The following is a 104651-nucleotide window of genomic DNA, read 5'->3' as shown; positions in this document are numbered from 1 at the left end:
CGTCATGCCCGTGCCCCGGCATGACGACCGGTACTGGGTGTTCTCCGGCGACCGGTACATCCAGATCGAGGTCGCCGCTGACAGCTCCGCCAGAGGGCGGCTGCGACAACCCGCACCCCTCACCGACTGGCAACCTCTGCGGACCTTGCTGCGCACCGACGCGGCCCGGCGGTAGGCGACGCGGAGGGACAGCGGTTGGACAGCGGCCCTTTCGCCGCTGAGCCGCAACGCTCCCGCCGCGACGCTTCAGGGGCGTCCGGACGGCGCTGCGGCACCGGCGTCTGGGCTCCGCAGGTGTCCTGGTGTTCGGGCTCGTCGGCACGGCCGCGGCCCTGAGCAGACCCGACGCAGCGGGTGCCGGCGATGCGCTGCCCTCCCTCGCGGGCGCCCTGACGGGGGGTCTCGTGCTGTAGCTGCGGCCGCCACCACCATGCCCTTCTTCTCCGTGTCCTGATGCTCGACGGGGGCGCCGCCCGACCCCCGTCTCGTCGCCCGCGGCGCGCCGGTTGTGGCGCGCTCGTCCGCCGCCCGGGCCTGTGGGCCTGTGCGACAACGGGCCGATCCCGGAATCGGCCTATCTGGTGGGACATGCGGGGCTCACTGACTGATCCGACAGGTAGGCCGTCCGTTCCGGTGGGGTGAGGTTGCGGTTGACAGCCCGACAGATTCTTCTGATCGCATCGGAGGGCTGGGGAAGAGCCACGTCCCACAGCCGCGCGGTGGCGTCCGTACTGCCGGTGGCCAGGCGGCCATCAGAGCTGAAGGCCACTGACGACGCCGTTTCGGTGTGGCCGGTCAGCGTGGCGACGGCGTTCCCGGTGGCAGCGTCCCACAGCCGTACGACCGGGGAGTTGCTGGCGGTGGCGAGGGTGCGGCCGTCGGGGCTGTAGGCCACCGAGAACACCTGACCGGTGTGTCCGGTCAGCGTCGTGCGGGTTTCGCCGGTTGCGACGTCCCATCCCCTCCCCGGGCCCGGCCCCGGCCGCCGCCACCTCGGTACGGACATACCGCCTGCGACAATCCATGCGGGTGACGCGGCGGGAGGCAGGATCGAGGCCCTCGTAGCGGTGGAGGGGCGATGCCGTCCGTCTTCAGGTCGACCTGGTGCGGGTGCGCGCACGCCGGGGTTCCGGCCGGGGGCAGGGGCTCGCCGCAGTCTCATCCGCCCCGGTTCCAGGTCCCACCCCCCGACGAGGTGGTCCGGTCCTCCGCATCGTCGGCGCGCTCGGAAGTCGCCTTCAGCCATCCGTCCTCCTGACACTGGCACCGCCGGCCGCTCGCCCTTACCGTCGTGGCGTCCGGCGGCGGGCTGTCGGGGCGGACGGCACCCCTGGACGCGCAGCGGAAAGCGGCGCGGGCCGGGCCCGCCGTGCGCGCCACCAGCCCGGCCCCGCAGGGAACCGTGGTGCAACGCGCGCCTGAGAGAGCGCAGGAGGACGACGACCGCCGGGCCTGTGTCAGTAGTACTGGCGCATGATCTCGGTGGCCCAGGCGGGCTGGGTGACGGTGCCGAGGGGACCCAACTCGACCATGTAGGGCTTGATGTCGAGTACGGGCGTACCGTCGACCGCGTCCAAGCCCTGCACGTGGACGTCCAGTCCATCGACACGCAACAGGCGACAGCGCGAGACCCCGAGACGGTTCGGGCGGTTCTTGCCGCGCTGGGCGAAGATGCCCACCAGCGGCCAGTCGGTGTTGCCGCGCGGGTGCCGGGCCCCTGTCTCCACCTTCTCCGCCGGGACCCGGTCGAAGTGGTAGACGACCTCCACATGGGAGAAGGAGTCCAAGCCGGCGAGTGCGTCGGGCCCGAACCGCTCGTCCAGCCGGATCACCGCGGACACCTCCCCCCATTCGTCGTCGCGCACCTCGGCCCGCCCGCCGACCACCCGGCCGACCGGATCCGAGATCACCTCGACCGGGAAGCTGCTCTCCGACATGTGCGGCGCCTTTCGCGGGAAGGGAGCGGACATGGTCCACCGTACGTCGGGCACGCGGCCGCGACCGGGTGGCACTGCCTTCGGAGGGACCGGCGGCAGGCAGTCGTGAGGCGGCCGGCGAACGCCGGGCGGAGGCCGCGGTGGCGGAGGTGCGTGCTCCGTCAGCGGGAGCCCGAAGCCATCCGGTGGCGGCGGAACCGCCTGGCTGCCCACAGGCCGGTGATCAGGCCGGGGATGATGAAGAGGAGACCGCTGACGGTCTCCTCACGCCCGTCGAGGGATTCGGCCCAGAGCGTGGTCAAAAGAAAGGCGCTCGCCGCGCTTACCGACACGAAGAGTGCCAGTTCGGTCCACCAATACTTCGAGCTGTATGCCATGTCCCTCATGATGGCTCATGAGGTGATGAGGTCATCGAGCGTTTTCCCACCTCAGCCTCCGATGGCCGTGACTACATTTGGGTCAGGGCCAAGACCCCAGCGCGTGGAATGCCAGGAAGACACAGAGCGTCAGCTGCACCGCCCCGATGACTCGGTGTCCGATCCACAGCAGCACGAAGGCCGTTATGCCGACCGTCAGGGCGAGAGCGCCGAAGCCCAGCACTGGCGCCCAGTCCGGAGGCGGCGCGCCGGTCGCTGTCTGTCCGGAGCTGTTCATCCGGCCCAGTCCCCGGGCGGCGAGCACGATGGCGACCAACAGCGCGGCCGCCACGTCCGCCATCAATACGAGAAGCAGGAGGCAACCTCCGGTGAAGGCACCCTCTCCGCCGGAGGGCTGCTTGTCGGTAAGTTCGGGCATGGCTTGACGATCGCCCGGGAACCCACCCTTCCGAGCAGCCCGTTGCCGACTCGTAATGCAGGCGTACTCCGACCCTCGTCATGGGCCTACCAGGTTCCGGCGACCCCTCATAGGCACTCAGTCTGAGGGCCAGGTGGAGGGTGAGGGTGGACTGAACAAGGCTGGTGACGCGGGTGGTGGAGCATCGCAGCTTGCGCAGGAGCCGCCAGGTTTTGAAAGTGGCCACGGCCTGCTCGACGAGCGCACGGGTCTTCGCGTGTGAGCGGTTGACCGCCTGCTGACCAGCGGACAGCGTTCCCCGTCGTCCCATCTGGTCATGGGCCTGGTCGTCGCACCGTGTTCGCCCCCGACGCGCACGCTCGACGAGGTGCTCGCCCACTTCGGCGAGTCCGACGGAGGAGCCCTGGCGCTCCGGCTGCTCCGGGACGCCGACGACGTCGAGATGGCGTTGCTCGTCCATGGCGCCGCCGACGCCTCGGTCGAGGAGTTCCCGGAGCCGCTGATCGAACTGTTCCCTGCCGACCGGCATGGGGGCCACGAGCGCATCGTGTCGATGCTGGGCGAGCTCCGCTCGCCCGAGACGGTGCCGACGCTGGTCGAAGCGACTCGCTGGATTCCCGAGCACCTGGACTTCGACGAGGCCCGGGCGCTCGCGGTGAAGGCGATCTGGGCGCTCGGTGGCATTCCCGGCGAGGAAGCCCGGGAAGTCCTCGAGGGGTTGCGCGACGACGAGAACGAGATCATCCGTGAGAACGCGGTGAAGCAGCTCGCACGCCGCGGCGAGCTCTGACCGGACTCCGCCACCACCGTCGAGGTGCTCCCGCTGGCGCATGAGCGCTCCGGGCTCTTCCTCGTCGACCCGGCGGGCGAGGTACGGCCGGTGGCCGCCTGATCGTGCACCCGATCGAGGTCGTGCCGATCCCGTCCGAGCACCCGGCCCGGCCCGAGTACCCGGCCCAGCCCGGGCCCCGGTGTGACTCGATCGGACCGCGTCCGTGACGTCGCCGGTCACGGCGCTGGTGTGTGGAGCGGGGAGGGAGTGCTCGGGAGAGGTTGCCGAAGTCTGTGACAGGGGTCACGCCCGGTCGCTACAGTCGGGGACGTACGCCCGGACGCCGCGGCCCTCGTGCGCGGGGAGCCCCGGTGGTCGGGTCAGGGGGTGTCGGGGACGACGACAACGGACTTGCTGGTACGGGGGGTTGGCATGGAGATCGAGCTCGCCAGAGCCGTGGCCGCACTGCGCGACGAACTGCTGGAGGCCGCCGCCGAGGGGGCCCGCCACGACGTCACCTTCCAAGTGGGCCCGATCGAGATGGAGTTCCAGGTCGAGCTGCGCCAGGACGCCCGGATGAAGGCCGGCTTCCGCGCCTGGGTGGTCTCCGCGGACGCGGACGCCGGCGTCGCCCGCGGCCGGACCCACCGGCTGTCCTTCACCCTCACCCCGCGCGGCACGAACGGCGGGCCGCTGCTGATCGCGGCGACGGGTGACGACGGGATCGCCCCGCGGCCCGAGAGCGACCTGGACCTGCGCGCCCGTTGACCCCGCGACGGGGTCCCGTCGGTGTGCCTGCTGTCCGGGGCGGACCCGCCGTCACTCCCCGGTTCCACGCCGTCCCCGTCGAGCCCCGGGTCGAAGAATGCCGTGCCCACCGTCAACGCGTCCTGGTGGAGGAAGAGTGGACAGCGACCGGGTCGTGCGCGTGGCGCACCGGCAGGGTTGGGCTTCCGGATTCGAGATCTCGCCGCGCCTCGTCCTGACCGCCGCCCACGCCGTGCACGGGGTGGGCTCGCCCCTACGGGTCGCCTCGCTCCGTTCGCTCCGGTCCGGGCGGTGGTACGCGGCCCGGGTCGTGTGGCGCGGCGAACCGGCGGCCCCCCTGTCGACCGCAGGCGCGGGTGACGCGGGCGGGCGGGTCGACGCGGCCCTGGTCCACATCGAGTCGGCCGACTGGGACGGCGGAGCCGAGGGCCCCGTGCGCTGGGGGCGGGTCGTCGCCGAGCGCGACCCGGTATCGTGCCGGGCCTGGGGTTTCCCCCGCTCGGAACATCCCTCCGGTGAGGTCGAGCAGGCGTTCGGCACCATCAGCCCCGGCAGCGGTCTCGTCGGCGGCACATACGTGATCGACTGCAACACCGGCCGGGCCCGGGACGCCGACGGGTCACCGTGGGCCGGTATGTCGGGAGCCGCCGTCCTCTGTGATGATCTTCTGACCGGCGTCGTGACAGCCGACCTCCCCGGCCACACACCTGCCCGACTGCGGGCCGAACCCGCCGCCGTACTGCTCCGGGCGGAGGGCTTCCGCGAGACGCTCGACGCCTACGGCGCCCGGGGACACCACGTACCGGAACCCGTGGAGTACGCGGCCGTCACCGACCCGGACGGCACCACCGCGGGGGAGGCCCCGCACTCCCTCGCGGAGCTGCTGCTGCCCGACCGAGAAATCGTGCCCTTCCGGGGCCGCGACGGCGAACTGGCCGCCCTGCGTTCCTGGTCCCGCACGCCCGGACCCGGCGTGTGCGTGCTCCACGCTCCGGGCGGCCGGGGCAAGAGCCGTCTCGCCCTGGAGTTCGGCCGGACGCTGCCCCCGCGATGGGCCGTGCTGCGGCTGGGCCAGGGACGCGCGGACGCCGTCCGCGAGCTGCCCCCGCCGGCCGTACCGCTCCTGGTCGTGGTCGACGGGGCCGACACCCGCGTCACCGACACCGCGGCCGTACTGGAGCTGATGACACGCCACCGCCGCGCCCCCATCAAGGCCCTGCTCCTGGCCCGCTCCGACACGTGGTGGACGGACCAGGTGTGCCGCCCCTCCGTGACGGCGTCGACCCTGATGGCACGAGCCCTCAACCTGCCCCTGCCCGAGCAGGAGACGGGCCCCATCGCGCTGGCGACCGCCTACGAGGACGCCGCCGGCGGGTTCGCCTCGGCACTCCCACGCCTGCCGGGCTGGCGGCACCACCCCTGGCGCACCCTCGCCGAACGCCTGGCGCCGCCCACGGCCCACGACGGTCTCGGCTCACCGCTCACCCTGCACATGACCGCCCTCGTGGACCTCCTCGACGCCGCCACCAACCGCGCAGCCTCGGGAGGCGGCGCGATGGCGCGCCACGCCGGTGACACGGCGTCGGTCGAGGAGCAACTCCTGACGCACGAGCGAGGGCACTGGCTGAACGTCGCCGACGGGCACGCCCCGCTGACCGGGCTCTCCGAGGAAGCCCTGCTCAACGCCATGACCGCCGCCGTCGCGCTCGGCGCGCGGGACCGGCGGCACATGGCCGACCTCCTCACCCGGGTCGAGCTCCTGCGGGACCAGAGCGACGACCGCCGCCGAGCGGTGTCCCAGTGGATCCAGGCCGCCCTCCCCGCCACGGGCGGCCGGATCGTCGGAGACCTGCGACCCGACCGGCTGGCCGAGCACTTCGTGGGCAGCAGCCTGAGGGGCGAGTCCACACTCGCCGACGGTTTCCTGCCCGGCGCCGACCCCGCGCAGGCGGCACGGTTCCTCACCCTCCTCACCCGCGCCTGCGCGCGCGGCGTCCTCGACGAGGAGAAGCTGATCGGCTGGTGCGTCCGCCACCGCGACGTCCTGGCACGCCCCGCGATCGACGTGGCCACCCAGGTGGAGGTCCCCGACCCGCTGGTACGCGCCCTCACGGCGATCAGCGACGCCCCGGACGTCACCCTGCCGGAGCTGGAAGGGCTCGCCGACCACCTCCCCGCGAGCACCTACAACCTCGCCCCCTGGGCCCTGCACCTCGCCCGCAGGATCGTCGAGGCCCACCGGGCACAGGCCGGCGACGACCCCGAGCGGCTGGCCCGACTCGCCGTCGCCCTGCGCGAACTGTCCAAGCACCTCGAGCACATGGACTGCCACGAGGAAGCCCGCCATGCGGCCGAGGAGGCCATCGCCGTGTGGCGCAACCTGCCCGCCCCGCACCCGCGACGACTCTCCGAGTGGGGGTCCTGCCACAGCAACCGGGCCCTGAGCCTCGTGCGGCTGGGCCGTCGTGACGACGCGCTCCGCTCCGCCCGCACCGCCGTCCACGCCCTGGCCCTCGTGGAACCGGCGGAAGCAGCCGAGACCCTCGACCGCCGGGCCAAGGCGCTCACCACACTGGCCGAGGCCGAGCGGAGTCTCGGGGACCACCAGGCCGCCGTACACGCGATCACCGGCGCCGTCGCCCTGAGCCGGAGACTGGCCGCCCGCGACCCCGACCGGTACACGCCCCTGCTGGCCGACGCCCTCCAGAACCAGGCCGTCTACCAGTTGGACGCCGGCCACCCCGCCGAAGCCCTCGAAGCCGTACGGGCCGCCGTGGAGCTCCACGAGACGCTGGCCGAGGCGCGCCCCGACGCCTTCAGGCCCGCGCTCGCCCTCGCACTCGCCACGCTCTCCTCGGCCTCCCAGCTCATGGGCCTGCGCGGCGAAGCCCTGGCCGCGTCGCGCAGGTCCGTCGCCATGCGCCGGGTCCTCGCCGAGGCGCGCCCCGACGTCTACCTCGCCGACCTCGCCACCACCCTCAACCACCTCTCCATCGACCTCGACAACCTCGGCCTGGCCGACGAGTCGCTCGAGGCGATCGAGGAGTCCGTACGCCTCTTCCGCGGCCTCGCGCACGACCATCCGGATCGCCACCGTCCGCGGCTGGCGCTCACGCTCAACTCCCTCGCCAACCGGCTCAGCTCCGCCGAACGGCACACCCGGGCCGTCGCGACCGCACAGGAGGCCGTGGAGGGGTACCGGCGACTCGCCGTGGACCAACCCGCCGCCTTCCGGTCCGAACTCGCCATGGCCCTCGTCACCCTGGCCCACACCCTCACCGTCGCGGACCGGCCCACCGAGGCCAGGCCGTTCCTGGAGGAGGCCGCGGCCCACTACCGGTCCTTGGCGGCGGCCGACCCCGGCGCCCACGCGCACGACCTCGCGACGTGCCTGAACAACCTGGCCGTACTGCTGCACCGACTCGACGACCCCGCCACCGCCCTCGCACTCGTCGACGAGGCCGTCGACCTCGGCACCGCGCTGGAGGCGAACGGCTCCGGCGCCTACGCGGACGGACTGGCGAGGAACCGGCTCGTGCAGTACCTGTGCCTCGTGGACCTCGGCCGGTACGACGACGCCGCGACCGCGGCCATCGAGGCCGTGGACCGCCTGCGGGCCCTGGCGCGGGAGGCGCCGCAGCGGTACGAGGAGACCCTGGTCTCCGCCCTCTCGGCCACCAACGCCCTCCTGCACGGCACGGGCCACGGCGAACGGGCCTCGGAGCAGCTGGACGACGCGGTGGTCATCGGCCGTCGACTCGCGCGGGACGACCCCGAGCGCCACCAGGAGGCCCTGGCCGCGAACCTGGAAGCCCAGGGCGATCACCTGTGGCTGCTCGGCCGGGAACGGGCGGCGCTCAGGGCCGCCGCCGAAGCGGCCCGCCACCGCCGCGCCGCCCACCGGCGCCGGGGAACCCACACCACCGCACTCGCGGCCGTACGGGCGGCTACCGTGCTCGGCGCCCGCCTGACGGGGTGCGGTCACCGCGCGCACGCCCTGCGGGTGACACGTCAGGCCGTCGACGCGCTGAGGCCCCTGCACGCCGCCGCGCCCGACGCCCACGCGGCCGTGCTCGCGCAGCTGCTCGCCCAGGCGCAGCTCCTGCTCTTCCACGCGGGCGCCGCAGACGCCGCGATGGACACCGGGGCCGAAGCGGTGCGGATCGGCCGGGAGGCGGCCGGCGCGCGGTCGGACGACAGGACGGCGGACCAGGTCGCGGGCCGGCGAGCCGCCGCGGAGGCGCTGCTGACGCACGGCTTCGTCGGTGGCGAGCTGCACCGGCACGGTTCCGTCGACGTGCTCGGCGAAGCGGTCGTCCACTGCCGTGAACTCGCCGCCCGCGCGACCCCCGAAGACGAACTCCTGCTGGCCCGGGCCCTGGGCTGCCACGGCCGTCTGCTGGCGGCCGACCAACGGCGGCACGCCGAAGCGCTCAGGTGCACCGCCGAGGCGGTTGACCTCTGCCGCACCTACGCAGGCCACGTCCCGATCCTGCGCTCCCCGCTCGCCTCCCTGCTCACCACGCACGGCCTGCGGCTCGCCGAAGCCGGACACGCGCGGGAAGCGGCCGCGCACACCGACGATGCCCTGGAGAGCGCCCGCACGCTGGCAGCCGGGGACCGGCGCGCCCACCGGGACCTGCTCGCCCACGCCCTGGAGGCAGTGGCACGTGCCCGTCTGCTCGCCGGGGACCGCTCGGCGTACGCACGGGACGCCGCCAGGGAAGCGTGCGACCTCTTCGAGGAGATCGCCCGCGACGAACCGGCCGCCACCCTGCCCTACCTGCGTCAGGCGCGGGAGACGCGTGAACGCCTCGGGGCGTGAGCGTCGGCGTGCCCCCGGCCGCGTCGGCCCGGTGGGAGCGGACGTGCGCCGGGTCCGTCCGTCCGCCCGGAGGTGGCCTCGGAGCCCGCTGGGGTGAACGGCCGCGATCCCGCCCGGCGTGCAGTCCGACGGCACCGGCGCGGACGGGACGTTCCGGGCGCGTGACTCCACCCACGCCGGCAGCGACCGCGTGGAGGGCGGGTGGTGACGCGCCGACAGGCCGTGCCCGGCCTCCCCGTCGGCCCGGCACTCGGATGCAAGCCCGGCGCTCTTCGGCAGTCGGGGCTCTGAGGCAGCCCGGCGCTCTTCGGCAGTCGGGGGCTCTGAGGCAGCCCGGCGCTCTGAGACAGCCGGGGCTTGGAGACGGCCGGGCGCCTGGAGGCGGCCGGGGCCCGGGGCCGGCGGCGGCCGTCCTCTCCGAACAAGGGCCGCGGGCGCCCCCGCTGCCGGAGGGAAGCCGGGGCGTTCGGGCACACGCCGCCACGACAGGACGCACGCCACCCGGCGCCCGCGCGGGCAGCGGGCCCGTCCCGCCGCCCGCCGTCCCGCCGCCGCCGACTCACTGCCGTCGCTCACGCAACGGCCCTGTCACGGGGGAGGGCCAGGGCCTTCCCCGGTGTCCGCGAGGGTGGCCCATCGGTCCGCGAGACGCCGGCACGCCCGGACGAGTTCGGGCGGGTGGAGGTCGGTGAGCCCGGTGTCGAACGTGGCGAGGAGCCCCGCCACGCCCGCCCAGGACCAGGCGCCGAGGGTGAGCCGGCAGTGGTCGTCGTCGAGGTGCTCGACGACCGAGCCGCCTGGTGCCCAACGGGCGACGATCCCGGCCGGCAGGTCGAGGCGGGCGCTGCCGGTGCACGGCCAGGTCGCGGGGGTGTCACCGCGGTCGTGACTGGTCATGACGAACCGAGCGGGGTCGTCCCCGGGGAGTGCACGCGGGTCGAAGCACTGTGTGGTCGGCCTCGGACGGAACCGCTCGACGCGGAGGACCCGCCACTGCCGGTCCTCGAGGTCGTAGTTCACCAGGTACCACCGGCCGGCCCACACCACCAGATGGTGCGGTTCGACGCGGCGGCCGGGTCGGAAGTCCTCCTCCCCGGGGCCGGGTCGGGAGCCGTCGGCCCGCAGGGCCTCGATGACCAGTACGTGGCGGTGGCGCGCCGCGGCCCCCACGACGGTGAGCGCCGCCGGGTCGATGGGCGGCGCCAGGAACTCCCAGGGGTTGTGCAGCCTGGTCAGCCGAACCGACCCCAGGGCCGCGCGCAAGGCGGCGGGCGCTGCCTGCTCCAGGGTGACCAGCGCCCGGGCCGCGTCGTCCCCCAGGCCGAGCACCGTGCCGGGCGCGGTCTGCAGGGCGACGGCGATCGCGAGGGCCTGGTCGTGGTCGAACACCAGGGGAGGGAGGGTGTGCCGCATGCCGAGCCGGTACCCGCCGCCGGGTCCGTGGACGGTGGTCACCGGATAGTCCAGCCGGCGCAGGGTGTCGATGTCACGCCGGACGGTGCGCTCACTGACCCCGAGCGCGGTGGCGAGCTCGTGCCGGGGCCACTGACGACCCGACCCGAGGAGGGACAGAAGCCGCAACGCCCGCCGTGAAGTGCTCGCCATCGCCCCATCCTGACACCGGTGGTGGCCACCCCGTGTCCACCACCGGTGTCACTGTTGCGCCCGAACGGACGAACAGCGGCGACAGTGAAGGACGTACGGACATGCGTGTCGTGGTGGTCGGTGGCGGGATCGGCGGGCTCGCGCTGGGGGCGGGGCTGCGCCGGCGCGGGGTGGAGGTGGCGGTGTTCGACCGCGACACCGACGTGGCGGCGACAGGCGGGTATCACATCACCCTCGACGAGCGGGCCCAGTCGGCGCTGCGGGAGCTGGTGCCGGCCGACACCGTGCAGCGCCTGCTGGCGTCGGCCTCGGCGCTGCGGCTGCGCGACGCCGACGCGTGGTGGGACCGTCGCGGCCGACTGCTCGGCCGGGGAGGGGACCTCGGCGACAGCTCCGGCGTCGACGTCGACCGCGTCACCCTGCGCACGCTGCTCGCCGAGGCGGTCGGCGACGACCTGCACCTGGGACGGACCGTGTCCGGCGTCGACCACGGTGACGACGGCACACCGCGCGTGCTGTTCACGGACGCCGCACCCGTCCCGGCGGATCTCCTGGTGGGCGCGGACGGTACTCACTCCCTGGTCGCCCGGCACCTCGCCGGAGGCCCGACCAACACACCGGCGGGCATCATCGGTTTCTCCGGCCGCACCCTCGCCACCGACCTGAGCGCCGGGGAACAGCGGCGGCTCGGACCGCGGTCGGGACTGGCCATCGGCCCGCGAGGCGCCGCGCTGTACATCGGCTTCCTCGACCCGGTCGGCCGCCCCGCCCTCGACGCGCCGGAACTGCGGATGTCCGTCACCACCGGGCCCACCTACATCTGGGGCGCCATGTTCCCCGCATCACCCCTGACCGACTCCCTGCGTCACCTGCGGGAGGCCGAGTTGCGGGCCGGGCTGTTGAGGACGTTCCACGCGCGGGGCTGGGACGAGCGGAGGCTCGAGGTCATCGCCCGCGCCGCCCCCCACAGCGTGGCCGCCTACCGCTTCAACGCCGCATCGACCCGGGCGGCCGACCTCGCGCCGTGGCCCGCGGGCCGGATCACCGCATTCGGCGACGCCGTCCACGCGACACCCCCCACCGCGGGAATGGGAGCCGGAGCCGCCATCCGCGATGCCGCCGACCTGGTGCAGCGCCTGGGCGACGTCGCCGACGGCACCACCACGCTCACCGAGGCCGTCACCCGCTTCGAGGCGGGCATGCGCCGGCGCGGCAGCCAGGCCCTCACCCCGGCCATGAGGACGGTCCGCCTGATCCTGGCCACCGACACCACGCTCGGCGCCGCGGCCACCGCACTGACCACCCCCCTCCTGGCCGCCGCCGCCCGGCTACGCCACTGACGACCGACCCAGGTGGAGCCCCCGACTGCCGGGAGGGCGCGGCGGCCGACCGCTCGCGGTGCTCTGCGGCAGCCACCCGGACGGCGAGTCGTACGTGTGCAGGGTCGTCGCGGGACCACTGGCGCAACACGCTGCGCCCGGGCGACCCTTGGTCACCCTGTGGAGGCCACCGCGCTCGACCTGCGCCCGCCCGTGCCGGCAGCTCGGCACTGTGGCTCATGCCGCGTTGATCAGCTCGCCTGGGACCTCCGCCACGACTCCCCAGGCGCGTGCCTGCTTCGCGATGGTGGCTCGTCCTTGTAGGCGAGTTCGGATGCCTTGGCCAGCCAGTACGCATGGGCCAGGCTGTAGCTGGTCGCCCGGTGGTCGATGGTGGACGGCACGCTCGTGCGCTGTCTCCTCGCAACGTCCCTGACGATGCACCCGCACGTCCTGCTCCGGGCGCCTCACCGCCTTCGTACAGGCACGTCCCCGAGCGGCCGGCGCCCGCACGTCCTGCTCCGGGCGCCTCACCGCCTTCGTACAGGCACGTCCCCGAGCGGCCGGTGACCCGCGCCCGGGCCCTCACCCGAACGCCCCATCCGGTGAGCGCCTTCCAGAGCTGCTCGGCCCCGCAGCGAGCGCGATGAGCCGGACCGCCCCCGCCCACAGCCGCACGACGGGCGTCGGTCGTGCGTCGGTGGCCCGAGAGCTCCGCCGGCGCCTGACCGCCGACCCGGCCGAACGCGACCACCCAGCCCGCCGCGCAGCCGGCTGCCGGGGCCGGATCGTGGCGTACGACCCTGCTCCGCGCTGACGCCCCCCTCGCCCTCGGCCGCCGCGTGTCCGGGCCGCTGCCGGCTCCGGCCGGCCTTCCGCTGCCAGCGGCGGCGCTGCCGGTGCCCGTCCGTGCCACCGCTGTGCCGAGTCGCGCGGGACTGGGGCCGTCCGGCTGCTGGCATGCCGGTGTCTCCAAGGACGGGGGTGCTGCGGCCTGCGGGTCGGGCACCTCGGCGGGACCCGCTGCGGATGCGAGCGGAGAGTCAGGCGTGGGCCACGGAGCCGATCGCGCTCATGACCTCGGGCACTGAGGGCCCGCCGGTAGGGCCCTTTGGCGAGGTGTCGCGCCGCTCCCGGGCGACCGCAGGGTGCGCGGCGGCCGCCGCGTGGACGCCGGAGACCGGAGCGCGGTCGTCAGGCCGCCGGGTGACCGGCGATGCCGTGGTCACCCGGGTCGGTCTGACGCCGCCGAGCGGCTCGACCAGCAGGTCTCCCGTCCTGACGTGGTGCGAGAGACGACCCGGGTCGGCGACGCGGGGTGCGGGCGCTGCAGACGAAGCTGCGGGGGCCCGGCGAGGTGCTGCCGCCGCGGCTGCCGTCGACGGTCGGACACGCGGGGCGCCCCCGCGGTCCGTATCCCTATATGGCGTGTCCCTTCGCGGGCTCGGTGGAGTGGGTGCCTCCGGCGTCCTCGACGGGCGTGAGGGGCTCGGCGTCGGTGCGGTCGGCGTCGGTGGGGCGTCCCAGCAGCCAGGTCAGCAGGGGGCCTGCCATCGCGGTCGTCACCACGGCCATGACGACCATGAGCGAGTACAACTCCTGGTTGAGAAAACCGAGTTGCAGGCCCACGTTGAGGACGATGAGTTCGGTGAGACCGCGGGTGTTCATCAAGGTGGCCAGGGCCGCCGACTGGCGCACCGGCATCCGGTTCAGGCGGGCGGCGGCGAACGCGCCGATGAACTTGCCGCCCACGGCCACCAGCAGGATGAGCCCCAGGTCCCCGAGCCCGCCGGCGTCGAGCCCGGAGAGGTCGACCTTCAAGCCGGCGACCAGGAAGAACACGGGCAGCAGCAACGTACCGCTCATCTGTCCGAGACGATCGTGCACGTCGCGACGCAGCTGCTCCGTGCCGTTACGGGGAAGGACGACGCCGAAGAGGAACGCGCCGAAGATGTAGTGCAGGCCCAACCACTCGGTGGTGGCTGCGGAGAGCAGCAGGCCGGCGAGGATGCAGGCGAAGGTGGTCGGGGTGAGCCCGAGCGACCCGCGGCGGTCCGCGATCCGGCGCAGTGCGGGGCGCAGCAGGAACAGCATGGCCAACAGGTACGGGACAGCCAGAAGGATCCGCCACTCGTCAGGGCCCGCCGAGCCGCTGACGGCGACCACGGCGGCGAGCAGGAACCAGGCGAGGACGTCGTCGATGGAGGCGCAGGCCAGGGCGACCACGCCGAGGGGCGTCCGGGCCATGCCCCTGTCGGTCAGGATCCTGGCCAGTACGGGGAACGCGGTGATCGACATGGCGATGCCCATGAAGAGCATGAACGCCGTCTTGTTGCCGGTGCCGTGGTCCTCCATGAGGTAGAGGGCCAGGGCGGCGCCGAGTCCGAAGGGCAGCAGGATGGAGCTGAGCGAGACGCTGGGGGCGATGGCTCCGCTTCCGCGGATCAGGGCCGCGTCCCACTCCAGTCCGACGATGAACATGAAGACGGCCACCCCCACCGCGGCGAGTGCGCCGAGCAGGGGCCGTATGTCGGTGGGTAAGAGCGCGTCGGAGATCGCCCCGTGGAAGAGGGTCGGCCCCAGTGCGATGCCGGCGAGGACCTCGCCGATCACCGCGGGCTGGCCCAGGCGGCGGGCCAGCGCGCCGAGCAGCCGTGCCAGGAGCACCATGGCGGCGAGGCCGACGAGAAGCGAGATGGTCTGTTGCGTGGTCATGCGGTCCGTTTCCGTCGATCGTGATCCGGCCCGGGACATCGTGTGCCGGCCGAGGTCGAGTCGAAAGGGCAGGGCAGGCAGGCGTTCCGGGCGGCGCCGGCGCTCCTTCGTCGGAGTCAGGCGCGACGGTTCGAACCCCGGATGCCTGATCGGTGTGGGGGTCCTCTCCGGGTGGGGGGTGATGAGGGCAGGCGGTGGTGGAGGTGCATGGGCAGACTGCCTGTTGCCCGCGGGACTGGCGAGGAACTCAGTTGAACACCCGTGCGGTCCGCCGGACACCGTGCGTGGTCGATCACCACGAGTCGAACGCCTCCTGGAGCGACGGGGATCCGGTCCTGACGGTGGCGGGCGGCAGGCGGCGGCAGGGCGGCGCGGCGGCGATGGTGTCAGGCGCGGCGACGGGGCCGCGAGACGCCGACGGCGGTCCCGCAGGGCGGTGGCGCCAGGGTGAGGGATGGACCTGTCGCCGTCCGGTTGCCCCCCCCGCCGGTCTGACGTCGCCGCCCCATCGGTGACGGCCTCCCGCCGCTCGGCTTCACGCCGGTGGCGTAGCCGCCCGGGGCGGGGGAGGATCGCGCCTGGCGAGTTCCTGACAGGTACGACGCCGTCGGATTCCGCGTCGCCCGGTCTCCGCAACGCTCGGGACCCTACCGGGCCGTGGGCGGCAGACGCTGCCCCACGGGGGGCGGTGCACGGTGGGAGACGACTGATCTGACGCCCGTGGTGGGCTGGTGATGTACGCGTCGCGCGGCTGAGGCTTCGCTGTTCGCCCGATACGTGCCGTAGCGCCCCGGAGAGACCGCGTACGGGCAACTCGCCCGACCGTCGCGCACGTTGTGGTGCAGCAGGGAGACGTCGGTGGTGTTCCGTCAGGCCGTCGGGTGTGGACGTAGACCGACTGCTCCGCCGTAAGGGTCCGTGCCGGGGAACCCGGCCACTCCCTGCACGGAGGCGCGGTTGACCCCTCGGAACGTCCGTCCCGAGGGGCGCGCCGCCCGGGCAGCCCGCCGCAGGACCACGACGCCCGCCGTCACGGTGCTTTCGTCGTGGCCGGTTCGTCGCGGCGTGTTGTCGCGGAGGCGGCCCGTGGCGGGCGGAGCCCGAAGGCGATGACGGCCAGAGCGGCCAGGGCGACGCCGAAGAGCAGCCACATGGCCGCCCGGCCGCCGCTGGTGAATACGGTCCCGAAGAGGTCGCCTGCCTGTTCCGCGGTGAGGCCCGTGTGGCGCACGAGGAGGGCCGGGCCGTCCTGCGGGTTCTCCCCCACCTGAGCCGTCCAGGGGCCGGAGGAGAGGCCGTGCTCGGCCAGGCGGTCGTTCAGGGCGTCCCGCGCCGCGAGCCGGTAGACCTCCATACCGACGGCCAGCCCGAGCGCCCCACCCAGGTTGTGACAGGTCCACGAGGCGCCGACGGCCGTTCCGGCCAGGTGGCCGGGCACCGCGGACAGGGCGGCCACGGTGGCGGGCCCCAGCACGAGGGCCCAGCCCACTCCCATCGCCACGAGCGCCGACACGAGGGAGGCCATACCGCTCGTGGGGGTCAGACGGGCCTGGGCCAGCGCCGACAGGGCGAGTGCCAGGAAGCCGAGGCACAGCATGCGGCGGGGCCCGTGCCGGTCGACGAGCCGGCCGACGAAGGGAGACAGCAACGCGACGGCCGCGGTGCACGGGAGCAGCAGCAGACCGGTCGTGTGCCCGTCGAAGCCCCGGACCGTGTGCAGGTACAGCGGCGTCAGGAAGAGGACGACGCAGTAGAAGAAGGCCAGCGCGAAATCCGCCGTGACGGCCCCGAGGAAGTCCCGCCCGGCGAACAACTGGAACCGGATCAGCGGGTTGCGGGCCCGAAGCTCCACCGCCCGGAAACCGACGAGTGCGACGCCGCCGCACACGAGGAGGGAAACGGTGCCGGGCGAGGCCCACCCCCACAGGTGGCCCAGGGTCAGTGCCAGGACGAGAGAGGGAACGGAGAGGGACAGCAGCGCCAGGCCGGGCCAGTCCATCCCGCCCGTCAACTTCTCGCCGTAGGACTCCGGCACGGTCGGGACGCACACGGCCATCGCGGCCGCGACGAGCGGAACGTTCAGCCAGAAGACCCAGGGCCAGCTCGCGGAGGCCGTGAGGAAGCCGCCCAGGACCGGGCCGAGCGCGAGCCCGAGCCCGTTGACCCCGTACAGGCATCCGATGGCCCTTCCCCGCTCGTGCGGGGGGAAGATCGCGGTGATCAGGGCCCCGGTCGCGGTGTAGAGGACCGCGCAGGCGGTCCCCTGCAGGAAGCGGAAGGCGATGAGCCACTCCGGGGTGGCTGCGCAACCGGCCCCCAGGGAAGCCGCGCCGAAGACGACGGCTCCCGTGTAGAGCACTTTCCGCCGGCCGTGGCTGTCGGCGAGCCGGCCCGTCGTCACCATGCCGGTGGACAGGGCGACGATGAAGACGTTCACGATCAGCTGGAGTTCGGTGACCGTCGCTCCGAGGTCGTCCTGGATGACCGGTGCCGCCGTACTCACGATGGTCAGGTCGATGCAGCCCAGGAAACTCAGTGTTCCCAGACCGGCGAAAGCCCACCACTTCCGTACCCTCTTCGACGCGTCGTCGGTCACGCTGTCCTCGATTTCATCCCACCGCCTTTTGCGGGCAGTCAACCGCTGTCGCCATACGTGTGTCGACGGGTATCGCGAAAAGGCATGGCCCCTTGCCGGAGAAGCATGACGAATTCCGGTCGGACGCGATTCATGCCGTCCATGCAGAGGTGTGAGAGGTGTTCCCGCGGTGCGGAGGATCTGCTACGTTCCGGTGTCGACGGAAAGGCGCGGCCTTGAATGAGGCAGCCGGTCGCCTTTGTGGTTTTCCGGAGGTCCTTGTCCGGTGGAGTGGCCGAGAGGCGAGGCGACGGCCTGCAAAGCCGTTCACACAGGTTCGAATCCTGTCTCCACCTCTGTCCCGTCCGCCGCCTGTGGGCGGCGGACGGAGAAGCCGGGCGGTCTTCGCACGACCGCCCGGCTCAGTCGGCTCTGCCGCTCCGGTACGCCTCGCGTACCCCGTCCGCCAGCGCGGGCGCCCGGTCGGCGGCCCAGCTGTGCGGCGGCCAGACCAGCAGCAGGCGGTGGCGGGTGCCGGGGTCGGTCAGCGGCGTGTAGACGACGCCGGCCGCCGGCGCGGGGTACCAGTAGGCAGGCAGGACGCCCTGTACCGCGCAGGCCAGCGCCGTCGCCTCGGTCTCGTCGGACGCCCAGCGCACCTCGACGTGGACCTCGGCGTCCCGTACGGCCGCCGCGAAGTGGTGGCGCAGGTCGGCGCCCCGGCGGCCCCCGACGAGCACGGACACCTCGCCGTCGAGGTCGCGCAGCGCCAGCGGACGGCGCCCGGCCAGGCGGTGGCCGGCCGCGGTGCCGATCAGCATGTCCTCCTCGGCGAGCACGGCGGAGGCGAGGGTATCCGGAAGAGGCTCGTCCAGAGGGGACTGCCGCACCACGGCCAGATCGAGGCGGTGTACGCGAAAGAGCCTCAGCAGGGCGGTGCCGGCGTCCGCGGCCCGCGCGTCGGCGGTCGGCTCGCGGTACGCGTCCAGGAGGGTGCACAGCTCCAGCTCCACCCGTGGGAGCAGTTCCCGTGCATGGGCGCACACCAGGGGAAACACGGGTGTCGGAACCGTGCCGATGCGCAGGCGCGGCCCCATGGGGCCGGTGGGGCCGCCGTGCCCGCCGGCAGTCAGGAGGTGGTCGATCCTCGGCAGCAGGTCGTCGGCGCAGCGGAGCAGCAGCCGGCCGGCGACGGTGAGGCGGGCCCCCCGGTGGTCGCGGCGGAGCACCACGAGCCCCGTTCCCCGCTCGAGGTGCTGGATGCGGCGGGTCAGGCCCGCCTGGCTGACGCCGAGTGCCCGCGCGGCACCGGCCAGACTTCCGGCGTCGGCGACGGCCCGCAGCACCCGCAGGTCCTGGACCTCGACGTTCATGGTGCTTCGACCCGCGCCAGGTCGCGGTGCGCTGCGGAGAGCAGGGCGACCAACTTGGGTATCCGTGCGGCGATCCAGCTCTCCGTGCGGTAGGCCACGAGATGACGCACGCGCATGTCCAGATCGACCACGGGGCGGCGCACCACACCCGGCTGCAGAGGCCGGTACGCCTGGGTCAGGGCCACGCAGCCCTGGTGGCGGATCACCGGGCACCGTGGTCCGGAGACGACGATGTCGTGCGTGATGCGCGGCGCGAATCCGTAGGGGGCGCACAGGCGGCGGAGTTTCTCGTCGCAGGCGTCCGGGCCGGTGCACGAGATCCAGTCCTCGCTCGCCAGGTCCGCCATGGTGAGCCGTTCCGCAGTGGCCGTCGGCCGGCCGGCGGCCACCGCGAGCAGTACCGGACTCTCGGCCCAGGGGATGTGCGCGACGGGCCCCCCGCCGGACCTGAGCGGACCCTCCACCGAGTGGTGGTCCCGCAGGGCGATGTCGATCTCCCCCTCCCGCAGCAGGTCCATCACCTCCCGGGTGGTGTGGGGCGTCACGATCTGCACGCGTTCCTCGGACGGCATCCGCTGCAGGGCGTCGAGGAGCGGCTCGTAGAAGACGCTGCACGCCGCCCCGCCGATCCGCAGCGTTCGCCGACGCAGCATGCGGTAGTCCCGTACGCGCTCCTCGTAGTCGTCGAGGGAGCGGATGATCGACTCGGCGTGCTCCAGGACGGCGCTGCCCAGGGGGGTCGGGCGGGTGCCGTGCGGGTCGCGCTCGAACAGCGTCCCGCCGAACAGTTCCTCCAGTCGGCGAATCTGGCGGCTCAGGGCGGGCTGAGGGAGTCCCAAGACCGCCGCGGCCTTGTTCAGGCTTCCCGTCTCGGACACGACACACAGTTGTCGTAAGTGGCGAAATTGCAGGTCCATGTCAACAGTTAAACCGTTCCGCGTGACCTTTGCCAAGGTCATGGCACAACGCGTTCCTTTCGCGGCATTCGCGTCCGGAAAATTACTTATCGTTGACCGCCGGACACACTGTGCTGTTCATTTCGGATTTGCGGCGGTGGCATAGCCGCACGGCAGTACCCAGCCAGCCTGCGGACCGCCACCATTCCACTCATCGCCTCACGGGCCGGGGGTCCGGCTGCGCCTGGGGGACCTGTCCGCACCACTGGCTGAAGGTGAATATGTTTGAGATTGAACCACTCACTGAACGATGTCGCGGCCTACTGACCACGGCCGCTCACGCATGCGTCGGAGTGAGCCCTTTCAACAGCTACTTCACCGGGCCGCGACTGCGGCGGCTGGCCGAGTGGGCCCTGAGGCGATTCCCGCACGTCCACTTCTTCGTGCCCGACACCGCGGCCGCGTACACGCTGGAGGCGCTGGGGTACGCGCCGAGCCGCGCCCGCCACAAGGCGCAGCGGCAGGGTCGGTACGTCCACAACAAGATCTGCACCGCGTTGCGGGAGCTGGGTGTGCGCGACCCCGCGAACCTGATCCTCGACATGGGCCGGCTGCACGAGTCGCCCCGCTACATGCGGCTGCTGGACGAGGCACACCTGTGTTTCCACCAGGACGAGGGCTTCCGCGCCGCGTGCCTCGACGCCTCTCGCTGGGTCCTGCACCAGAAGCTCCCGCCGGGCACCGCTCCCGACCAGGAACAACTGCGCAGCGCGGTCCGCTACTTCCTCGCGGAACTGCCGCTCTTCGCCGACGCCGGAGGCATCGCCGGCCACGGCTCCTCGCTCTTCGTCTATCACCAGCGGGTCGCCTTCCTCGAGCGCTTCTTCCACCGCGAGCTGGAGTGGCGCCCGGTGGACGGGCAGGGCTTCCTGGTCGTCCACGACCGGACGCCGGACGCTCCCGAAGCGCGACACCCGGCCGGGACCGCTCCCGCGGGGGAGGTGGCCGGTGTCGACGACTGAGAGCGGACGCAGAAGCGCCCTGCCCCCCGAGTCGACCGGGCCGGCCGCGGGGTCCGCCGACGACGAGGCGTCGGACGACTACGCGCTGACCCCGGTGCCCGAGGGCGCGCGCCGTTCCTGGCTCTCCGTGGCGGTGCAGCGCTTCGGGCAGGTCTCCTCCTTCCAGCAGTTCATGGTCGGCGCCGTCCTGGGCTACGGGATGACGTTCACCGACGCGGTGATCGCCATCACCGTCGGCTCGGTGATGCTGGAGGTCATCACGATCCTGATGGGCGTCGCCGGAGTGAAGGAGGGCGTGTCCACCTCGGTGCTGGCCCGCTGGTCGGGCTTCGGCCGCAAGGGCTCCGCCGCCGTCGGCATGCTGGTGGCGCTCAGCCTCGCCGGCTGGTTCGGCGTCCAGAACGGTGTGTTCGCCCAGGGCATGCACGACCTCGCCGGATGGGCTCCCGTGTGGGTGTGGGCGGTGGTGGGCGGCGTGTCGGTGACGGCCGTCTCGGTCTGCGGTTTCACCATCATGGCGTGGACGGCCTACCTGACGGTACCGGCGTTCCTCCTGCTGGCCGGCTGGTCGGTGGCGGACACTCTCGCCGGCCACTCACTGCGCGAGCTGCTGACCGGGGCTCCGCCGGGACCGGTGATGTCCCTGGCCGAGGGCACCACGCTGGTGGCGGGCGCGTTCATCCTCGGCGCGCTGATGACCCCCGACATGACGCGCTTCAACCGCCGTCCCTCCGACGTCGTCAAGCAGACGCTGCTGGGGGTGACACTGGGCGAGTACGTGATCGGGCTCACCGCCGTCATGCTCGGGCACGCCGCACGCACCGCCGACGTCGTCGGCATCATCACCACCTCGTCCGGCCTGCTGGGCACGCTGATCCTGACGACGGCGATCCTCAAGATCAACGACTGGAACCTCTACTCGTCCGCACTGGCCGCCGTCAACAGCGTCGACGTCCTCCTGGGCCGCCGTGTCGGCCGGCGGGGCGTGACCCTGGTCATCGGCGTGGCGGGCACCGCCCTGTCCGCCGCCGGCATCGTGGACGACTTCGCCGGCTTCCTGGAGACCATCGGGGTGCTCGCCCCACCGGTGGCCGGGATCATCATCGCCGAGTACTACGTGGTGCGGCGGTACCGCGCCGACCTGGAGCGGGCCCGCCGCACGGGCCGCTCACCCGAGGGGATTCCCGACTGGCTCCCCCTGTCACTGGTCTGCTGGGCCGCCGGAACGCTGGTCGGCGCGTACCTGGACGTCGGCATCCCCGCCATCAACGCCGTCGGGGCCGCATTCGTCCTGTACGCGGTGGCCGGCCGGGCGATGGACTCCCGCCGCCGCGGCCGTGCCCGGCGAACCCCCCTGTCCGACCGGACGACGTGACGAGGATCGGAGGCCGACATGCTGCCCCTGGTGCAGCGGAACGAACTGAAAGACCTGATGGACACCGGAAAGGTGGTCGTCGTCGACACGATGCCGCCGGCCTACTACGCGCGCGAGCACCTGCCCGACGCGGTCAACATCCCGGGATTCCCGTACGAGGAGGCGGCGCGCTCCACCGACGAACTCGCGCCCACCGTACTGCCGGACCGCACCGCGCCCATAGTCGTGTACTGCGCGAACACCCCGTGCCGCAACAGCGAACTCGTCGGCGCGCGGCTCGTGTCGCTCGGCTACACGGACGTACGCAAGTACCGCGAGGGGATCGAGGACTGGGTCGCCCACGGCCTGCCGACGCAGACCACCACGGGCTGACCGCCCCGGAACTTCCCCGCCCGCGCACCTGCGTCGTGAACCCGACCCACTGCGCACCCCCACCGGAAGGAAAGAGATGATGTATCGCCGACTGGCTCTCGCCACCGCGGCAACCGCGATGCTCCTCGGCGGCACCGCGGTCCCGGCCGCCGCCCAGCCGCCCGCGGCCGAGGTGTCCGCCACCGCCGAGATCCCCTCCGTCATCGAGGTGACCCCGGCCAACTACCAGCAGCTGATGGAGTGGTCGCACACCAAGCCGGTGGTGCTCGACTTCACCGCCTCCTGGTGCTACTGGTGCCAGAAGCAGAAGCCGTACCTCCAGCAGTACAACACCGCCGACAACGGCTCCTGGGTCTGGGCGAAGGTCGACGTCGACCGCAACCGCGACCTGTCCAGGACGTACGGGGTGCGCGGCATCCCGGCCCTGCTGAACATCCAGGACGGCAAGGAGGCCGGTAGTCGCCTCGTCGGCTTCGACGGCCCGACCTCCCTGCGCACCTGGCTGAACCACCTGTGACACCCCTGTGCCGCCGCCGCTCCCCGCGGCGGCGGCACGCCCTCGCGTGTCCCTCCTCAGAAAGGCTCATCCCCATGGACAACGCCCTGGTGCGGGCCCTGACCGCGGCAGTCGTCGCCGCCGGTGCGGCCCTTCCCGCCCTGCTCGCCGGCCCGGCCGTGTCCGCCACCCCGGCGGACCGCTCGCCGTCCCTGCCCTCGGCCGCCACCGTCCACATCATCGAGGTCAACGGCACCGACGCCACCGAGGAGGCGGTCACCCGGCGGGCTCAGGAGATGATCGCCGCTCACGGCGGCGCATTGCGGAGGGTGTACTCCGCCGCTTCCCAGGCGTTCTCCGTCTCGCTCACCGAAGAGCAGAAGACCTCCTACTACAAGGACCCCCCAGTCGACTCGATCACCAGTGACCGTGTCTACCGGATCGCGGGAGAGCAGCAGCCCGTCCGGGGGACGGGCACCGCACGGGTGGCGCTCGGCGGTATCCAGCTGTCACCGCCCTCATGGGGCCTGGACCGCATGGACCAGCGCGACCTGCCCCTTGACGGCGTCCACCGCATGCCGCACGGAGTCGGCGCGGGAGTGGACATCTACGTCGTCGACACCGGGGTCCGTGTCGCGCACCGGGAGTTCCGGGGCCGCCGGGCGCACGGTGCGTACGACGCCATCGAGCAGCGCCCGGGCGGGGGAAGCGACTGCAACGGCCACGGGACCGCCTCCGCGGCCACCGCGGCCGGTCTGTGGACCGGCGTCGCCAAGGGCGCCACCGTGCGGTCGGTGCGTGCCTTCGGCTGCGACGGCACCGGCACGCTGGAGCACATCATGTCCGCGGTCGACTGGATCACCGCCCACGCCGACGGCCCCTCCGTCGTCAACCTCGGCTTCTCCGGCGAGCCGGGTTCGGTGCTCGACCTCCAGCTCTACCAGATGACCGGCAAGGGCATCGCCTACACCGCCGCGGCGGGCAACGGCGACGCATCGGGCAACGGGATCGAGTCCTGCGAGACGACCCCGGCCCGGCAGACCACCGCCATCACCGTCGCCGCCACCGGCCGCGACGACAAGCGCCCGGCCTGGTCCAACCACGGCTACTGCGTGCACCTGTTCGCACCCGGCACCGACATCACCACCGCCGGCGCGCGCAGCGACGGCTCCTACGTCAAGCTGACGGGCACCTCCGCGGCCACCGCCGAGGTGACCGGCGCCGCGGCCGTGTACCTGGCCCGCCACCCCGACACGACGCCGGTCGAACTGGACCAGGCGCTCACGGCCTCCGCCACCCGGGACCACGTGCGCGACGCGGGCCCGGAGTCCCGGAACCTGCTGCTGTACACCGGACCCTCCGACCATGCGCGAGAAGGTGACCGGGGGTGAGCGGCGTCGTCCGGGACGTCGTCGTCATCGGGTCGGGCCCCGCCGGCTACACCGCCGCCCTCTACACCGCCCGGGCCGCACTCCGCCCGGTGGTCCTGCGCGGCAGCACCGCCATCGGCGGCGCGCTGGCCACCACCACCGAGGTGGAGAACTATCCGGGCTTTCCCGGCGGCGTACAGGGGCCCGACCTGATGGACGGCATGGCAGCGCAGGCGGAGCGGTTCGGCGCCGAGCTGGTCGACGTGGAGGCGGTCGCCGTCGAGCCGGCCGGGGACGTCAAGAGGATCACCGACAGCGAGGGACGGGAGCACCTGGCCCGGACCGTCGTCGTCGCCACCGGGACGCGCTACCGCAAGCTCGGCCTGCAGCAGGAGGACGAGCTGTCCGGCCGGGGCGTGTCCTGGTGCGCCACCTGTGACGGGTTCTTCTTCCGCGGCCACGACATCGCCGTGGTCGGTGGCGGCGACACCGCCCTGGAGGAGGCCACCTTCCTGAGCCGGTACGCCCGTTCGGTGACGGTGGTCCACCGGCGGGGTGTCCTGCGGGCCTCCAAGGCCATGCAGCGTCGCGCTTTCGCCGATCCGAAGATCTCCTTCGCCTTCGACCGCGAGGTGGTGGCCCTGCACGGTGACATCGGCACGGGGCTGACCGGCATCGGGCTCCGGGACACGGCTACCGGGACGACGGAGGAACGGGCGGTGACGGGGTTGTTCATCGCGATCGGTCACGATCCGCGCACCGAGCTGTTCAGGGGCCGGCTCGCTCTGGACGAGGCCGGGTACGTGCGGGTGGACGCCCCGTCGAGCCGTACCAGTGTGCCGGGCGTGTTCGCCGCGGGCGACGCCGTCGACCGGGTCTACCGCCAGGCCGTGACTGCGGCAGGCACCGGATGCGTGGCCGCGCTGGACGCCGAACGGTACCTGGCCGAGCTCGGCGACCTGAGCTCGCCGCCGGGTAGTGGCCGATGAAGGGGCGGTCGCCTCGTCGGGGTTGCTGCCGGGCTGCGGTGGGCCGGTCGTCGAAGGGCCGTTCCCGCCCCGTCGCGACGGCGGCGTCGAGCACCGCGCCGGCTGCCTCGGTGGCGTAACCACGCCCATGCGGGCGCTGGAACAGCGCATACGCATCCCGAAGCAGGGCGGCAGTGACCGCCGGGCGCACCCGCCGACCAGCACGTGGACGTGGGCCGCGGAACCGTCTCATCAGGCATGTTCCGCGTCCCGCCACCCTGCGGCCGCCCTTTCGACGGCGGGATCAGCGACTTCGCGATCTCCCACCGGCCGTCCGGCACGATCGGCGCCGGTGGTGAGGGAACCCGGCAGAGCTCCGGAGAACTCACGGGATGTCGCACCGGGGCGCTTGAGCCTCCAGCGGCTGGAGGGTCCAGTATCCCGCCCATGGACGACGAACGCCCCGACGTGCTCACCATCGGTCAGCTGGCGCACCGCACCGGACTTTCCGTGCGTACCCTGCGCTTCTGGTCGGACGAGGGAGCGGTGCCGCCCGTGGCCCGCTCCGCGAGTGGCTACCGGCTGTACGACGCCCAGTCCGTGGCCCGTGTCGAGCTGGTCCGCACCCTGCGGGAGCTGGGCCTCGGGCTCGACCACGTCTGCCGCGTCCTGAGCGGCCGCACCACGGTCGCCGAGGTCGCCGAGGCGCACGTGGCCGCGCTCGACGCGCAGATCCGCTCGCTCAAGGTGAGCCGGGCCGTCCTGTCCACCGTGGCGAAACGGGGCTCGACCGTTGAGGAGACAGCACTGATGAACCAGTTGGGGCGGCTTTCCGCCGCCGAACGCAAGCAGATCATCGACGAGTTCAAGGAGGAGGTGTTCGGCGGTCTCAGTGTCGACCCGCACTCGCGTGACCGCATGCGCGCCTTCAGTGTCGAATTGCCCGACGATCCCACGCCTGAGCAGGTCAACGCCTGGATCGAACTGGCCGAGCTGGTGCGGGACCCCGGGTTTCGCGCCCGGTTGCGCACCTGGATGGAGCTCAACACTCCCGTACCGGGGCAGGGCCGTCCCCCCGGGGCGTCCATCTGGTGGGCCAGGCAGGTCGTGCAGACCGTCACGGAGGTCGGAGAGCGGGGGGTCGCTCCCGAGGGGCCTGCAGCGGCCGAGGTGCTGTCCGCGCTGTTCGGCGACACCGATCGGGCCGCCGTGCTGCGCAGCCTGGAGGCTGGGATCGAGGCGGGGGCTGAGCGCTACCGCAGGCTCGTCGCCCGTGTACGCGGGCAGGCTTCGTCGCCCGACGCGACCGAGGCCCTGGAGTGGCTGGCGCGAGCCCTGCGCGCCGCGGATCAGGCCTGAGCCGACCCGACGACCCGACGAGCCGACCGGCCAGGCCGCCGGCCGCAGCCCGCGCCGTTCGAAACGCGGAGTCGAGAGTCGTTCGTCCGTGAACACGCAGGAGCTCAAGAAGGCCCTGGGGCGCTGAGCCCCACCGGATCAGGAGACCGAGGGGGCCGGCCGGCTGTCAGGCGCGACCGTGGCGCGGACCGCACAGCAGCATGCCACGTCCCGACGGGGCCGGCCCCCGGAGTGTTTGCCCGAGTCGAACGGGCGGTCGGCGGTGATGCCGTCGATCGGTAGGAGCGTCCCGTCCAGGATCACGTACGCCGTCGTCGACGCCGCTCGTGCGGCTTCCGTGAGAGTGGGGCGAGGCGGCCAGGAGGTTGACGGCCTCGGTGATGCATCGGTAGGCGGTGGTGGTGCCGATCCCGGAACCGGCCGCGAGCCGGGCGTAGGGCCGGCCGTTGCCGTTGGAAGTTCACGAGTTCCGAAGGCGCTGCCGTGATCGTGGACCCGCAGTCGGTCAGCGAGCCCCGCCGGCCGGCAGCGCATCAGCGTCGTCCCCTGACACGCCGACCCGCAGCGTGCTGACATCCGGAGCGGGTATCGCTCGCGGCCCTGGGCAGACGAGACCTCATGCACGGACAACACGCGCGCCCCACGAGCACTCTGTTCGGCCCAGCCTGCGGAGTCCGGACACCGACACCCGCCCAAGCCGGTGCCAAGCACTCCCGCAGGGACCGGATCAGCGGCCGTCTGCGCCGCCGGATCCTCGCGTACCGGGCGATCGACTTCCTGTCCACACACATCCCGGAACACTCCGGGCCAGGCGAGGAATGTCTGCTCCTCGTCCACATCCGCCAGGTCGTCGGCCAGATCCATTACCGCATCTGCCCCGACTGCGCCCAGGGTGTCATCACCGCCATCGTGATCGACGAGCGTTTCCACAGCACCGGGCTCGGCACCCGTGCGCTTTCGCACCTGCGGTCCCGCCACCCGGGCCTCGCCTGGCGCAGCACGCTGAGCATGCGCACCACACGCGATCTCCTGCGCCGGATGCGCATTCCCACGCTCACGTCTGACCCGCACTGCCGCCACGCACGCCGACCGCTGTCCGCCCCGTCGCCCGTCCGCGGCTGACGGCGTGGTCGGTTCCCGACCGTCGACGTGGAAGAACTCCGAGGAGTGAGGAGTGAGAAGGTGAAGGGCTTCCGCAGCTTCATCCTGCGCGGAAACGTGGTCGACCTGGCCGTCGGCATCGTCATCGGAGCGGCGTTCACCGCCGTGGTCAACGGTTTCGTCCGCGCCTTCCTGACACCGCTGGTCGGGCTGGCCACCGGCGTCACGGGCGACATGAGCCGCAAGACCTTCAGCGTCGGCAATACCGAGTTCCCCTACGGCGCCTTCATCAACGCCGCGATCAGCTTCCTCCTCCTGGCCGGCGCCCTGTACTTCCTGGTCGTCCTCCCGATCAACAAGCTGCACGAGCGCCTCGCCCCACACCACGACGTACAGGCCCCCAAGCGGGACTGCCCCGAGTGCCTCAGCCCCGTCCCGGCCCACGCCCGGCGCTGCGCCGCCTGCACCGTCCCCCTGCCGGCAGTGCCCGCCCAGGCAGGCGAGATCACCCAGCGCGCCGACTGACCGGGCGTCACTGATCGGGCCCGTGACCACTCGGACGGCTCCCTCGCTCGGCCGCACGGCCAGTGGCTCGAAGCGGTACCGGGTACGTGCGTCTGATCGCCACGCGGGACGACACCCGTGGCACCGGCCCCCGACGTCGCCTGTACGCGGCGTTCACCGAAGCGGCGGAACGTCGCGGTGCACGGCAGTCGGAGGTGATCACGTCGATCGAGACCACCGGCTCGATCGCCCTTCCACCGCAGCCTCGGCTTCGACGTGGAGATCGACGACTACGACGGTCCGGCCGGGCCATGGCCGTCGTCCATCGAGAGCTGCCGCTGGACCTCTCGTGGCCTGACCAACCAGCCGTCACTCGTCGTCACCACCACGGGCAGTGATGCGGGCGGCCCGTGCCCGCGGCGTGGGAGCGGTCGGACCTCCTACGAAGGGGCGCCGGTGAGGATGGCGGAGAGCCCGTGGGTGATCCAGAATGACCACATGGTCACGCTCGGGACTCCCCGTTTGATCCTGCGTCGCTGGCGCGAGGAAGACATTGCGCCCATGGCCGCAGTCCATGCCGACCCCGAGGTCATGCGGTGGATCCGCGACGGCAGCGTCCGTGACGAACAGCAGACCCGCGACGGGGTCCGGGCATGGGAGAGCGAGTGGGAGTCACAGGGCTTCGGCCTGTTCGCCGTGGAGATCCGGTCCACTGGCGAGCTGGCCGGCTTCACCGGCCTCTCGGTGCCCCGCTTCCTGCCGGAGGTACTGCCGGCGGTCGAGGTCGGCTGGCGGCTGGGACGTTCCCACTGGGGGCAGGGCTTGGCCACTGAGGCCGCTGCGGCCGCTGTACGGTTCGGGTTCGAAGAGCGAGGGCTGGAGAGGATCGTCAGCATCGCTCAAGTGGGCAACGACGCCTCCGAGCGGATCATGACCAAACTGGGGATGCACCCGGACCGCGAGACCGTCAATCCCACCTGTGGTCGGCGAGTACGGGTGTACGCGTTGTCGTCGGACCAGTACGCCACCACCACTCGCTGAGGCCGGCGGCTAGGACGGCCGCCTCGTGGCGGACTGCGCGTGTGTCGCACCTGGTGGCCCACGGCGCGATGTCTCTTGACGACCCCGCCGCGCTGCTGCCGGAGGCCGCCGAACGGTGCGCCGTGCCCCCCCCGGATCTCGCGGCGGACCTGCGCCGGGCGGCCGGACCGCCGGCAGCGTGCCGACCACCGGCGCACCGCAACGGCGCCCGGCCTGGGGGAGAGACGCTGCCTCATGGGCTGCCGAACGGCCGGCGCGACGCCGTACCGCCGGCCGTCCCGGCCCCGCGGACCTGGCGGAACCCGCCCCGGCGGCTCGCGTTCCGTCGGGACTACTCGGTGCGCAGCGCCGTGGCCGTACGTGCCCTGGCCGCCCAGCCGGCGGGGACCAGCGCGCCCAGTACCGCGATCACCACCCCGCCCAACCCCAGCAGGAGCAGCTGAACAGGCGCGTACACATCGAGGACCGGCGACGGCAGACCGGTGCCTACGGCACGCCCCATCACCGGCATGACGAAGCCGTGCAGCGCGCACCCCGCCGGCACGCCCATCAGCCCCCCGATCGCGCCGATCGCGCTCACCGGGGCGAGCACGAGGCTCATGGTCTGCCGTGGCGACATGCCGATCGCCTTGCAGACGCCCAGGTCGTGGATGCGCTCCCGGGTGTCCAGGACCACGGAGTTGAGTACGCCGAGGCCGGCCACGGAGACCACCATGAGGGTGAGCAGCACCGCCATCGCGGACATGACGAGGATGACGCCCTCCTGCCCCGAGGGGGCGTTGGTCGTGGCGCCGCCGCCGAGCGGCTCTATGACCGCGGCGACCTTCCGGGCGTACTCGTCGGCGGAGACGCCGGACTTCACCTCGACGAGAAAGGCACTGGGAACGGCCGATGCGAAGTCGGCCATGTCCGCGTGGATCTCCAGCTCGCTGCCCGATGTGTCGAAGGACTCGCCCACGATGCGCAGGTCCGCGGTCTCCTTCTCGTGGGTCACCCGCACCGTGTCACCGATCTTGCTGCTGGACCTTTCCAGGAAGCGCGTGGGCACCACGACCTGCCCCCTACCGGTGATCCAGTGCCCGGAGAGCAACTCGTAGCTGCCGGAGCGCGAATCGCCCTCGTAGAGGCTGGCCCGGACCGAGCCGGAAATCCCGGCCACGGTGACCTCGGTCCGGGTCTTGCCGTAGTACGACCCGGTGCCCACCTGCGACGTGATGGCGGACCGCACCTTCGCCGGGTCGGCCACCCTGGGGCGGACCTGCTTGCCGCGCTTCCGTCCACGGGGGACGGGCCTGCCACGCCGCCGCCCGGAGGAGGCGGCGGAGGGGGAGCGACGCCGTTCGGTTTGGTGGTCGTGACGGTGACCGCGGCACGGATCTCGGGGTCCTGCGAAGTGCCGATCGCGGTGAGGGACGAGGTCAGCCCCAGGGCGAAGGTGGCCGCGACCGTACCGAACACCACCGCGAGCAGCACGGCGAGGGCACGGACGGGATGGGTGAAGGGGGTGGCGAGACCGTAGGTCACCGGTCGCGGCAGCGGCAGCGGCCCCAGCGCCCGGTGCGCCCACCGGCCGCGCCCTGTGCGCGGCGACCGGCCGACCGCGATGGCTTCGACCGTGCGCACTCTTCCTGCCCGCAGTGCGGGAACCAGCGCGGCCAGCCCCACGATGACCAGGGCGCCGGCCGGTACCGTGACGTCCACCCACCAGGCCGTCGAAAGCGAGACGGCACCGTACGCCGCCTCGGTGTCCGCCAGCAGCGGCACCGCCAGGAGGTTTCCCAGGACGACCCCCAGGGCGATGCCGACACCGGCCGGGATCAGCGCCTGAGCCACGTAGGCGCGTACGACCTCGCGCGGAGTGAAGCCGATGGCCTTGAGAATGCCGATCCTGCGCAGGCTGGTGCCGACCGCACCGCTGATCACACTGCTGACGTTGATCACCGACATCACGATGCCGAGCACGCCGAAGGCCATCACGAACGGGACGGTCGCCGCCGCACCCTGATCAGCGGCGCGTTTGGTGTCCAGCCAGGACTGGGTACCCAGCAGCGCCCCGGGCTCCACGGCGGCGGCGAGCCTCTTGCGGTGGGCGAGAACCTGCTCCTTCGTGCTCGCGGAGTCGAAGCGGTAGAGCATCTGGCTCGTGAGCGGGTTGCCCTCCGACGCCAGCGCGTCGACCTGCGCGGGAGTCGCCCAGGCGTCGGTGGTCTCACCGGCCGACACAGCGAAGCCGACGATCGAAAGGATGGGGGCGCTCGCGGTGTCCGCAGCCTTCACGGTGGCGCCGATCCCGAGGGCGGGCCCCTCGAACGACGCGTCGAGCACGATCTCGCCCGGCTTGTGCGCCCACCGGCCGGACTTCAGATCCACGCGGTCCACGTCGCCGTCCGGGCCGGACCGCCCGACCAGCGTCAGCGTCGGCAGGGGGAAGCCCGTCCGATCCACCGGGCGGAAGGTCGTGGACGGGTACGGTCCCGCGCTCGCGGTGACCCCGGCCACCCTTCCGCTCGCTGCCAGCTGCGCCGCACCCACCTTGGCCGGATCGAACTGGGCGGTGATGTGCGCACCCTGCTGCTTCCCGAAGGCGTGGTCGAAGGGCGCGGCCGCGGCGACCATCAGCGACCCGGCGACCACGGCCGACGCCACGGCCATCATGGTGGCCACGGCGATCACCACTGTCTGCACCCGCCGCCGGGCCACCCCGGAGCGTACGACCCGGCCCATCGCGCCGGTACCGAACAGGCTCATCGCACGGCCCGCGCGTGCGAGTCGAGGGCGACCTGACCGTCGACCAGGTGAAGGGTGCGGGTCGCGCAGGACTGGGCCAGCGTCCGGTCGTGCGTCACCAGCACGATGGTCTGCCCGGCGCGGTGCAGATCCGACAGCAGATCGCGGACGTCGTGGCCCGAGGCGGTGTCGAGCGCGCCGGTGGGCTCGTCGGCGAGGAGCAGCGCGGGCCGGTTGACCAAGGCCCGGGCGACCGCGACCCGCTGGCGTTCGCCTCCGGACAGTCGGCCCGGGTAGGCGCGGGCGTGCTTCCGGATGCCCAGCATCTCCATGAGCTCACCCGCGCGGGCCGCGGCCTTGCGCCGACTGGTCCCGGTCAGCTGGGCAGGCAACTGGATGTTGTCGGTGACGGTGAGGTCGTCGAGGAGATTGAAGAACTGGAAGGCGATGCCGATGTGCTCGCGACGGAACGTGGCGAGGGCGTGCTCGCTCAACTGGTCGATCCGTCGCCCGGCCACGATCACGGCGCCGTCGGTGGGCTTGTCCAGGCCGGCGACGAGGTTCAGCAGCGTGGACTTGCCGCTGCCGGAAGGGCCCGTCACGGCAAGGGCCTCACCCTTGGCGACGCTCAGCGTGAGCGGTCCGAGCGCCGGTGTACCGGTGCTGTCGTAGCGCTTCGCCACACCCTTCAGTTCGATCACTTGATCCATGTGAGCTGTCCGTCCTTGCGGTCGCGAGGGGCACACGCCGGTGCCGGTCCTGCGGTCCTGCGAACCTAGAGGTGCCGCTGTACGGGGCGCGTCGGCCGCGGAACCGACGTCAGGCCCTTCCCGCGGAGGAACCGGAAGAGGAGTCATACCTGCGAAGTAGGTCTCCCGGGCGATGTTCCGGCCGGACAGGGGGACGCGGGCAGGGCCGAGAGCGCAGCACAATGCACGGATGGAGACGGAAGACCGGCGTAGCCGACATCAGCGACTCATCGACGCGCTCCGCCCGGAGGCGAAGTCCGCTCCGCTGTCCCGGCGAGCGGTGCGCGCCGATGTGGTGCTGGCCGTCCTGCTGACCGCCACCGCCCTGTTCGTGGCTGCGCGTCATCCCGGCGGCGGGCTGGTGGACGTCAACCCTCCGACGCTGGACGTCGGGACGGGGGTCCCGGCCCCGCCCTCGCCGCCCGATCCTGGTCTGGTGCCCGTGGAGGAAGAACCTCCCCCCGTACCGTGGGCCCTGGTCGTCCTGTCGACGCTGCCGCTGGCAGCCCGGCGCCGGTATCCGCTGACCGTGTTCGTGGTGGTGCTGGGCGCAGCACTGGCCATCGGTGGCTCCGCTTCCTGGATCACCGTCCTGGCCTGTGTCATCGGCGCCTACAGTGCCGTCGTGTACAGCCGTCACCGGACAGCGGCGATCGCCGTCCTGGTGATCGCCGCCGCGCTGTCCGGTTTCGCCTTCCGTAACGCGGACCCCGTGCTCCCCGGGTGGTCCAGCCCGGGATTCGTGCTCCTGGTGGCAGGGATGCTGGCCAGCCTCGTCCGCTTCCTGCACCTGCGGCTGGCCTCCGGCCGGGACCGGATGGCAGCACTGCAGGCCGCTCAGGAGGAGGCCACCCGCCGCGCCGTCGAGGAGGAGCGTGCCCGCATTGCCGCCGAACTGCACGACGTCGTGACCCACAATGTGAGCGTGATGGTGATCCAGGCGGGCGCGGCCCGCACAGTGATGGACAGGGCGCCCGAGCAGTCGAAGGAGGCGCTGCTGGCCGTCGAGGCGGGCGGTCGGGCCGCCATGGCCGAACTCCGGCACGCGATGGGCCTGTTGGCCGCCCCGGACCACGAGAGGCCCGACGGCCTGGAGCCCCAGCCCGGACTCGCACGGCTGGACGCGCTCGTCACACGCGTACGCGCCGCCGGTACGCCCGTGAGCGTCCGGGTGTCGCTGCCGCCGGATCCGCTGCCACCGGGGGTGGACCTCGCGGCGTATCGCGTCGTGCAGGAGGCGCTGACCAACACGATCAAACACGCGCGCGGCGCCCGGGTGTCCGTGGCCATCGGTTGCACCGACGACTGTCTGGAGATCGAGATCACGGACACCGGTGGTGCCACCGATTCCCCTCCGGTGCGGAGCAACGGCCGTGGTCACATGGGGTTGCGTGAGCGGTTGGCCGTGTACAAGGGCGAGCTGACGGCCGGGCCGACGCCGACCGGCGGCTACCGGGTGACGGCCCGCATCCCACGGAGCGCGGCATGACCACGGACCGGCCACCTCTGCGCGCCGTCATCGCCGACGATCAAGCCCTCGTACGCACCGGTTTCAGGATGATCCTGGCCGCGGACGGCATCGAGGTGACCGCCGAGGCCGCCGACGGGGCCGAGGCCGTCGCAGCAGTTCGCCGTACGCGGCCCGACGTCGTCCTCATGGACATCCGGATGCCGGAGATGGACGGCATCGAGGCCACCAGGCGCATCACCGGCGACGCCGGCATGGACGGGACGCGGGTCATCATCCTGACCACATACGACCTCGACCAGTACGTCTACGCGGCGCTCACAGCCGGCGCCAGCGGCTTCCTGCTCAAGGACGTCACCCCCGAACACCTGGTCTCCGCCCTGCGCCTGGTACGGACCGGCGACGCTCTCCTCGCACCCGCGATCACCCGCCGGCTGATCGAGCGCTTCGCCCACCACGACGAACCGCAGACCATCGCCCCGCACCGCGACCTGTCCGACCTGACCCCGCGCGAGCTCGAGGTGCTCCGCCTCCTCGCGACGGGCCTCAGCAACGCCGAACTCGCCTCCCGGCTGTTCCTCAGCCCGACCACGGTCAAGAGCCACGTCGGCCGCATCCTGTCGAAGCTGGACCTCCGCGACCGCGTCCAGGCCGTCGTCTTCGCCTACGAGACGGGGCTGATCGCCCCGGGCGGAGGCGCCCGGTGCTCTGACGGGTGAGGCTCGCCGGGGCGCCGGCTTCCTCGCGGGACCCTCGCCCTGCGATCGTCGGCCGCCTACCGGGATGCGCCCGCGTCACCCGCGAAGCCGGCCGCCGGTCGCTGCTTGGCCACGCGTGCACCGTCGAGCCGGGCACACGGCGCGCGGCCCGCACCCGCCCGGCGGGCTGGGGGACCCGTCGTGGGTCGTCCGGCGTCCCGGAGCTCGCGCGCCCGGAGCCCACTGGTCCGAAACCCCCATCGCGTGCCGCCCGGTCGGCGTTCCGGCCCCTGCCGTCCTGCCCCTCGCCACCTGGCCCGCACGCGGTGGCCGTCACCTCGCCGGCAGACGGTCGACCGCCTCGACGGTTCCGCCCGCTGGACGTCCGCCGGGTCGGGGGCGTGGGTGTGCCCGGTGCGGGACGAGCCGCACGGGTGGCGGACCGCCACCAGCCGACGCCGACCCGCCGGCCCTCCCGTCGCGCGACCACACGGGTGACGTGCGGGGGAGAGGGGTGACACCGGAGGAACGGGGCCGCCGGGGAACCGGGGCAGGGGAGGACCGCGTGTTCCGTGGGACGGGTCCGATCCGCTGCCGGAGGGCCGTACGGCGTGTCAGGCTGTCGTACCGACACGGGCGTCTCCGTCCTGAGGCGTCCGGGCAGTCGCAGTCGAGGAGGGGGAGTCTCTCGTGGATGAGCACCTGGCGGCCCTGGCCGCCTCCGCGGCCACGGCGATGGTGAGCGCGGTCGCCACGGACGCCTGGGAGCGGACACGCGCCGGGATCGTCCACCTGTGGAGCCGCTACCGGCCGGCGGCGTCGGACGAGCAGGTGGCGGCGGAACTCGACCGGACGCGGGCGCAACTGCTGTCGGAGGAACGGCCGACCGCGCCCGACCCCGAGCTGGTGACCGCCTGGGAGGCGCGGTTCCGTTACCTGCTCATGGTCGAACCGGCGGCCGCGCACGCCCTGGAGAGGCTCGTGGCCGAGTCCGCCGAGTCCGCCGAGTCCGCCGAGTCCGCCGAGTCCGCCCGAGCCGCCGCCGCCGAGGCGTCCGGGCCTGCGGTCCCGGAAGAGGACGGTGGGGACGAGGGCGACGACGCCGACGCCCGGCCGGCCGGCGACGGCGGGCCCACCCACGTGGAGATGCGGGGCGAGGCCAGGGACCAGGGCCAGGTCTACCAATCCGGCCACACCCTGAACGTACGCTTCCGATGACGGCTCCGGACCCGCACGGTCCGCGCCGCGCGCAGCGTCCGGAGCGTGACGTCACGCTGCAGGCCTGGGCCTCCGGCCATGGCGCCGTCTACCAGGCGTTCGGGGACGTGGTCGTCGTCCACCACGACCATTTCCACGCGGCTGCCGAGGAGTACGGCCGCACCACGGGCCCCTCGTCGATCGACGAGTGCCCCTACCCCGGCCTCCGTCCGTTCGAGATGACGGACTCGGCGTGGTTCTTCGGCCGCGAGAAGCTGGTCGGCCGGCTCGTGGACCGCCTGGAGAAGTGCCTCTCCGACCGCCTGCCGCTGGCGGTCGTCGCCCCCTCGGGGGCGGGCAAGTCGTCGTTGCTGCGGGCCGGCCTGCTCCCCGCCGTGGCCCACGGGCGGTTACCCGGTTCGCAGCGCTGGCCCCAACTCCTGTTCACCCCGTCCGATGCCCCGCTGGCCGCCCTCGTGTCGGCACTCGCCAGGCTCACGGACGAGGAGGAGACGGATGTCCACGAGGCGCTGTCGCAGGGTGGCGAAGCCCTGGCCGCACTGATCCGCACCCGCCTCAACCTCGACCGCCGCTCCCGGCTGCTCCTCGTCGTCGACCAGCTGGAGGAACTGTTCACCCTCTGCCCGGACCCCGCCGCCCGCCGCCGCTTCGTCGACGCGCTGCACGGCCTCGCCGGCGGTGACGAGCCGGCCGCCCTGGTCGTCTACGCGCTGCGTTCGGACGCCTACGGTGACTGCGCCGCCCACCCCTTCCTCGCCGACGGACTGGTGCACCGCCAGGTCATCGTCGGCCCGATGACGGAGGACGAGGTGCGCAGGACCATGACCCGGCCGGCCGAGCGGAGCCGCCTGAAGCTCGCCCCCGGCCTGGTCGACGTCATCCTGCGCGACCTGCGCGCCACCACGCGCGTCGACGACCAGTCGTACGAGACGAGTCGGCTGCCGCTGCTCGCGCACGCCCTGCGGGCCACCTGGCAGCAGCGCCGCGACGACACCCTCACGGTGGACAGCTACCAGGACACCGGCGGCATCGCCGAAGCGGTGCAGGCGACCGCCGAGGACGAATTCACCAGGTTGGACGACGCCGATCACCAGGCGGTGCGGCAGATGTTCCTCGCCCTGGTCCGCACCGGTGAGAACGGCGAGGTGAGCCGGCGCCGCCGTTCCCGCGCCGACCTGCTCCTGGCGATGTCCCGGCCGGAGCGCCTCCCCGAGCTCGTCCGGCGGTTCACCGCCGCCCGCCTGCTCACCCAGGGGGTGGAGCGCGGTGAGGCCACCGTGGAGATCACCCACGAGGCGCTGCTGCGGGCCTGGCCTCGGCTGCGCGGCTGGATCGCCGAGGCCGGCAGCGGTGCGCTGACCCGCCAGGCGGCGGAGGAGACGGCCGTGGCCTGGGAACGCGGCGGGCGCCAGGACGCGGGACTGCTCTACGCCGGCGGCCGGCTGGAGGCCGCCACCGCCTGGGCGCAGGACACCGGCCCCGAAGAGGTCGGTCCGCTGCTCGCCGCCTTCCTCGCCGCATCCCGGCGCCAGGAGCGCAGGACACGACTCGTCCGGAAGGGCGCGGTGGTGACCGTCGTCGTCCTGGCCGTCGTCGCCTCGGCACTGGCGGTCTTCTCCTCGCAGCAGCGCGAACTCGCCGTCCGACAGCGCAACGACGCCATCTTCAGCCGGGTCGCCGCCGAAGCGGACCGCCGGCGCGACGCCGATCCGGCGCTGGCCGCCCAACTCGACCTCGTCGCCCACGACATGCGCCCCACGCCCGAAGGGCGCACCCGGCTCATCCGGGCGTCGGGGACCGTCCTGCCGACGGCACTGCCCGGCGCGCACGGCGTCGTGCACTCCACGGCGTTCCGCGAGGACGGCACCCTGCTCACCGGCACGGACCGGGTCCGGCTGTGGGACGTCGGGCCGGACGCCGCCGCCAAGGTGCTGGGCACCTCCCCCTCCCCGGGCCCGGGGATCCGGGTCGCCGCGGCGTACGACGCGCGGGGCGCCCTCGCGGCCGTCGGCTCCGGGGACGGGACGTTCCGGCTCGTGGACGTCTCCGACCCCCGGCGGCCCGTGCCTCTGTCCGCCTGGACGCAGGCCGGTGCGGGTGCCGTCCCCGTCCTGTCGTTCAGCCCGGACGGGCGCACACTGGCCCTGGGGACGAAGGACCAGCGCGACGGGGTCACACGGGGGACCGTGCAGCTGTGGGACGTCGGCGACCCCCGCCGGCCCCGGCGGGTGAGCACCGTGCTGTCGCTCCGCGGGCAGCACGTCGGTTCCGTCGCCTTCAGCCCCGTCGGCGCCACCCTGGCGGTCGGCGGCGGCACCGCTCCCCGAAGTTCCCTGCTGCGCCTGTGGGACGTGAGCGACCCGGCCCGTCCGGCCGCACTGGGCGGGAGCCTGGGCGGCCACACCACCATCGTCAATCGGGTGGCCTTCAACTCCACGGGGAACCTGATGGCCAGCGCGGCCAGTGACCGCAAGGTGTACCTCTGGGACACGTCGGACCCCGGCGAACCGAAGCAGGTCCAGCACCTGATCCTCGGGAGCGAGGCGACCGCCCTCGCCTTCGGCCCGGACTGGCGCCTCCTCGCCACCGGGGAGAACTCCGGAGACGTCAACCTGTGGAACGTGGCGGCCCCCGCCTTCGCCCGCCCCGTGGCCCCCACGCTCCGCGGCCACACCAGTACCCTCACCCAACTCGCCTTCGACGCCGACGGCCGGACCCTGGTCAGCGGCAGCGGGGACGGCCGGATCCAGGTGTGGCGGATACCGGGGACCCTGGTCGTCACGGACCACGGCGCCTGGGTGGCCGCCGTCGCGCTGAGCGGTGACGGGAGGCTCCTGGCGGCGGCGTCCGGCGCCTGGGTGTCGCTCTGGGACGTCTCCGACCGCCGCCGCCCCGCCCGCGTCGGAACCCTGCCGCAGTTCCCCGGGACGGTGTCCGCGCTGTCCTTCCGCCCCGGGCCCTCGGACCGGCCGCTCCTGGCCACCGGTGAGGTCGCCGGACGCGTACGGCTGTGGGACGTGGCGGCGCCGGCCCACCCCCGGAGGGTCAGCGAGGCACCCGGTGCGCTGCCCCACCAGGTCGGCGGCCTCGTCTTCGACGCTCAGGGGCACACCCTGATCGCCACGGCAATGGGGTACGAGAGGGGGTTCGACGGCGGTGTGCGCGCTTGGGCCGTCACCGACCCGTCCCGCCCCACCGCTCTCCACAACGCCCACCTCGCCGCCCGCACGCCCCCACTGAGGGGTGTCGCGGCGGCCCCGGCAGGCGGCCACGTCTACACGGGCGACACCGTCAGCGGCAGGTTGCGCGTGTGGAGGACCGGACCTGGGACCGCTCCCGTACCGGTACGCGGGACGGCCGGCGGACAGATGGTCATGGCGCTCGCCGCCGACCCGCGCGGCCGCCTGCTCGTGACCGGCAGCGGCGAGAGCCTGGTCCGGTTCTGGGACGTCTCCGACCCCCTGTCGCCCGTGGCCGCCGGTGCCCCGTCGCGTGCCGGCGGGCCGGTGTTCAGCGTCGGGTTCTCGACGGACGGCCGGCTCGCCGCCGCGGGGAACTCCATCGGGGAGATCCGCCTGTGGGACACGACCGATCCCGCCCGGACCGCCGGCTACGGCCTGCCGGTGAGCGGACACCGGGGCACCGTCCGGTCCCTGGTGTTCACCCCGCACGACGGCACGCTGATCTCCGGAGGGGAGGACGGAACGCTGCGTCTGTGGCAGACCGACCCCGATGCCGCCCGGGCCGTGGTCTGCGCGGCCACCCGGTTCGCGATGACCCCCGAGCGCTGGAAGGAGCACGTCTCCACGGCGCTGCCGTACGCGCCGCCCTGCCGACGCTGACCCGGCACGACCGCACGGCCCGCGGGGTCAGCCACGCTTCGCCCGCGGCGCGAGGAGGGCCCTGAAGGGGGTGACCGCGGACGTATAGGTGTAGAAGATGCCGTACCTTTCGATCTCCCTCGCGCTCTCCCTGTCGGCTGCCGCGGCGGCGGCCTCGTTTTCGGGCGTGAAATCCGGGGAGGACGACAGGAACGTGTGCGTGTACGACCACTCGGGATCCAGCGTCCAGCTCGCGGTGACGTAGACGGGGCGGCGCGTCACATTGAGGACGTTGTTGTTGTGGCGCAACCTACCGCGGTGGATCAGGGTGTCCCCACACACCTCGGGAAGGCAGTGCAGCGTTTCCTCCTCCTCCTTCCACGAATGGTGGGGGACGTAGAACTCCTCGCCGATCCGCCCGCGGTCCATCCTCATGATCTCCATGCCGAAGGCGACCTCCAGCCAGTCGTACTCGGCGTCCTCGGGCAGGTGGAGCACCCTCTCCTTGGTGTGTTCGTCGCCCGGCTCGAACCAGGAGCCCGGACCGGCGAACCGTCCGGCCCCGAGAGTGCGCGCATCGGACACCCCGGTGTGGAGGCTCACGTCCTCATCGAATTCCAGGGCCTCCCTCCGCTCTTTCAGGCCCCCCTTCCTCTTCGCGGTGAACTCCACCGCGTACCCGTAGACCGAGTACTCGTCGTTGATGACGCGTGCTGCCACCTTTCCGATGTTCTTCGCGTGGAGCCGCACCGGCAGGTGGACGATCGGGCGTACCGGGTCGTGCACCGGCTTCCCGAAGCGGGCTGTGAGCCTGAGGAGGACGGGGGTGGCGCTGGGCTGGTAGACGGCGGAGTACGCCAGATTGACCGTGGCGAGGAGCGCCGTGGCCGCGACTCCGGCCGCGAACCGCTGGGGGTGGGGGACACCCTTCCAGGCGCCCTCCCGCACGAGGGCCTGGAGCGCCCAGACGGCCCAGAACCACAGGGGCAGGTACATCAGCAGGTAGGGGGTGTACTCCCTTTCCTGGAACCACATGAAGAGCAGCAGCGAGTGGGTCGCCAGGGCGATGAGGACCCCGAGGAGGACGACTGCTCCCGTGTACCTGAAGCGGCGCTTGCCCCGGAAATCGAGGGCCGCCAGCGCCGCCACCCCCTCCACGGCTCCGAAGAGGACGAACGCGAAGCCCGCCATCCGCTGGGCGAAGGTCAGCGCGCCGAAGGCGTCGGGGATGCCGATGACCGCGAGCAGGACCATGGAGCCGAGCAGGCCGATGACCAGGAAGCCGCCACCGGTCCGTCTCCGCCACGTACGGTCCGGCCAGACATCGCTGCCCCCGCCGCGCCACTGGACGAACCTCCGGTCCCGCACGTCCAGGTCCTTCGGGTGACCGACGCTGCGGAGGACCTTGCGCAGCCCCCGCAGCGACCAGGCGCTCCCGACGGTCGTGCCGGCGACGCTGATCGCGCGCAGCCCCCTGCTGTCCGGTGGCTGCACCACCACCTTGGGCCCCTTCTCCATGGAGTCAGGCTCGGACCCCGACCGGGAGGGTGCCATCCGGACGGTGCCATCCGGATGGCACCCTCCCGGTCGCGGTCCGGTCAGCGCGAGGCGCGGAAAGGCAGCCGGCTCGCCCCCATGGCCTTCGGGAGACGCCCTGGGTACAGAGGCACCCGGGGTGCGGGGCTCACGGCCTGAGTCGGCCTGCATGATGCGGGCGTCCTGCCGCGCACCCGTCCGTCGCCCTCCGGGGCCGGAGCCGTGGACCGGCCCCTGGCCCGGGCTCCGCCGGGCGGGCGCCGTGGCCGTGGCTCGTGTCGCCGTCGGGTCGACGGCCCGATGCCCGGGCCTTACCGGACACGGCTGTCCCGTTTCCGTCGTGCCCACCGATTCCCAGCGGCCCCGGCCGCTCGTCCGTGCGCTGTGCTCGGCGGGCATCGGCCTGGGGAACCCTCTGCCCGCGCGCCGCACCGCGCCGCCGCCGCCCCGCCGGCCGCCGGTCTCCACCTGCCGTCCGTGACGCGGGAGCATGACCGCTCCGGCCGCCCGCCCGAGTGCCTAGGCCGCGATCACCGACGGCGCCTTCGTACCGCTGCGGGAGTCCGACCGAGCGCGCGCCCCTGCCGCTCGACACCGGCGCTGCGTCGCGCCTCACGGATGGTCCGTCGGCGCCTGTTGCTCCCGGTTCAGGCGTCAACCTCGTGGTAGGGGGTATCAACAGCCAAATCCGGCCATGATCGTGAAAGGTGCCGCCCATGTCTCAGGAGCAACGCAAACCGGGGCAAAGGATGCGCCTGCCCGTGAAGGCGGCCCTACCCGGCCGCCACCCCCACGAGGACAAGGCACCCGTCACCGACCCGGTCGTCTTCGGTGTGACGGCGGTGCTCACCCTGGGCTTCGTGATCTGGGGCGCCACGGCGACCGACACGCTGGAGAGCGTCTCCGACACGATGCTCGACGGCCTCATGCACCACGGCGGCTGGGCGTTCGTCCTGGCCGCCTCGGGCTTCGTCGTCTTCGCCCTGTGGCTCGCGATCAGCCGGTACGGACGGATCCAGCTGGGGCAGGAGCACGAGAAGCCCGAGTTCAGCACCGTCTCCTGGGTCGCCATGATGTTCAGCGCCGGCATGGGAATCGGCCTGATGTTCTACGGCGTCAGCGAGCCGCTCGCCCACTACACCACCCCGCCGCCGGGCACCGACCCCGCCGACCCGGCGGACGCCATGCAGACGGCCCTGGCCACCACGCTCTTCCACTGGACCCTGCACCCGTGGGCCATCTACGCCGTGGTCGGCCTCGCCATCGCGTACAGCACCTTCCGGCGACGGCGGCGGCAGACCATCAGCGCCGTCTTCGTACCCCTCATCGGCCGGAAACGCGCCGACGGCGTCCCCGGCCGGGTGATCGACATCCTCGCCATCTTCGCCACGCTCTTCGGGTCCGCCACCTCCCTGGGGCTGGGCGCGCTCCAGATCGGCAGCGGCATGCACGAGGTGGGCTGGCTCGACAAGGCCGGGACCGGACTGCTCGTGACCATCATCGGCGTCCTGACCGTCTGCTTCGTCTTCTCCGCGGTCTCCGGCGTGGAGAAGGGCATCCAGTGGCTCTCCAACACCAACATGGTCCTCGCCGTGGTCCTCGCCGTCTTCGTCTTCGTCGTCGGCCCCACCATCCTGGTCCTGGACCTGATCCCCACCTCGCTCGCCGCGTACTTCGGCGAGCTGCCCACGTTGGTCGGTCGCACGGAGGCGTCCACCGGAGGCGGTGACGTCGCCGACTGGCTGAGCAGCTGGACCGTCTTCTACTGGGCCTGGTGGATCTCCTGGACGCCGTTCGTGGGCATGTTCATCGCCCGCATCAGCCGGGGGCGGACCATCCGCCAGTTCATCGGCGGCGTCATCCTGGTGCCCAGCACCGTCAGCCTGATCTGGTTCGCCGTCTTCGGCGGGACGGCCATGCGTCTGAAGGAGCGGGGAGACCTCGGGGGCGCGTCCACACCCGAGGCCCAGCTCTTCGGTGTCCTCCAGGAGTTCCCGATCGCCGGAGTGATGAGCCTGCTCGTGATGATCCTGGTCGGCATCTTCTTCATCTCGGGCGCCGACGCCGCGTCCATCGTCATGGGCACCCTCTCCCAGAAGGGCACCTTCGAACCGGCCCGGCTCGTCGTCGTCTTCTGGGGCGTGGTGACCGGTGGCGTCGCGGCCGTGATGCTCCTCGTCGGCGAGGGCAAGGGAGACGCCCTCGCGGGCCTGCAACACCTGACGATCCTGGTCGCCGCCCCGTTCGTCCTGGTGATGATCGGCATGTGCTGGGCCCTGATGAAGGACCTCCGCAAGGACCCGCTGATCGTCCGGGGCGAGCTGGCCGAGGAGGCCGTCGAGGACGCGGTGATCGCGGGGCACGAGAAGTACGCCGGTGACTTCGAGATCCGTATCGGCCCCGCGCGGGACGAGGCACCCCGGCCCACCGGGGAGCGCGCCCCCAAGAAGGACGAACCCGGCTGACGGTCACGCCCCGACCGGGGCCACGGGAAAGGGGGCCTCGCCAGGCACCGTTCCCGGGCCCCGCTCCCGCGTCCCCGGCACCACACGACCGGGTGTCAGCCCACGGCCCGGCGCCGGAGAGGTCCGGTGGCGGCCGTGCGCGGGCCGCACCGCGGCCCCCGCCAGTGGCGGATGCCGCTCCGGGGGAGGGGAAGGGGCCGTCAGTTCGCGATCCTCACGTCCGTGGACCGGGAGCGGTCGCCCTGGAAGGCGGAGGCTTCGAGAGAGGCGTCGTCCAGGCCGCTGCCGGATCCGCCGCCGTGGAGGACGGCCCGCACGCGCGTCCGCGGTCTTTCGGCCCCGGACACGCTGACCAGGCCGGTCAGGGGGTGAGGCCGTGCGTGCAGTGCTGGAAGCGGGTGACGTTCGAGGAACGCCGGCCCCTGCGGACCTCGACGACCGCCTCGCCCCGCAGGACCGGCCGCGGCCGGCCCAAGGCACCCCTCCCCTCGCGTCGAACCCGACTGCCGCGTTCTGCCTGCCGAGGGTGTACACGTCAAGAAGGACGTGTCCAGTGTCTCCGCCCGGCTGCTCATGTGGTGCCAACCGACCCGACCGATCGACCGGCGGAAACCTTTGCGTCGCCCGCGGCCACTGAGTGGTGAAGCACCGCCACGCTCTACGGAACGGGATGAACATGCATGAGACACGCCGGGCCGCGCGGCAGCGCAGGCGCAGACGCGGGCTGGTGGTGGGAACCACCACGGGGCTGGCCGTCACAGGCCTTCTCGTCTGCTTGGTCATGACGATGCAAGCGGATCCCAGGGAGGATGCCGGACGGGCCCCGGCCACGGCCGTCGCCGACGCCCAGACGGGTCTCCCGCCCGCATCACCGGACGACAAGCCCGACACAGCGTCCCCGCCGGCCCCCTCCACGTCTCCGTCGGCCGGCGCGGGGACCCCGGCGCCGTCGGGCACGACGTCCCGGACGGCTTCCCCGACCACGTCGGCGGCACCGTCACCGACCTCCCCGAAAAGGCCCGCGGCCACGTCGCCCCTGACCGGGCGGATCCGACCGGAGGTCACCCACCAGGGAGTCGCCACTGTCTATCAGGCAGGGGACGGGGACGGCGCCTGTTCCTACGGCCCGAGCGGCGACATGATGATCGCGGCGATGAACACCACCGACTACGAGACGTCCAAAGCCTGCGGGGCGCACGTGCTCGTCCGCGCGGAGAACGGCGCCTCCGTCACGGTCCGGATCACCAACGAGTGCCCCCTGCCCTGTGCTCCAGGACAACTGGACCTCAGTGAGCAGGCCTTCGCAGAACTGGCCCCCGTCTCGACAGGCCGGATCCCGATCACCTGGAGCCTGGTGAGCCCCGATACGCCGGGCACGATATCGATCCGCTACAAGACCGGGTCCAGCCCCTACTGGTGCGGCATCCAGGCGATCGGCCACCGCAACCCGCTCGCGCGACTGGAAGTCCGCACCAGCGGCGGCTGGCGCCGACTCGCCCGCACCGACTACAACTACTTCCTGTCCCCCGACGGCAGTGGGTGTGGCGGTGCCATCAGGCTCACCGACATCCACGGAGAACGACTGACCGTCGACGGCATCGCCCTGCGGCCGGAGGTCGTGCAGTCGACACGGGTCCAGTTCACTCGGCATTGATCCGTCCGCCCACCGTGCCGCACCTCCACGGAGGACATCCCAGGGGGGTGGCGGCGGCCGGCAGGGGGTGAAGGAGGAGGTGGCGTGGGGCCCGATCGCCGACGGAAACCTCGCCACCCTCCGGAGCGACCGCGTCTGACGTCCTGCTCCAGGTGCGTCACCCGGCACCATGCCGGCGCCCGCGAAACCCTCCCCGGCCGGCGTCCTCACCCGGACACCCGGCCCCGAACCGACCACGGAGACGAGGCCAGGGGCGTCTTGTCGATGGTCGGCGTCCGCCACGGCACGAGGCCTGCGGCGCCGGACGTCTGCCCTCTTCCGCCGCCCCGCTCCCGCGCGGGGGCGGTCATCCTGTGTCCCGGACCGCTTGCGACCCCGGCGACGCCCCGTGCCCCGCTGGCGGAACGGTCCTGACGCTTCGTCGGACGGAATATCGGTGCCCCGTGACCGGAACCGACGTGACGCGTTGGCACTCATGTTCCATGGGGATCCGGACAGCGCCCAGTGATCGCCCCTCCCAAACCCCGACGGCACGCCCCATGCGTGTGCCGGTCTTCCGACGAGTCGAGAACGAGGAAGTCACGTGCCCCTGTCATCACGCCGACGTCTGGCCATGAGTGCCACCCTGATCGCCGCCCTCGCCGGCGGTCTCGCCCCCACCACCGCGGCCTTCGCGGCTCCGGCAGCCCCCACGGCCACTGCCCGCCCCACCATCCCCGCCACCCCCGCCCCCGACATGGACGGCGTCACGGCGGCCTTGAACGCCGCCATGGCCAACGGCGCTCCGGGTGCGATGGCCCGCTTCACTGGTCCCGACGGGGTCCGGACGCGCACTGCCGGCGTCCGCGACCGCGTCTCCGGCGAGGCCATGGACACCCGGGCACGCTTCCGCATCGGCAGCGTCAGCAAGACCTTCTCCAGTGTCGTGCTGCTCCAACTGGTCGACGAGGGACGGCTGGAGCTCGACGCGCCGGTCAACCGCTACCTTCCCGGACTGCTGCCCGACGATCGCATCACGGTCCGCCACCTGCTCACCCACCGCAGCGGCCTGGCCGACTACACCGACGCCATGTTCGCCCAGACCGTGCCCGGCTTCGAAGCCGTGCGCAACCGCGTCTTCACCTACCAGGAGCTGGTCGACCTCTCGCTGGCCCAGCCCCGCACCACCGAGCCCGGTGTGGCCTACAAGTACTCCAACGCCAACTTCGTCGTCGTCGGCATGCTCATCGAGAAGACCACGGGGACCTCGATCGCCCAGCAGTACGAGCGGCGCATCATCGCGCCGCTGAGGCTGCGCCACACCTCCTACGTCCACCCGGAGACCCGGATCAGCGGGACGCACGTCCGTGGCTACCTCCACCCCGACGAGGCGGGGGCACCCCTCGTCGACTCCACGGAGCAGACCGCTTCCTGGGCCCAGTCGGCCGGCGCGGTCATCTCCGACCCGGCCGACCTGAACACCTTCACGACCGCGTTGATGCGGGGCAGGCTGCTCTCGCCCCGGATGCTGGACGCCATGACCACCGTCACCCCGACGGATGCCACCCAGACACGTTTCTACGGCCTCGGGCTGCGCCGCTACGACCTGTCCTGTGGCACCCAGGTGTACGGGCACACCGGCACTGTGCAGGGCTTCTACACGTACGCCTTCGCCACCCGCGACGGCCGGCGCGCTCTCTCCGCCATGGCGAACACCTCGAACCGGGGCGCGGCGAACACGGCGCTCGGCGGGACGCTGGAGGCGGCCTTCTGCGGGAAGAAGACCGCGCCCGCGGGGTCCTCGACCAAGGCGCCGCGTACCCTCTCCACCCTGCCGGCGGAGGCCGATCTGCGCGAGCGCCGCTGAGGCCGGCCGCGGCCTCGGACGGAGGCCGCGGCCGACGAAGGCAGGGCCGACGACGCGCATCGTGCACCACCAGGGACGCAGGCCACCGACTCGCCCCGATGTCGGCCCCGAGCGCATCCCCGGACAGCGGTGCGCACGGACACCGCGAACTCAGACTGCGGACCACCCGGTGTCCGCGGTGGCCGGACGAAGGCCGGGTGACGGTCCGGTCGGCACGAGGACCCGGCAGCCGGACCCGGAACGACTGCGGCCGACCTCCCTGGTGGGAGGCCGGCCGCAGCCGTCGGTGCGGGTCGGCTGCGGCACGGCAGTCGACCCGCGGGCTCATGACGCCCGCCGACCTTCGGCAGTGACCGGGCCGGCCTCCTCGGCTTGGTCGAAGACACGGCGGCGCCGGCCGGTCAAACTCCGTGCGGAGCAGGCGTACTTCTCCGCCGAACACCTCGGCCGGCCGCGCGAGTGCCGCTCGTCGCGCGCATCGCACGGCCGGGCATCGAGTGCGGCGAACGCCTCGGTCGACACCGCTGGAAGATCGAGCGGTCGTTCGCCCGGCTCTTCGGCTACCGCCGCCTGACCATCCGATACGAACGAAAGGGCCCGCGCCTCCTCGGTCTGGCCGCTGCCCTGACCTGCTACAAGAACCTCGCGACACTCGCCACGCGAGACACCCTCTCAGCGGGGCACGCGCAGGGATGTGTCCAGGATGGTCATGAGCTGTGCAGCACGGCTCTTGCCGACCGGCGCGGGAGGGTACCTCTTGAGAACATCGATGAGGACGGGTGTGGCGCGTCGCCGAGCCTCCTCGATCAGCCGGAGACCGACGGCGGGATCACCGTCCGCGTGCAATTCCCCCACACGTGCCGCGGCGGCAGCGGCTCGCAGGATGTGACCCACCTGGGTGGCCTTCGCGATCGGATGGAGGTAAGCCGCAGAGGCGGCATCGCCGGCAGCGCGCGCAGCGAGCCGTTCGGCTTCAGTGGCCGCTTCCTTCGCCGCCCGGTGGGCATCCAAGGAGGTGAGGCGCTGGAGCTTGGTCCTTCTCGCGCCGTTCGCGAACTCCCGTGCGGCGTCAACGGCTGCACGAGGTCGGGAATCGCCGGGGTTGGCGACCTCGAACACAGGAAGGACCTCCTCAGCGCTCTCCGCAACATAGCGTGCGACAACGCGCAGCTCGTCCATGGTCAGCTCGAAGTCCCCGGATACGGTCGTCACGGTTTCGATTCTCCCATCGAGCGACCACCTGCAGTCTCGGACGGTGGCCCAGGGAACGACCTTGCCGAACCGGGTCGTTGACGACCGGGCTGCCGGGCTGCCGGGCTGCCGGGGTGCCGGGCTGCCGGGCTGCCGGGGGAACGGTCCTCCGCTCCACGCCCGAGCCGCCCCATGGGGGTGTCGGTCACGGCTGGTGGCACAGTCTCCACCCCGCCGTGTCGTACACGACGAACATCGGGTAATGCGATGCCTCTTGCAGAGTCATGCGCAAGCCGGTTTTGGTCCATTCTCATCAGAAGTTAACAAGGTCACATCGACATTGGAATAGACCATTCCGTCGCAGCCTCCCCCTACGCTCACGGATCACATCAGGAAACCCACAAGAAGCTCATCCGAAAGGTGCCATGAAACCCCACTTCACGCGTGCTGCACGGCTCTTGGCGGCCCCCCTCCTCGCCCTCGCCGTCATCGCCCCGGCTCTCGCCCTCGGTGCCACTCCTGCAGCCGCCGCGACCGACGCGTATACCTTCACCAACAAGAGCGGCACCCTCAACGCGACGGGCAACAACGACGGGAACCAGATCTCCGTCACCCCCGACGGCACCAATTACACGAACTGGCGCCTCATCAAGCTCAGTGCCCCCGGCACCTTCAACATCGCCAGTACGTCCTCCGGGAAGTGCATCTACGCCTCCCAGCCCGCCACCCAGCAGTCCTGCGGCAAGGACGGGGAGCAGTGGCACTTCCGCCCCGTCGACGGCAAGCCCAACACGTTCGGGATCGTCCGCCGCGACGAATCCAGCGGCACCGAGTACTGCATGGACAACCGGGGCGGCCTCCACCTGTGGGGGATCCTCGCCCAGCCCAACGCCTGCAACGGCAGCGCGAGCCAGGAATGGACGGTTCCGGAGTCGAAGTCCGCCGAAGCGAAAAGCCTCGCCCTCGACTACTACGCAGACCTGTGTTCCAGGAAGACGTCGACCTGTTCGTGGACCGAGAAGTCCGAGGGACACCCTGAACTCCTGCCCCGGCAGATCGCCTCGTCCGTCTGGTACAACGACACCGACAGCACGATGAAGCAGATCTTCACGACGATTTACCACTCCGGCTGGGCCCAGTCATATTCGGCCGGTGTCTCCACCTCTGTCGGAGTCTCGGCGCCGGTCCAGGCCATGATTTCCAGCCAGCTGGCCACGACGCAGACCTACACCTCGGACGAGACGACGATCAACGGCATCGCCGTGGACGTCCCTTCGAAGAACTATGCCTGGGTCGACTTCGCGGCTGTCGGCAAGAAGGTGACGGGCACCTGGACCTTCGATACCGACAATCAGCCGTGGACCACCGACGCGACCGTCACGGTCCCCGTCGTCAACTCGACGGCCGGCTCCACGATGTACATCGCCCGTACCAGCGCCGGCACGCCGGGCAGCGACACCAGCAACACCGACACGGACGTCAAGCCGCAGGTGCTGGCCACGACCGAGAGCGCTGAACTCGACGTTCCCGACGGCGCGACCGCGACCGTCGAGGACGACACGGTCAAGCTGACCGACGCCTCCGGCAAGAACATCGCCACCGTCCGGCCCGGCATCGTCCGGGAGCCGAACGGAGCCACGCACAAGGTCAGCCTCACCCTCGACGGCAGGAAGCTGACCCAGACGATCGAGGGCGTCACCGGGGACACGGTCACCGGCATCGTGACACCGCCCACCATCTCGGTACGCGACGGCGCCGCGGCTGCCGCCCTGGCGAAGACCGCCGGCAAGCCGAACACGGCTCAGATGTCTCCGATGGGCCTCTTCGACAAGCCCAAGACCGAAGACGAGTGGAACAAGTGCATGCTCAAGCACCTGGGCAGCAGCATCTACGTCGGCACGGTCGTGGGAACGGCGACCGGCGCCATGGCCGGAGGTGCTGGCGCCGTACCGGGACTCGCCATCGGCATGATGACGGGCACGGTCAAGGGTCTCGGCCAGGCGATTCTCCTCTGCGGCACGGGCCCCAAGAAGTAGTCCTCGCATTCCCGGGCCCCCTCCAGCGCCGGACCGGGGAGGGGCCCGCTCTTCTGGCGGCAAGGGCGAGGCGCGTTGCCGTCAGTGGACCGGCCGACCGGAGCCCACGACGGCAAGCTGATGACTCATGGCGTGCCTTCCTCTCCCTCGCGGGTCGTCGGCCGGGACCTGGGACGACCGGTCCTCGTGGCGGATTCGACCGTCGCCCCGGCAGCGGCAGCGGCCGCGGCACGTACGACGACGGCGGCCGCCGCGAAGAAGACGGTGCCGCGCTCGATGAGGACCGGGCGGCCGAGCCCGATGGGCCCCTGGGACGGCAGCCGATCCGGAAGCGGCCCCGGAAGCCGAAGTCGAAGGCGGCGAGGAGGCGCAGCTGCGCGGGCGGCAGCGGCGGCTCCGGGACGCCGGACGCCACCGCCTTGTCGCGACGCGCGTGCTCTCTCCCGGGTGCGGCACTCAGGCGCCCGGCTGTGGTGACGACGCCGGGCACCGTCCACCGAGTGGAACGCACGGTGTTCTGCGTCCAGTGGCGATGCACGGCATGGAGCGGAGCACCGAGGGGGCACCCACCCGGTGGGATCCACGGAGTGGACGCCGCCCCCGCGCACCGGATGACGGTGGGCTCCCCTCTGGCGCGCACCGCGATGTCCGTCACCGCAACCGGTGCGCACGCCCGGCGATGGCCGGCGCCCGCCTAGGGTCCCTCGTCGCCTCCCGGGGCCGGAGCGGTTCCGCTCCCGCGCCGTCCCGGGGAATTGGCGTCGGCCAGGGTCATGGCCAACGCCTGCCGGATGTGGGCCGCCAGGTCGAGATTGCCGGACTCCGTCGCCTGCGCGCCGAGCCGTCGCAGTGCGGCGGTGCCCTCGTCGGCGCGACCCGCCAGGATCATCAGTCGGCCCTCGAGGGCCGACAGCCGTACTCGGTCGCGGTGGGCAAGGCGCAGGTCCTGCGTGGAGAGAAGGGCCCGGGTGAGCGCGCGGGCGTCGTCCAGCCGACCCTGGTGGAAGGCGAGATGGGCCTGGAGCGCCCCCAGTTCCTGGAGCTGGGGAGGGGTGCCGACCAGGTCGAGGACGGAGGCGGCCTCGGCCAGCCACCGCTCGGCGGGGGCCACGAGGGGCGGCGACATCTGCAGCGCGGCGGTGGCGGCGGCCCGCAGCCTGGTCCACGGGGGCAGGTCGTCCTGACCCCGGAGGAGGCCCAGGGCCCGGTCCAGCCGGGCCCGGGCGGCGGGGTCGTCGCCCTGACGGCTGCTCACCACGGCGGCCGTCCACAGTGCCTCGGCCGCCTGCGCGGGCGCGGCCCGGGGCAGCAGATCCCGCTCCATCTCCTCGACGTGCCGGCCGGCCGCCTCCAGCCTCCCGAGTTCCGTCTCGACGCTGATCAGCGCCATCAGTGCGGCCAGTGTGTCGGAGACGGACAGTTCCGAGGCCCGGGCGATGGACAGGGCCTCGACCGCCGCGGGCTCCGCCGTCCGCAGGTCGCCCAGGGCACGCGTGCAGCGGGCGTACGCCACGAGTGAGCGGGCCCGAAGGTCCGGCGCCGCCAACAGGGAGCTCAGCGCCAGGAGTTCGCGCAGCCGCGTGCGCTCTCCTTCGTAGTCGCCGTCGCGGCCGGCGGCGCGGCTCAGCAGCCACAGGGCCTGCCAGCGAGCGGCGGGATCCTCACCCGTGTCCTCCTCGACCGCGCGGCTGAGTGCCGCCGTGTCGTCCGTGCCGGGCGGCGCCGACGTCACGGCGGCCAGCACCCCGGTCAGGGACCTGCCGTCCGCCGGGGCGGTCAGGGCGGACGTGTCGACGCCGAGCCGGCCGGCGAGATAGGACACGGCGCGCTCGGTGGGGCGCCGTTCCCCCGACTCCAGGCGTGACAGGTAGCCGGTCGACATGCCTTCGCCGACAAGGCCGGCCTGGCTCAGGCCCCGTGCCAGCCGGAGCCTCTTCAGTCGACGGCCGAAATGCGGCTGCTCGAGCATCTCCCCCCCTGGTTCCGTGGCGCGATCGGCGGGGGGCCGCAGCAGCCCCCCGCCCCTGTGCGGGCCTGCCCGCCCGGGCGCGTGGAGTCGTCAACACTTTATGGAGCACGGCAGGAGGCGACAACCCGTCAAGTGCATGTCAACCGCCCTTTCCAGAGGGAGAGGTCCGGCGTCGCCGGAATGTTTGCACCGAGGGCTCCCGATGCCTGAAAAAGGCCCGGTCGCAGAAGAGTTGACAGGTCGCCGGGGGTGCTTGGCAAAGCCTTGCCAGAGGCGTTGCCGCCCCGTAGTCTCGAAAGCGTCGTTCACCCCCCGTTGCGATCCCCTCTTCGTCCCGTGGAGGTTTTCGTGCTGTCCAGCTTCCGTCCGGGTCCGCGCCCGGCCACCGGGATCGAGTGGCCCATGACAACGTTATCCCCGGTGTTGCCCCCGTTCCGTTTCCGGCCGCCTCGGCGTCACTTCCTCTTCCCACCCTGATCCCTCCCGGGAGTCCGGCGCCCGCCGCCGGCCCGCCCGGGACGACGCGGATACCCGGCCCCCGCCACCGACGAGGTGGCACCCGCCGCCACCGGGCGCTCACCCACACCCAGGCACGGCGCATCGGTTTCCGCTCCGCGTTCGTTCACCCTTCCCAGCCTCCCCCACGCGCAGGAAGAAAGACGGTACGTCCGTGGCGACCACGAGTTTCCCCGACGCCTCGCCCCGCAAGAACAAAGCCGCCACCCCGGCTCCTCCCGCCCGTCCCGGACCCGCCGGGAGCGGCGCGCCCCGCCGTGCCGCGTCGGCGGGCGCCTGCACCGCCCACGCCTCACCGGGGGACCTGGTCGTCACGGCCGCGGAACCCGAATTCGCCCGACAATTCGGCCTGAGCGCCGACGACATATGTGGGCACGGCCTTATCGACCTTCTCCGTTCACCCGTTCCCGGCCGGCTCCGGGAACAGTTCACCGCCCTTTCCGCGGGGCGTCGTCGGCGCTTCACGGAAAGCGTGACGGGCCGGGACGGATCCGGCGGGGAATTCCTCGCGGAAGTCACCGGGGTCGCCGTACGGAATCCCTCGGGCGCCTTGGTCGGCGTGGTGGTATTCCTGCGCCGCACCTCGGACGGGGGGCCTGGCGGGCCGGTGCTCAGCGCCCTCGACGCGCAGGTGCTGGAAGGGGTCGCGTGTGGCGAGTCCACGGTGCAGCTGGCCTCCCGTCTCTACCTGAGCCGTCAGGGCATCGAGTACCGAGTCGGGCAGATGCTGCGGAGGTTCGACGCGCCCAACCGTCCCGCGCTGGTGGCGCGTGCGCACGCTCTCGGGATGTTCGCCGTCGGGCAGTGGCCCCCGCGCGTCCTCCCGGAGCGCGTGCGGTAGCCCGCAACCGGCACCCGGAGCCCGGGCGCCGGCGGTGGCGGTGACACGTACACCGCCACCGCCGCCGCCATGCGTCTCACGCCGCCGAGGGCTGCCATGCCTCCTGGAAGCGGCGGCGGGCGCGGAAGAGACGGGAGCGGACGGTGCCCACGGGCAGGGCGAGCACCTCGGCCATCTCCTCCTCGTTGAGCCCGTAGGCCCGCAGGGCGAGGACCTGCCGGTGCGCCTGGGACAGACGCTCCAGCACATCGGTGATGTGCACCGCGTCCATGGGGTTCTCCTCCTGCCACGCCTCCAGCTCGGAGCAGCTGTGCTCCTCGCCGTGGCGCTTGGCGGTGCGGACGGCCTCGCGGACCGTCACCGAGCGCACCCAGCCGTAGAAGGCCGCGGGTTCGCGCAGCGAGCGCAGGCCGCGGTAGATGGCGAGCAGCGCCTCCTGCGTGGCGTCGGCACCGTCGTCGTGGGTGATGGACCGGCAGATGCGGGCGACGTAGGGGGTGATGTGGGTCAGCAGGTGGTTCATCGCGTGCTCGTCGCCCGCCTGGGCTCGGCGGAGCAGCGTCAGAGGTGAGGGGAGTTCGCTGACGGTGGACATGTCGGGCTGAGGCTCCTTACGACAGCCGTGCGGGCGGGGGAGGTGTTCAGGCCGTGGCCGCGTCGGCGGACCGGGGTTCCGCCGCCGTCGCGAAGCGGAGGAGGCCGGCGCGCACGTCGTCGCGGAACGCCCGCATGAAGGTCGGGCTGAAGCAGGCCGTGGAGTGCGGGAACTCGATGGAGAGCCGACCCTCGAAGGAGACGACGCACGCCATGACGGGGCTGCGTCCGGCCTGCGGGAAATACTGCTCGCGGGCCGGCACCAGACGCACGTCGACCGCGCGCAGCCCGTCCGGCAGCCGCGGGCCGGGGACCACGCCCATGTTGGTGGCGATCACCGTGGCCAGTTGCAGCGCGGGGGTGCGGGGGATGTCCGGGGTGATGCGCATCTCGTGGAAGTGGTCGCCCCGGGCGAGGAAGTCACCGAGGCGACCGTGGACGGTACGGGCCAGCTCCAGCGGCTCGGAGTCCTCGGCCACGTCCAGGGTCTGCAGGTGCGTGGTGACCGCGGGGACCAGGGCGGCGGTGGGCACCGGCGGCGAGAGCCGGGAGCGCAGGTCGACGGGGGAGAGGCAGCCGAGGGTGCGGGGGCCGTCGCCGTGCAGGCGCCGCCGGGCCGTGGCCAGCAGGGTCGCGGCGATCAACGCGTGCACGGAGAGGCCCGCGTCGCGCGCCGTCCGGCGCAGCCGCGCGGTGAGGTCCGCGTCCAGGGCCAGCCGGCGCACCTCGATGCGCCCCTCCGGGCCGGTCCCGTCGCCGGTCCCGTCACCGGTGGCGGCGTCGTACGGCACGAGCTCGACCGGGTGCCGCCGTACCTCCTCCAGGCGGCCGTCGAGGTACTTCGCCGTGTCGGCCTCGTCGGCCGGGGGCAGCAGCCGGCTGACGGGCTCGGGCCAGCGCGGCCCGGACGTCTCGGCGGCGGGTTCCCCGTCGACCAGTGCCCGGTAGCGGTCCCACAGCGCGTTGTGCAGGGCGATGCTGCTGTGGCCGTCCGTGACGGTGTGGTCGATCACCAGGACGAACAGGTGGCTCTCACCGTCCGGCGCGCTGACCAGGACGGCCCGGCTCAGCGGGCCCCCGACCGGCAGGGGCGCGTTCAGCTCCGCCGCGTAGGCCTCCTCCTCGTCGCCGGACCGGGTGCTCAGGCGGGGCCGTTCGTCCTCGTCCAGGAGGCGCAGGACGTGGCCCGGGCCGTCCTGTTCGATGCGTGACCGCAGCCCCGGGTGGGCCTCCGTCATGGCGTCGTAGGCGGCCGACAGCGCGGCGACGTCCACGGGTCCGCGCAGGGCGCAGGAGAGCACGGCCCTGCTTCTCTGGCCCACGTAGAGCGTCTCGACCGGACACAGCGCACGGTGCATGCCGTCAGCCTTCTTTCCGTCGTTCGTTTCGGGGGGTCCCACGGCCCGGGATCGGTATGCCGCCGCGGCTGTCCGCGGGGGGCGGGGGCCTTCCGAGAGTGCACGGCGGAACGCGGCCGAATCCAGCGCGGAACCCGGCGTGAGGGGAAGTCGCGTGATTTCCCTAGAAGTCGGCGGCCGGGACGCCAGGACGGCGCCGCGCACTCCCCGGCGCAGCGTTCTTCAGGGAAAACCCTGAATCGGCGTCCCGGGAGCCGGGCGCCGCTTGACCGGCACCGTCGCGGTGGCCCACCGTGCTGTGCCGGAAGACCGGGGCCGGGCGACGTGAACGCCCCCGCCCCCGGCGTGCGACCCCCCCTTCCCCCGTGGGCCGGCCCGGCGCGTACCGACACGTGAGGGCGGCACGGAGCGGTGGCCGCACCCGTCCGATCCCGCCGGGCCTTCGCCGTCCGGGACATTACGGCTTGTCACGTGAGGGTTGTGCTATGTCACTCCAGGAGGACGAACGTCGACCGCTGTCCGGGGCCCAGGAGGGTCTCTGGTACGCCGGACGGCTCACATCGGACAGCGCCGCGTACAACACGGCGGAGGCGGTGGAGGTCCACGGCCCCCTCGACACCGGCCTGTTCGAGACCGCGCTGCGGCGCGTCGTCGGCGAGGCCGACACCTTCGCCCTGCGGTTCGCCGACACCGACGAAGGGCCCCGCTGCCACCCCGCCGCGGACGCCGACGACTGGCCCCTGCACCGGGTGGACGTCAGCGGCGCCGAGGACCCCGAGGCCGCCGCGTGGGCGCACGTCCGTGCCGACCTCGCGACGCCCGTGGACCCGGAGAAGGGCCCGCTGTTCGCGCACACCCTGCTGACCCTCGCCCCCGACCGCTTCCTCTGGCTGCTGAGGGCCCATCACCTCCTGCTCGACGGCTACAGCTACAAGCTCCTCGGGCGGCGCCTGGCCGACACGTACAACGCGCTGGCCGAGGGGCGCGAGCCGGACCCCGCCGGGTTCGCGCCGGTGGGCCGGCTCCACGAGGAGGAGACGGCCTACCGCGCCGCCGACGCGTACGCCCGTGACCGCGACCACTGGGCGCGGCACCTGGCCGGCCTGCCCGAACCCGCCCGGCTCACCTCCCGTACGGCCGCCCCGACCGCGCCCTTCCTGCGCCGCACCGCCGAGCTGACGCCCGCGGAGACCGGCGCCCTCGACGCGGCCGCGGCCCGGCTCGGCGTCCGGCGCACCGACCTGCTGACCACCGCCACCGCCGCCTACCTGCACCGGATGACCGGCGCCCGCGACCTGGTGCTCGGCCTCGCCACCATGAGCCGTCTCGGCAGCGCCGCCCTGCGCACCCCCGGCACCGCCTCCGACGTCCTCCCGCTGCGCGTGGCCGCCGACCCGGGCACGCCCCTCGCGGAGCTGGCGGGCACCGTCGCGGACGAACTGCAGGAGCTGCGCCGCCACCAGCGGTACCGGGGCGAGTACCTCCGCCGCGACCTGGGCCTGCTGGGCACCGGACGCCGACTGTACGGGCCGGTGCTCAACATCGTCCCGTTCGACGAGTCCCCCGTCTTCGGCGGGCACCCCACCACCTGGCACCACCTGTCCGGCGGCGCCGTCGACGACCTGCAGATCTCGGTTCGGCCAGGCACCCCCTCCGGCGGGCTGTGGCTGGCCCTCGACGCCAACCCGGCCCTGTACGAGGAGGACGAACTCGCCCTGCACCGGGACCGCTTCCTCACGCTGCTGCGCCGGCTGGCCGAGGCCGACCCGACGACTCCGCTGGGCGACCTGGACCTCCTGCTGCCGGGCGAGCACCCCCGCGACACCCCCGTACGCACGTATCCGGTGCAGCGGACCCTCGCCGAGCTGTTCGAGGAGCAGGCGGCGGCCGGGCCCGAGCGGACCGCCGTCACCTGCGGGTCCGAACGGCTCACGTACGCCGCGCTCAACGCCGATGCCAACCGCCTGGCCCGCTTGCTGACCGATCACGGTGCCGGTCCCGGCCGGGTGGTGGCCCTCGCCCTGGAGCGCGGGACGCGGCTGCTGCCCGCCCTGCTGGCCGTCCTCAAGACCGGCGCCGCCTACCTGCCTCTGGACCCCGGCCACCCGGCCGAACGGCTGCGGCTGGTCGTCGAGGACGCCGCCCCCGTCGTCCTCGTCACCGAGCACGCCCACGCCCACCTCGCCGGGGACGCGCTGCCCGTCGTCCGCCTGGACGACGAGCAGGTCACCGCGGACCTGGCCCGCCGGTCCGCCGCCGACCTCACCGACGCCGACCGGCACGGGCCGACGAGCCCGTCCGACATCGCGTACATCATCCACACCTCCGGCTCCACCGGCCGCCCCAAGGGCGTGCCCGTCCCGCAGTCCAACGTCGTCCGTCTCTTCGCCGCCGCGGCCGAGCACTTCGACTTCCGCGCCGACGACGTGTGGACGCTGTTCCACTCCTACGCCTTCGACTTCTCCGTCTGGGAGATCTGGGGCGCCCTGCTGCACGGCGGCCGGGTCGTCGTCGTCCCGTACGCCGTCAGCCGCTCGCCCCGGGAGTTCCTTGAGCTGCTGCACCGCGAGGGCGTGACCGTCCTCAACCAGACGCCCTCCGCGTTCGAGCAGCTCGTCGACGCCGACCTCGAACGCGGCGGCGACACCGGGGCGTTGCGGTACGTCGTCTTCGGCGGCGAGGCCCTGCGCCCGGCGCGGCTGCGCCCCTGGGCGGACCGGCACGGCCTGGACCGCCCGGCGCTGGTGAACATGTACGGCATCACCGAGACCACCGTGCACGTCACCCACCACCGCCTCACCCGGGCCGACCTGGACGACCCGCGCCGCGGCAGCGTGATCGGCACCCCCCTCGCCGACCTGCGCGTCCACCTCCTCGACGCCGGGGGACGCCCGGTGCCGCCCGGCGCGACCGGTGAGATGTACGTCTCCGGCGCCGGCGTCGCAGGCGGATACCTGGACCGGCCCGGCCTGACCGCCGAACGCTTCCTCGACGACCCCCACGGCCCGCCCGGCACCCGCATGTACCGCTCGGGCGACCTGGCCCGGCGCCGCCCCGACGGCACCCTCGACTACCTCGGCCGCGCCGACGCCCAGATCCAGCTCCGCGGCTTCCGCGTCGAACCCGGCGAGATCGAGGCCGTCCTCGCCACCCACCCCGGCGTCACCCGCGCCGCCGTCGTGGCCCGTCGCTCCGAGAACGGCGCCCTGCACCTCGTCGCCTACACCGTCCCCTCCGGTGGCGCACCGGTGAGCCCCGCCGAGCTGCGCGCCCACGCCGCCGTACACCTGCCCGAGCACATGGTCCCGTCCGCCTGCGTCCCGGTGGACGCGCTGCCCCTGACGGCCAACGGCAAGCTCGACGTCCGGGCCCTGCCCGCCCCCGACTTCACCGCCGCCGCGACCGGCACCCGGCCCGAGACGCCGCAGCAGGCCCTGGTGTGCCGGCTGTTCGAGGAGGTGCTGAAGCTGCCCCGGGAGACCGTGGGCACCGACGTGAACTTCTTCGACCTCGGCGGCGACTCCCTGCTCGCCACCCGTCTCCTGGCCCGCCTGCGGCACGAGACCGGCGCCGAGATCCCCATCACCGCCCTGTTCGGGACACCGACCCCCGCCGCCCTCGCCCGGCGGCTCGACGTACCGGCGGACGGCGCCCCGCCCCGCCCGGTCCTCGGCGCCACCCCGCGCCCGGCGCGGGTGCCGCTGTCGTACGCCCAGGAACGCATGTGGTTCCTGAACCGGCTCGACGACGGAGCGGCCACGTACAACATCCCGCTCCTCGTCCCGCTCGACGCCGATCCCGACACCGACGCGCTCCGGGCGGCCCTCGGGGACCTCGCCGACCGGCACGAGATCCTGCGGACGGTGATCGCCGAACACGACGGCGCCCCCTACCAGCGCATCCTGCCACCGGGAGAGCTGCGCCCCGCCCTGCGGCACGTCGACTGCCCCGCCGCGGAGACCGCAGCCCACGTCACCGCCGCACTGCGGTACCGCTTCGACCTCACCGCCGAGAGTCCCCTCGCCGTCTGGCTGCTGGACTCCACCCTGCTGTTCGTCCTGCACCACAGCGCCGCCGACGGCTGGTCGCTGCGCCCCTTCGCCGAGGACCTGAGCACCGCCTACGCGGCCCGCCGCGACGGCCGGGCACCCGACTGGACGCCACTGCCCGCCCAGTACGCCGACTACGCGCTGTGGCAGCGCGCCCTGCTCACCCCCGGACCGGACGGCCCGGGCCGGCTGGAGCGGCTCACCGCCCACTGGCGCACCGCACTGGACGGCCTGCCCGAGGAGTGCACCCTGCCCGGCGACCGGCCGCGCCCCACCACACCGCGCGGCGGCGGCGCGCACGTCGAGACCACCGTCGACGCCGGCCTGCACCGCGCCCTGACGCGCCTCGCCGACCGCGAGGGCGCCAGCCTCTTCATGGTGCTGCACGCCGCCGTCAGCGCCCTGCTCACCCGCTGCGGCGCCGGCGAGGACATCGTCCTCGGCACCCCCGTCGCGGGCCGCACCGAACCCGCCCTCGACCCCCTGATCGGCCTCATCACCAACACCCTGGTGCTGCGCGCCGACACCTCCGGCGACCCCGCCTTCCGGGACCTGATCGCCCGGCTGCGCACCGCCGACCTGGCCGCCCTGGACCACCAGGACCTGCCGTTCGACCGGCTGGTCGACGACCTCAACCCGCCCCGCACACCCGGCCGGCACCCCCTGTTCCAGGTGATGCTGGCCCTCCAGAACAACGAACCCGCCGTCCTCGAACTCGACGGACGGCGCGCCGAGTTGCGGCCCACCGCCACCGGCACCGCGAAGTTCGACCTCTTCGTGGACGTCCTGGAACGCCACACCCCCGAGGGCAGCCCCGACGGCCTCACCCTGCACGTCGAGTACGCCACCGACCTGTACGACTCCGACACCGCCGAGGCGTTCGCCCGCGCCCTGCACGACGTCCTGCGCACCGTGGGCGCCGAGCCCGGCACCCGCGTCGGCGAGCTGCCCGCGCTCCCCGAGCGCACCCCCGCCGCGGCCGCGACCGACCCGGCGGAACCGGAGGACGCGGCCCTGTCCGTGCCCGGCATCCGCGACGCCCGTGCTCTGCCCGGCACCGACGGCGCCCCGCCGCGCCTGTACGTGGTGCCCGGGCGGGCGGACGCCGCCGAACGCGTCGAGGAGCTCCTGGACCGCGCGGGCCACGGCACCGTCCGCGTCACGGCGGTCAACGCGCTGCCCCGCGCCGAGGACGGCACCGTCGACACCGCGGCGCTGCACGCCCTGCCCGCCGTCGACCGCACCGCGGCCGACACCTGGCGGCAGTGGCTGACACGGATCCCCGGTGTCACCACGGCCGACGTGGCGGTGGTGGACACCCCCGAGGAACTGGACCGCCGCCACACCGGCCTGCCCGACCGCACCACGGACCCGGCCCCCGCCGGCCGCACCGGGGCCGCCTCCGCCGCACCGGCCCTCAGCGAGGGCCCCGCCCTCACCGAGCCGTCCGTGCCGGGCTGGGCCGAGGCCCTGCGCCGCGCCGCCGCGATGGACCGGGGCGACATCGTCCACGTCCACGCCGACGGCAGCGAACACCGGCGCACCTACGCCTCCCTGATCCCCGAGGCGTCCCGCGTGCTCGCGGGTCTGCGCCGGGCGGGCCTGCGCCCCGGCGACCAGGTCATCCTCCAGTGCGACGCCACCGAGGACTTCCTCGCCGTGCTGTGGGGGTGCGTCCTCGGCGGCTTCGTCGCCGTCCCGCTGACCGTTCCCGCCTCCTACGACGCCCCGTCGGCGGCCCTGACCAAGCTGGAGGGCATCTGGCGGATGCTCGGCCGGCCCCGGATCGTGTGCTCCGCCGGCCGTGAGGCCGGGCTGCGCGCGGTCGCCGCCCGCCAGGACTGGCCCGGGCTGCGGCTCACCACGGCCGACGCGCTGCGCGAGGCACCCGAGGACCGCGACTGGCACCCCGCCGGACCGGACGACCTGATGCTGATGCTGATGACGTCCGGCAGCACCGGCCTGCCCAAGGCGGTGCGACTCACCCACCGCAACGTCCTGACCCGCTCCGCCGCCACCGAGCAGGTGAACGGCCTCGGCGCGGACGACGTCTCCCTCAACTGGATCCCCCTCGACCACGTCACCGGCGTGGTGATGTTCCACCTGCGGGACGTGTACCTGGGCTGCCGTCAGATCCACGCCCCCACCTCCCACGTCCTCCAGGACCCGCTGCGCTGGATGGACCTCGCCGACCGGCACCGGGTCACCGTCACCTGGGCGCCCAACTTCGCCTTCGGGCTCCTCGCCGAGCAGTCCCACCGCTTCACGGACCGCGCCTGGGACCTGTCGCCGATGCGGCTGGTGATGAACGCCGGCGAGGTCGTCGTGGCCTCGGCCGCCCGCCGGTTCCTGCACGCGCTGAAGCCGTTCGGCCTGCCGCAGGACGTGATGCACCCCGGCTGGGGCATGTCCGAGACCTGCTCCGTGGTCACCGACGCCGTCCTGCCCGCCGCACCCGTCCCCGACGAGGGGACGTTCGTGAGCTGCGGCCTGCCCTACCCCGGGTTCGCCATGCGGATCGTCGACGAGCAGGGCACGCTCCTCACCGAGGGGGAGGCCGGCCGGTTCCAGGTCCGCGGCACCTCCGTGACCGGCGGTTACCACGACAACCCCGGCGCCGACGCGGAGGCGTTCACCGAGGACGGCTGGTTCGACACCGGCGACCTGGCGTACCTGCGCGACGGCGAGCTGTACATCACCGGCCGTGCCAAGGACGTCATCATCGTCAACGGCGTCAACCACTACAGCCACGAGATCGAGGCGTGCGTCGAGGAACTGCCCCACGTCGAGCGCAGTTTCACCGCCGCCGTCGCGGTGCGCTCCGATCCGTCGTCACCCACCGACGAACTCGCGCTCTTCTTCCACCCCGCCTCGGAGGTCACCGCCGGCGTCCTGCGTGAGATCGCCGGGAAGGTGACCCGGGAGGTCGGCGTCAGCCCGGCCTTCCTCATCCCGGTCGAGCGGGAGGCGATCCCCAAGACGGAGATCGGCAAGATCCAGCGCACCAGGCTCCGCAAGAGCTTCGAGGCGGGCGCCTTCGACGACGAGGTCCGCCGGACCCAGCTCCTGCTGGGCACCGCCGCGACCGTCCCCGACTGGTTCCTGCGGCCGGTGTGGCAGCGGACGGAACGCCCCGGGGCCCGGACGACGCCGTCCGGCCGGCACACCCTCGTCCTCGCCGGCGGCGACCCCCGAGTGCGGCGGCTCGCGGAACGGCTCGCGGACGCCCTGCGGTCCGGCGGGGGCCTGTGCACGGTGGTCGGCGAGGGGACGGCGTACGCCCGGCTCGACGCCGCGCACCACCGCCTGCGGCCCGCCGAGGAAGCCGACTACGCCGAGCTGCTGCGGCGCCTTGAGGACGACCGGAGGCCGGTCGACGCCGTCCTCCACCTCGACGGGCTGCGCGGCACCGGCGCTCCGGGGACGGCGCCGCAGGACACGACCGGTGCGGAGGAACTGCTCGCGTTCGTCCGCGCCCTCGTGGCCCGGCCCGGCCGGCAGCGCCCCGTCGACCTCGTGTACGTGACGGCGGGCGCCCAGGCCGTACGGCCCGGCGACCGCCCGTCCCCGGCCCACGCCATGGCGGGGGCGCTGCTCAAGTCGCTGACCGAGGAGTTCGGCCGGCTGCGCGGCACGCACCTCGACCTCCCCCCGGACGACGGCACGGACCCGCTGGCCCTGCTGACGGCCGAGGCGACGGTCACCGCGGACGGCGCGGAGGTGGCGTACCGCGACGGACACCGGTACGTACGCCGCCTCGCCGCCCTGCCCGACACCCCGCCCCACGCCGAGCCGCCCGCCCACGACGGTTACACCCTGCTCACCGGCGGCCTGGGCGGCGTCGGCGCCGAGATCGCCGCCCACCTGCTGCGCACCCCCGGCACCCGGCTCCTGATCGTGGGCCGCACCCCGGAACCCGAGGCCCACGCCCTGCCCCGCCTGCGCGAGCTGGGCGAGGTCCGCTACGCCCGCGCCGACGTCACCGACGAACACCGGGTACGGGCCGCGGTGGAGGCCGCCGGCGAGGCGTGGGGCGTGCCCCTGGCGTCGGTGCTGCACCTGGCCGGCACGCTCGTGGAACGCCCCGTGGGCGAACTGGACGCCGCCACCTGGCGCCGGGCGCTCGCGGCGAAGACGCGCGGCGCGTGGACGCTGCACCGGATCACCGCCGACCACCCGGTCACCTCCTTCGTCACCTTCTCCTCGGTGAACGGCTGGTTCGGCGGTGCCATGAACGCCGCCTACGCCGCCGCCAACGCCTACGTGGACGCCCTCGCCCTGTACCGCCGGAGCCTCGGTCTGCCCGCGCAGTCGCTGGCGTGGAGCATGTGGCGCGAGCGCGGCATGAGCCGGGGTTACGGACTCACCGCGCTCACCGAGGCCCGCGGCTACCGGTTGCTCGACGCGCCCGCCGCGCTGCGCTCGTTCGACCTGGCCCGCACCCTGGACGAACCGCACCTGCTGATCGGCGCCGACCGCACCGCGCCCTGGGTCCGCAGCCATGTCGTCGCCCCCGTGCGCCAGACGCGGAGCCTGGCCGCCCGCGTCGGCCTGGAGGACGGCACCGACCTGGGCGCCCTGTGCCGCGCGGCGGCCGACGGCGCCCGTGCGGCCGGCCTGTCCGACGACGCGTGGACGCTGCGCTCGGCGGGCACCGGCGCACGCCCGGACGGGGCGGAGGCGGGGGAGGAGCTGCGGAGGCTGGAGAGCCGGCTCGCCCAGGTGTGGTGCGGCGTGCTGGGCCGCGACCGGGTGGGCCGGGACGAGAACTTCTTCGACCTGGGCGGCAACTCGCTGCTCCTCGTCAGCGCCCAGACCGCCGTCAACCGCGCGTTCGGCACCGACCTGTCGGTGGTCGACCTGTTCGCCCACCCCACGGTCCGGGACCTGGCCCGCCGCCTGTCGGCCGCGGGGGCCGGTGCCCCGGCGGCCGCCGAACAGCCGCCACGGCAGGAGGCCGGCGGGCTGGACCGCGCCAAGGAGCAAGCACAGCGGCAGCGCGCCGCCCGCGCGCGCCGCACCGCACGGCACGGCAAGGACCGGGGCCGTGCGTGACAGGGCGAGCGGCATGCGGCACACCACCGGGCCGGGAGACGACCGGACGCAGCCTCCGCCGCACACCACCGGGCCGTACGACGACCAGGCGCAGCCCACGCCGCACACCACCGAACCGGGAGAGGACGAGGCACAGGCCGTGCACGACACCAACACACCCCACGACGAGGAGTTCCCCGAGTTCCCCGCCGTCGCGGTCATCGGCATGGCGGCCCGCTTCCCCGGCGCCGACGACCTCGACGCCTTCTGGGAGAACCTCGCGGCCGGCCGGGAGGCGATCCGGCCCGTCACCGACGAGGAGTTCCTCGCCGCCGGCGGCGACCCGCGCGACCTGGGCGACCCCACGCTGATCCGGATGGTGTCGGCCGTCGAGGGCATCGACCGCTTCGACTCCGGCTTCTTCGGCCACAGCCCCGCCGAGGCGGCCGTCGTCGACCCGCAGCAGCGGCTGCTGCTGGAGACGGCCTACCACGCCCTGGAGGACGCCGGCTGCCTCGGCGGCGACCGTACGACCGAGGCGTTCGGCGTGTACGCGGGCGCCGGCGACAGCCGCTACTACCCGGCCCACGTCCACCCGCGCTTCGCCGGGCAGCCCGGCTCGGTGGAGCTGGTCCACGCGGCCACCGCCAACTCCCTCGGCACCCTCGCGACCCGCGTCTCCTACGAACTCGGCCTCACCGGACCGAGCGTGTCCCTCCAGACGGCCTGCTCCACCGCGCTGGTCGCCGTGCACACCGCCTGCCAGGACCTGCTGGACCACCGCTGCGACACCGCGCTCGCCGCCGCCGTCTCCCTCAACCCCTCGGCCGCACTGGGCTACCGCCACGTGCCCGACGGACCGTTCTCGCCCGACGGCCACTGCCGCGCCTTCGCCGCCGACGCCGCCGGCACCTCCTCCGGCGACGGCGTCGGGGCCGTCGTGCTCAAGCGGCTGGAGGACGCCCTCGCCGACGGCGACCGCATCCGCGCGGTCATCCGCGGCAGCGCCGTCAACAACGACGGCCGCCGCAAGGTCGGCTTCAGCGCGCCCAGCGCCGCCGGGCAGACCGAGGTGATCCTCGCCGCGCAGGCCCAGGCGGAGGTCGACGCCGACACCATCGGCCTGGTCGAGGCGCACGGCACGGCCACCAAGCTCGGCGACCCGATCGAGGTGTCCGCGCTCACCGAGGCGTTCCGGCACGGCACCCGGCGGACCGGCTTCTGCGCCCTCGGCTCGGTGAAGACCAACATCGGCCACCTCGGCGCCGCCGCGGGCATCGCCGGGCTCATCAAGGCCGTCCTGGCCCTGGAGCACCGGCAGATCCCGCCGAGCCTGCACTTCGACCGCCCCAACCCGCTCATCGACTTCGACGCGAGCCCGTTCCGCGTGCCCACCGCACTGGAGGAGTGGCCCGAGGGCGACCACCCCCGCCGGGCCGCCGTCAGCGCCTTCGGCATCGGCGGCACCAACGCCCACGTCGTCCTGGAGGAGGCCCCGACCACCGCCCCCGGCGCCCCCCGCCCGCCCGAGGACGGCCGCCGCCTGGTGCTGCCGCTGTCCGCACGCACCGCCGGCGCCCTGCGCGGCCAGGCCCGGGCACTCGCCCGGCACCTCGAACGCCGCCCCGACCTGCGCCTGGACGACGTGGCGCACTCCCTGCGCACCGACCGGCCCGCGCTGCGCCACCGCCTCACCGTCACCGCGGCCTCCCGCGACGAGGCCCTGGACGCGCTGCGCTCCGCGGCCCCCGCCACCCCGCCGCTCTCCGACGACCCGGCCCGCGTGGCGTTCCTGCTGCCGGGCGGCGGCACCCAGTACCCGGGCATGGGAGCGGAGCTGTACCGCGACCACACCGTCTACCGCGACACCGTCGACGAGTGCGCCCGCATCCTGCGGCCCGTCCTCGGTGCCGACGTGCGCACCGCCCTCTTCGAGGAGCGGCGGCCCGACGACACCGCCGCCTTCCTGGGGCTCGTGGTCACCGAGTACGCCCTGGCCCGCGCGCTCATCGAGTCGGGCGTCCGCCCCGACGCGCTGATCGGCCACTCGCTCGGCGAGTACACGGCCGCCTGCCTGGCCGGCGTCATCGACCTGGCGGACATGCTGCCCCTGGTCACCGAACGCATCCGGCTCATCAGCGCGGCCGGCGGCGCCACCATCGGCGTCGCCGCCCCGGCCGAGGGGATCCGCCCGCTGCTCGACGACGGCCTGTCCCTGGCCGCCGTCAACGGCCCCGGCGCCTGCACCGTCGCCGGACACCTCGACGCCGTCGCGCGGTTCGAGGCAGAACTGGCCCGCCGGGACGTCCCCTTCCGCCGCCTGCGCATCCCCGTCGCCGCCCACTCCCACGTCCTGGACCCGGTCCTGCCCGCCTACGAGACCCACCTGCGCCAGGTCACCCTGCGCCCGCCGCGCATCCCGTACGTCACCAACGTCACCGGCACCTGGGTCACCGACGCCCAGGCCACCTCCGTACGCCACTGGCTCCGCCACACCCGCGACACCGTGCGGTTCGCCGACGGCATCGCCGCCCTGTGGGACCGCCTGCACCCCGTCCTCGTGGAGATCGGACCGGGCGACACCCTGACCAAGCTCGCCACCGGCCGGCTCGCCGACGCGGCACCGGTGACGGTGACCACCATGCGGCACGCCAAGGCCGAGGCGTCCGACGGCTTCGTCCTCGCCGAGGCGCTGGGCCGGCTGTGGAGCGCGGGCGTGGACAGGGCCCTGCCGCCGGTGCCGGGCACGCCCCGGCGGGCCCCCCTGCCCCCGTACGCCTTCGAACGCCGGCGCCACTGGATCGACGCCCCCGGCGCCCGCACCACCCCGGACGACACTCCGGCCGCGGAGGAGACCGCCCCCGGCCTCGCCCCGCGGCCCCGGCTGACCACGGAGCACGTACCGCCCCGCACCGCACGCGAGCGGGAGGTCGCCCGGCACTGGCAGGACGTCCTCGGCATCGACGGCATCGGCCTGCACGACAACTTCTTCGACCTCGGCGGCGACTCGATGCGCGCCGTGCTGCTCGCGGGCCGGCTGCGCCAGGCCGGTGTCCTCGACATCGCGGCGGCGGCCCTGCTGGCCGCGCCCACCGTGGCCGGCGTCCTCGCCGCCGCCGACGAGCAGGACGGGAAGACACCGGGGACCGCCCCCACCGCGCTCGCACCGCTGCTGCCGCTGCGCGCCGAGGGCACCGCCACGCCCCTGTTCTGCGTCCATCCCGGCGCCGGCGTCTCCTGGCGCTACACCGGCCTGCTGCCCCACCTCGGCGGCGACCAGCCCGTCCACGGCATCCAGGCGGCCGGCCTCGACGGCACCCGGCCGCCCGCGCCGGACGCCGCCGCCATGGTCGCCCACTACCTCGACCTGGTGCGCCAGGTGCAGCCGCACGGTCCGTACCGGCTGCTGGGCTGGTCCTACGGCGGATTCGTCGCCCACGCCATGGCCTGCGCCCTCCAGCGCGACGGTGAACGCGTCGAACTCCTCGCCATGCTCGACGCCCCCCAGCCGCACGGCACCGCCCACGACCCCGACGCGGCCGAACGCCAGGTGGCGGCCCTGCTGTCGAGGGTGGCCGGTCTCCCCGTCGACGCGGGGGCAGCCGTGGAGACCGTCCTGGAACGGATCGACGCCCGCGTCTCCGCCGACCCGGCGAGCGTGCCCGTCACCCGCGCCGAGGCCGCCGCCATCGCCGCCGTCATGCGCAACAACCTGCGCATCGCACCCCAGTTCGCCCCCGGCGTCTACCACGGGGACGTGCTGTTCTTCAGCGCCGCCGAGGAGCGGCCCACGGACTTCCCGGCGGACCTGGCGGTGCTGCCCGGCAAGGCCGACAGCTGGCGGCCCTACGTCGACGGCACCCTCCACGACCACCACGTGCCCTGCGGCCACTACGAGATGACCGAACCCGAACCGATCGCCCGCATCGGCGAGGCGGTCGCCAAGGCCCTGCGCGGCCCCGGCGGCCGGACCGCCACACCCTTCCCCGTGAACACGCGTCGAGGAGAACCAGCGTGAGAGCCACCCAGGACCTCTACGAGCTCGGTGACGCGCCCGAGATCGGCACCGTCCCGACGAAGATGTACGCCTCGCTCATCCGCCGTGAGCGCTACGGACAGCCCGTCGACGCCTTCCGCACCGAGGTGGTCGACGTCCCGCCCGTGGGCCGCGGTCAGGTCCTGGTGAAGGTGATGGCCGCCGGCGTCAACTACAACAACGTCTGGGCGGCGCTGGGCTCGCCGCTCGACGTGATCGCCGCCCGGCGGAAGGCGGGCGCCACCGAGGACTTCCACATCGGCGGCTCCGACCTCTCCGGGATCGTCTGGGCGGTCGGCGAGGACGTGCGCGGGGTGCGGCTCGGCGACGAGGTCGTGGTCCTCGCCAACCGCTGGGACGAGAAGGCCGAGGACATCCGCCTCGGCGGCGACCCCACCTGGTCCACGAGCCAGCGGGTGTGGGGCTACGAGGAGAACCACGGCTCCTTCGCCCAGTTCGCCGTCGTCGACGACTACATGTGCCACCCCAAGCCCGCCCGGCTGTCCTGGGCGGAGGCCGCCTGCTACATGGCGACCGCCGCCACCGCCTACCGCCAGCTCTTCGGCTGGCCCCCGCACACCGTGCGCCCCGGCGACCCGGTGCTGATCTGGGGCGGCGCCGGCGGCCTCGGCTGCATCGCCATCCAGCTCGTGCGGCACGTCGGCGGCATCCCCGTCGCGGTCGTCTCCGGCGAGGAGCGCGGGGAGTTCTGCCTCAAGCTGGGCGCCGAGGGCTGGATCGACCGGCGGCGGTTCGACCACTGGGGGCGCCTGCCGGACACCTCCGACGACGAGGCGATGGGCCGGTGGCTGTCGGGGGCCCGCGCCTTCGGGCGGGCCTTCTGGGAGGTACTCGGCGAGCGGCGCAGCCCGCGCATCGTGCTGGAGCACTCCGGCGCCGACACCATCCCCACGTCCCTGTACCTGTGCGACAACGGTGGCATGGTCGTCCTGTGCGGCGGCACCACCGGCTACAACGGCGACGTCGACCTGCGCTTCCTGTGGATGCGGCAGAAACGCCTGCAGGGCTCGCACGTCGCCGCCACCCGCGAGGCACGGGAGGTCACCCGGCTGATCGATCGGGGCAGCATCAACCCGTGCCTGTCCCGGACCTTCGGTTTCGAGGAGATCGGCCTCGCCCACCAACTCATCCACGACAACCGCCACCCGGCGGGGAACATGGCCGTCCGGGTGGGCGACCGGGGGTGATGCCCCCCCGTTCGGACGGGTACCTGCGGCGGGTGACGACGCACACGCCCCCCGCCGGAGGTACCCCCGCGGGCCGGCCGGGCGACATGACGAACACGGCCAGGAACACGGCCGAGCAGATGGCCGAGGGCCACCCCGGCCGGGCCGACAGGGGCGTGTCGGGCGCCGCGCGCATGGTCGGCGAGCGGACCGGCGACACGTACGACGCCAAGACCGACGGGGCCAGTCGACGCGGAACGGCCGTCCCCACGGGACGGCGGCGGCACGCGGCGCTGACCCGGTACGCCGGCCCCCCCCGCCCCCGGTGCGCGGGGGCGGGGGGACCCGCTCAGCCCGGGGCGCCGGCCCGGCCGACGACGTAGCTGAACACGCCCGCCCCGACGCGCACCACCCGCACCCGCACCGCGTGTGCGGGTTCCGCGCGTGCGCAGACGCGCAGACCGTCCCCCTCGGGGCGGGCCCGCAGGTCGCGCAGGCTCCCCATCGGTCCGGCCGGGTGCTCGCCGTCCGGCCCGACGAGCGCCTTCCAGGCGGCCTCCTTCGCGGAGAACAGCTCCGTCACCGACCAGGCCGGGGCGCCCGCGTCGCCGAGCAGCGCCTCCTCGTCCGCGCGCAGCACCAGGCGGGCCGCGCCGCGCGGGAGGGGACACAGTTCCAGGTCGCAGCCGAGCGGCAGGTCCCGGCCCGGGGCGCGAGCCACGGCGACGGCGATCCCGGCACTGTGCGAGATCGACGCCGCCCGGGCCCGGCGGGAACACCGGCAGCCGCCCCGACCTGGGAATCTCCCCGCACTCCAGCCCCACCGCGCGCAGCGCCCGCCGGGCGGCCCGCCGCCCGGCCAGGAACTCCAGCCGGCGCTTCGGCGGCATCGACGCCGCCGCGGCGGCCTCGGCGGGCCCGGCCGGTTCCGGACCCGGCTCGAAGACGGCCGCGACGCCCAGCCCGAGCCCGGCGGCGGCCGGCAGCGGAGGACGCAGCGCTGTCACACCACTGGCTGCCGCCCGGGCGGACGCCGTGCCCGCTGCCCTCGCGGACTCGTCGTCCGCGGCCCGGGCGGACCCCCGGCCCGCCGCGCACCAGGGATCACTTCCCGCCGCCCGCCCGGCCTCGCCACCCGAGGCCTCATGACCGCCCCGGGCCGGCCAGGACGTCTCCGTCCCGGCCGGCCCGGTCCGCACGGGGCGTGGGGTCATCGCCGCCCGCCGCACGCGCTCACCCCCGCAGCAGTTTCTTGACGATCTTCCCGGCGGGGTTGCGCGGCACCTGCTCGATGAACTCCACCCGCCGCGGGCGCTTGTACGGGGCGAGCAGCCCCGCGACATGCGCGAGCAGTGCCGCCGCGCCCACCTCCGTGCCCGGTTCCAGGGCGACGTACGCGAGCGGCACCTCGCCGTAGTCCTCGTCGGGCATCCCGACGACCGCCGCGTCCCGGACCGCCGGGTGGGTCACGAGGGCGCGTTCGATCTCCGAGGGGTAGACGTTCTGGCCCGCGCGGATGATGACGTCCTTCGTGCGGTCCACCAGGCTGATGCGGCCCTCGTCGTCGACGAAGCCGAGGTCGCCCGTCCTGATCCACCCGTCGAGGGTGATCTCGCCGGTGGCCTCCGGGTCGTTCCAGTAGCCCCGCATGACACCCGGCCCGCGCACCACGATCTCGCCGATCTCGCCGCGCGGCACGTCCCGACCGCCCTGGTCCACCGCTCGGGCCGACATGCCCGGGACGACCCGGCCGCACGGGATGCGGGTGGTGACGTCCCCGGGGGCGGGGTGCTCGTCCGGACCGAGCGTGACGAACGGGCCGCCCACCTCGGTCATGCCGTACACCTGCCGGAAGCCGCAGCCGAGCCGCCCGACCGCGTCGGCGTAGACGTCGAGCGGCATGGGGGCGGCGCCGTACAGGATCTCCCGCAGGGAGGACAGGTCGGTGCGGTGGGACCCCTTGGCCTGGAGCATGAAGCGCAACATCTGCGGCACCAGCCACATGTGCGTGGCCCGGTGCCGCTCCACCGCGGACAGCGCCCGCTGCGGAGTGAAGCCGGGCATCAGCACCACCGTGGCACCGGCCGCCAGGTAGGTCAGGGACACGACCATGCTGCCGTGGTACAGCGGACAGCAGTTGACCATGACGATGTCGTCGGTGGGGCGGGCCATCACCAGCCAGCCGAGGGCGATCGCCCGGAACGACGCGCTGTCGACGGTCACCCCCTTGGCCTGCCCGGTGGTCGCCGAGGTGTGCAGGACGGCGATCGGGTCGGTGTCGGCGACCCGCGGCAGCTCCCGCGCCTCGGCCAGGGTGCCCAGCGCCGCGAAGGCGGGCTTGTCCAGCGCCAGCCGGATCCGCACCGACGCCGGCAGCTCGGGGTGCCGGTCCAGCAGGTCCGACTCCCCGATGACGGCCACCGCGCCGACGCGATCGACGATCCCCGCGACCTCGGGCTCGGCCAGACTGTGGTTCAGCGGCACGAACAGCGCGCCGAGGCGGGCCAGCGCGAAGTAGGTCTCCAGGACCTCGATCCGGTCCTTGGCGAGCACGGCGACCCGGTCACCCCGCTCGATGCCCGACTCCGCCAACCCGTGCGCCAGTTCCCGCGTGCGGTCGTTGAACTCGGCCCAGGTGACGCTGCGTTCGTCGTCGACGAGGGCGGTCCGGTCGGGCCAGCACTGACGGTTGCGTTCCAGCAGCTGCGTCAGCCACATCACGCACCGCCGCTCGCGCCGGCGACCGCCCGCCCGGCCACGAAACGCTCGTAATCGGCGATCGTGCGCAGCCCCTCCATGTCCTCGGCGGTGATCTCCACGCCGAGTCGCTGCTCGACGAGCAGCACGAGACGCACCAGATCCCCGGAGTCGATGCCGCTGGCGGCCAGGTCGACGTCGTCGCCGACCTGGTCGGCGTACTCGGCCGTACCGGTGAGTTCGACCAGCAACTCCCTGATGGTGCTCATGGTTTCCCCTTTCGCCTCGGCGTGCCGGCCGCCGCGCGGTGTACGACTGTCACCCCCTGAAGAGGCGCACCGGGCCGGGCCCACTCCCCGGGCCGGCCCGTGACCTTTGTCACGCGCCCGAACCGCGCGCCGCGGGGATAGCCGGACCGCGCCCGGGGCCTCTTACCGCAACGAAGCCACCCGCTCCGCCCGGCCCCGCTCGGGCGGTCCCGAACCGAAGGAGTGATGCGCGTGCCCAGGCAGCCGGTACGGGTCCGCACCCCCGGGCGGTGCCCGCGGTACGACACCGCCGCGGCGGTCACCGGACGCCCGGGCGGTGCCCGGTGACCGCGCCGACCGCCGCCCCCGCCGTGGACGAGGGCGACCTGCTCGCGCACTTCGACGCGCTCGTCGCCGCCGGTGAGACGATCGAACCGCGCGACTGGATGCCCGACGGATACCGCCGCATGCTGGTCCGCCAGATCGCCCAGCACGCCCACTCCGAGATCATCGGCATGCAGCCGGAGGGCGCCTGGCTGACCCGCGCCCCGTCCCTGCACCGCAAGACGGTCCTCATCGCCAAGGTCCAGGACGAGGCCGGCCACGGCCTGTACCTGTACTCCGCCGCCGAGACGCTCGGCGTGGACCGCGCCGACCTGCTGGACGCCCTGCACCGCGGGCAGCAGCGCGCCTCCGCCACCTTCAACCACCCCGCGCTCACCTGGGCGGACACCGGGGCCATCGCGTGGCTGACGGACGGCGCCGCCGTCATCAACCAGGCACCCCTGTGCCGCACCTCCTACGGGCCGTACGCCCGGGCGATGCGCCGCGTCTGCCAGGAGGAGGCGTTCCACGTCCGGCAGGGCTACGACCTGATGCGCGCCCTGTGCGAGGGGACGCCTGAGCAGAAGGAGATGGCCCAGGACGCGGTCGACCGCTGGTGGCTGCCGGCCGTGGCGCTGATGTTCGGGCCGCCCGACACCGAGGCGGGCGGCGCCGACGCGCGGACCGCCGCGCTGGGCGCCGCGGTCTCCCGCCGCGCGATGGCCTGGGGCATCAAGCGCCACACCAACGACGAGCTGCGCCAGCGCTTCGTCGACTCCTGCGTCCCGCAGGCCGAACGTCTCGGCCTGACGCTGCCCGACCCGGCGATCCGCTGGAACGAGGAGCGCGGCCACTACGACTTCACCCCGATCGACTGGGACACCTACCGCGAGGCACTGGGCGACGACACCCACTGGGCGCGGCAGCGCATCGCGCACCGTCGGGCCGCGCACGAGGACGGCGCCTGGGTCCGCGAGGCCGCCGCCGCGTACGCCATCGCCGAGGACGCGCCGGGAGGAGAGGACGGATGAACAGGACACGGGAGGGCGCACCGGCGTCCTGGGAGGTCTTCGTGCGGGCCCGCCGGGGCCTGGCCCACCAGCACGTGGGCTCGGTGCGCGCGGCCGGCCCGGACGCGGCGCTGGCCGCGGCCCGCGACCTGTACACGCGCCGGGGCGACCCGCTGTCGGTGTGGGTGATCCGCTCCGACGCCGTGCACACGGCCTCCCCGGACGAACGCGACCCGTACTTCGCGGGCGCCCGGCACAAGCCCTACCGCCACCCCGAGCACTTCGCGCCGCTGACCGAGGAAGGCCCCGAAGGTGAGCATCACGACTGACGCCCCGGCGGCGCGCCGGGACCCCCTGCCGGGCGGGGCGCCGTCCGTCGCCCCCGATCTGGCCCGGCACCTCCTGCGCCTCGGCGACGACGCGCTCGTCCTCGGCCAGCGGCTGTGCCGGTGGATCACCCGAGCGCCGACCATCGACGAGGACCTCGCCCTGTCCAACATCGCCCTCGACCTGATCGGCCACGCCCGCGCCCTGTTCACCCGCGCCGGACGGCTCGACGGCACCGGCCGCACCGAGGACGACCTCGCCTACGGCCGCTCGGACCGCGAGTTCACCAACGCCCTGCTGACCGAACTCCCCAACGGTGACTTCGCGGTGACCGTGGCCCGACAGCTCGCCTACGCCCACTACGCCGTCCTGTACTACGAGGCCCTCGCGCGCTGCGCCGACCCCGACCTCGCCGCGTTCGGCGCCCGCGCCGCCAAGGAGGTCGCCTACCACCGGCTGCACGCCGACCGCTGGACGGTGACGCTGGGGCGCGGCACCGAGGAGAGCGCCCGCCGCATGAGGGACGGCCTGGAACGGGTGTGGCCGTACACCGCCGAACTCTTCGAGGAGGACGAGGTGCTGCGCCGCCTGGCCGACTCCGGCACGGTGCCCTCCCCGGCACCGCTGCGCGAGACGTGGCTCGGGCGGGTCACGGAGGTCGTCACCGGGGCCGGGCTCACCGTGCCCGGGCCCGCCTGGTCGGCCACGGGAGGCCGTTCGGGGCTGCACACCGAGGAATTCGCGTCGCTCGTCGCCGAACTGCAGTCGGTGCGGCGACAGTTCCCCGGAGGCACCTGGTGACCGGGACCGTGGTACCGGACGCCTCCCGCCGCTCTCCCCGGGAGGTCCGCGAACGGGTGGCGGCGCTCCCGGACCCGGAGCTGCCGGTGATCGGCCTCGGCGACCTCGGCGTGGTGGGCTCCGTCGCCCCGGCCGCCGACGGCGTACTGGAGGTGGAGATCACGCCCACCTACCTGGGCTGCCCCGCGCTCCCCGAGATCACCGCCGCCGTACGGAAGGTCCTGACCGCCTGCGGCCACCCCGACGGCCGGGTCCGGCAGGTTCTCGCGCCGCCCTGGACGACGGACCGCATCACCGCCGAGGGCCGGAGCACACTCGCCGCGCACGGCATCGCCCCACCCGTCACCCCGGCCCCCGGCGGCCCCGGCCCGGTCCTCGTCGGTCTCGGCGAGGTGCCCTGCCCGCACTGCGGTTCCCGGGCCACCCGGCCGCACAGCCCCTTCGGGCCCTCCCGCTGCCAGTCGGTGCTGTGGTGCACGGCGTGCCGCGAGCCCTTCCCCCACCTGACCGCGCTGTGAGGCACACACCGTGAACACCGTCGCCCCCGCCCCGCCCGTCGCCCCGCCCGGCACCCGTTGGCACCGGCTCCGCGTCACCGAGGTCCGCCCCCTGACCGCCGACACGGTGGCCGTCACCTTCGACGTGCCCGCCGCCCTGCGCGAGGTGTTCGCCCACCGCCCCGGCCGGCACGTCGTCGTCCGGCACCGCCGCGGCGACGGCGAACTCCGCCGCAGCTACTCGGTCTGCCCGCCCCCGCACGCCCCCGGGACACTCCGCCTGGTGATCAAGCGGGGCGGCCTCGACGGCTTCGGGAGCCACGCCGCCACCCGCCTCGCACCCGGCGACCACCTCGAACTCTCCCCGCCCACCGGTGCCTTCGCCCTGCCGGAGCTGCCGGGCGCCCACCACGTCCTCATCGCGGGCGGCACCGGCATCACCCCGCTGGCCCCGATGGCCGCCCACGCGCTGCGCCGGGACCCGGTCTGCCGCGTCACCCTCGTCCACTCGGTCCGGACCACCGCCGACGCCCTGCTGGCCGACGAACTGGCCGAGGTGAAAGACGAGTTCATCGACCGCTTCACCGTCCTGCACGTGCTGACCCGCGAGGACCGGGGGAGCGGGGGCGGCCCGCTCGCGGGACGGCTCGACGCGGCCGGGCTGCGCCGCCTGCTGGCGGCCGTGGACGCGCGCCCCGGCCCGGGCACCGCCTACGCCCTGTGCGGACCGCCCGGTCTCGTCGGCACCGCGCTGCGGGTCCTGGCCGAGGAGGGCGCCGATCCCGCGCTCGTCCGTCGGGAGCTGTTCACGACCGGCGGGACGGCCCAGCGGCCACCGGAACCGGCCGGACCCGCACCGGCGCCGGCCACATGCGCACCCGAGCCCGTACCCGGGACGGGACAGGTTCGGGTCACCGCCCTGCTCGACGGTCGCCGCCGCGCCGCCACCGGGCCGCACGACGCCGTCCTCCTCGACGCCTTGCTGCGCGCCCACCCCGACGTGCCGTACGCCTGCCGCGAGGGCGTGTGCGGCAGTTGCCGCGCCAAGGTCCTGTCCGGGCGGGTGACGGCCGACCGCCAGCACGCCCTGGACGAACGGGACCGCGCCGCCGGCTACACCCTCGTCTGCCGCGCCCGCCCGCTCACCCCCGAGATCACCCTCGACTTCGACGCCTGATCCGTACTCCCCTGAAGCGAAGGAGACCCACGATGACCGCCACCGCCCGCCACGGGGGCAAGACCGCCCTGGTCACCGGAGGCAGCCGGGGCATCGGCCGGGCCATCAGCCGCCGCCTCGCCCACGACGGCGCCCTGGTGGCGGTCCACTACGGCCACGACCGGACGGCCGCCGAGCGGACCGTCAAGGAGATCGAGGCCGACGGCGGCCGCGCCTTCCCCGTGCACGCCGAACTCGGCGTCCCCGGCGACGCCGACACCCTCTGGTCCGCCTTCGACGCGGCCCTGGCCGAGCAGGACGCGCCGGAGGGCCTGGACATCCTCGTCAACAACGCGGGCATCACCGTTCCCCGCCCCCTCGCCGAGGTGACCGAGGCCGACTACGACCGCGTCTTCGCGATCAACACCAAGGCGCCGTTCTTCATCGTCCAGCGCGGCCTGGGCCGCCTGCGCGACGGCGGCCGGATCGTCAACATCTCGTCCGTCGCGACCCGCGTCGCCTTCCCGGCGATCGTCTCGTACACCATGACCAAGGCCGCCCTCGACTACCTCACCCTCTCCCTGGCCCAGGAACTGGGCCCCCGGGGCATCACCGTCAACGCCGTCGCACCCGGCTACACCGAGACGGAGATCAACCCCACCCTCGCCGTCCCGGAGCTCCGCCGCCGCTACTCCGAGGCCTCCACGTTCGGCCGGCTCGGCGACCCGGTGGACATCGCCGACGTCGTCTCCTTCGTCGCGAGCGACGACGCCCGCTGGGTGACCGGCCAGTGGATCGACGCCTCCGGCGGCGCCCACCTCGGTGTGTGACCCGTCCGCACCCCTAGGAGATGCCATGAACGACCGCACGTCCGCCCTCGACGAGCTGGCGTCGGACGACGCCCTGACCCGGCCCTTCACGGGCGCCAGCCCCTACGACGCGTACATCCGCGCGTCCGTCCTCAACTCCCTCCAGCACCCCCTCACCGAGGCCCCGGACGAGATGGGCTTCCTCGTCACCACCCAGGTGATGGAACTGTGGTTCACCCTGATCGTGCACGAGTGGCGCGCGGCACGGGTGGCCTTCGCCAAGGACGACCTGCACGCCGCCCTGGACGCCCTGTCGCGCAGCCGCCGCGCGCTGACCGCTCTGAACGGTGCCTGGCCGCCCATCGCCGCCCTGACGCCCGCCCAGTTCAACGGTTTCCGGGCCGCCTTCGGCCAGGCGTCGGGGTTCCAGTCGGCGATGTACCGGCACATGGAGTTCCTCCTCGGTGACAAGTCCGCCGGGCTGCTGCGCGCCCACCGCGGCGACCCGGCCGTCCACGAGGCGCTCGCCGAGACCTACCGCGAACCGTCCCTGTACGACGAGGTACTGGCCTACCTCCACCGGCAGGGCCTGCCCGTCCCGCTCCACGTCCGCGAACGGGACATGACCGGCCCGTACAGCGGTGACCCCGGGGTGACCGAGGCGTGGCGGCAGGTCTACGCCGGGCCGCAGCACCACCCCCACCTGACGCTCGGCGAACTGCTCACCGACATCGCCGAACTCGTCACCCGCTGGCGATTCGACCACGTCCTGGTGGTCCGCCGCGCCATGGGCGCGAAACCCGGCAGCGCCGGCTCCGCGGGGCTGGCCTGGCTGGAGCAGCGGGCGGCCCGCCCGGTCTTCCCCGAACTGTGGGAGGTGCGCGGTGACGTCTAGGGTCATCTCCGCCTTCGCGGCCGAGGAGGAGCAGCGGGTCCTGAGCCTGAAACCGGTCCTGGCACCGGTGCACGGCCGCTACGGCGACCACCCCCACCAGTCCTACGACGCCTGGCCGTCCGACGACCCCGACGCCCCGCTGGTCGTCCTGCTGCACGGCGGCTACTGGCGCTACGACCGCATGCACCTGACCCCGTTCGCGGCCTGGCTGTCCCGCCAGGGCTTCGCGGTGCTGCTCCCCGGCTTCCGCCGCTCCGGCGGCGCGGGCGGCTATCCCGAGACCTTCGACGACGTGGCCCGCATCGTGGACACCCTGCCCCAGGGGCGGCCCTACGTGCTGGCGGGCCACTGCTCCGGCGGCCACCTGGCGCTGTGGTGCGCCGCCCGGGGCCTGCTGCCGCCCGGCTCCCGCTGGCACACCCGCACCCTGCCGACGAGCGTCCTCGCCCTCGCGCCGATCACCGACCTCACCGCCACCCGCGGCGACCGCCTCAGCAACGACGCCGCCCTCCAACTCCTCGGCGGCGAAACATACTTCGCGGCACGGCTGCCTGAGGTCGACCCCCTCACCCTGCTGCTCGACGCCGGCACCACCGGCGTCCCCACCGTGCTGCTGCACGGCGCCGCCGACGAGGAGGTCCCGCTCACCCAGTTCCGCGACTACGCGGCCGTGCACCGGGACCTCAGGACGGTCGTCCTGCCCGGCACCGGCCACTACACCCTCATCGAACCGGAAGCGCCCGGCGCCCGCGCGGTCGCCGACACCCTCCGGGACATGGCCGCCGCCTTCCCCCCGAAGGACCCCGGCCGCGCGGGCGAGGAGGCCGCACACCGATGACCACCGCACCGTCCACCCCGGCCGACCTGCGCGAGCGAGCCGCACGGCTCGACACCGACGACCCCCTGGCCCCCTGCCGCACCCGATTCCTGCTCCCGCCGGACGTCGTCTACCTCGACGGCAACTCCCTCGGCCCGCTTCCCGCCGCCGTCCCCGCGGCCCTCGACGACGTGGTGCGGCACCAGTGGGCCACCGGCCTCATCGGCTCCTGGAACGCGAACGGCTGGTGGGAGGCCCCCCTGCGGGTCGGGGACGCCATCGGCGCGCTCATCGGGGCCGCGCCCGGCCAGACGGTCGCGGGTGACTCCACCAGCGTGCAGCTGTTCACCGCGCTCGACGCCGCCGCCGCGCTCCGCCCGGACCGCCCGCTGCTGGTCACCGACCCGGGGCACTTCCCCACCGACCGCTACCTCGCCGACGCGGTCGCCGTCCGCCGGGACCTGGAGGTACGGCGGGTGCCGCCGGCGGACCTGCCGCGCTTCCTCGCCGCCGAGGGCCACCGGGTCGCCGTCGTCCACTACGCGCCCGTCGACTTCCGCACCGGGGAGCTGTACGACGTGCGGACACTGACCGGCGCCGCCCACGACGCCGGCGCCCTCGCGCTGTGGGACCTGTGCCACGCGGCCGGCGCCCTGCCCCTCGACGTCGACGCGACCGGCGTGGACCTGGCCGTCGGCTGCGGCTACAAGTTCCTCTCCGGCGGCCCCGGCGCCCCCGCCTTCCTGTACGTGGCGCGGCGCCACCACGCCGTCCTTCAGACACCGCTGCCCGGCTGGACCGGCCACGCCGACCCGTTCGCCCTGGCGCAGGAGTACACGCCCGCCCCCGGCATCGCCCGTGCCCGCATCGGCACCCCGCCGGTCCTGTCGCTGCTCGCCCTCGAAGCGGCCCTCACCGCCTTCGACGGCGTCGACCTGGCCGACGTCCGCGCCAAGAGCCTGTCCCTGACCGGGTTCCTCCTCGACTGCGCGGACGCACTCCTCACCCCCCTCGGCTTCACCTCCGTCACCCCGGCCGACCCCGCCCGCCGCGGCAGCCAGATCACCCTGCGCCATCCGCACGCCCGCGGGCTGGTCGCCGCCCTCGCCGAGCGGGGCGTGATCGCCGACATGCGCGCACCCGACCTGCTGCGGTTCGGCGTCAACGCCCTCTTCACCACCCACCGGGACCTCCTCACGGCCGCGCTGCGCCTGCGCGACCTCACCCGGGAGGCCACCTACGACCCCGCGCCGCCCGCCGCGGGACCGGTGACCTGAGGGAACCGGGCGGCGACCGGGCGTGCCGCAGATCGTCGGCGGACCCCTCGATCACCCGGGGAGCGGCCGGAGTCACGGGCACCACCTTCACCACCGATATCGACGCCGCCGTCCGCGTACCGAGGGACCCCGACGACATCTCGTGCTGGTGTAGCCGGTGCCGTCGCGCTTGACGAAGTTCGTCCGGTCCGTCGCGCTGGTCCCGAGGCGGCGGACGGGCGGCGCGAGGAATGGGCCGGCAACGGGTGCGGGCGGCTCCGGCGGACGTGGAAGAAGTGCACCGGCGCCGGGTGATCGGACAGGAGCAGTATCCGATCATCCGGGAACGGGCAGCGGTTCCCGCACCAGGACCCACTCGTCATCGCTCGTGTCCGAGTCGTGCCGGGGCCGGTGCTCCGGCCGTCGGCCGCGTCCCCGAACCTGTGGGTGAGACGGTCACACCCGGGAGCGGACGGACGGGACCCGGCAACCATGACCACGCGGCACTCCGGCAGAGGGGCCTCTTGCTCCTCACCGGATTCGACATCCGCGAGCTGCCAAGAGGCCCCTTCTCCCACGCGTCCGCACCGGCAGACTCACCCGGACCGGGCCCCTGTTCGAACCCGACCGACCACCCGAGCGGAAGGAGAACAGCCGGTCAGTCGAAGGTGATGGTGTCGCTGAGGGCGATCGGGCCCTCGCCCGACTTGTTCCATGCCGAGATCATGACGACGTACTCACCCGGCGGCATCTTCGGGATGACGGTGATGTCCGACGTTCCGGAGACGCTGAAGCTCCGGGTGATCCCCAGCGGCGCGGACTTGTCCCACATGTACACGGCGTACGCGGTGATCCCGTCACTGTACTTCCCGGTAGGCGGATCCCAGGTCGCCACCCCGCCGTTGGTGCCGGCCGTGGCCTTCACGTTCCTGGGATACCCGGGTGTGGTCGGGCGGGCGGTGCCGCGCCTGGTGTCCGACCAGTCCGACCGGACGGTGTCCCCGGAGGCCGCGCGGACCCGCAGTTCGTAGGTGTGTCCCTCGTGGATCTGGCCGTAGTACTGGCGGCTCATGTCCCACCGGTTGGTCACGGGGTGGGCCCGGTTCCACTCCCCGTCGGGGTTCGCGGTGGTGTCGCGCCACTGCACCTGGTAGCCGTGCGCGCCGAACACCTTGTCCCAGGTGAGGGTGACACCCTGCTGGGTGCCGTCGAAGGTGACGTCGGTCGGGGTGGCGAGGAACCGCGCGTCGACGTCAACGGGGTTCGGGGGCGGTCCGGTGCCGATGCGGAACTCGTCGTGCAGGGTCGATGCGAAGGCACGCGCGATGCGGTACTCCCCGAGCTCGTTGGGGTGCAGCCCGTCGTAGGTGGTGTCGCAGGAGGTGGCGGAAGGGTCGCAGCCCATGGCCTTGTCGAGATCGGCGAGGGCCACCGGCGAGGCGTCGGTGCTCCACTCCTTCACCTTGTCGGCGAGCGCGGCGTTGTAGGCGCGGGTGCGCTCTCCGAGTTGCGGGTTGGCGCTGCCCAGGGTGGTGCGCTGGGGCACGTTGGCGAGGACCAGCCGTACGTCGGGATTGGCCTTGCGGGCGTTGTCGATGAACTTCTTCATCGTCCCGGTCAGGTCGGCGCCGGCGCCGGTCCACCCGATGTCGTTGAAGCCCAGTTCGACCAGCAGTGTGTCCGGTAGCTTCCTCTCGGCCTTCAGGTCTTCCATGACCGAGGTGATGGTCGGGACGTCCTGTTCCAGCCGGCGGCCCCACATCGCGTAGTGCTCGGCGCCGCTCTTGAGGAAGGCGGGACTGACGTCCCGCGCGTAGGCGCCGTCAGAGGTCGCGGGCTGGGGTTCCGACGGCGGCTTGCCGTCGTAGGGAGGAGGCGGCTGGGGTGCCGTGGGTTCGTCGGGAGCCACGGTTCCGTGCAGCGGCCCGACGAACTCGGCCTTCCAGTTCTGCGTGCGGGCCCACTGCCACAAGCGGTAGCGCCAGGTGTGGTCGCCCTCGAAGCCGTTACTGATCGAGTCGCCGACCACCATCACCCGCTGGGGCGGGCCGCTCGTGTTCCCGTCCGAGGGGTCCGTCCCGTCGACGCCGCTGCCGTCCACCACCATGTCGGCGGGGTTCACCACGACGGCGTCGGGATCGACGATGGTGCCGTCCTGCCACAGCTTGGTCAGCTCGGCCGCGTAGCCGTTCGTCATGGTCTTGTAGCCGTCCGCGTTGGGCACCCCGTCGGCGGACTCCCCGGTGTCCACCTGAACGGCGTCGCGCCCGAAGTCGAGCGGCACCTGCCGGATCCGGTGCCCCGCTCGGAGCTGGGAGGCGATGACCGCGCTCGCCCTCGAGACGTAGGAGTCGGTTCCGGTGTACATCTCCTCCCGGACGGCTGTCGTCCTGGACGGGACCGGGTCACCCACCAGCACGGTCGTGTCGGGCAGGACGATGTAGACCTGGTCGAGCAGCCTGCGCAGCTGGTCCGCCTCCTGGGCGGCCGTCGGCCCGTTCTTCTTCGCCAGGTCGTTGGCGACGTCTATCTGCAGCAGGACGACGTTGGGCCTGTACGTGCGCAGATCACCGACCAGGCGCCGGCGCAGTTCGTCGACACCCGCGCCGAGGAATGCTTCTTCCTGGTTGTCGTCGTCCGCGACGTTCCCCCTGCTCACGGCGCCGACGTAGTCGAAGGTGGCAGCGTCCGCGTTCGCCGCCGCCACCGCCCTCGTCGAAGCGGCGGCTACCGCGGCCTTCGCCGGACCGGCCGTCCGGGACCAGAACTGGGTGCACCCGTCCCTGTACGACTGCACCACGCAACGGTCCAGTGGGCCGCGCATGCCCGCGTAGTCGAAAGGATTCTGCGCCACGTTGTGGCCGTCGACCGCGTATCCACCGACCGGCATCGTGGCCAACTGCGGCCCGTCGGCGTCCTGTCGGCCGGCCTGGGGGACGAAGTGCACCGGATCGTGATCGGAGCCGCCCTGGTTGGGCTGCACCCTCGCCTCGAAGCTGCCGCGACCGGTGCTCGTGACGGCGAAGTCGAGTTCTTGTTGCTCCCCGCCCGGGCTGCGGTGGGTGGGCCGGCCGCTGGCCAGGATGCGGGGCGTGCGGCCGTCCGGCGTCGTGATGACGTCCTGGTACATGCGGCCGGCCAGGGTGTTGGGCCTGGTGTTGAAGTCCGCGCCCACCGTCCAGTTGCGACGCGGGTCGTCACCCTCGACGGCATCTCCGATGCGGGCGAGCATGCCGATGGCGTCGCCGCCGCCGCCGCTGAGCGCGTGGAAGCTGAAGTACCAGTCGTCGCCCAGTCGGATGCCGATGGCGGGTCGGCCGTAGGCTCCGCCGTGCGGGTTGTCCACGACCATGGCCGCGTCGACCGGGGTCCTCGACATCACGACGGTGTTCACCCGGCCGCCCGGTATCAGCCGGTCATGGGTCTGGAGGAAGACCATGTACCAGTCCGACGGCCGTTGACTCGTGCGCCATCGGGCGTAGGTGACCAGTTGGTCGTTCTCGGTGCCCGGCGGGTTGGGCAGTACGTCGGCGCCGTTGGGGACATCCGCGCCCGCCTCCTGGAGCATGACGACCTCGGACCGGGCACCGGTGAGGACGCGCGGAAGGTAATCGGTCCACAGGCTCCTGCCGTCCGAGGTCGCTCCCTGCATGTTCCAGGTGAGGAAGGGAGTCTGATCGAGAGGCGCCGCATGGGCCCGGCCGGCTGCCAGGACGGTGAACGGCGCCACCAGAAGCGCGACCAGCAGCGCCTGGACCACGCCGAAGGCCACGGAGCGGACACGTAGTCTCTGATGCCCCGGAGCATCGGACGACTGTGCCGGTAACGCGGTACTCGCCCGGTATGCCGAACGGGGGAAGGTGTGTGAGGCCATCGGTGGGCGCGTCTCCACTCTGTCGTAGTCATGCCAGATGCGTGGATTGGCCCGCAGCCCCGTGGAACGATCCCGCCGGCCAACCCTGGCACCGGATCAGTATGCAGCCGCCTCGGTGACGCATTGTCAGACGATGGCCACACCTGGCTTCGTGCAAGGGGCACCTTCGGGGTGGCAACGAGAGCAGCACCGGACTTCGTCAGGCGCGTCCCGACACGTCAGCGTCTGGTGGCCTCAGCAGGTGGCCGACGGGACGGGAGCGGAGGCGGCGGCGGTGGGGGCGACGGCGGGCAGAGCGAACCGGCGCCGCCTGCTGGACCGCCCCGGGACCGGCCGCCGACCCGCGCAGCAGCCTCGTGCTGGGCGAGCCCCTGCGAATGATGCGCTACAGCAACGACATCGCCCTGCCGCCATCCGACGACCACCAGGAGCAGCACCACACCACGCCGCAGGCCTTCGCCTCACACCTGACAGCCTCCCCCCACACCCTGCCCACCAGGGCTGCGCCGCAACGGGCTTCCCATGCGAGAGACACCATCCGGTGACGTGTTCGTACCGGCAGACACCGCTCTGAGCACCGCTGTCGTCTTCCGCCGCGGCCGGTGGGGGCGCGGGCGCGAGCCGGCGTGGCATCCCGGCCGCGCGTCCGATCAACCCCACCGCCGGGACACGACACGGCGATGCCCGCCCTTGGTGCACACAAGGTGCTTCTGGACGTCGTCTGCTCGACGTGCCACGCGTCCACTACCGAGTCCGCGCCCTTGGCAGGACCGCTCAGTCCGCTGGACGGCGGTACGGCCGGGGCGGTGATCGCCGCATGAGCACCGAGCCGAGCGGAGTCGACCCGGGCCCGCACGCCAGGCCCGGACCGCGGCCGGGGAGGCATCGAGGAAGACCGGCGGCGCCCTGCGGCCAAGCCGGAGCGGCGCACCGGCACGGCTCCGCGCCGTGACGGCCGCGGACCGCTCGTGCTCGGTGCGGCGATCGGCACGATGACGACCGACCGCGGCATGGTCGCCCCGGCCGCCGGCGGCAGCGTCCTCGCCCTGCCGCGCACCACGCCGACAGGTGATCTACTCGGTGTGCAGCACCGAGGCGATGGTCATCCGGGCCGCCGACCGGGACGGGACCAGTGGTGATGACGGTGGCGGTGCCGGCGTTGCCGGAGTCCGTCACCGACGCGTGCAGGCCCGGGTCGAGCGCCGAGACCGCCTCGGCGTAGGCGCGCGCGTCGGTGCCGGGGGTGAGCCGCACCGTGTACTCGGTGGCGTGAGCGTCCGGTGCGGGTCGGGCGAGACGCTCCCAAGCGGCCTCCAAGGCGCGGGCGTTACCCTCGATCACCCCGCCGACCAAGATCGCCGAGCACAAGACATGCGACCCGACTCACCCAAGGGATCAGTAAGGAGCCACGGCCCGTGACCCCACCGCCGTTCGCGCCGCCGCCACGAATGCTGCGATCGCCGGGTGGGTGCCGCCGCCCGCGCGGAAGGCCACCTTCGAACGGCGGAAGAGGGGCAGCCGGGTCAGGACCACGCCCTCGGGGGCGTGTGCGGTGGCCATCTCCGGTACGAATCCGGCGCCTTGCCCGATGCCGGCCAGTGCCAGGACCGTACGGAAGTCGTTGACCTGATGGCGGATGCGCGGCTGGAATCCGGCCGCCTGACAGGCGCGTACTGCCATCGCGTGACCGGTCGTGCCGTCCCGCGCCGTGATCCATGGCGCCATGGCCCACGGTCCGAGCAGCTCCGCCAGCGTGCCGCCGCGGGCGATGCGGCCGGTGGCGGGAGCGCTGTCGGTGGCGCCGCCGGTAGCCAGATACATCGACTCCTCCAACAGAGGCACTTGGTCCACCGTGGTGTCCGGTGACGCGGGCACGAAGTCGTAGTCGTGGACGAGGGCCACGTCGAGTTCGCCGGCGCGCAGGCTGTCGGAGACCCGCGCGGAGTCGATCTCCTGCACCATCGGTTCCAGCGCGGGATGCCGCTGGGCCAGTTCGGCCAGCGTGGCGGGCACGATCGCGGGGCCGCCAGAGGGGAACGTCCCGATCCGCAGCGGCCCGCCGATGCCCTCGCGTGCCCCGGCCAGCTCGGAGACCGCCAGTTCGAGGCGTTCGAGGACGGCATCGGCATGGGTGACGAGGGTGTGGCCCGCGGGGGTGAGTACCACCCGTCTGCCGCTTCGTTCCAGCAGGGGTACGCCCGCCTCGCGCTCAAGCACGCTCAGCTGCTGGGAGACGGCCGAGGCGGTGAAGGCCAGCGCCTCGGCGACGGCCGCGATGGTGCCGCGTCGGTCCAGTTCGCGCAGCAGGTGAAGACGTCGAACATCAAGCATAAGGTGAGCTTACGTATCAGCGAAGAAATGTGAACTGGATCTACGGGATTCCTATGGGTCAGGCTGGACGCATGAAGCCCGAAGCGAATCTCACCGGCCTGTTCGTCCCCTTGGTGACTCCGTTCACCGACGACCTGCGCCTGGCCCCGGACGCGCTCGCCCGCCTCGCCGACGAGGCCCTGTCGGCCGGCGGCGCTCGGGGCCTCGTGGCCCTGGGCACCACCGCGGAGGCGGCCACGCTGACCACCGAGGAGAAGCGGGCCGTGGTCCGCACGTGCGCGGCCGCCTGCCGGGCACACGGAGCTCCGCTGATCGTCGGTGTCGGCACCAACGACACCGCCGCCGCCATCACTGCACTGCGGGAGCTCGCTCGAAGCGGGGACGTCGCGGCGGCGCTGGTTCCCGCGCCGCCCTACACCCGGCCCGGCGAAGCGGGAACGCTGGCGCACTTCACGGCACTCGCCGAACGCGGCGGCCTGCCGCTGGTCGTCTACGACATCCCGTACCGCACCGGTCAGACCCTCAGCACCAGCACGCTGCAGGCTCTCGGGCGCCTACCGGAGGTCGTCGGGGTCAAGTACGCGACCGGTGCGATCGACGCAGCCGCGATGGAACTGCTCGGTTCGTCGGCCCCGGACTTCGCGGTACTCGGCGGCGATGACGCCGTCATCTCGCCCCTGCTCGCGTCGGGCGCCCGCGGCGGCATTTTGGCGTCGGCCAATGTCCGCACCGCTGACTACGCCGAGCTGATCTCGCTGTGGCAGCGTGACGCCACCGGACCGGCCCGCAGGCTGGGAACCGAGCTGGCCCGGCTGTCCGCCGCGCTCTTCGCCGAACCGAACCCGACCGTGCTCAAGGGGGTGTTGCACGCCCAGGGCCGCATCCCCAGCCCGGCCGTCCGACTGCCGTTGCTGGCCGCCTCCGCCGATTCGGTCCGGCGAGCGGCAGACCTGGCCACTGCCAGGCCCGACCGAACCTTCCGGAGTCTGCAGGCGTCGGTGCAGCCTTCGTCCCAGCGCTCGTCGCGGTAGGGCTTGTACGCGTCAAGGGCGAAGGCCCGGTTGTACCGCCACTGGCCGCGGAAGAGATCTTCGGGTCTCGCGGCGTCGGCAAGGGCTCTTGACGGTGCGGTGGGTCATGTGGAGCCGGCGGCCCGTCGCGCGGCGGCTGTGGCCGGCTTCCAGCATCTCCGCTTGGGACCATCGGACCGTCCCTGCGCGGGCGGGGAGCACCCTTCTCGCATACGAACTCTGGAACCTGTGCTAGGAACCGTCCCCGGGCGGGGGCCCACTTCCTGACCTGCAGTCTTATGATCCGCTAGTGCTGCCGTGGGGACGGGGTTTGTGACGGTTCCTGTGAGCCCTCGCCGTATGTGGGATACCCGGGCTGTTCTGCCAGCGGCGGAACCGGCCGGCCCGGGCTCGGCGATCACTACAGTCCGGATTCATGACGACGATGACGACGCGTACGGTCGAGTATCCGGCCGACGGTTTGACGATGATCGGGCACCTCGCGCTCCCGGCCGGTGTCGACCGCCGGCCCGCGGTGCTGCTCGGACCAGAGGGCACGGGGCTCAGCGACGTCGAACGCCGCCGGGCCGATGCTCTCGCCGAACTGGGATATGTAGCGCTGGCCTTCGACGTTCACGGCGGGCGCTATTTGGGCGACCCCGAGGAGATGCTGGCCCGTTGCCTGCCGCTGCTCGCCGACCCCGAGCGGATGCGGGGCATCGGCCACGCGGCACTCGACGTGCTGCGTGCCGAACCGCGGACCGACCCCGAACGGATCGCCGCCATCGGCTACGGCACCGGAGGCGCGATCGCGCTGGAACTCGGGCGCGACGGCGTCAACCTGCGCGCGATCGGGACGGTCAATGCAACCATCACCGGCCGACCGGGCGAAGCGGCGCGCATTCGCTGCCCGGTGTGGGCCGGCGTCGGGTCGGAAGACCCGATCATGTCGCCCGCACAACGGAACGCGTTCACCGCCGAGATGCAGGCCGCCGGCGTCGACTGGCGCCTCGCGGTCTACGGCGGCGCCTTGCACGCCTTCCACCACCCACCGGTCGACCACCCCATGGTCCCCGGCGTCGGCTACCACCCACAGCACGCGCAGCGAGCCTGGCGCGACGTCGTCGACCTGCTCGCCGAGTGCCTGCCCGTGACGGAGGACCTGGGGGTATGACCCCGGCAGACACGCTGGCGCCAGGTAGAAGGCGAGCACCTGCAGCGTGGAGCGCATCTGTACCCGGCCGGCGAGGCATTCGACGGTCCGAACCAGCTGTGGCAGGCCGGCGTGGACGTGGAGGAAGTCCGTGAGACGGACGGCGCCGTGGCCCTCCACGGTCCACTGGTGTGTGCCTGCTCGACGGCCCGATGCAAAGCGGCGTGCAGGGTCTGGGCGTAGCCGGAGCGGGTCTCGTACCAGAGCATCAGGTCCAGGCCGCACACAAGCCGTGGCCCTCGGCGGTGGGTTCGGCGACCTCCCCGATGAGGGGGGAGGACCGCAAGGCGCGCATCGCCGGCGACGATGCGGATGGTGACCGGTCCGGTCGGGTCGTCCATCAGCCGCAGCAGGTGCCGCAGCTGCCGTGCCATCACGGCGGCAGCGCCGACCGGCCGGCACAGGAGCTGCTCGTCCAGCAGCAGCGTCCGCAGCTGCCCCGTGGCCCGCCGCACGTGGGCGGGCCACGGCGGCGGGCCGGTCAGTGGCTCGTCGTGTACCGGAGTGCACGCGGCGATGACGTCACGGTACTCAGCGGTCCGGTAGCCGGGCGGGATCCGTGACGCCGTGTAGTGCACGGCCTCGCTCGCCATGAGGGCGACGGCCGTGTACCGGGCCATCGCCTCTGCGCCGGCGACGTCGACCACCGGGCCCATGCCCCCCGGCGCAGCCAGTTGCCGGGGACGTCCCGCCCTTCGGCTCGCTGCCGGCTCAGGGGGCTGTGCCTGCTGCCGCGTGTGGTCGACGGGAGGCTGTCGGCAAGGTGCCGGGCCTCCACCATGTCGCCTTCCTCCGGGGTATCCCCGGAGGCCGGATCGGCCGGAAAGCCCATGGTGCCGAACTGGAACTCCTGGCCCCTTGAGCTCCGGACCGCCGACAGGTCTGGGGCCCAAGGTATTCCGTAGACGGTTGTGGCAGTTCTTCTGGCGGAAGGCCGATTCAACAGCGGCCGGGTGCCCTGTGGCTCTCTAAAGGCCGATGAAGGGCAGGAGCTGTGCGTCCTCCAAGAGGTCGGTCATCGAGAACCGCTGTGCTACTGCCTGCAAGATGCCGTATTCCTCCGAGGTGATACGTACGCCGAAGAATCGGATGATGTGGCACAAGTCGTCCAAGGCCAGTTCCGGCTCGGCGTTTTCGATGGCCCCGGCCGTGGACCGCAAGGCATCACGTGCTGGGTGAGTGGGTTCCAGCCGGGCTCGTACTGCCGCCACGACGGTGCCGAGGTCGGTGCTCGAGTTGTCTTCTCGCACTGCTCTTTTCCTTCCGCGTCTGCCGTCTTCTCAAGCGGTCCCCCCTAGGGCCGTGCCCCGGAAAAATGGTGGGTTCCGGGGCACGGCGTAGGGGCAGGGGTCAGCTGCTTTGAAGCACTGGCTGTGCTGTCGCTGTTCCGCCGCGGGCTTCCCGGCCGTCCGCTCACCGACCGCGCGCTGCCGAGTGACCGATCCCCAGATTCCGCCGTACCGGGCGCTCCGTCGCGCCGCATGGACGGTGCGGTGGGCAGACCCCCGCGACCCTCGGTCGGCAGCCGCATGAACCGGCCGGCAGACAGACCGACTCGGCTCAACGCCTTATGGCGTCCGCCCACGCCGAGATGTCCGCGGCGCCCCGGCGGACAGGTTCTTCCGGGTCCCCGGCGAGCTCCCCACAGACCGCTGCGATATCCGGCCCACCGCCGGAATCCACCAGCACGTCATGCACCCCGGTCTGTAGCCAGTCGGCCTGCTTGTCATCAGCTTCGGCAACCGCATGCGCGATGAGCCTTACGGCAGCCAGCGTGCCCACCTGGGCCAGAGCCTCTGCCGTCTCTCGCGTCACCGCCGTGTCCTCGACGTCCAGCAGCAGCCCCACCAGTGCCTCCGCAGCTTCGGGAACCTCAGCAAAGGAAGCAAGAGCGCGCCCGGCACAAGCACGCTGCGTCCACGAGGAAGCCTTCGCCTCAGCCAAGGCCGCCACCAAACCACTCGTCATCTCCGGCACAAGCAGACAGTCTCATGCCCGACAAAGAAGATCGAACCCCGGGTCGAAGCCGCCCCCACGCTTGACCAAGAACACGGAGGCCGCCCTGCGGGCAGGGGCGCACGGCCGACGCCTGCAGGGCGGCCGGCGGTGGATCCATCCCCGCGGGCGCGGAGAGCACCGCGCAGCGGATCCTCGCCGGGCTGCCCTGCGGTGATCCATCCCCGTGGGCGCGGAGAGCGCAGGCGCTTCCTCCCGTTCCCACCTCCGCGGACACGGACGGGAGCACATCCGGTAGACGTGCCGGGAGGCCGCCGGCGGGGGAGCATCTCGGCGCGGACGGGGAGCACGGTTGTGTAGCAGTGCTTCTGTGTACTTCACTCACACCGGTGAACACTTTGGGTGTGGGGGCCCGGTAAACCGGTTGCGGCCGGTGATCTTCCTCTGCAGATTGTGGCCCGTGGATCGCTTGGTGGAGATCGCGGAACGGCTGGTAGAGGCCGGCGGCGTCGTCGGCGTATGCCTGGGAGGCAGTCGGGCGAGAGGTACGCACAGCCCCGGCTCCGACTACGACTTGGGCCTGTACTACCGGCCACCGTTGGACACCGCTGCTCTGCGTCTGCTGGCGGCCGAGCTGACCGGCGGGCCGGTGGAGGTCACCGAGCCGGGCGGCTGGGGACCATGGGTGGACGGCGGTGGCTGGCTGACCATCGACGGCCATCGCGTCGACTGGATCTACCGCGACCTGAACCGTGTGCACCGCGTCTGGCAACGGTGCCAGGCTGGACAGTTCGAGATCGGTGCCCAGCCCGGTCACCCCCTGGGGATCTACTCCCACGCCTATGCGGGTGAGGTGGCCCTGGGACGTATCCTCGCCGACCCCAGGGGCGAGCTTCAGGCCCTGCAAGAGCAGACGCGTCTCTATCCGGAGCCTCTGCGCGAAGCGCTCATCGGCAACGCGCAATGGGAGGCACCGTTCATCCTGGCCGGCGCTCGCAAGGGAGCATCCCGCGGTGACGCCTTCTACGTCGCCGGTTGCCTCTTCCGCGCGGTCGGACTTCTCGTGCATGCACTCCACGCCCATGCCAGGTGCTGGGTGCTCAACGAGAAGGGTGCCGTGCAGGCCGCAGGTGGACTCCCCGCCGCCCCTGCGGACTTCACCGGACGGGCCCACGCGTTGTTCTCCTCGCTGGGTACCACTCCGGAGACGCTCGCCGCCGCACTTGACGACGCTGACCGGCTGGTCGCCGAGGTGTGCGGGCTCATCGGGCGACCGCACCTCGACTGCGGAAGTTCGCGATGAGGGCGAGGGTTGCCTTCTGAAGTGCAGTACCGGCGGGTCGGGACCGCCCCCGCGGGCGCGGGGAGCACGACGGCACGGCGGACCTGTCGGGACGAACGAGGAGTACCGGGACCGCAGGGCGAAGATCCTTGACGGGATCCGAGCCCTGGGCGGCGAAGGCCCGACCGGCGCCGAGGCTGCGTGGGTGTCCGGGAGTGGGCGAGCGGGCGGGGAAAGACGGCGGGTGGCGGCGCGTGGTGGCGTGTGGCGACGGCGGGCTGACCCTGGACCCGGCGACATGATCAGTCGTCGTGCCGGGCGAAGTCGCCCGCTACGGCGAGCTGTTCGCTCCGCGTCCGGGCGGTGGCCGCGTAGCGGTCGTCCCGGGCGTCCCGGCCGCCGCGGGCGTGGTTGTACTGCCCGGCGAACACCCACTGGCCGGCCGGGACCGTACGACCCTGCTTGAGCACCCAGGTGTGCACGAGGTAGCCGTCCTTCTCGGTGATCGTCAGTGTGAAGTCGGCCTCGGGCAGCGACCGCCACGCACCGGTGGAGGTGACCCCGCCGGTCTGGGCGATCCGCAACTCGACCGTCAGCGCGGTCAGTTCCTCGCGTGTCTTGAGGGTGACGTTGCTCTGAGCCCAGAAGTCGTTGCTGTGCGGGTCCACGGAGCCGTCCGACCACAGCGGCCCGTCCTGCTCGCCGGCGGCAGGCGCGCCGGTATCGGGTGTACGAGGCGGGGAGGCGCTCGGCTCGCGGGGCTCGCGGGAGGTGCTCGGCGTGGGGTCCGCGGGCGCCGGATCCGCGGGCGTCGGGCCCACCCGCGAGGGCACGCGGCCCGTCGCGTCCGTCGACGGGGTGGGCGTGGAGGTGGAGGCTGGCGTCGGCGGGACCGCGACCGTCTGCTGCTCAGGCTCGTCGTCCACCACGGCGGCCATGCCGTAGCCGCCGGCGGCGAGGATCCCTGCGACCGCCGCGGTGACGCCAACCCCGCGCACCCAGCCGAACCGGGGCGGGCGGGCCCCTCGGGAGCGGGGCAGGTCCTCCTGCGCCATGCCGCGTTCGAGCCGTGCCAGGATCCGCGCGCGGTCGGGCCGGTGCGCCCCGGCCGCCTCGTGCAGCCGGGCGCGCAGTTCGTCGTGCACGTCCCGCCGCATGGTCATCGGTCCCTTCCTCCGGCAGTACCGGTACGCGCCATCGCCGTGTGCAGCTTACGCGGAGCGCCCTGCGTGCCGAGCAGCCGCTGCAGCTCGGCCATCCCCTTGGACGTCTGGCTCTTCACCGTACCCACCGACACGCCCAAGGCCAGCGCGGTCTCCTTCTCGGACAGGTCGAACGCATGGCGCAGCACCACGCACGCCCGCTTCCGGAGCGGCAGCCTGCGCAGCGCCTCTCGTACGTCGACCACCCCCGCCACGTCCGGATTCTCTGTCCTCTCCTCCCGCCGCGCCCAGAACAGCGCGACACGCCGCCGCTCGCGCACCGCGCTGCGTATCCGCGTCCGGGCAAGATTGGCGACCACGCCCCGCGCGTACGCCACCGGATGCTCGCTCGCCCGCACCCGGTCCCAGCGGTGCCACAGCGCGAGCAGGGCATCCGCGGCCAGGTCGTCGGCGGCATCCGACTCACCGGTCAACAGGTGCGCGAACCGGGCCAATTCGGCGTGGTGCCGCTCGAAGAAGGCATGGAACTCCGCGGAGGCGGCGTCATCGACAACTGTGGCCACGGGCGATGTCTCCTCGCAGCGACCTCGGGGCCCCGGAACCGGGCGCCTGTGCGTGTCATGTGTGCGACATATGAATGTCCGGACGAGATCCGCAAGAGTAGCAGTGAGCAAGCGCTTGGTCCGCAACGCCTGTTACCTGAGGGCGCTCCCGGTCTCGATCGGCGGGCGGAGGTCCCGGCACGGACGAGCAGGGAGCGCCCGCAGCCGCCAAGACGACCGGCTGGACCGATGCGCGACCGGACCGGGACCGCGGACGGCGTCCTGGACGCGCCCACCAAGACGGAGGTAGCCACCTTCGGTAGCCGACCTCCACCCCCGCCTCATTGCCCTCGGGATGACGGGATGTGAACCCACGACCCCTTCGTCCCGAATGAGGTGCGATTGCCGACCGGCTTGCAGAAAGATTCCCGCATGCGGCAACCATGCACGCGTCGGCGGCCACTGGGAGGGCGTAACCCTGTTCCTCCCCCCGTAAGGAAGCCTCGTGGCTGCTCGCTCCCACCGTCGGTCCCTCCGCTCCCGTCGTGCCGCCGTGATCTGCGCGGCCGTCGTGGCCGCAGGCGTCGGCGCTGGTGCTGTCGTGATGAATGCCAACGCCGGAACCGTCGACCTGTACCACCAGACGCTCACCGCGAAGGACGGCTGGGCGGCCTCCGGTACGGGGACCACCGGTGGCACGAAGGCCGACGCCGCCCACACCTTCACCGTCTCCACCCGCGCGCAGCTCGTGAAGGCGCTGGGATCGGTCACCGACACCACACCCCGCATCATCAAGATCAAGGGCATGATCGACGCCAACACCGATGACAGCGGGAAGAAGCTGACCTGCGCCGACTACGCCCTCGGTACCGGCTACTCGCTGTCGGCCTACCTCAAGGCCTACGACCCGGCCACCTACGGCCGCTCCAAGCTGCCCTCCGGCACCCAGGAGAAGGCGCGCGCCGCCGCCCAGGCCAAGCAGGGCAAGAACATCGTCCTCAAGGTCCCCGCCAACACGACACTCGTGGGCGTCCCCGGCACGAACGCGGGCCTCACCGGGGCCATGCTCCAGATCCAGAACGTGGACAACGTCATCGTCCGCAACCTGACCTTCGCCGCCACCGAGGACTGCTTCCCGCAGTGGGACCCGACCGACGGCGACGACGGCAACTGGAACTCCAACTACGACTCGGTGTCCCTGCGCGGCGCGACCCACGTGTGGGCGGACCACAACACGTTCACCGACGCGCCGCACTTCGACAGCGCCAATCCGAAGTACTTCGGCCGCGAGTACCAGATCCACGACGGCGCCCTCGACATCACCAAGGGATCCGACCTGGTGACCGTCTCGCGCAACCAGTTCACCAACCACGACAAGACGATGCTGATCGGCAGCAGCGACACCGAAAGCGTCGGCAAGCTGCGCGTCTCCATCCACCACAACGTGTGGAAGGGCATCATGCAGCGCGCCCCGCTGGCCCGCATCGGCCAGATCCACATCTACAACAACTACTACGACGTCACACCCCTCAACGGGTACACGCCGCAGTACAGCATCAACTCCCGCGCCAAGGCCCAGGTCGTCGCGGAGAACAACCACTGGAAGCTGCCGTCCGGCGCGAAGGCCGCCAAGCTCCTCAGCGGTGACGGCACCGGCTCGGTCAAGGGCTCCGGCAATCTCGTCAACGGCACGGTGACCGACCTCGTCGCCGCCTACAACGCCGCCTCGTCCAAGGACCTGAAGACCACGGTCAACTGGACCCCGACCCTCACGACGGGCCTGGAGACCTCGGCGAGCAACCTGCCGACGTCGCTGGCGACGACGACGGGGGCGGGCGTGCTCAAGTAGCACCCGAGACACGCGAGGGCCGGGAGACCACGAGCCCCCGGCCCTCGCGTACCCACGCCGACGCGGTCGGCCGCACCACGGGCTGCGAGGGACCCGGGATGCGTTCCCGGGCCCCTCGAGGCTTCTGCCGGGCACAGCCCACAGGACGGTTCGCGCCGCAGCGTGCCCTTGTTCCCGGTGGCCGGAAGCCGGCGGAGACGGTCCACGAGCGGCGCTGGCCGCTACCTGGGGCGCCTCGACGGCTTCGGCCCGGGAGGACCTCCCTGCGGGTGGTGCACCCGCCGGTCGCGTTGAGCCCCTCGATCCAGTGCTTGTGTGCGGGTCCGGCCGTAGCCCTGGAGGTGCTCGGCGACGACGGGGATCCGGTCGAACCTGGCGCCATCTGGCGAGCTGGACCAGCCGAGCCACGAACTGGCGGCCGTCGGCGTCCTCGCCATGGTGTAAGTGATGCGCGGCACGCTCAGGTACCACCATCTGCTCGCCGAAGCGCGCCACTGCGTCTCCTACGTCCTGCGCGGTCGGCCGCGGCGGGTGGGCCTGGAGGAACAGTCGTGCAGACGGTCGTCTACGGCTACACCCGCCCTGCCGGTCGCGGATGATGACCGCCGACCTGCGCGCCCTGTACCCCCCTGGCACCGCGGACCAAGCCCTGCACCGCTGCCCCGCATGCGGACCCCGTATGGGCGGGCCCGCCCCGCCGCCGACGCGCTGAAGGTCCGGGTCCGGGCCCAAGCCGTGCGTCGCGCGGACCGGGTGGGCTCCCGCATCCGGCCGTGCACCGTCGCCGTGCCCGCTGCCTCGAGGTCGCGCCCGTGGCCGTTCCACACCGGCCGGAGGGCCGACCGCATTCCGGGGCAGACGACCGACTTCGTCACGGTGGAACGGCGCCGGACGCTCGCCGAGGCGTCCTCGCCAGCCAGGAAGGCGCCCGGGAGCGTGCCCTCCGCACCCACCCCCGGCCGCAGCCCGTCGCGGCGATGGTCCCGCCGCCGCACACCCAGCAGCCCGGCACCCGGCACGCACCGGGCCGGACCACAGGAGGAGTCGCGTGCGCACCCGTGTACGACCCGCGCCCTGGCGAACCCGCACACCCGGCCGACGTCGCATGCCTCCTTCGGCGACACACCCTGACGGCCACCGGTACCGCGGCGCTCGGTCAGCTGGGCGGCGGTGTTCTCCTGTCCGGGATCCTCGTCGTGGTCACCACCCACGGCTACCGCGTCATCGACCTGCGCACTCTGTTCACACTCCGAACCCACTCGACACCATGTAGCCCGCGCCGGGCATGCTGCCCGGTGGGCCGCGACTCCAGCCGACATCCGACGGGTACCGGGCGCTCGACTTCACCCCGTCCCCGGCCCCGACCCGCTTCCGCACTCCCGCCGCGGCAGCCTCATGCAGAGCCGCTTTCCGGAGCTCGTGGCTGCGGCCGGCCACCTGCCCGACGGCCTGGTCCTCGATGGCGAGCTGGTCGTGTGGGCCGACGGCCGGATGCCGTTCGAGGCGCTCCAGCGGCGAGCCGTCCCCGGAGGCCGGACCGCCGCGCGGCTCGCGCAGGAGATGCCGGCACGCTTCATCGCCTTCGACCTCCTTCAGTCCGGCGGCAGCGGCGCGCGCAGCTGGAGCAGCTGTTCACCGACCGCGGGCTGAGCGCCCCGTGAACGCTCTGCCCCGAGACCGCGGAGGTGGCGACGGCCAGGGAGTGGCTGATCTCGGACGTAGGTGCCCGGGGTGGAGGGTCTGGTGATCCGGGGGAGTGGGCAGCGGTATCTGCCGGGGGTTCGCGCGCCGTACAGGGTACGGTGCGCCACCGGAGATACCACCAATGTGCGGTTTTGAGGGCCCCCGGCGTCGCTCCAGATCGACCGCCCGCGAGATTCCATCCACCGGGCCCCCGCCCGACTTCCCGCGCTTGAACCTCCGGCAGGACGTCCGGGTCGTCGTGCCCGGCCTCGCGCGGGCATGGACCGCCGGCCTCGCCCGGTACCTCCAGCAACCCGGCGCCACGGTCGTGTGCAGCAGACGGTCCCTCGGGGCATCGCTTCCAGGCACCCCACCCCGTGGTGAGGGCCACGGAAAATTGATGGGTGATCGCCTGAGATGCTGGCGACATGACCGCTCCCTTCCTTGTCGCCAGCGTCGTCCTGGCCGGCGTCCTCACCATGGCCGTGTGGGTCTGCATCAAGTTCGTGCAGGCCTGCCGGGAGCGGCGCGCCTGAGCCTCGAACAGACGCCACGCCCCGCTGATGGGCGTCGGGTGCGGTGCATGGGGTGTGCGGCATGGGTTCTCCACTGGCACTGACCTGGGCTGTGGCGATGCCTGGGCGTCGTTTTGCTGGTGAAGGCTGATGTCGTTTGGTGGGGTGGAAGGCGTGTCACTCCTGTGGGTGGGTGTGGCGGAACGCCGGGTGGGGGCCTTGCCGTGTCCGGCTACGCATCGGTGGATGCCGTCGTTCCACGGCACCAGGACCTCGCCCGCGGGTGGGGGTGTACTCAGGTTTGTGCACGCCGGCGCCTCCGGGGTGCCCAGCCGTGGCCCTCCTACCCGGCGCCCAGGGCACCGGGTTCGCTGACCGGCCGGCACACCGGGCACACCGGAACCCCCTCCGCCAGCGCCTGGCGTGCCGCCTCTTCCGACACCCCGGGAGCCTTCCTACCCATGCCGCAAGTACCGAGTGGATGCTGGTCGGCGTCCGGCCGGCACCAGGGCTCCGCTGGAACTGGTGGTCCGGCACCGGCGGCGCGGCCCGCCGCCGCGCTGCCGCCTGCTCGGCCTGAAGCACGGCGATCGGCGCGTCGACCTGCTCGAGCACCGTGCGGCCGCTTTCTGGCCGTGCCGGGGATTTCTCTGCCGGCTGTCGCCGGGCGACCGACCGTCTCCGCCGCTGAGCCGCCGATTCCCGGCCCCGCGCCGCCCGTGCCCCGAGCTGCTCCGGCGCCACCGCGCGGTGCTGCTGCCGTCCCGCCGCCGGTTTCCCGGCCGTCCGCATGCCGACCGGGCACTGCCGAGTTGCCGGTCCCCAGATTCCGCCGTGCCGGGCGCCCCGTCGCGCCGCGCTGCGCCGCGGGGGCGGTGCGGTGGTTTCCCGTCCCACCGCTGCCCCGCTTCCCGGTCGCGCGCCGCCGTTCTGCCGCCCCCGCGCTGTGCCGCTGTGCCGTTGTGCGCCACCGGGCGGCCGCCGATCCCCGGCCGCACGTCGGTCGCCGTCTCGCCGTCCGGTCTCCCGCCGCTAGGGTGTCCCGACTCTGCTGCGGCCGGCTGGCCGGTCACGCCGCCGGGCCGGACGCGGCGCGCGTGGTCGAGCTACCGACGTCGGCAGGGCCCGGACATCCGGGGGAGGGGACTTCCATGGCCACCACCTCCGAGACCAGCCGGTCGTCGGCCGACCTGGTACATCGTCATCAACCGGACTCCCTGCCCACCGAGGCGCTGGTGCTGTCGGAAAGGTTCTTCTCACAGCAGCAGCCGACACGAGCCGCATGATGGGCAGGCCCTCCACTGTTCAGGACCTGTCGCAGCTCAGCATGGCTCCGCCAAGAAGTCGTCGACCTCGGCAGCGAACTGCTCTGGAGCATCGTGATGCACGACGTGACCGGCCGCCAGCTCGACCAAGCGGGCCTGCCGGCCGCGGCGGGCGATCATGGCCCGGGCGTGATCGCCCGCCAACTCGTCGCTCCTTGTTCCACGGACCAGCAGGGTGGGGCAGGAGACCGCTGTCCAGTCTTCCCAATGATCGCCGTTGAGCGCCTTCTGAGACGTCACGGTGTCATCGATTCCGAAGGAGAAACCCCAGCCTTGATCTCTCTGCCGGAACGAGCATGCGAGGTAGGGCGCCGTCGCGCCCAAAGCCGCGACCAGAGCCTCTCGAGATGGTGCGGCAAGCGGAAGGCGGGTGGTGAACGACCAGTCGCAGTGAACGACCGCGCCGATGTCCTCCACAATCAGCCTGCTGACCTTGTCCGGATGCCGGGCGGCGAACTGGTAGGCGTTCACCCCGCCCAGTGAGTGACCCAGCACCGGCACGGGGCCGGCTCCCAGATGCCGGTGGAAGGCGACGACATCGGCTATGTAGTCATCCCGCTCGTAGCCGGTGGCACGGTCGGAATCGCCGTGGCCACGCTGATCGAGCGCGATCACCCGCCACCGCGGCGCCAAAGCCCCTGCAAGCGACGCGAACGCCGACGCCTCGTTGTAGTGCCCGTGCAGGGCCAGAAGCGGCTTCCCCGGACCACCGAAGTCCAGATACGACAGCTTCCGCTCACCCACCAGCAAGAAATCACGCATGACGCGGATCATAGGACTCGGCACTGACAACCCACGGCTGAACAGGAACCCATGGGCAGCCGGTCGCTCAGGGGAGAGCCCGCTCAAGACGTGCTACACCCGACCGGCCGCTCGCCCCTCCGCCACCGCATGTCGATCGCTTCACGGCCGCCCGTCCGCCGCCGCTGCCTCGCATGCCGCCGTCCCGTCATCCCACGCGCCGCGTCGCCTGCCTGCCGCCCTCCTGTGGACAGGGCGTCCCAGCTCCGCCGCCGTCCGTGCCGCACGGCCGGCGGTGTCCGCGCCGTGGGTCCCGTCCCGTCCGTCGTGCTGGCCGCTGTCCCGCCGCTATGTCACGAGCCGTCTGGCACCGCCGCACCGCCGCACCGCCGCACCGCCGCACCTCCGGAACACCGGGGCCGGACTGGGCCGATGCCCGGCGTCCTGCCGCGCCCGGACATCCCGCCGCCAGGCAACCGCCGCTGCCTCCGTCCAGCGCTGCTGCACCCGCCTCTGCCGCGGCGCCGACCAGGTGTCCTTCCGATATGGCGACCTCTGCCCGGGCCGCGCGCCGCCGCCCGGCCGCCGTCCCTCCGGGGGCCGATCGCGCCGCCGGACTGCTCGTCGGCGGGTAACGTCGCCGTCCGCCGTCCGCCGTCCGCCGTCCGCCGTCCGCCGTCCGCCGTCCGCCGTCCGCCGTCCGGGCCCTGGCCGCGTGCCGAACGCTCCCCGGTCACGTGTCGCCGTCACGTGCCGTGTTCGTTCTTCCGTCCCGCCGCCGGGTTGCCGCGCGCCGCCAGGCAGTTGCCGTGCCCCGACTACGCGTTGGCCGCTGTTCCCCCGTCCGCCCAGCCGCCGTGACGCCCCGCCGTCAGGTTGCCGTGCGCTGCCGCACTGCCGCCGCTCGTTGGTTGCGTGTCGGTCGCTGTCTGGCCGTCCGGACTCCCGCCGCTGCAGCGCCCTCACTCTGCTGCGCCACTGTGCCGCTGCCGGCCCGCTGTCCGCCGTCGCGTTCCGAGCCAGTGTCGCGGCCGCCGTTCCGCCTTCTGGCGCCGATGCCATCGCCGCCGCGGTTGCCCGTCGGGCCGCCGTCCGCTGTCCGGTCGCTGTGCCGTTCCCCGACGCCGGCCGCCCGCCGCCGCTGCCCGGCGTCTCGCCGCGCGATGCCACCGGGCTGCCGCCCGTCCGCAGTGCGCCGCTGCGCTCCCAGCTCCGTTAATGGGCCGACCGGTCACCTGCCGCCCTGTGCTGCCGCCGCGGGCCCGGACATTCCCGCCGTTGCGCTGCCGCCTCGCCGCGGACCACAGCCAGACCGGCAGCGGGTCTCCGCTGAAGCCGTTTTGGCCAAGGATGAGCGAGGCGGGTACTTGCCGATCGCTAAGCGTCACGTCTGGTAGTTGAGGTTGTCTCCCACCAAGAACTCCGGATATCCGAACCGCTCGCCGAGTGCCTGGAAGGCGTCGTAGGTTCGCTGGTCGACCATGACGAAGTACGCCTTCATCGCACTCAGGAACAATCGGTAACCGAGGTCGGCGCAGGCACGGAGGACGATCTGCTCCAGTGCGGGAACGATGCCTGTGGGTGGGACCCCGAACGAGACGCGGACCGCGCCCTCCAGATCGCCCGCGACTGGTCGGATGACCGCCAGAACCGCCCTGGTGGCCTCCTCGTCCGTGACCGGCTCAGGGGGCGGAGGGGTGAAGGCCGGGTCGTCCCGCCGAACGCGAGCGAGCCAGGCTTCCTGCAGTAGCAGCAGGAAAGCCCGCCCACTGAGGCCATCCTCGACGGGATCGAGGACGCCGCGGGTGGCGCCGAGCCACGCGGTGTGAATCGTCTGGTCCGCTAGAGGTGAGCCGACCAGACGCCCAATGTCCTGTCCGAGTTGGCGCGCCTTGGTCCGATCGAACTCGTCTACCGCAACGTTGGCGACCCCGGCCCAGAAGGTGGAGGGACTGCCTCCCGGAATGACCTGCTCCCTTTCCTCAGGGAGCAAGGCAGCCGGAATGTCCCTCTTGGAAGCCACCCAGGACAGGCCGACATCGACGACGAAGATGTCCTCGCCGTACTGGTGCTGAGCTTCGTCTTCCATACGGGCTTCTCCATCAGGGTCGAGCATCTGGGTGGGCGGTGTAGACGACGTACTTGTCCGGGTGCGGCTTGCCCACGTACTTGAGCTGAATCACGACGCTGTTGCCGGCAGGGACCTTCTGCGGGCCGTTCGCTACCGAGAGAGGAGCGCCGATAGGCGAGTCGAGGTCGGTGCGGCGCCAAACGTGGCACCGGAGGTGGACTCCCTCCACGAGCGGTACCCGAAGTACGTGGATGAGCAGGGGACCCGGAGCAAGCTACAGGCCGCGGGCGTCGGCGAGGTGGGCCGCCTGGTTGAGCATGCGGATGGGGACGCGTCCGCTGCCGTGCGCGTCGTTGAAGGACGGCACGGAGTCCACGTGGTCGCCGAAGCCTCGGCGGATCGCGTCCAAGAGCACGGAGGCGGCGCCGGCCACGAAGCCGCTGTCGCCGCGGGCCTCCGCGCGGATGGCTCCGAGCATGCAGCGAGCACCTTCCTCGTCGGCTAGGACACCGGAGCACCAGCCGCCGTGAGCAGACGGTGGTGGGCGCGCTGAAGGAGGGCCGCGACGGGGGTCGGATAGGGCTCGGGGGGCAGCTGGAGCATCGGGGTCAGCGAGACGGTGACGACGTCGGCCAGGCCCACAGGCTCGGTGGGGATGTGCGCGGTGTTGACCTCGTAGGCGACGGCTGCTTCGTCCAGGCGCACGGTCATCGCGGCGTGCACGAGGGTGAGGCGTTCCTCGAGGGTCAGGCCCGTCGGCGGCCCGGCGGGCGGTCGGGAAGGGCGGGTCTATCGCGGGGGAGAGAGCGGTGTCGGACATCGAGGGCTCCAAGCGAGCGCGAAGGGCGCCGCCGGGATCGTTCTCCGGCGGCGCCCTTCGGCGTCAACGCAGCAGGGGCGTTTGGGTGTCGCCACACCCGTGTCCTGGACATCCTCGGACCAACAGGCGCGGGGAAGGGGATCGGGTGGAGTTCGTCTTCGATTGCGGGTGGTGCGGTGGGGACAACTACTTCGTGGGCAAGCAGGTGGGCTGGTGGGTCGACAAGTGGGAAGTGCCCGCGGAGTGGGACTGCCGCTTCTGCGACGGGCTCAACTACACCCCCGACCCGCCGTGGACCGAGGCGTAGTCAGAGGCTGGAGATCAGTCCGGCGAGCGAGGCGAGACGACTGTTGATGGTCGGGGCCAGGCCGGTCGCGGCGAGGGTGCAGCCGAACAGGGTGCAGGCCAGTGCGGAGCCGACGCGGACGCAGCCACCCTTGACGAGGACGATGACGATGATGCCCAGCAATGCGGCGACGGAGATCGAGAGGGCCGCGGCGGGTGGTGCTCCATCGGGTTGGGGTGAGGCCAGCCGCGCTCGGGCAGGCCGGCCCCGGGGATGGGTGGGTGTGGTCAGGCGTCGGTGAGGCTCTTGATGGCTTCCAGCGCCTGGCGGGGAGAGGTGATCTGCGGCTCGGCACAGCGGCTGCTGCGCTTGTCGCCGCCCTTGCCGCCACCACCGCCGCTGCGTCGGCCGGACTTGCTGTCGCCGTCGTCGCCTTCCTCGGGCTCGGGCCAGAACTCGCCGGGCCTGACGGGCTCGTTCCAGTCGAACCACAGGCCGCGCTTCTCCAGCTCGCTGATCTCGTAGTCGGTGAGCCGGTTGACCTCGTCGGGGAACAGCTCGGCAAGGTCGGTGTCGGAGTCGGCGTACAGCGACCGCATGAGCACGGCGCGGCCGTTGTCGAGGACGGCACCACGAGCGAGGCGACCTTGCCCTCGCCCGGCTGCATGCGCAGCGCCCGGCCCACCGCCTGGACCAGATCCGGCATGGAGCCCCGCACATCCGCCCAGTACACGGAGTCACAGTTCTTGATGTCGATGCCCTCCACGAGCACCTTCACGGAACCCAGGCAACCGTTCTCCACCACCGTGCCGTCCATAGCGATCCCGGCCGTGAACTCCCCGAGGACCCGCCGCCGGTGCCCCGCCTTGTGCTCCCCGCACAGTTAGGGTCTGTTGTGAAAGTGCTGGTCGCAGCCACTCGTTGATGGCTGCGACCAGCACGGTCGCTTCGTAGCGGACGGCGAGTTTGTCG

Annotated in this window: 77 protein-coding genes, 1 tRNA gene and 7 pseudogenes; 45 read left to right on the top strand and 40 right to left on the bottom strand. The window is 72.9% G+C overall.

Annotated elements, in window-relative coordinates; translation table 11 throughout:
* Positions 1–574 precede the first annotated feature (574 nt).
* The 5 genes and pseudogenes from ACF053_RS00425 to ACF053_RS00405 all read right to left on the bottom strand — a co-directional run.
* Entirely contained in the window at positions 575–1006 is a 432-nt protein-coding gene (locus ACF053_RS00425; RefSeq protein WP_391951712.1) for a WD40 repeat domain-containing protein, read from the bottom strand.
* Positions 1007–1457: 451 nt separating this feature from the next.
* Positions 1458–1937, bottom strand: coding sequence for an SAM-dependent methyltransferase (locus ACF053_RS00420; RefSeq protein ID WP_391951711.1), 480 nt, complete (start codon positions 1935–1937; stop codon positions 1458–1460).
* Between the two features lie 161 nt (positions 1938–2098).
* Entirely contained in the window at positions 2099–2314 is a 216-nt protein-coding gene (locus tag ACF053_RS00415; protein WP_391951710.1) for a hypothetical protein, read from the bottom strand.
* Positions 2315–2396: 82 nt separating this feature from the next.
* Entirely contained in the window at positions 2397–2732 is a 336-nt protein-coding gene (locus ACF053_RS00410) for an inner-membrane translocator (RefSeq protein ID WP_391951709.1), read from the bottom strand.
* A gap of 127 nt (positions 2733–2859) precedes the next feature.
* A pseudogene (locus ACF053_RS00405) lies at positions 2860–3039 on the bottom strand (transposase family protein); the annotation flags it as partial.
* Between the two features lie 9 nt (positions 3040–3048).
* On the opposite strand from ACF053_RS00405, the gene ACF053_RS00400 reads away from it, so the two are divergent.
* From ACF053_RS00400 to ACF053_RS00390, 3 genes are all read left to right on the top strand, one after another.
* Complete coding sequence (locus ACF053_RS00400; protein ID WP_391951708.1) at positions 3049–3522, top strand: HEAT repeat domain-containing protein; 474 nt, start codon at positions 3049–3051, stop codon at positions 3520–3522.
* 414 nt (positions 3523–3936) lie between these two features.
* The gene (locus ACF053_RS00395) at positions 3937–4272 is read left to right on the top strand and encodes a trypco2 family protein (RefSeq protein WP_391951707.1); all 336 of its coding nucleotides are present in this window, start codon (positions 3937–3939) and stop codon (positions 4270–4272) included.
* 136 nt (positions 4273–4408) lie between these two features.
* Positions 4409–9097, top strand: a complete 4689-nt coding sequence (locus ACF053_RS00390) for a trypsin-like peptidase domain-containing protein (RefSeq protein WP_391951706.1) — start codon at positions 4409–4411, stop codon at positions 9095–9097.
* 588 nt (positions 9098–9685) lie between these two features.
* On the opposite strand, the gene ACF053_RS00385 is transcribed toward ACF053_RS00390, so the two are convergent.
* Positions 9686–10702, bottom strand: a complete 1017-nt coding sequence (locus ACF053_RS00385; protein WP_391951705.1) for a helix-turn-helix transcriptional regulator — start codon at positions 10700–10702, stop codon at positions 9686–9688.
* Positions 10703–10803: 101 nt separating this feature from the next.
* Between ACF053_RS00385 and ACF053_RS00380 the strand changes: the two genes are divergently transcribed.
* Positions 10804–12042, top strand: coding sequence for an FAD-dependent oxidoreductase (locus tag ACF053_RS00380; RefSeq protein ID WP_391951704.1), 1239 nt, complete (start codon positions 10804–10806; stop codon positions 12040–12042).
* 1398 nt (positions 12043–13440) lie between these two features.
* Here ACF053_RS00380 and ACF053_RS00375 read toward each other — a convergent pair.
* Complete coding sequence (locus ACF053_RS00375; protein ID WP_391951703.1) at positions 13441–14736, bottom strand: cation:proton antiporter domain-containing protein; 1296 nt, start codon at positions 14734–14736, stop codon at positions 13441–13443.
* A 1030-nt stretch (positions 14737–15766) separates the two neighbouring features.
* Positions 15767–17332, bottom strand: coding sequence for an MFS transporter (locus ACF053_RS00370; RefSeq protein ID WP_391951702.1), 1566 nt, complete (start codon positions 17330–17332; stop codon positions 15767–15769).
* A 264-nt stretch (positions 17333–17596) separates the two neighbouring features.
* Between ACF053_RS00370 and ACF053_RS00365 the strand changes: the two genes are divergently transcribed.
* A tRNA-Cys gene (locus ACF053_RS00365) sits at positions 17597–17667 on the top strand.
* Positions 17668–17733: 66 nt separating this feature from the next.
* Here the strand turns inward: ACF053_RS00365 and ACF053_RS00360 are convergent.
* Positions 17734–18684, bottom strand: coding sequence for a LysR family transcriptional regulator (locus tag ACF053_RS00360; RefSeq protein ID WP_391951701.1), 951 nt, complete (start codon positions 18682–18684; stop codon positions 17734–17736).
* Complete coding sequence (locus tag ACF053_RS00355) at positions 18681–19601, bottom strand: LysR family transcriptional regulator (RefSeq protein WP_391952603.1); 921 nt, start codon at positions 19599–19601, stop codon at positions 18681–18683. Before ACF053_RS00355 ends, ACF053_RS00360 begins: the two co-directional genes overlap by 4 nt.
* Positions 19602–19861: 260 nt before the next feature.
* On the opposite strand from ACF053_RS00355, the gene ACF053_RS00350 reads away from it, so the two are divergent.
* The 6 genes from ACF053_RS00350 to trxB all read left to right on the top strand — a co-directional run bounded on the left by ACF053_RS00350 (position 19862) and on the right by trxB (position 25204).
* Positions 19862–20602: a tRNA-dependent cyclodipeptide synthase gene (locus ACF053_RS00350; RefSeq protein WP_391951700.1), complete on the top strand. Its 741-nt coding sequence runs from the start codon at positions 19862–19864 to the stop codon at positions 20600–20602.
* Complete coding sequence (locus ACF053_RS00345; RefSeq protein ID WP_391951699.1) at positions 20589–21977, top strand: purine-cytosine permease family protein; 1389 nt, start codon at positions 20589–20591, stop codon at positions 21975–21977. Before ACF053_RS00350 ends, ACF053_RS00345 begins: the two co-directional genes overlap by 14 nt.
* 18 nt (positions 21978–21995) lie before the next feature.
* A complete protein-coding gene (locus ACF053_RS00340) occupies positions 21996–22349 on the top strand; it encodes a rhodanese-like domain-containing protein (protein ID WP_391951698.1) in 354 nt (117 codons plus the stop codon).
* Positions 22350–22425: 76 nt separating this feature from the next.
* A complete protein-coding gene (locus tag ACF053_RS00335; protein WP_391951697.1) occupies positions 22426–22866 on the top strand; it encodes a thioredoxin family protein in 441 nt (146 codons plus the stop codon).
* A 74-nt stretch (positions 22867–22940) separates the two neighbouring features.
* Positions 22941–24236: a S8 family peptidase gene (locus ACF053_RS00330; protein ID WP_391951696.1), complete on the top strand. Its 1296-nt coding sequence runs from the start codon at positions 22941–22943 to the stop codon at positions 24234–24236.
* Complete coding sequence (gene trxB / locus ACF053_RS00325) at positions 24233–25204, top strand: thioredoxin-disulfide reductase (protein ID WP_391951695.1); 972 nt, start codon at positions 24233–24235, stop codon at positions 25202–25204. Before ACF053_RS00330 ends, trxB begins: the two co-directional genes overlap by 4 nt.
* Positions 25205–25262: 58 nt before the next feature.
* Here the strand turns inward: trxB and ACF053_RS00320 are convergent.
* Positions 25263–25358: pseudogene (locus ACF053_RS00320) on the bottom strand (GNAT family N-acetyltransferase); the annotation flags it as partial.
* Positions 25358–25527, bottom strand: a pseudogene (locus ACF053_RS00315) (IS5/IS1182 family transposase); the annotation flags it as partial. The pseudogenes ACF053_RS00320 and ACF053_RS00315, both read right to left, overlap by 1 nt.
* A 103-nt stretch (positions 25528–25630) precedes the next feature.
* Between ACF053_RS00315 and ACF053_RS00310 the strand changes: the two are divergent.
* A complete protein-coding gene (locus ACF053_RS00310; RefSeq protein ID WP_391951694.1) occupies positions 25631–26542 on the top strand; it encodes a helix-turn-helix domain-containing protein in 912 nt (303 codons plus the stop codon).
* A gap of 231 nt (positions 26543–26773) precedes the next feature.
* Here the strand turns inward: ACF053_RS00310 and ACF053_RS00305 are convergent.
* Positions 26774–26990 (bottom strand): annotated as a pseudogene (locus ACF053_RS00305) (IS5/IS1182 family transposase); the annotation flags it as partial.
* A 170-nt stretch (positions 26991–27160) separates the two neighbouring features.
* On the opposite strand from ACF053_RS00305, the gene ACF053_RS00300 reads away from it, so the two are divergent.
* From ACF053_RS00300 to ACF053_RS00290, 3 genes are all read left to right on the top strand, one after another.
* Entirely contained in the window at positions 27161–27664 is a 504-nt protein-coding gene (locus ACF053_RS00300) for a hypothetical protein (RefSeq protein WP_391951693.1), read from the top strand.
* A 45-nt stretch (positions 27665–27709) separates the two neighbouring features.
* Positions 27710–28168, top strand: coding sequence for a large conductance mechanosensitive channel protein MscL (gene mscL, locus ACF053_RS00295; RefSeq protein ID WP_391951692.1), 459 nt, complete (start codon positions 27710–27712; stop codon positions 28166–28168).
* Positions 28169–28645: 477 nt separating this feature from the next.
* Positions 28646–29188, top strand: coding sequence for a GNAT family N-acetyltransferase (locus ACF053_RS00290; RefSeq protein ID WP_391952602.1), 543 nt, complete (start codon positions 28646–28648; stop codon positions 29186–29188).
* A gap of 331 nt (positions 29189–29519) precedes the next feature.
* Here ACF053_RS00290 and ACF053_RS00285 read toward each other — a convergent pair whose 3' ends face one another.
* The 3 genes from ACF053_RS00285 to ACF053_RS00275 all read right to left on the bottom strand — a co-directional run bounded on the left by ACF053_RS00285 (position 29520) and on the right by ACF053_RS00275 (position 32625).
* Complete coding sequence (locus ACF053_RS00285) at positions 29520–30239, bottom strand: ABC transporter permease (protein WP_391951691.1); 720 nt, start codon at positions 30237–30239, stop codon at positions 29520–29522.
* Entirely contained in the window at positions 30179–31804 is a 1626-nt protein-coding gene (locus ACF053_RS00280) for an ABC transporter permease (protein WP_391951690.1), read from the bottom strand. The genes ACF053_RS00285 and ACF053_RS00280 overlap by 61 nt, the downstream gene beginning before the upstream one ends.
* Positions 31805–31932: 128 nt before the next feature.
* Positions 31933–32625 (bottom strand): ABC transporter ATP-binding protein, encoded by a 693-nt coding sequence (locus ACF053_RS00275; RefSeq protein WP_391951689.1) that lies wholly within the window; start codon positions 32623–32625, stop codon positions 31933–31935.
* A 229-nt stretch (positions 32626–32854) separates the two neighbouring features.
* On the opposite strand from ACF053_RS00275, the gene ACF053_RS00270 reads away from it, so the two are divergent.
* The 4 genes from ACF053_RS00270 (at position 32855) to ACF053_RS00255 (ending at position 39890) form a co-directional block, all read left to right on the top strand.
* Positions 32855–34153, top strand: a complete 1299-nt coding sequence (locus ACF053_RS00270; RefSeq protein ID WP_391951688.1) for a sensor histidine kinase — start codon at positions 32855–32857, stop codon at positions 34151–34153.
* Entirely contained in the window at positions 34150–34851 is a 702-nt protein-coding gene (locus tag ACF053_RS00265; RefSeq protein ID WP_391951687.1) for a response regulator, read from the top strand. The genes ACF053_RS00270 and ACF053_RS00265 overlap by 4 nt, the downstream gene beginning before the upstream one ends.
* 669 nt (positions 34852–35520) lie before the next feature.
* A complete protein-coding gene (locus ACF053_RS00260; protein WP_391951686.1) occupies positions 35521–36048 on the top strand; it encodes a hypothetical protein in 528 nt (175 codons plus the stop codon).
* Positions 36045–39890 (top strand): nSTAND1 domain-containing NTPase, encoded by a 3846-nt coding sequence (locus ACF053_RS00255; protein WP_391951685.1) that lies wholly within the window; start codon positions 36045–36047, stop codon positions 39888–39890. Before ACF053_RS00260 ends, ACF053_RS00255 begins: the two co-directional genes overlap by 4 nt.
* A 27-nt stretch (positions 39891–39917) precedes the next feature.
* On the opposite strand, the gene ACF053_RS00250 is transcribed toward ACF053_RS00255, so the two are convergent.
* A complete protein-coding gene (locus ACF053_RS00250; RefSeq protein WP_391951684.1) occupies positions 39918–41387 on the bottom strand; it encodes a hypothetical protein in 1470 nt (489 codons plus the stop codon).
* A gap of 767 nt (positions 41388–42154) precedes the next feature.
* Between ACF053_RS00250 and ACF053_RS00245 the strand changes: the two genes are divergently transcribed.
* The 4 genes and pseudogenes from ACF053_RS00245 to ACF053_RS00230 all read left to right on the top strand — a co-directional run.
* Complete coding sequence (locus ACF053_RS00245; RefSeq protein WP_391952601.1) at positions 42155–43870, top strand: BCCT family transporter; 1716 nt, start codon at positions 42155–42157, stop codon at positions 43868–43870.
* Positions 43871–44546: 676 nt separating this feature from the next.
* Positions 44547–45524: an expansin EXLX1 family cellulose-binding protein gene (locus tag ACF053_RS00240; protein WP_391952600.1), complete on the top strand. Its 978-nt coding sequence runs from the start codon at positions 44547–44549 to the stop codon at positions 45522–45524.
* Between the two features lie 613 nt (positions 45525–46137).
* Positions 46138–47370, top strand: a complete 1233-nt coding sequence (locus tag ACF053_RS00235; protein ID WP_391951683.1) for a serine hydrolase domain-containing protein — start codon at positions 46138–46140, stop codon at positions 47368–47370.
* Between the two features lie 474 nt (positions 47371–47844).
* Positions 47845–48030 (top strand): annotated as a pseudogene (locus ACF053_RS00230) (IS5/IS1182 family transposase); the annotation flags it as partial.
* Between the two features lie 12 nt (positions 48031–48042).
* On the opposite strand, the gene ACF053_RS00225 reads toward ACF053_RS00230, so the two are convergent.
* Entirely contained in the window at positions 48043–48582 is a 540-nt protein-coding gene (locus tag ACF053_RS00225) for a putative immunity protein (RefSeq protein ID WP_391951682.1), read from the bottom strand.
* Between the two features lie 404 nt (positions 48583–48986).
* Between ACF053_RS00225 and ACF053_RS00220 the strand changes: the two genes are divergently transcribed.
* Complete coding sequence (locus tag ACF053_RS00220; RefSeq protein ID WP_391951681.1) at positions 48987–50597, top strand: RICIN domain-containing protein; 1611 nt, start codon at positions 48987–48989, stop codon at positions 50595–50597.
* Between the two features lie 694 nt (positions 50598–51291).
* Here ACF053_RS00220 and ACF053_RS00215 read toward each other — a convergent pair.
* Positions 51292–52566, bottom strand: coding sequence for a helix-turn-helix domain-containing protein (locus ACF053_RS00215; RefSeq protein WP_391951680.1), 1275 nt, complete (start codon positions 52564–52566; stop codon positions 51292–51294).
* Positions 52567–53236: 670 nt separating this feature from the next.
* Between ACF053_RS00215 and ACF053_RS00210 the strand changes: the two genes are divergently transcribed.
* Positions 53237–53923: a PAS domain-containing protein gene (locus ACF053_RS00210; protein ID WP_391951679.1), complete on the top strand. Its 687-nt coding sequence runs from the start codon at positions 53237–53239 to the stop codon at positions 53921–53923.
* A gap of 76 nt (positions 53924–53999) precedes the next feature.
* On the opposite strand, the gene ACF053_RS00205 is transcribed toward ACF053_RS00210, so the two are convergent.
* Together ACF053_RS00205 and ACF053_RS00200 are read right to left on the bottom strand one after the other, a co-directional pair.
* Positions 54000–54518, bottom strand: a complete 519-nt coding sequence (locus ACF053_RS00205) for an RNA polymerase sigma factor (protein ID WP_391951678.1) — start codon at positions 54516–54518, stop codon at positions 54000–54002.
* Positions 54519–54564: 46 nt separating this feature from the next.
* On the bottom strand, positions 54565–55875 hold the full coding sequence (locus ACF053_RS00200) for a phthiocerol/phthiodiolone dimycocerosyl transferase family protein (protein ID WP_391951677.1): 1311 nt from the start codon (positions 55873–55875) through the stop codon (positions 54565–54567).
* Between the two features lie 485 nt (positions 55876–56360).
* Here ACF053_RS00200 and ACF053_RS00195 point away from each other — a divergent pair, with 485 nt between their 5' ends.
* The 4 genes from ACF053_RS00195 to ACF053_RS00180 are packed head-to-tail and all read left to right on the top strand — an operon-like array spanning position 56361 to position 70564.
* Positions 56361–64979 (top strand): amino acid adenylation domain-containing protein, encoded by an 8619-nt coding sequence (locus ACF053_RS00195; protein ID WP_391951676.1) that lies wholly within the window; start codon positions 56361–56363, stop codon positions 64977–64979.
* A complete protein-coding gene (locus tag ACF053_RS00190; protein ID WP_391951675.1) occupies positions 64972–68976 on the top strand; it encodes a type I polyketide synthase in 4005 nt (1334 codons plus the stop codon). The genes ACF053_RS00195 and ACF053_RS00190 overlap by 8 nt, the downstream gene beginning before the upstream one ends.
* Positions 68973–70202 carry a crotonyl-CoA carboxylase/reductase gene (gene ccrA, locus ACF053_RS00185; protein ID WP_391951674.1) on the top strand — a complete coding sequence of 410 codons (1230 nt, stop codon included), beginning with the start codon at positions 68973–68975 and terminating at the stop codon, positions 70200–70202. The genes ACF053_RS00190 and ccrA overlap by 4 nt, the downstream gene beginning before the upstream one ends.
* Positions 70202–70564 carry an Rv0909 family putative TA system antitoxin gene (locus ACF053_RS00180; RefSeq protein WP_391951673.1) on the top strand — a complete coding sequence of 121 codons (363 nt, stop codon included), beginning with the start codon at positions 70202–70204 and terminating at the stop codon, positions 70562–70564. Before ccrA ends, ACF053_RS00180 begins: the two co-directional genes overlap by 1 nt.
* On the opposite strand, the gene ACF053_RS00175 is transcribed toward ACF053_RS00180, so the two are convergent.
* The 4 genes and pseudogenes from ACF053_RS00175 to ACF053_RS00160 form a co-directional block, all read right to left on the bottom strand.
* Positions 70531–70902, bottom strand: a complete 372-nt coding sequence (locus ACF053_RS00175; protein WP_391951672.1) for a 4'-phosphopantetheinyl transferase superfamily protein — start codon at positions 70900–70902, stop codon at positions 70531–70533. The two genes, ACF053_RS00180 and ACF053_RS00175, sit on opposite strands and share 34 nt — an antisense overlap.
* Before the next feature lie 103 nt (positions 70903–71005).
* A pseudogene (locus ACF053_RS00170) lies at positions 71006–71071 on the bottom strand (hypothetical protein); the annotation flags it as partial.
* A gap of 343 nt (positions 71072–71414) precedes the next feature.
* Positions 71415–72899 carry a class I adenylate-forming enzyme family protein gene (locus ACF053_RS00165; protein ID WP_391951671.1) on the bottom strand — a complete coding sequence of 495 codons (1485 nt, stop codon included), beginning with the start codon at positions 72897–72899 and terminating at the stop codon, positions 71415–71417.
* Positions 72899–73147 (bottom strand): acyl carrier protein, encoded by a 249-nt coding sequence (locus ACF053_RS00160; protein WP_391951670.1) that lies wholly within the window; start codon positions 73145–73147, stop codon positions 72899–72901. The genes ACF053_RS00165 and ACF053_RS00160 overlap by 1 nt, the downstream gene beginning before the upstream one ends.
* Positions 73148–73470: 323 nt before the next feature.
* Here ACF053_RS00160 and paaA point away from each other — a divergent pair, with 323 nt between their 5' ends.
* From paaA to ACF053_RS00115, 9 genes are read left to right on the top strand one after another with little or no spacing between them, the layout of a single operon-like run.
* Positions 73471–74481 (top strand): 1,2-phenylacetyl-CoA epoxidase subunit PaaA, encoded by a 1011-nt coding sequence (paaA, locus tag ACF053_RS00155; protein ID WP_391951669.1) that lies wholly within the window; start codon positions 73471–73473, stop codon positions 74479–74481.
* Complete coding sequence (gene paaB / locus ACF053_RS00150; RefSeq protein ID WP_391951668.1) at positions 74478–74789, top strand: 1,2-phenylacetyl-CoA epoxidase subunit PaaB; 312 nt, start codon at positions 74478–74480, stop codon at positions 74787–74789. The genes paaA and paaB overlap by 4 nt, the downstream gene beginning before the upstream one ends.
* A 25-nt stretch (positions 74790–74814) precedes the next feature.
* Entirely contained in the window at positions 74815–75588 is a 774-nt protein-coding gene (paaC, locus tag ACF053_RS00145) for a 1,2-phenylacetyl-CoA epoxidase subunit PaaC (RefSeq protein ID WP_391952599.1), read from the top strand.
* Positions 75582–76106 (top strand): 1,2-phenylacetyl-CoA epoxidase subunit PaaD, encoded by a 525-nt coding sequence (gene paaD, locus ACF053_RS00140; RefSeq protein ID WP_449336526.1) that lies wholly within the window; start codon positions 75582–75584, stop codon positions 76104–76106. The genes paaC and paaD overlap by 7 nt, the downstream gene beginning before the upstream one ends.
* A gap of 10 nt (positions 76107–76116) precedes the next feature.
* The gene (locus ACF053_RS00135; RefSeq protein ID WP_391951666.1) at positions 76117–77262 is read left to right on the top strand and encodes a 2Fe-2S iron-sulfur cluster-binding protein; all 1146 of its coding nucleotides are present in this window, start codon (positions 76117–76119) and stop codon (positions 77260–77262) included.
* Between the two features lie 32 nt (positions 77263–77294).
* Positions 77295–78071: an SDR family oxidoreductase gene (locus tag ACF053_RS00130; RefSeq protein ID WP_391951665.1), complete on the top strand. Its 777-nt coding sequence runs from the start codon at positions 77295–77297 to the stop codon at positions 78069–78071.
* Between the two features lie 25 nt (positions 78072–78096).
* Complete coding sequence (locus ACF053_RS00125) at positions 78097–78945, top strand: tryptophan 2,3-dioxygenase (protein WP_391951664.1); 849 nt, start codon at positions 78097–78099, stop codon at positions 78943–78945.
* Positions 78935–79783, top strand: coding sequence for an alpha/beta hydrolase family protein (locus ACF053_RS00120; protein WP_391951663.1), 849 nt, complete (start codon positions 78935–78937; stop codon positions 79781–79783). Before ACF053_RS00125 ends, ACF053_RS00120 begins: the two co-directional genes overlap by 11 nt.
* Positions 79780–81039, top strand: a complete 1260-nt coding sequence (locus ACF053_RS00115; RefSeq protein WP_391951662.1) for a kynureninase — start codon at positions 79780–79782, stop codon at positions 81037–81039. The genes ACF053_RS00120 and ACF053_RS00115 overlap by 4 nt, the downstream gene beginning before the upstream one ends.
* Positions 81040–81676: 637 nt before the next feature.
* Here the strand turns inward: ACF053_RS00115 and ACF053_RS00110 are convergent.
* Both ACF053_RS00110 and ACF053_RS00105 read right to left on the bottom strand, forming a co-directional pair.
* Complete coding sequence (locus ACF053_RS00110; protein WP_391951661.1) at positions 81677–84790, bottom strand: GDSL-type esterase/lipase family protein; 3114 nt, start codon at positions 84788–84790, stop codon at positions 81677–81679.
* 1497 nt (positions 84791–86287) lie between these two features.
* Positions 86288–87223, bottom strand: coding sequence for a LysR family transcriptional regulator (locus ACF053_RS00105; RefSeq protein WP_391951660.1), 936 nt, complete (start codon positions 87221–87223; stop codon positions 86288–86290).
* 29 nt (positions 87224–87252) lie between these two features.
* Here ACF053_RS00105 and ACF053_RS00100 point away from each other — a divergent pair, with 29 nt between their 5' ends.
* Both ACF053_RS00100 and ACF053_RS00095 read left to right on the top strand, forming a co-directional pair.
* On the top strand, positions 87253–88254 hold the full coding sequence (locus tag ACF053_RS00100) for a dihydrodipicolinate synthase family protein (protein WP_391951659.1): 1002 nt from the start codon (positions 87253–87255) through the stop codon (positions 88252–88254).
* A gap of 415 nt (positions 88255–88669) precedes the next feature.
* A complete protein-coding gene (locus ACF053_RS00095; RefSeq protein ID WP_391951658.1) occupies positions 88670–89407 on the top strand; it encodes a dienelactone hydrolase family protein in 738 nt (245 codons plus the stop codon).
* On the opposite strand, the gene ACF053_RS00090 is transcribed toward ACF053_RS00095, so the two are convergent.
* From ACF053_RS00090 to ACF053_RS00080, 3 genes are all read right to left on the bottom strand, one after another.
* Positions 89317–90039, bottom strand: a complete 723-nt coding sequence (locus ACF053_RS00090; protein WP_391952598.1) for a Scr1 family TA system antitoxin-like transcriptional regulator — start codon at positions 90037–90039, stop codon at positions 89317–89319. The genes ACF053_RS00095 and ACF053_RS00090 overlap by 91 nt on opposite strands.
* A 375-nt stretch (positions 90040–90414) precedes the next feature.
* Positions 90415–90696, bottom strand: coding sequence for a hypothetical protein (locus ACF053_RS00085; protein WP_391951657.1), 282 nt, complete (start codon positions 90694–90696; stop codon positions 90415–90417).
* A 310-nt stretch (positions 90697–91006) separates the two neighbouring features.
* Complete coding sequence (locus ACF053_RS00080; RefSeq protein ID WP_391952597.1) at positions 91007–91414, bottom strand: hypothetical protein; 408 nt, start codon at positions 91412–91414, stop codon at positions 91007–91009.
* Between the two features lie 466 nt (positions 91415–91880).
* Here ACF053_RS00080 and ACF053_RS00075 point away from each other — a divergent pair, with 466 nt between their 5' ends.
* A complete protein-coding gene (locus ACF053_RS00075; protein WP_391952596.1) occupies positions 91881–92705 on the top strand; it encodes a nucleotidyltransferase domain-containing protein in 825 nt (274 codons plus the stop codon).
* 281 nt (positions 92706–92986) lie between these two features.
* Here ACF053_RS00075 and ACF053_RS00070 read toward each other — a convergent pair whose 3' ends face one another.
* Both ACF053_RS00070 and ACF053_RS00065 read right to left on the bottom strand, forming a co-directional pair.
* Positions 92987–93847 (bottom strand): hypothetical protein, encoded by an 861-nt coding sequence (locus ACF053_RS00070; protein ID WP_391951656.1) that lies wholly within the window; start codon positions 93845–93847, stop codon positions 92987–92989.
* Positions 93844–94410 (bottom strand): SigE family RNA polymerase sigma factor, encoded by a 567-nt coding sequence (locus ACF053_RS00065; protein WP_391951655.1) that lies wholly within the window; start codon positions 94408–94410, stop codon positions 93844–93846. Before ACF053_RS00065 ends, ACF053_RS00070 begins: the two co-directional genes overlap by 4 nt.
* Before the next feature lie 484 nt (positions 94411–94894).
* Between ACF053_RS00065 and ACF053_RS00060 the strand changes: the two genes are divergently transcribed.
* A complete protein-coding gene (locus ACF053_RS00060; RefSeq protein WP_391951654.1) occupies positions 94895–96238 on the top strand; it encodes a pectate lyase family protein in 1344 nt (447 codons plus the stop codon).
* 1395 nt (positions 96239–97633) lie between these two features.
* Entirely contained in the window at positions 97634–97888 is a 255-nt protein-coding gene (locus tag ACF053_RS00055; protein ID WP_391951653.1) for a hypothetical protein, read from the top strand.
* 891 nt (positions 97889–98779) lie between these two features.
* Here ACF053_RS00055 and ACF053_RS00050 read toward each other — a convergent pair.
* Positions 98780–98899, bottom strand: coding sequence for a DUF6233 domain-containing protein (locus ACF053_RS00050; protein WP_391951652.1), 120 nt, complete (start codon positions 98897–98899; stop codon positions 98780–98782).
* A 688-nt stretch (positions 98900–99587) separates the two neighbouring features.
* On the opposite strand from ACF053_RS00050, the gene ACF053_RS00045 reads away from it, so the two are divergent.
* On the top strand, positions 99588–99722 hold the full coding sequence (locus tag ACF053_RS00045) for a hypothetical protein (protein WP_391951651.1): 135 nt from the start codon (positions 99588–99590) through the stop codon (positions 99720–99722).
* A gap of 36 nt (positions 99723–99758) precedes the next feature.
* Here the strand turns inward: ACF053_RS00045 and ACF053_RS00040 are convergent, their stop codons facing one another.
* From ACF053_RS00040 to ACF053_RS00025, 4 genes are all read right to left on the bottom strand, one after another.
* Positions 99759–100523, bottom strand: coding sequence for an alpha/beta fold hydrolase (locus ACF053_RS00040; protein ID WP_391951650.1), 765 nt, complete (start codon positions 100521–100523; stop codon positions 99759–99761).
* 1363 nt (positions 100524–101886) lie between these two features.
* Complete coding sequence (locus ACF053_RS00035) at positions 101887–102591, bottom strand: hypothetical protein (RefSeq protein WP_391951649.1); 705 nt, start codon at positions 102589–102591, stop codon at positions 101887–101889.
* Positions 102592–102847: 256 nt separating this feature from the next.
* Complete coding sequence (locus ACF053_RS00030; RefSeq protein WP_391951648.1) at positions 102848–103051, bottom strand: DUF6197 family protein; 204 nt, start codon at positions 103049–103051, stop codon at positions 102848–102850.
* 23 nt (positions 103052–103074) lie between these two features.
* The gene (locus tag ACF053_RS00025) at positions 103075–103296 is read right to left on the bottom strand and encodes a hypothetical protein (RefSeq protein WP_391951647.1); all 222 of its coding nucleotides are present in this window, start codon (positions 103294–103296) and stop codon (positions 103075–103077) included.
* Positions 103297–103538: 242 nt separating this feature from the next.
* Between ACF053_RS00025 and ACF053_RS00020 the strand changes: the two genes are divergently transcribed.
* Complete coding sequence (locus ACF053_RS00020) at positions 103539–103700, top strand: hypothetical protein (protein ID WP_167828347.1); 162 nt, start codon at positions 103539–103541, stop codon at positions 103698–103700.
* On the opposite strand, the gene ACF053_RS00015 is transcribed toward ACF053_RS00020, so the two are convergent.
* The 3 genes and pseudogenes from ACF053_RS00015 to ACF053_RS00005 all read right to left on the bottom strand — a co-directional run.
* A complete protein-coding gene (locus tag ACF053_RS00015; protein ID WP_391951646.1) occupies positions 103701–103862 on the bottom strand; it encodes a hypothetical protein in 162 nt (53 codons plus the stop codon).
* A gap of 104 nt (positions 103863–103966) precedes the next feature.
* Positions 103967–104284 carry a hypothetical protein gene (locus ACF053_RS00010; protein ID WP_391951645.1) on the bottom strand — a complete coding sequence of 106 codons (318 nt, stop codon included), beginning with the start codon at positions 104282–104284 and terminating at the stop codon, positions 103967–103969.
* Positions 104285–104355: 71 nt separating this feature from the next.
* A pseudogene (locus tag ACF053_RS00005) lies at positions 104356–104496 on the bottom strand (hypothetical protein); the annotation flags it as partial.
* Positions 104497–104651 lie beyond the last annotated feature (155 nt).

This window comes from Streptomyces kanasensis (assembly GCF_043077165.1).
Lineage (GTDB): Bacteria > Actinomycetota > Actinomycetes > Streptomycetales > Streptomycetaceae > Streptomyces > Streptomyces changanensis.
The sequence above is the reverse complement of the archived record's forward strand: the minus strand, read 5'-3'. Positions and strand labels throughout refer to the sequence as shown.

Excerpts from the sequence above, each read along its gene's own strand:
- ACF053_RS00205 (WP_391951678.1), bottom strand. The coding sequence starts at position 54,518 with ATGTCCACCGTCAGCGAACTCCCCTCACCTCTGACGCTGCTCCGCCGA.
- ACF053_RS00235 (WP_391951683.1), top strand. The coding sequence starts at position 46,138 with ATGAGTGCCACCCTGATCGCCGCCCTCGCCGGCGGTCTCGCCCCCACC.
- ACF053_RS00310 (WP_391951694.1), top strand. The coding sequence starts at position 25,631 with ATGGACGACGAACGCCCCGACGTGCTCACCATCGGTCAGCTGGCGCAC.
- ACF053_RS00165 (WP_391951671.1), bottom strand. The coding sequence starts at position 72,899 with ATGTGGCTGACGCAGCTGCTGGAACGCAACCGTCAGTGCTGGCCCGAC.
- ACF053_RS00160 (WP_391951670.1), bottom strand. The coding sequence starts at position 73,147 with ATGAGCACCATCAGGGAGTTGCTGGTCGAACTCACCGGTACGGCCGAG.
- ACF053_RS00095 (WP_391951658.1), top strand. The coding sequence starts at position 88,670 with ATGACGACGATGACGACGCGTACGGTCGAGTATCCGGCCGACGGTTTG.
- ACF053_RS00330 (WP_391951696.1), top strand. The coding sequence starts at position 22,941 with ATGGACAACGCCCTGGTGCGGGCCCTGACCGCGGCAGTCGTCGCCGCC.
- ACF053_RS00410 (WP_391951709.1), bottom strand. The coding sequence starts at position 2,732 with ATGCCCGAACTTACCGACAAGCAGCCCTCCGGCGGAGAGGGTGCCTTC.
- ACF053_RS00255 (WP_391951685.1), top strand. The coding sequence starts at position 36,045 with ATGACGGCTCCGGACCCGCACGGTCCGCGCCGCGCGCAGCGTCCGGAG.
- ACF053_RS00415 (WP_391951710.1), bottom strand. The coding sequence starts at position 2,314 with ATGGCATACAGCTCGAAGTATTGGTGGACCGAACTGGCACTCTTCGTG.
- ACF053_RS00080 (WP_391952597.1), bottom strand. The coding sequence starts at position 91,414 with ATGACGAGTGGTTTGGTGGCGGCCTTGGCTGAGGCGAAGGCTTCCTCG.
- ACF053_RS00380 (WP_391951704.1), top strand. The coding sequence starts at position 10,804 with ATGCGTGTCGTGGTGGTCGGTGGCGGGATCGGCGGGCTCGCGCTGGGG.
- ACF053_RS00395 (WP_391951707.1), top strand. The coding sequence starts at position 3,937 with ATGGAGATCGAGCTCGCCAGAGCCGTGGCCGCACTGCGCGACGAACTG.
- ACF053_RS00270 (WP_391951688.1), top strand. The coding sequence starts at position 32,855 with ATGGAGACGGAAGACCGGCGTAGCCGACATCAGCGACTCATCGACGCG.
- ACF053_RS00375 (WP_391951703.1), bottom strand. The coding sequence starts at position 14,736 with ATGACCACGCAACAGACCATCTCGCTTCTCGTCGGCCTCGCCGCCATG.
- ACF053_RS00215 (WP_391951680.1), bottom strand. The coding sequence starts at position 52,566 with ATGCTCGAGCAGCCGCATTTCGGCCGTCGACTGAAGAGGCTCCGGCTG.
- ACF053_RS00050 (WP_391951652.1), bottom strand. The coding sequence starts at position 98,899 with ATGGGTAGGAAGGCTCCCGGGGTGTCGGAAGAGGCGGCACGCCAGGCG.
- ACF053_RS00280 (WP_391951690.1), bottom strand. The coding sequence starts at position 31,804 with ATGGTCGCCGCGGCCGCGCCCTTCGACCACGCCTTCGGGAAGCAGCAG.
- ACF053_RS00130 (WP_391951665.1), top strand. The coding sequence starts at position 77,295 with ATGACCGCCACCGCCCGCCACGGGGGCAAGACCGCCCTGGTCACCGGA.
- ACF053_RS00245 (WP_391952601.1), top strand. The coding sequence starts at position 42,155 with ATGCGCCTGCCCGTGAAGGCGGCCCTACCCGGCCGCCACCCCCACGAG.
- ACF053_RS00115 (WP_391951662.1), top strand. The coding sequence starts at position 79,780 with ATGACCACCGCACCGTCCACCCCGGCCGACCTGCGCGAGCGAGCCGCA.
- ACF053_RS00195 (WP_391951676.1), top strand. The coding sequence starts at position 56,361 with ATGTCACTCCAGGAGGACGAACGTCGACCGCTGTCCGGGGCCCAGGAG.
- ACF053_RS00385 (WP_391951705.1), bottom strand. The coding sequence starts at position 10,702 with ATGGCGAGCACTTCACGGCGGGCGTTGCGGCTTCTGTCCCTCCTCGGG.
- ACF053_RS00360 (WP_391951701.1), bottom strand. The coding sequence starts at position 18,684 with ATGAACGTCGAGGTCCAGGACCTGCGGGTGCTGCGGGCCGTCGCCGAC.
- ACF053_RS00090 (WP_391952598.1), bottom strand. The coding sequence starts at position 90,039 with ATGGCGAGCGAGGCCGTGCACTACACGGCGTCACGGATCCCGCCCGGC.
- ACF053_RS00240 (WP_391952600.1), top strand. The coding sequence starts at position 44,547 with ATGCATGAGACACGCCGGGCCGCGCGGCAGCGCAGGCGCAGACGCGGG.
- ACF053_RS00180 (WP_391951673.1), top strand. The coding sequence starts at position 70,202 with ATGCCCCCCCGTTCGGACGGGTACCTGCGGCGGGTGACGACGCACACG.
- ACF053_RS00300 (WP_391951693.1), top strand. The coding sequence starts at position 27,161 with ATGCACGGACAACACGCGCGCCCCACGAGCACTCTGTTCGGCCCAGCC.
- ACF053_RS00105 (WP_391951660.1), bottom strand. The coding sequence starts at position 87,223 with ATGCTTGATGTTCGACGTCTTCACCTGCTGCGCGAACTGGACCGACGC.
- ACF053_RS00420 (WP_391951711.1), bottom strand. The coding sequence starts at position 1,937 with ATGTCGGAGAGCAGCTTCCCGGTCGAGGTGATCTCGGATCCGGTCGGC.
- ACF053_RS00265 (WP_391951687.1), top strand. The coding sequence starts at position 34,150 with ATGACCACGGACCGGCCACCTCTGCGCGCCGTCATCGCCGACGATCAA.
- ACF053_RS00070 (WP_391951656.1), bottom strand. The coding sequence starts at position 93,847 with ATGACCATGCGGCGGGACGTGCACGACGAACTGCGCGCCCGGCTGCAC.
- ACF053_RS00355 (WP_391952603.1), bottom strand. The coding sequence starts at position 19,601 with ATGGACCTGCAATTTCGCCACTTACGACAACTGTGTGTCGTGTCCGAG.
- ACF053_RS00035 (WP_391951649.1), bottom strand. The coding sequence starts at position 102,591 with ATGGAAGACGAAGCTCAGCACCAGTACGGCGAGGACATCTTCGTCGTC.
- ACF053_RS00220 (WP_391951681.1), top strand. The coding sequence starts at position 48,987 with ATGAAACCCCACTTCACGCGTGCTGCACGGCTCTTGGCGGCCCCCCTC.
- ACF053_RS00350 (WP_391951700.1), top strand. The coding sequence starts at position 19,862 with ATGTTTGAGATTGAACCACTCACTGAACGATGTCGCGGCCTACTGACC.
- ACF053_RS00275 (WP_391951689.1), bottom strand. The coding sequence starts at position 32,625 with ATGGATCAAGTGATCGAACTGAAGGGTGTGGCGAAGCGCTACGACAGC.
- ACF053_RS00040 (WP_391951650.1), bottom strand. The coding sequence starts at position 100,523 with ATGCGTGATTTCTTGCTGGTGGGTGAGCGGAAGCTGTCGTATCTGGAC.
- ACF053_RS00290 (WP_391952602.1), top strand. The coding sequence starts at position 28,646 with ATGGTCACGCTCGGGACTCCCCGTTTGATCCTGCGTCGCTGGCGCGAG.
- ACF053_RS00030 (WP_391951648.1), bottom strand. The coding sequence starts at position 103,051 with ATGCTCGGAGCCATCCGCGCGGAGGCCCGCGGCGACAGCGGCTTCGTG.
- ACF053_RS00425 (WP_391951712.1), bottom strand. The coding sequence starts at position 1,006 with ATGTCCGTACCGAGGTGGCGGCGGCCGGGGCCGGGCCCGGGGAGGGGA.
- ACF053_RS00250 (WP_391951684.1), bottom strand. The coding sequence starts at position 41,387 with ATGGAGAAGGGGCCCAAGGTGGTGGTGCAGCCACCGGACAGCAGGGGG.
- ACF053_RS00045 (WP_391951651.1), top strand. The coding sequence starts at position 99,588 with ATGGCCACCACCTCCGAGACCAGCCGGTCGTCGGCCGACCTGGTACAT.
- ACF053_RS00125 (WP_391951664.1), top strand. The coding sequence starts at position 78,097 with ATGAACGACCGCACGTCCGCCCTCGACGAGCTGGCGTCGGACGACGCC.
- ACF053_RS00055 (WP_391951653.1), top strand. The coding sequence starts at position 97,634 with ATGCAGAGCCGCTTTCCGGAGCTCGTGGCTGCGGCCGGCCACCTGCCC.
- paaB (WP_391951668.1), top strand. The coding sequence starts at position 74,478 with ATGAACAGGACACGGGAGGGCGCACCGGCGTCCTGGGAGGTCTTCGTG.
- ACF053_RS00340 (WP_391951698.1), top strand. The coding sequence starts at position 21,996 with ATGCTGCCCCTGGTGCAGCGGAACGAACTGAAAGACCTGATGGACACC.
- ACF053_RS00400 (WP_391951708.1), top strand. The coding sequence starts at position 3,049 with ATGGGCCTGGTCGTCGCACCGTGTTCGCCCCCGACGCGCACGCTCGAC.
- ACF053_RS00335 (WP_391951697.1), top strand. The coding sequence starts at position 22,426 with ATGATGTATCGCCGACTGGCTCTCGCCACCGCGGCAACCGCGATGCTC.
- ACF053_RS00200 (WP_391951677.1), bottom strand. The coding sequence starts at position 55,875 with ATGCACCGTGCGCTGTGTCCGGTCGAGACGCTCTACGTGGGCCAGAGA.